Origin of the sequence: Dyella tabacisoli (assembly GCF_003350925.1) — a bacterium.
GTDB classification, from domain to species: Bacteria; Pseudomonadota; Gammaproteobacteria; order Xanthomonadales; family Rhodanobacteraceae; genus Dyella_C; species Dyella_C tabacisoli.
Map to the genome: position 1 here is coordinate 1 of NZ_KZ857181.1, position 115,343 is coordinate 115,343.

Consider the following 115,343-nt stretch of genomic DNA (forward strand, 5'->3'; position numbering starts at 1 on the left):
AGCCAGTGTGATCGGGTATTTTCAGTCGGGTGCTGCGGAGGACAATCCGGCAGCACGGCTGCTGAAATAGGCACGCGCGCCAAGTCCATTGGCAGAATGCAAGGATTGAAAATATCCAACCGAGGCATCGCAATGCCTGGCACTAGTTCTTCTGGCAGCGATGTCTCTTCGGCATTGCTTTTTGCTCGCGCATCATTACAAATACGGTCCTGTGCTCACAGCGCCTGAATTGTTGCGCCGGCATCGTTGGCGCATGGGCAAAGCTGGGCATTCGGCTCGCCAAGGACAGCCCCAGAGGGACTCATGTGAAAATCTTTTCTTACAACCCCGGCCACGATGGCGCAATCGTAGTTCTTCAAGACGGTCGCTTGATGATGTCTATCGAGGCCGAGAAAGATTCGAAATATCGATATTCTCCCGTCTCTAGTACTGATGTGTTAAATGCAATGAGTGAAATGGGGGCGGCGCCTGACGTTATCTGCATGGGCGGGTGGTGGCCACGGGATCATCACGAGTTCCTTCATGGATCAAATGGGAACGCCGGGTATCGAGGAGTTTCGGGAGAAGGCATTGTCGTTTATACGAAAAGCTTTCTTGAAAAGAAAGTCGAGTATTTTTCGTCATCTCACGAACGATCGCACATACTCTGCGCTTTCGGGATGTCAAGTTTACCGAAGGGAACGCCATGCTACGCCCTAGTATGGGAAGGAGCCATCGGCTCCTTCTACGAGATTGATGCCGAACTCAATATCAAGCTGATAGCCGACGTTCTGAATCAACCAGGAAACAGATATGGGCGGCTATACGGCTTAGCCGACCCCACATACTCCAAGAGCGAGCTCTACCCACGCTTTTCTGACGCAGGAAAGCTCATGGCACTCGCGTCATTCTCGACGCGAGCCGCGCCTTCGGCTGAAGAAAAGAGGTTGCTCAGATTTCTACTGGCTGGCCCCTTTCAAGCGCTAAGCGCGTACGCAGATCTGGAGAATGCTCCCCACCTAGATGTCGGCCTTGATGATCCAGAGTTTCGGAACTTCGCCGGCATCTACAGTGACGCAATATTCGATATCTTTTTCCGGTTCGCGCAGGCGAATTTAAAAGAAGGGCTACCTTTGATCATTGCAGGGGGCTGCGGACTAAATTGCGACTGGAATAGCCGGTGGAGGCAGACTCGCTTCTTTTCGCACGTATTCGTTCCGCCGGTCGCTAACGACTCTGGGTCAGCCATAGGTACGGCGATTGATGCTCAATTCCGATTTACAGGAAACCCAAAGATCGAATGGGACGTCTATTCTGGTTTGCAGTTCCGGAATGAAGGGGTGGTCGATCCAGAACGATACGAAGTCCACGATGCAGATCTCCCGGAGGTCGCAGATCTGCTGGCGAATGATCTAATTCTCGGGTGGGTAAACGGTCGATATGAGATCGGTCCGCGCGCACTTGGCAATAGATCTATCCTCGCTGCACCTTTCCGAGACAGCACCAGAGTGCGTCTAAACGAGATAAAGCAACGGGAGCAGTTCCGCCCGATCGCGCCTGTTTGTCTTCTGGACGACGCTGAAAAATGGTTCGGCTGCGATCACGAAAGCCCTTTTATGCTCTATACCTATCGCGCAACAACAGACGCCCTTGCCGCGGTTACTCACGTGAACGGCACGGCGCGCATCCAGACAGTCACGGCAACAACCAACAGGGGCCTGAACGACCTTCTCGTGGCATTCAAGGCGCGCACAGGCTACGGAGTTCTATGCAACACCTCTCTGAACTTCAACGGAAGGGGCTTTATCAATAATTTAGCCGATCTCGATGCATATGCTCGGGAGCACGGCCTGGATGGATTTGTGGTCGACGGACGAGCCTACTTGATGAGGTCGTCGGTTAGATATCAGTGTTATTTGAAGGGGGGAAATAATTCCACGCAAAAGAGCCCGCCGGTCCGATGTACGGCGCACCAAATGTAGGGTACTCGATCTGCACTAACTATGAGGCAGCCACGCTGAGGGACTAAGCAAGCTGAGGGACTAAGAGTGAGAAGAGATGTTGGAGTTTGATAATTATGCGGAGGGATTCGAGGAGGACGATCGCCTGAGGTCCGCCTTCACCCGAAGCCTCACGCTGCATCTTTTACATCGCCCGGCGATCTCCACTGTCGATAGATCGATCGGCGTGCCAAGGACGCTAATTAGGTACTGGCATGACCCGCATGACGTTCCCGATGACGTGAGCGACTGCCTGGCCAGCTGGGATCGCCTGCGAGATGACGGCTTCGAAATCTATACGTTCAACGACACGTCTGCGGCCGCTTATATTGCGGAACGATACGGCGCGCTGCAGGTCAAAGCTTTCGCGCGCTGTCGTCACCCTGCGATGCGCAGCGACTACCTGAGGTTATGCTTTGTGCTGGCCGAAGGTGGATTCTACGTTGATGCGGATGATGTGCTCTTAGGCGACAGTTGGAAAACCATCTTCGAGAATAAGGCCTTAAAGCTCCAGCCATTATGCTACGACATTATTTTAGGCCGAATGATCTCGGCAGCCGAGATTTGGAGCCCCGGCTTGGCGACAGAAGATCGGATCTTCTACGTCAACAACAATCCGATTGCTGCGCCCGCTGGCCATCCGATTCTTCGTCGCTCGCTCGCGCGCGCGACGGAAAAGCTACTGGGCAGCGACCCAAAACCTGAAATACAGTCAACAACTGGCCCAGGCAACTTGACTGCCGCGCTGGTTGCGCATGCACGTGAACTTATGCTCGTTGGTAGGCCGTTCGACTTTGAGCTTTTGGATGATTGGGGAGCCATTGCGGAAACACGGTGGGACCTCTCCTATCGTGGCGACGCTCGCAACTGGCGAAATATGAAAGCCTTGGGGCTTTGAAATGGATAGGGCATGACGCCATGAATATTAAGGACGCCTCTGGTGTACTGCGCGGCCTCATCTTTAGCCTCATGCGTGCGGCACTTGGCCTTTTCTCCTACGGCCGAATGTCGGCGTTCGGTGTAGGCGACGGCAAGATCGGAGCGATCCTGGTGATCAATCTCGATAGACAGCCGCAACGATGGCGCCGCGTCCGCCGTGAATTAGGCCGCTTTCGGACGGCCAGTGGCGCTCCTCTGCTATCGATCACGCGAAGACTAGCTGCAGTGGATGCGCGCGATGGCCGTGCCGTAGCAGCGACCGCTGATGTTGATACAACGTATCGAGTGGGCGACCAATTGTATGTCCAGCCTGACGCTAGGCTCGAAGCCTGCTTCGGCGCGAACGAACCGGTCAGAATGACCCGCCAGGAGATAGCGGTCGCGAGATCACATATAGAAGTCTGGAAGGCCGTTGCAGCCGGCACAGAAAATCACGTGCTGGTGCTTGAAGATGACGTTTGGTTCAAGCGAGGTGCTGCCGCGATAATCGACCGCGGCTGGAGAGCCGCCCTCAGGCACTGCAAGGATGAAGGTGGCCCCAAACTGTTCTACCTATCTTATGCAGACGCCGGGGGCACGGCTGAGCGGATCGAATTGGGCGATGGACTATTCCATCCCTTGCGAGGGCTTTGGTTTCTTTCCGGTTATGTGCTGTCTCGTGCGGGTGCGGCTGCGCTACTGCGGGCGATGCCAGTGATTGGCCCGGTCGATCTGTGGATGAACTATCGCTTCGAGATGCTTGGTGCGCTCGCGCTTTCTTCGCCTGCGATCCTGCAAAGGCAGGACGCTGTCTCTGACAACTCTTATTCCATCATTCCGTTCCTGGCGCGGGCGGGGACTGTGGATGCGGCCTCAGGGTCACTGCCGTCAAATCGTAGGCGTGTGGGAATTGTGCTTGCGTGGACTGCGGGCGGTGAACGCGAAAGTCTGGCGATGGGTTTATCTATGTTGGGGTTGCGCGTTAGGGTATTCGACGGTGATGAGGATGAGGTCGAAGTACAAGATCTGCCTACCCTCTTTGGAACCTTTGACGCCGTCATCAACGCTCCGGTGGCGTGGAGCGCGCTATCCGTTGTGACTGGGAGCGCCGATGCCAAGTTTCTTATTGAAGAAGCGGCGTTCCCACCCTTAGGTGGGCTAATGCCCCTGCCATCCGGGCGAACATTTGTACTTCCCGACGACATGTCAGATTTCGAAGGGTGGGGGCCTCTTTGTGCCTTCCTTGGCCTCGACGAGCCGACGCAAGCATTCCCTGCTGGGGCTGAGAGACGCTTAAGAGTGTTCAGGGACGATCGTCCAATTAGCGCTCAACGAATCACCGTCCCTCTGTTTCGACGAAGTGCGTCTCAACTGGACGATTCACCCTGGGTTTTGCCTGCTGGATGCGATTGGCACCCTTCGACCTCCATTGCAGATAGAACTTCCTTCGCGGAAGAACTCTCGGCTCACACGGTGATGACGACGGATCCTTCTCTCCGTACGCTCGTCGAAACCTTCCCCGGCAATTTGGCCAGCTTCGAGAACGAAGGGCTCTTACACAATGAAGAAGGTATACGACTCATAGTCAGCAAGGTTGAGGCTGGCGCCAGAGGTTATCGCTCGGGTGCATTTGCCTCAGTTCAGGCATTTGCGCATGGGCGATTTGAGGCAGAGATAAAGGCAGCTCCCGGAAAGGGCTTGGTTACCGGATTCTTCTTGCATCGAGACGCGCCGAGACAGGAGATCGATGTCGAAATCGCGGGCATGGATCCGACGCGCATGTTAGTCAATGTGTATTTTAATCCCGGCGACGAAGGGGCGACGATGGCCTTCGGCTATCGGGGCTCTCCCTGTCGCATCGATCTTGGCTTCGACGCTACTCTGGACTTTCATTGTTACGCAATCGAGTGGCAGCCGGGCTACATCGCGTGGTTGGTGGACGGCAGGGTTGTCCATGAGCGCGTAGGATGGGACCCCACTCCCCTCCCTCATTTGCCAATGCACTTGCATGGCAACTTATGGCCCCCGCGTTCCGAAGAGCTCGCCGGAAAAATCGATGACAAGACCTTGCCAGCGACCACTACCTTCAGAAATGTATCAGTAAAAACTAAGTCCGTTCCTTCGGCTCTTAAGGCTACTCAACCTGCCTGAGGGTCGGCGTACCCTTGATAACACGGGCCAATCGCCCTGCCCTTTTCTCGTGCGCTCGTCTACGTGGGAAGCCTCTGTTCCACGCTCCAGGGGCTGGCATCCGGAAGTCCGTTGCCAAGGCAACACAAACAGCGAAACTGTAGGCGGTGTGCAAGGTTGCGATAAATGCGAAACGATGTACTAGCCAATATAGGTTGCATCGGACTCGAACACCTCGACGTCTTCCAGCCCATTAGCCTGAAGAAAGCCCTTCACGACGTGCAAGGGCGTTCGATTGGTCGGCCCCTTGCGGACGTGGAGAATGGGACTCAGGGTGCCAGTCGAAATCGGAATGGGGATATAGGGGATCAGGGCACTACCGCGGACCCGGTAGCGGTGCATGCTTTCCATGAGAGGTGACAAGTAAACAAGGCGTGCTTCACGTTCCTCGTTGAAAGCGGCGCCTTTCATCGAGTAGGCATTCGATAGCCAATTAAACATGGTGTCCCCAATGGACCGTAAAACGTTGGTACCCTTGAAGAGGCTGCCAGCACGTTCACCACCGATTTCCTCGTACTTTTGCATGTTCGGGACCATGTCCTAGACCAGGCGCGTGACGAGATCGAGCTGTTCACCCTTTTCGTAGGTGACGTAGTAGAGGCCCGGCTTGTCGCCCCACGCGCCATGCTCGTACGTTGGCGGGAACCTCAAGCGATGGAGCGCCTCCGGATCAAAGCCGATAGAGAAGCCACTTCCATTGGAAGCGTATCCTCGCCACTGGCTCAGAAGATCTGGCTAGGTTGAGAGACACATGGCGCAGCAGTCGATGTTCTCGCTCAGATTGGACCATATTCCCAGTACTCGATTTCGCACGATGGGCTCGAGCTTGAGATCCGAGATCACCCTTTCCAGCAAAGGGGTCGGAAGCTTCCCTTCCATCGAGTCGTTGGCCTGGCTCAGCGAAGATAGCCATATTTCGCCGCTCTGGAGGATGGACTTGAACGCATTGGTGTCGCAGTAGTGGTAGAGCGGCGGAAATACCTGCTCTTCTTCGTAATCGACGGTCACCTTTGTTTCCCTCTCGTGCCTGATCAAAGCCAAGGCTATACCAGCTTCCTACTTGCTTGCATGCGGGTTACGCGTGGCCGCGGCCTGATCACTGCACCTATCCTCGATGACATAGGCTAGTCATCCTCCACCAGCCCTCCAGCATCGGCAAGCGCGGGGTATACGTCAGAAATCACCGCGTTTTTTTAGCTCGTCGGCGGCGGCGTTAATCTCCTGCATTCGCCGGTTCGCGAGGTCGCGGAATAGTTGTTCGTAAGCGTCGTACCGATCCGGGTGATACGTCTTGGCTAGAGCGCGCTTCATTTCTTTCGGTTTCTTGGTCGCGCTACTCAAGACTGGCATCAGCATTTCCTCGGGAGCGACTTCCATTCTGTGCTGGTGAATTTCTGCCGGGAGAATCTCCTTATCTACAAACTGTCCGCGAACTGGGGCCTGAACTTTCAGGCGCATCCTGTGTGGCACGGAAAACTGAACGCCGACTCGCAATCCATTTGTGTCCCTCCAGTACAGCCTGCGCGAGCGCGCGTCATAGCTAAGGTCAGTGCTGCCGACTTTGCACTTTATGAAGTAGTCGCCCAGTGCATCTTGCAATGGAATGCCGTCCCCAGCATCCGAACGAATACCGCGGCTTGCGAGGACACTGTCAATAGAAAACGCCTCGAATCCACCCGGTTTGTAGTCAATTGCGATTGCCGCCTCGCGCCACGTGGACAGCAACATTGATTGTTCCACCAATTCTGGACTGTCACTCCACTCAGTCTTTGATTGGAACAGAAGGGACTTTTTCTCTGCTCTGTAGCCCCAATCCATATTCAACTCGAATATTCCATCGGCTCCTAAATGCGACTCGGTCGCACTCGCGCCTCGGCCGCGGAATTTTGAATAGTCAAAGGACCATTTCCAGGGCCCGCTGACCTCATCTTGGACAACATTTACGGTGTGGGTGCCAGTCTTGAGGCAAGCGCCAAGGTGCCCTGTAAGAGTGTCCTCATCTTCGTTAGCCGACCAAAACCCCTCCGTCGCCCTCCTTACGGCACTTTGAATATGTCTGCTTATGTCGTCGATGACTTGCGCTGGTATGTAAATACGGCGTGCCATGAGGGTCTCTTATGAGGTTCAGTGCAAAACTAAGTGGTGGCAAAAACGAGCTGCTTGAATGACGAATTGGGAGTCTTCGCCGTGTCGGACTTTGGCAGAAAATGCAGGGGCGACTGTGTGCCATGGCACTGGACGTAAACACCAGGATCGATGAAGCTGGGCGTCAGTTGCCCAGTGATGTCACTCCGAACATCCCGCCATTCGGAGCCACCTCTATAAAACCTGGTATGCCATGCCTGTCGGTGACGGAGGCCGCTGCTTTTGTGCCAACTGGGTCTCGACCCTGGGCTACCGCAGCTGCCCAGGACATCGCGCGTGCACGATCCATGCGCTCGGTGAGCGAGTCAGGAATGGGTATGACATGCCAGGAAGCCACCAGCAGCTGTCGGTTGGCGAGTTGATGAGAAAACAGCAGCGACAATGGCGGTTGCACGTCGAGAGGATATTTGTCGGGAGGCGCGTCAAGCGGAGGCGACAAGGCAAAGTCGATCCGCACCCCGGCCCCTTTACCGGGGGATGGGATACGGATCAACGGCACATCGTGCCGGAGCTCTCTAGGGCGGAGTTCAGAGTCCGGGAACAGCAGATAAAAGAGTGCGGAAAGATGCCCCATCGACACCTTGGGCTTGTTCCACAGTGCAAGGTGTCGGCCGGTCGTTGGTACAAAAGGTACTTGGTCAAGTACTTCAGACCGAATTGACCAGCTTCCCTGTCCGCTTTCGTGCAGACTAATCTTTGTGTGCTTAGCGCCGGAGGACGCGAGATAGACATCATTTTTGGTTAGGCTTACGGTCCACACTTCCGACTGTCGCTTGCCCTCGCCCACTACAATCTTGAATTTTGCGCGCTTGGTCATCGTCGCCACTGTCGTTCCATAACCTGGATTGAAATTCCGTTCTCGCCGTTAACGCAAGCGTCGTGCAGCGAGCACCATGAAGAATACCAGCCGACGCACGGAAATTCCCCCGTGCTCCGCCGGCGGATTCGCTTCGAAATGGCTTCGTTCCTAGCGGAGTACCTTTTCGCTCATGCGTTCGAAGGCTACCCGAAGCAGCGGGAAGTCGCGCGCGATGTTGCTTAATACCAGCGAGCGCACGCTCAAGAGCAGGGTAAAGGGAGAAGGCGCCTCCTTCCGAGATGTATCGAATGACGTACGTAGATTCAAGGCACAGGCGCTGCTCACCGAGGGTTGTCTTTCGATGAGCGAGATCGCTCATGCGCCGGGTTTCATCCCCTTTTTTGGTTTTCGCAGGCCTATAAACGATAGACGGGTTCAGCACCAAGTTTGCCCTGAAGGAGGCTAGTCAGTAATCGCGGGTAAAAGCTGCCCTACCCTCGATAACACGGGCTAATCACGCTCTTCTAGTGCCCACCCACATTGGCTCGGCGCGTGTTAGGTGGGATTTAGGTCAGACCCACCATCGACGAAGCGGAGCTATGGACAAGAATCGCATCGAGGGTACCAAACACGAGATCCATGGCGTTATCAAGGAAGTAGTGGGAAAGTTATGAGTAATCCCGCCAAGATGGATGCAGGTAAATTCGAGCAGTAGGCAGGCAAGATTCAGAGGGAATTCGGCAAGGCTAACAATGAAGGTCGTAAGCGTGGACGATAGATAGGATGCGAACGAACCGAGGCATCATCACGACATTCATCACGACATGGATACGTCAGATAGATCTCTTCAAAGGATGCAATGATCCTCCGCGACCAATCGATGCAACGCATTGAAGACAGCGTTCGACCGGTGCTTCGAAGTTCAGAGTCTTCCTCGGCCGCTCATTCAACATTCGTGCTACGGCATTGAGTAGCGAAGTTCAATTTCAAGCCGTGAGAGGCTATCCGCTACTAGGGACCTGTTCCAGAATGGCCTTGGTATCTTTCGGGCCGATGGGTCGCAAAAAACCAAGCGACTGTACATCCAGGTCTTGAGCAAGCGGGGGCGACCTCTGTGGCACCTACTTGAGCAGGAACGACAGCAAAGCCTGCGCGACCCGGGACTTGGCTTTTGCCAGGAAGGCGTCGAGCGCGGAACTGGTGCTCTTCCTGGGGTGAACCGCTGTCGAAAACTTGAGAATGCGCTCGGCATTTCCGTGCGCAAACTTCTCCTTATCGGCCTGCGAAAGGTCTGCATTCCTGAGAAATTCCATGCCCTCAATATTGTCTGCAAACGGATCATCGATAGAAAACATTACGTTATCGATGCCCATGTTTCCGATCGCGCAATTCAATGCGACTTGATCGAACACTCCGCTCGAGGTAATGAAGACATTGTTTCGCATGTAATAAAGAAGATTTTTCTCCATGTGTGCGGCCGTGCCGGCACCCTCTGGCCCACTTGAGAGAAGCCAGTTGACCATTGTCAATTGCCGGTTGATGCGGTCGAGACCGAACGGGATCAACTCGCCCATGTGGCCGATGATGACCTTGAGATTGGGGTATCGATCGAACACCCCGCTGGCGATCATCCTTAGAAGATGAGTCCCGGTGTCGACCTGCCAGCCCCATCCCTGGACCATGTGGGGGCAGTCCCTGTAATAGATGTCCATGATCCCCTGGGGCGGGGTGTAGGGGTGGATGTAGATGGGTACATCCAAGGCGGCCGCCCTTTCGAGAATCGGCGAGAAGGCGAGGTCGTCCAGGAAGCGCCCATGCATGTGACCGTTAACCATAGCCCCCTTGAACCCGAACTGGGTCACCGTACGTTCGAGCTCGTCGGCGGCATCTTGAGGCGATTGAGTCGGCAGTAGGGCGAAGCCGGCGAACCGGGTGGGATATTGTCTGACAACGTCCCCCAGCCAGTCGTTGACCTCCTTGGACAGGCGGATGGACAGGCTGGCGTCTTCTAGAGTCTGAACGCCTGGCGCAACATGCGAGAGCACCTGCAGATCCACACCGGCCGCATCCATGCGACGAATCCGCTCGGGCCCAACATCGCCAAGCCGGACCTTGACCATATCGAGCGACTTGACGTAGGACGGAGGGTAATGCTCACGGAGCTTGGGATGCAAAAAGGCTTCTTCGAGAGCGATGACGCGCATGGACGAAGTCTCCATCAAGTGATGCGGACGCTTGCGCGCCGATTGGTCAACGCGCCTCAGGCTAACCCTGAGCGCAGCTTAAGCGTCCCTGTAACTGCCCGTGCCGGCGCCGATATAACAAAAATTGAAAAACCATGTCACTACCCCGACAGCCTCTGGCCTTCGTCGTGGCCTCTGCCTTGAATTCGACGTAACGCTTAAGACGCCTTATGGCCAACTTAGAAATTTCATACTCAGTACAGTGCGGTTTCGAGCAAATTATAGAGATGCCGATAGCCGTAATCCGTCTCACGATACTTAGCGTTCCACTTACACAAGACACAGAACGATGAAATCCATATGTCAGTCATAGGATGCTCCTAGTCAGGTAACGTCTGTCGATGCCTAACAACGAAGCGGCCTCAGCTTGAATAACCGCTTACCCGCATTTCAAGGCACTACATTCGCCGTTTGCCTGGGCAAACGTGAATGCCATCCGTCCTGACATACCGCCTACAGAACGCATTAGAGCTGCGATCGTGAACGGTCTCCAGCAGCATGGCGGGCATGTCTGACGACACCGTGCGCCCCCTTCATAACCTGAAGCGTTGCGTTCCATAGCGGCATAAGCGACGACGAGAATCCATGCCAATTGTGAGCCCCTGGGGGGGCTTATGCCTTAGTCAAGAAGGAATATGGCCGCCTGCCGCCTGCCGCCTGCCGCCTGCCGCCTGCCACGATCTTGATCTGAGAGCGGCCGATTCGACATACCGTCAGATGGCTGCCCGTAGAAGTGCGTAACCATCACTAACGGCCCTGGTCACGTTGGTCCCTCGGGTCGTTTTGGTTCTCTTGCCCCTAATTCTTTTGTTTTGTTTGCTCACTCGGCGGCCTATGTTCTTGTTGGATCGTCGATCGCTCTTGCACAGGCGCCTGCCGCTCCAGACCAGCCCGCGAGTTGTCTTGGCTATTCTGCTGTTGCCACTGTCGATTTGGTTGCGAATACTGCTGCTGGACAGCTCCTCGTCGCTGCTGTACTTGCTCCTGCCGTTGCCGTTGTTCGTTCTGTTGCTGCTGCCAAGCCTGCTCATAACGCGGGTTGCCGCGCTGTTGCATTTCGCGCTGTTGAAAATGTTGCGGTATTACATTCGCATTCGAACGATTCCGGTGATCTTCAGATCGAATCGAATCTTGCTGTGCCCCGTCGCGCGGATAGCGCGAACCCGAATATTGCCGCTGGTAATCCGGCAGTGGCGCAGCGGATGGTATGGATCGGCGATCCCAACGGTCCCAGCCACGTCGACGTTGCTCCCAGTCACGTCCCCAGTGCTCACCTCAGCGTGGCGGCGCGTCAACGCCCCAGCCTGAAAAATACACAGGCGGCCGACGGTAGTAGCGAACCGGGATGCGCAATACAAACAGCGGTACGTACTCGGGCCCTACTTGCTGCCATGGTCCGTTGTACCAATTACTCGCATACCAGCTGTTATCCTGATACACCCACTGCTCGGGTATCTTCTACACTCTGTTGGTGCGGGCTGATCCCCAGGCTCGCATGCCGTTGTCGCACGCATTGAGATGTCTGCGAACCTTGCCGCCCTGTGGGCGCCCTTGGGCGAAGCCCAACGCGGTGAGATCGGCGCGCAGCAGCCGTTCGAACCGCGGCCACGGGCCGAACAGGCCCATGCTCTTGCTCACTTCCAGGACGATGGCGTGCGGGAACAACGCCACTTCGGCGCTGTATCGGTAAGCGACCGCAGCGAGGAACCGATGCCACCGATCGACGGCGGCCTGGTCGTAGGGCACCGCTTCGAACTGGGCGAGCAACGCTTGGGCGGCGGCCAGTTTCTGGCCCACACGCAAGCCTGCTTCACGGGCGGCGGGATTGGCCGAGACAATCGTGCGAGCGTTGGCCAGTCCGCTGACCAGCACCAACGGACCTTCAGCGGGCCGGCGTCGGAGGACCCCGTCCAGAGCCAGGTGCGGCAGCAAAATACAAGCCCAAAGCATCCCGACTAGCGCGAGGCCACCGGCCGCAATCGGCCACAAGCAGACGTTCAACGCTGGAGCTAAGCGGCGCCGCCGCCCGCCTTGAACGAGATGTTAGGGCTCAACGCGTAGTGCTACCCCGAGCTCACTAAGAACTTGCTGCGAAGCCGCAACGATCTCTGAGCTAACAACCGGATCTGCGCCGTGAATTATAGAGTTTCGGAGCGTAATCAAATCTCGAAGCTTGGAAAAAAGCAGCTGGGAGATGCGCTCGTTTCGCATGAGAATTTCAGCAAGCCGTACATTGGAAGTTCGACGAACGGGCCTAGAGGAATAGAGTGAACTCGTGATGCTGCTCGATGAGCCATACTCTGATAGCAACATCTCGATCTGATTGTAGTTTCGCAAGAAGTCTTCAAGATTTCCTTTGGTCGGGGCTCCGTGCGTCGGGTCAACCTTTTCCTGTAGAGCCCTGCTGGCCAACTCAATTCTTTTTGGGGAGATTACATCAAATATAAAATACGATATCGCAAGGAGGCTAGTTCCAAATGCGCTCTGGCCAGAGTTTATGAGTAGCGTAGTTATTAGCGAATGGCCACCAGATTCTTTTGCCATAGCCAAGTTCGATAGAGCAAACGTCAAAAGCACAAATACTGTGATGAAAACTAACATTGTGAAGTATCTGCGCTTGAGGCTTTCCACCGCATCGGCAAGGGTTTCATCTTCGAATTCCTCGCGACTCAGTTCGTTGCGGAAGAAAACGAATCCGGTGAGAGTTAGGCCGTAGACCCCAGCAAGAACTTGGGCAGACGTTGAAAAGAGATAGAGGATCTGATTCTCGTTGAGTCGTAAAATGCTAGCGGTCGCTCCCCATAGGCTAGTTGCTCCAGACAGGAACAACCAGAGCCCGGAGAATGCAAAAATTAATGTCTTAGGTTGCCACCGAACTCGCATATAAACCCTAACTACCTAATAGACCGACCTGGGTCGGGTTATACATGTCGCGCCACACTGGACCCGAGGCCGCTGTCCCGTTGACCCGCTTGACGTTGCTCACCCTGAATCGGGTTATACATTAAACGCAAACCCCGATTGGGATCGTCCCACACCGAGCCCCGTCGTGTCTTCGTGACCGGCAGCTATGGGTCGAGAGCGGCCGTCCCTACCCTCGATAACGCGCCCTAATCGCGCCGTCGCTGGCCGAGTGGGCCGAACGCAAAGGGATCGCTAGATTTCATCGAACCATGACGCCCCATATAGAACGGCTTCATCGAGGGCTTTAACCGGAGCTACGGACGAGGCCTACTCGACATGCGTGTGTTTCGTACCCTCAACGAAGTCCGTGACCACGCCGAACAGTGGCCAATATCTGCCGCAGTGATTTATGTCTCGCAGCTGCAGTGATCGTGTTGTAGATCTGCACCCAACTATGATGCATGGCGGATGGCCGGACTAGATCATGATGCATGCAGGCACATAGACCCTCCCCGTGAGTTGACGATCAGCATATTGATCGCGGTCTCGGTGAACGATACAAACGTTGAGGTGCACGTATGAGTGAGAAATCGCAAGCAATTGTTCGCTTCATCGCGAACCTATTGCCGCTATACACACACGTTGAACTCGAAGGGCAGACCTGCGCGCTGTCCTTATTCGATGGCACCATTGTTGCCCCTATCATCACCCGGCGCTTGACCCATTAGACGATGGCGGCTAGCTCGCCATCTATTGGCAAGGCAACCCGGAGCGAAGGACCGAAGTCTCGGCGGTGCTATTTGCTAGTCAGGCTGTCTTGCGCTACATCGAGCTCCGAAGTGCCGGTCTGCCACCAGAAACTTTCAGAAGCGAGCGCGACGGGCTCGCGCAACATTTTAAGTTTAAGACAGATACAGCGCTGTATTTCGCTGAGGGATACGTCGAATCCGAAAACATCGCGCGGATGAAGAGGTGGAGTGCAAAGGTTATCGGAACCGTTGCCAGTGTGATCGCAAAACACGTCGGAGCTCTGTAACCAAACAGATCAGGTGAGGCGCAGCGGGAAAGCGTGTCCCCCCGATAACACGGGCTAATCGTCCTGCCTTGTCTTCAGTCGACACTCACTGCCAGTGCTTCAGATACGCTCCCTGTGGGGGTGGGCTCAGACGTTGAATGGGTTGCGTTGTTAGCCACCTCTTTCACCAAAAAGCGTGCGCTTTATTCACGCGTCTAAATCCTTCCGATCGACCTTTCCGAGAAGGTATTTGTCTCTATTCACTCGCTCAAGAGCCCCTTTCGTGAGGTAGGAGGACGTAACAATGATCCCCTTACTCGCGCCAAACTCCTGCCGAGTGTCTGCCAGCTCACGCACAACGGATATCCCAACCTTATTAGATGTGGTTTGCTTCTTAGCTTGCCAAAGTGCCTTGAAGTATCCGTTGGGACCAAGATCTTTGACGGCAATGACGTCAACGCCACCGTCTTTAGAACCCTTCATGAGATCAACGACGTAACCGTCATTTTCAAGCAACGAGGCTATAAACTTTTCGAACTCTCTCCACGACATTCCATCGATCGCTGCCGAGCCTTTCTGAAGTTGCTGCAAAAGCGAAAAGCTAGGCGCGAATCTTGCGATTCGCACTTCAGTAGGTGGCGCATCGAGGATCGAGCGTTCGAGAATCAGTTCGCTCGCGAAGTGGAACTCGGAATCAACAGATAGGCCGGTCGGTAAATGCTGCGATATGAATAGGGCCTTACTGTTGTTGAGTGACAGCATCCGGTCCACCAGCGACACTAGTGATTTTGTCTCATATGCGGGATCGTCTGCCATGATAAACCAGCGCCTTGCACGTGCCGCTTCTTCAATCAGTTCTGCTGCGCCTCTCGTCCAGAGTGACTGCAGGGTTGCAGAAGCTCCATTTCGATCGAGATAACTCTCGAGTGAAGTTCCAAGATCAATGCCATAGCGGGCAGCCACATGGCTCCACTGATCTCGGATCATAAGCCTATCGGAGATGACGAGAAGAGAGTCAACTTCGCTTCGCGACAACATCTCGTTTGCGGCAAAAAGCGCAGTCGCGGTTTTTCCAGTTCCTGGAGCTGCTACCAATAGGCTTTTGGAGTTCTTCTGCCGCAAAAACTGATCGACAAAATTTTGCTGCCAGGGTGCCAAAGAAGAATTGCTGTCGATGCGCATCGAAGTAACCGGAGTGCTTAACGTTCGCTTAGATAGTAATCAGGCCCAACAGACATCGCCACACTGCCAGCGTCGTTATAGGGCGCCTCGCAGATGCGCCGAGCGCCCGAGTGGCGGGGAAGAAATTCGGCTCAATCGACTCCCGGTCGTTGGGTTCCACATGGCGACGAAATAGCGGGCTGTGAATTCTGGTTTGCGAGATCTGCACCGCCAGGGGCTCATCGAACTGTGATATTGATGGGCACGCTGACAGGTAACGGCTGAGTAATCCAGTTCAGGGCAGCCAGTGCTCGAACACCTTCGTTGTAGATGTCGTTGTGGCCATCAACAGAGCGGAGCGTGACGATGATGATCGTTCGCAGTGGGTCTTGGCCGGTCGGCTCGTTCGCGCGGCGCATCATGCTCGCTTGGAGGGCCCAGCTGGCGCCTGTGACGCCAGCGAAGACACGGCGATGAATCTTCACTGGTGACCATTTTCCACCGTGTTCAACCTGCGCCTTCTCCAAGCCATCAGTACCTTCCTCGCCTTTCATCGGCACTTGGCCATTGAACTGCAGCTCTCCATCCTCGTCGGGTTCTAGCAAGCCAAAACCGAGCTCGACATTTGCACGTACGTACTCCGCGCCTGCAGCTCCGTCGAGAGGTGGTGCATACACTGCCGTCATCACCACTTCGCCGCGAAACTTGCCAGCAACCAGAAGTGACGGTGGTATTGGATACGGCGCTTTACGCCACTTTGTGCCAGGACTCAGATCGGCTTCGAATACCAGAGTGAAGCTGTCGGGGCCGTCGTAAAGGACCATCATGGGATCGCTCGGGACTCCGGCTCCGTAGTATCGGCGGTGCAGCGGCGTGCGCGGTGGCGAAGCCAGTTCGGCGCTATGGATCATCAGGGCTTTGATCAATGTGGGTGATGGGCTCAGTCCATGCTGTCGAGGCGCCGTGCCCAGTGCGTGCCAAGTTTGCGCTGCCATAGCGGCGACAATGGGGGCTGCAAAACTGGTTCCGGCGCCACGTGCAACGGAATTGTCCGGGTGAAGCACCTTGATTCCGAGCGCCTGGGGGGTCCATGGGGTCTCGAGCCCTCCGCCAACGTGAACCACGTCAGGCTTGGGTGTGAAGACAGGGCCGGGACCGCGTCGGCTGTAGCTGGCCGGCTCGCCTGCAGCCACGTAGCCAACTGGGCTGCCGATATGAGTGATGGCGCCGACAGTCAGTGCGCGCACTGAATCGGCGGGACTGGAGATCCGATCTTCAAAGCTATCGTCGCAAGGCCAGCCTCGCCGGGGCTCTGTTACGTAGTTGCCGGCGGCCACGACAAACAAGACGTTGTAGCGATCGCTCAATCCGTCGAGTTCTTGAGCCAGGTCGCTGAAACCATCATCACCCACGCCGAACGGGGAGCCTAGCGATAGGTTCCATACGCGAATGTCAGGACGGTTTGCCAGCGCTTGGCGTAACCTGATGATTAGATCGCCGATTTGGGCCGAGCTCGACTCCAGTCCGCAGACGTCGTGGACTCGGCAGGCAGTCAATGGAAAGCTGGCGTGTTGCTCGTTTAGGCCACGCGCATCGGCGACAAGTGATGCGACCATGGTCCCGTGTGCGTAATCAGTGTCGACTGGAGTGATGAACGTCTCCGTCGAGCTTACCCATGGTGCAAGGAGCGTTGCAGAGGGATGCACGCCAGTGTCGAACACGGCAACGATGGGGGCATCGGGCGGAGGGTTTCGTTCGAAAGTACTTTGAGCCACTTCCGTCTGAGCAGCATTTCCCGGTTCAGCGGCGGCTCGGGGCTCGGGTGCGACCGAACGAATCCCTGGAAATTCGAGCAATTCATCCAGTGTCTCATTCGAAAGGGTTGCACCGGCGTCGATGATGTATACCGGTGGGCCCTTTGCCTGATGTAGTACCTGCCCTGCCACTTTGCCGGCCCGAAGGATGGCGTCTAGATTCGTAACAGTCGCAGCCTGCACTACCTCATTCCTGTAACGGAACAATTTGATCCATATCCGACCAGTGGCCCGCAGCATATCGCGTGTCGCATCAAGAGAGCCTCCGCGCAATGGCGGAGGTAGCTTGGCTTGTGCGTCCCAAGCCGCAACCTCGCTGACGGCACTCAAGTTGGCTCGCAGGACTTTTGTATCGCGCTCGGCAACGACGGTACTCAGTAGTCCAATTTCTCGAGGTGTCGCTTCGACCAGCATTTCGTCCAGGGCGGCATGTCCGATTACCGGCATATCCGCCTCAGCCACCAAATTCAGTGGGCGATGGCTCTTGGCGATAGCCTCGGGGCGCATGCGGAAAGAAAGAACCGTTGGGATGCCCGGATATTTCAGTGCATTTGCCCCCACGATCCCGCCAGCTGCCGCCACGGTGCGATTCAACTTGGCTCGGTACTCAGCATCTGTATTGCAAAACTGTTTGGCCCCTCCTCCTGTCACCTCGACGCCAAAGACGTCGCCCGGAGAAAATGCCACATGGACGAAAGGATTGTCCGCCTGCGGCCGTGGATGGTTATTCGACCTTGCCTTGCGGGCCATCGCTCTTGCTTCCTTTCATCATGTTGTTGATTTGCCGCGTCGTAACTCCATATAGCCGCGACAGCTCTCGCACCGAGAAGCGGCGCATATCCAATTTCCGCAACCAACGCACCTCGTCGTCCACTGAAGAGAGTTCTTTTCCTTGCATCAGCGCCATCGCTAGCGCCAGTCGCCGGTGTGTCTCTGCCTCGTCGACCGATGTTTGGCGAGCCATCACTGCGTGACGCTTTGCATCCAGACTGACCTGCTCAATCAGCGCCCCCGTTACTCCGGCCGAGCACGCTGTCAGGGTAGCAAAATCCACGCCCGTCCCGCCAAACGCGCCCAAGTGCTTGCGCCACAGCTGGTCTCGCAGGCCTGCATCTGGCAGGGGCATTGGCAACTGGAACGCAAAACGCCGCCAGACCGCAGGATCAAGCAAGCGGTCGTGGTTGGTCGCTGCAATCAGCACCACGTTCTCCTCTAGTGCATCGATATTTTGGAGAAGTGATACCACTACGCGCTGCAGTTCGCCGACGTCACGCTCGTTGCCGCGCGCAGATGCCAGCGCATCAACCTCGTCCAAGAACAGCACTGCAGGGCTGCCTTGCGCGTATTCGAATACACGCCTGAGGTTCTTGCTGGTCTGGCCGAGAAGACTGCTGACCAACGTATCGCATCGCACCGTCAATAGGGGCAGGCCGAGCTGGGCGGCAATCCATCGCGCGCTCTGTGTCTTTCCCGTGCCGGACGGTCCGAAAATGAGCATTCTTGGCGGTATCGCGGCACCGGCTCGCGCTAGTACGTCATAGTGTCGCGACGCATCCAGAAAGTCAGCCACTCGCCGCTCCAATCCCGACGGTAGCGCGACAAATACTTCGCCGGAGGATGGCCGGCTAAAATCTACCGTATGGAGCCGGCTTTCGCCGTCGATCGGTAGCTGCCCAGCGCCACCTGGTGAGGCGGCATCCTGCGCACTGGCGAGCGCCTTGGGGGCGCGGACAAGGCGCTGCCGAACCATGATCGCCTGCTCTCGTTCACCAGCTGTCTCGAGCTTTTCGGCAAGTAATCCGGCATAGCTTGCAGCCATGGTGGCATTGGCTTTCAGGGCGCCGTCGAGGATTTTCAGGACTTCGGAGAGGTATTCCACGGGCGTCTCGATATGCGCGTTATGCGTTTCAATATACGCGAATTTCGGATCACTATGCCATTTCATCGTCTCAAATGATGATATTTACGTCACATGCCTCTTGCCGACTCCATCGATCCCGGTAAATGCCCAGTGGGTCGAGGCGCGGCCACCCGAAGGGGCGGCACGACGGTCCCACGACCACTTGAGCAACTGCGCGGGCGTAAGACGGTCGCTATGGCATGTGTCGCTAATGGAAGGTCGTGAGTCTGCGCTTATGGTGAAATTTTGTTCCGTGGGCCTCGCGACATGTTCGTCGCCAGCGGCTACACCTCGAACACCTTGCTGTTCGAAGGCCAACTGGAGATGAAGAACGGCTACCTGACAATCCATACCGGCCTCGCTGGCAATGCGACACAGACCTCGGTACCGGGCGTATTCGCTGCCGGTGACGTCGCCGACCAGGTCTACCGCCAAGCGATCACATCAGCCGGCTACGGCTGCATGGCTGCCTTGGATGCGGAGAGGTTCCTAGAAGATGCTGGAGCGGCAAGCCGGTGAAGGCGGGGTGGTGCACGACAAGACTAGAACGGAAGGTTGCCCTTCCCTACCCTTGATAATTTGCCCTAATCGCTTCGTGCTCTTAAGCGTCGTTTTGAAGTTATGCGGAGCGATCTCTTTCCCATAGCCAGCCCCTTGGCGGAAATCATAGGCTGGAAGTGCCGTAATCTCGGGAGTAGTCCATGTGACTAATTAAGCTGCCAGTGAAAATGCCTCTCCCTTAATTGGAGTACCTTCTTAGATGCTCGAATTCTTCGGACAGATGACCAAGCAGAGATTTTCACATGAACGTACGCAGCCAAATCAAGGACTATATCGCAGCTCAGCCAGAGCCAAAGCGAAGTGATATGCAAGAGCTGCATGACATCATTCTTGGAATCATGCCTACCTGTAAATTATGGTTTCTCGATGGCAAAGATGAAAATGGCCGTGTTGTTTCTAATCCGAATATAGGTTACGGGGTGCAGACTATAAAGTATGCCGATGAAAAAACCAGGGAGTTCTATCAGATTGGCATTAGTTCAAACACAACTGGCATCTCTGTCTACATTATGGGGATAAAAGACAAAAGTTACTTAGCCGAGAAATATGGGAAAAATATCGGCCAGGCAAAAGTGACTGGGTACTGTATCAAGTTCCGAACACTAAGAAATATAGACATTGACATTCTCGCAGACGCAATGCGATATGGGATCGAACACACGCGCGTCTAAATAGCGATTTAGATCGGGTTACATGCCATCTGAAGCAAAAAAACCACCCGCGGCGATACGCAAAGACGTAGAAGGCCAACGGAAAACGTGTATTGGGTCGAGACGGCTTTCCTTTTGAGAGGAAATTTACCATGTCAGAGACATATAGATAATCAATGTTCCGGAATGCCAATTGATGCCTTGCGGCGCAACCATTCATCGGCTATGTCGCCCATGTTCTTCGCGTTGCCGCTGCGCACCCAAGTCATGAGTCCGCGGTCAAATTTGAATTCAGGTCCGCATTGATGGGAAAGGAAACGTCTGACGTTTTGCGTGTTCCTGTAATCGGAATCGATTTCTGTAGTGCGTGAAATCTCCCCGCCATGCCAATCGAATTTCATTCTTCATACCCCTCGGTATAGTTGAGCAATAGCTTTTGGGTGAAAGCAGCACCCCCCGATAACTTGACCTAATCACCCTGCCCTGCGGCCCCTGCGGGATAAACGGCGCTGGTTTGGCCAATGTCCGCGATGGGTCGAAAGCCTATCTTGGTGCCAAGCACGCGTTTTTGAACGCAGGCTTGGGCTGGGGCATATGTCCTTGAAGGATCTCGACGCGGGGACCCTAGTGAAGATCAAAGTCGAGGGGCTCCCGCGTGAGGTGTTTCTCCCCATACACGTGGTCTATCGCAAGGACGCGCTTCACGGGACGACCGGCCGCGCCTTTTCTCGCGACTGTGCTTCTGACGGCGTGGCGGTCTGTCTGCGGCATCACAAAGCGGCCTCTTGCGCCAACAGAATCCCGTTCTGCCGATGCCTCACCGCCATCCTGATCCGCCAGAAGTACATCGCGCCGATCACACCTTCGAATATCGACCCGACTGCCCAGCACGTCGGGAGGAAACTCGCGTCTCCGATGTGGCCGGTCATCAGGACGTAGGTGGTGGGAATACTGATAGCCCACATCAGCACGATCCTGGTGAGGAACAGAAACCTCGTCAGGCCGAAGCTCTCCAGCACCATGCCCCCGGTCATGGAAAAGGCGAACGCAAGCGAATAGAGCCACAGCACCCGCACCGTCGCGACGGATACCCGCTGAATCTCTTCTCCTTTATCGATCAGCCCGAACGGGTTGAGCAGGAACAGTGGCGTCACGATCTGAAGAAACGAGATGACCGCGAGATACGACAACTCGATCCCCATCGTCACGAAAAGGATCCGCGTTACCTGCGGGTAGTCGCCCTCTCCGATGGCATTCCCGCACAGCACGCCGCACCCGATGCCCAGGCCGATCAGCGGCACGCCGCCCAGGTAATTCACCGTCAGGTTGACGTTGTTGGCCGCGAGTCCGGCGGCGCCCAGGCCCGCAACGATCCACACGAAGGCCGCGCTGCCGAGATTGGTAAGTCCGGTGGAGCTGCCGATGGCGAGCCCTTTTCTGACGCGCGGGATCAACTCGCCGCCGATGTGCCTTCCACGCCGGAATAGCAAACCACCCAAATCCCTCCAGACCTCGCGCGGCATACAGGCCACGTAGCAAACCGTCATCGTCAGCGTGCCGATCAGAGTCCCGATCGCCGAGCCCCGCATGCCGAGCTCTGGCAAACCGTACTTGCCAAACACCAGGCCGACGATCATGAAGATGACCACGGCCTGGCCGATCAGCCCGACGACCAGCGTCACGCGGGTCCGGCCGATGCCGCTGAAGTAAGCCGAAAGTGCCATGTTCAAGGTCATGGCGGCGCCGAAGAACGCTGACCAGAACAAGAACTGCGACTCCAGCCGGGTAATCGCCGGGGGGCGATTGCTCAGCGACGGAATCCACTCGATGAGCGGTGCCATGAGACACAGGATGAGCGCCAACGCAGCGCCTACCAGGATACCGAGCGCAGCCTGGTAGGCGGCCTGCCGCTGCCCCGATCGGCCGAACGCCTGCGCCACGCACGATCGCGAGAACCCGGCGAACCCGGTGAAGAAAGTGACGATTGCCATCGCCGTATGGATGGCCGGCCCCGACGCCTCCAGCGTGTCAGTCGAATATCTGGCCAGGCAGATGCGATCGACCAGCATCATAATCAGGTTACCCAGCATCGCCCCCATCAATGGCGCGGAGACGCTGAGGACTTTCCTGCCCACCTGGAAATAGGTAGCGCCGTCATTCGACTTCAAGGCCGTATCCATCGCCATCAGGTCCGCGACCTGAGTCGCACCGGTACGGCGCTCGGCCCCATGAAGAAGGTCATCACCTGCTGCACCGGCGGTGCAGTGGTGTCGAACTCCAGCTCGAAGTTACGCATGATCGCCGACACCACCACCTTCACCTCGATCAACGCCAGGAAGCGGCCGGGGCACAGGCGCTGACCGCCGCCAAACGGAAACACCTTGCGTGCAGGGTCCTCGTCCTTCTGCGGTTTGTGCTCGAAGATCCAGCGCTCCGGCTGGAACTGCTCATGCTGCGGGAACTGTGTCTCGTCGAGCCCGTCGCCAAAGGTCGTCGGCACGAAGATCACCATACCCTTCGGGAGGAAAGTGTCGGCCACCACGCAGTCGGCTTTGGCGAGCAAGCCCAGGAAAGGCGTGGAAGAGCGCAGCCGCTGGGTTTCGCTGTGTGCGGCGTCAAGGTACGGCAACAGTTTCATCTGCTCCCACTCGCGCGACATCCGCACATCGCCCAATACCGCATCGACTTCGGCGGTGAGCTTGGTGGCCGCCTCGGGGTTCTGCGCCAGCAGGTTGATCATCCACGCGATGGAATTGGCCGTGGTGTCGATGCCGCCGACCACGCTGGCGATGGCATTGCTGACGAGGTCCTGGTCGCTGAAATCCGACTCGGGGTCTTCGCTGGCGACGATCATGGCCTCAAGCATGTTGGTGGGATCTTCGCGCAGGTGCGGCTGCTGCTTCATTCGCTCGCGTGTCTCCCCGATCAGCCTCAGCACGGTCTGTTCCACATCATGGGCGGACTGGTCAGCCGCGCGGTCCACCGGCAGGCGGAAGCGACGCCAATAGGGGTATAGCGACGTGCCCCGGCTGGCGAGGCGGCGCATCAGGCTGTCCAGGTCGTGCTGCAACGGGTGGCTGTCGTCGCTTACCACGTTGAGGTCATAGCCCATCGCGATGCCGACGATGATGTCCAGCGCCAAGGCCTTCAAGTCGCGACGCAGGTCGACGCGCTTGCCATCGGCCAGGGTGGCTTTCCAGCGATCCACCATGCGCTGGGTCATCATGCCCATGGTGGGGAAGAAATTCCGTATCACCTCGACACTCAGTCCGCCCGTGACCAGCTTGCGCTGCTTGCGCCAGTCCTCGCCCTCCGCGGTGAACACGCCGCCCACCTTCAGCTCGTTCATGCGCATGCGCAGGCCTCTGCTGCGCTCGAAGCTCTCGGGCCGATCCTTCAGCAGGCTGCTGATGGCCGCGCGATCGGAAATGACCACGATCGGAATGCCAAACGCATTCAGGCGATAGATGGGCCCGAACTCGCGGATGTAGTTCGACAACGTCACGTGCCACTGGCTGCCGAGCATCTGCAGTTGATTCCCAAAGAAAGGAATCCCCTTCGGGCCCGGCAGATCCTCGATCGTGCGCGAGTACTTGAGTTCGTCCGCTTCTTCCATGTTCAGTTCGGCGGCTTCGATGTTCGAATTCATGATGACTTCCCCTCAGTGCAAGTGTGTTGTCCTGAAACCTGTGTGATGGTGGTTAGACCGACGATAACTCGGCGCTTGGCGAGCGGCGCCTGAGTCGCCGCGCGATCTCGCGCGCCAGTTTCTCGATGCGCGGTGCCTTGACGATCGACGTATGGCTGCCGCCGATGCGCATGATCTCCAGGCTGTCCCCAAGCAGTTCGCCCCAGCCGAACGACACATCCTCGCCTTCGCCGCGATCGGCGGCGAAGTAAGTCACCGTCGTGGCCGTAGACGGCGCTTCGTACTCCACCGCCACCGTGGCGCCCGCGCGGTAGACCGCCAGCACGCGCTTCATCAGCGCCATGTCCAGGTGCGCCGGCAGCAGGCCTTCGCGCTGGGACACCGCGATCATCGCGTCGACATCGCCGCGTTCGGCACAGACCATCAGTTCGGCATGCGCGGGATGCTGCCGCACGTCGCCGCTTGGCGATTGCAGATCGGCGATCCAGTGCATCAGCGCGCGGCATTCGTCGAAGTCGGCTTCGTTCGCAAGCAGCTCCTCCCGCAGGTGCGGACTGCTCCCGGTGTCGATCATGCCGACAAAGCCCACTTCCTCGCCCGCGGCCAGCAACTGGCAGGCGATCTCGTACGCGATCATGCCGCCCAGCGACCAGCCCGCCACCAGGTACGGACCAGACGCTTGCACGTGCCGCATGGCCTCCAGATACACGCGCGCCATCCCAACGATGCTTGCGTGCGGCGTTTCGCCGGCGGCGATGCCGCTGGCCGCCAGTGCGTAGACCGGCTGGTCGGCATCCAGGTGCCTGGTCAGGTCGAAGGCGTATTGCACTTCGCCACCGATGGGGTGGATCAGGAACAGCGGTGTCGATCGCCCATGCGTGCGGATGGGGACGAGGTTCGGATGCCGCGACGAAACCTTGCTCGAATCGATGAAGGCCGCCAAGGCGCCAAGGGTCGGATGCGAGAACAGATGACGCAGCTCCATCTCGATTCCGGCGCGCTTGCGCAACTGCGAAACCAGTTGCACCGCCAGCAGCGAATGACCACCCAGCGCAAAGAAGTCGTCGTGGACGCCGACCCGGTCGAGCTTCAACACCTCGGCCCATAGGACCGCCATGGTCTCTTCGATCGGCGTGCGCGGCGCGACGTATCCTGCCTCGCTGCGCGTCATGTCGGGCGCCGGCAGCGCACCGCGGTTGACCTTGCCGTTGGGTGTCAGCGGCATGCGTTCGAGCGCCACGACGTGGCTCGGCACCATGTACTCGGGCAAGGTCTGCGAGAGAATCGCGCGTAGTTGTGCCTCCGTGGGCAAGCTCTGCCCTTCGTACGCCACCAGGTACGCCACCAGCCGCTTATCGCCGACGCTGTCCTCGCGCGCCAGCACCAGCGCCTGGCGTACTCCAGTGCACGCAGTCAACTTCGCCTCGATCTCGCCAAGCTCGATGCGGAAACCACGGATCTTTACCTGGAAATCGTTGCGCCCAAGATATTCAATGCTTCCGCCGGTCCGCCAACGCCCCAGATCGCCGGTCTTATAGATCCGCGCATGCGGGTCGGCGAGGAAGGGATCCGGCAGGAAACGCTCCGCCGTCAGCTCCGGACGGTTCAGATATCCGCGCGCCACACCGACACCGCCGATGTAGATCTCACCCGCCACCCCCACGGGCACCGGTTCCCCGTGCTCATCGAGAATGTACACGCGCACATTGCCGAGCGGCCCGCCGATGCTTGGCCAGTCGCCAGCGTCACGCAACGCACAAGCTGTCGCATCCACCGTGCATTCGGTCGGGCCGTAGACGTTGTAGAAATCGATTCCGCTCGCCTGCCGCAAGCGCTGCCAAAGCGGCAACGACAGCGCCTCTCCACCCACCAAGATGGTTTTCAGTGCCGCTTCGTGGCCAGACGACGCCAGCAATCCCGCATCAAGCAGCATCTCCAGTTGCACCGGCGTGCAGTCGAAAGCCACTAGTTGCTGCTGCCAGATATAGGCGAGGAGCGCGGTGCTCTCCGTGCGCAAGGACTGCGGAAAAATAACCAGCGTCCGTCCCGACAGCAATTGCGTCAGCGATTGCACGGACGCATCGAACGTCACCGATGCATTCAGACCCACCCTCGCCGCTTGTCCGCATTCGGCGAAGGCCACGCGTTCCAGGCTCAACCAGAGGTTCAGAATGGAACGATGTTCGACCATGACGCCCTTGGGCATGCCAGTCGAGCCTGAGGTGTAGATCACATAGGCCAGGTTGTGCGGTTGGGCATGGTGATCCAGATTGCTGTCGCTGTAAGCAGCCAATGCATCCGCGTCGCTATCCAGACAGAACAGCGGCGAATCTGGTCCCGCTGGCACCGCATCGCGCACAGGCTGTTGCGTCAAGATCACAACCGGCTTCGCATCGTCCACGATGGCTGCAAGACGATCCGAAGGGTGACTCGGATCGAGCGGCACATAGGCCCCGCCGGCTTTCAACACACCCAGCAGGCCGACGATCATCGCCACCGACCGTTCCACGCACAATCCCACCAGTACGTCCGGACCGACGCCCAGCGTGCGCAGATGACGCGCCAGACGGTTGGCCCGAAGGTTGAGTTCCGCATAGGTCAGCGACTCGCCTTCGTACACCACGGCCACCTGCTCGGGCGTCCGCGACGCCTGGGCTTCGAACAACTCATGCAACGTCTGCGTGTTGGGTTCGAGGTCCGGATAAGCCGTAGCGGTGTCGTTGAACGCATACAGCAGTTGGTGACGCTCGGCTTCGTCCAGCATCGTCAGCTTGCCGACCGGGCGGCCCGGCTCGGCTACGATCGCCTGCAGTAGGCGGGTGAAGTGCCCCGCCATGCGTTCGATCGTGCGCGCCTCGAACAGCTCGGTGCTGTACTCGAAGCAGCCCTGCAAGCCCTCCCTGCCTTCGGTCAGGGTCAGCATGAGGTCGAACTTGGCGGTGACGCCGTTGCTTTCCAGAAGGTTCATCGACACGCCCGGTAGGGTCAGCTCGCCTATCGGCATGTTCTGCAGCGCCAGCATCACCTGGAACAACGGTGTGTAACTGGTGTGGCGTTCCGGCTGCAGCGCTTCGACCAGTTGCTCGAACGGCACGTCCTGGTGCGCATACGCATCCAGCGTGTGCTGTCGCACTTGCTGCAGCAAGCCATCGAAGTCGAGTGTCAGATCCACCTGGGTGCGCAGCACCAGCGTGTTGACGAAGAAGCCGATCAAGTCTTCGATGTCGGCGCGGTTGCGGTTGGCGATCGGCGTGCCGATGCAGATGTCGCTCTGCCCCGAATAGCGGGCCAGCAGCACGTTGAAGACCGCGCACAGCGTCATGAACAGCGTGCTCTGCGTACCCCGGCCCAGCGACTGCAGTTGCGTCACCAGTGCCGCCGGTATCGCGAACGGCACCGTCGCACCCACGTGACTGGCCTGCGGCGGACGCGGCCGGTCCGTGGGCAAGGCCAGCAGACTGGGGCTATCGGCGAGCTGCCGTTTCCAGTAACTGAGCTGTCGCTCCAGCACCTCGCCGCGCAGCCACTCACGCTGCCAGTGCGCAAAGTCGGCGTACTGGATCGGCAACTCCGGCAACGGCGACGGCCGGCCTTCGGTAAAGGCCTGGTACAACGCCGCCATCTCGCGCACTACCACGCCCATCGACCAGCCATCCGACACGATGTGGTGCATGGTCAGCAGCAGGATGTGCTCCTGCGCATCGAGTCGCAGCAGTGCGCCGCGGATCAGCAGATCGGACTCCAGGTCAAACGGCGTCTGCGTTTCTTCCATCAACAGGCGGTGCGCTTCCACCTGCCGTTCCCTCGATGGCAGCTCGGAGAGATCGCTCAGGGCCAGCAGCAAGGCCGTGGCCGGCATCACGATCTGCACGGGCGAGCCTTCCTGGTCCGCGAATCGTGTGCGCAGCGCCTCGTGGCGTTGCAGTATCTCATCGAGCGTACGGCCCAGCGCATCGATATCCAGATCGCCTGACAGACGCAACGTCAGCGGGATGTTGTACAGCGCACTCTGGCGATCGAGCTGATCGAGGAACCACAGGCGCGTCTGGGCGAACGACAACGCCAATGGCGTATCGCGTCCTACCGGCTGCAGCGGCGGAGCGCCGTCCCCGGTATCGGCATCGGCCACCCGATGCGTCAATGCCGCCACCGTGGGTGCGTCGAACAAGGCACGCAATGGCAGTTCGACGCGCCAGGCACGTTGCACGCGTGACACCAACTGTGTCGCCAACAGCGAGTGACCACCCAGTGCGAAAAAGTCGTCGTGCATGCCGACCCGATCCAGCTTCAGCACCTCGGCCCACAGGCCCGCCATGATCTCTTCCGCGGGCGTGCGCGGCGCCACATAGCCCGCCTCGCTACGTGTCATGTCCGGCGCCGGCAGCACACCGCGGTTGACCTTGCCGTTCGGCGTCAGCGGCATCCGTTCCAGCACGATGAAGTAGCTCGGCACCATGTACTCGGGCAGCGTCTGCGACAGCAGCGCCCGCAGATTGGCCTCGTCGGGCAGCGTCTGCCCTTCGTGCGCGACCAGATAAGCCACCAGACGCTTGTCGCCCGCGTGGTCCTCGCGCGCCAGCACCACCACTTCGCTGGCCAGCGCCTGCAGCGCGGACTCGATCTCGCCCAGCTCGATGCGGAAGCCGCGCACCTTCACCTGGTGATCGATACGGCCCAGGTACTCGATCTCGCCATCCGCCCGGTAGCGAACCAGATCGCCGGTGCGGTACATGCGTGCGTCCGGCACGGCACTGAAGGGGTTCGGGACAAACTTCTCCGCCGTCAGTTCCGGCCGTTGCAGATAGCCGCGCGCCAGGCCGTCACCGGCAATGAACAGCTCGCCGGCCACGCCCAGCGGCACCGGCTCCCACTGCGCATCGAGAATGTAGGTCTGCGTGCCTGCAATCGGTCGACCGATCGACACCGACGTGGTCGATCCTTTCATCACCAGGGTGAAGGTCGAATACGTCGTGTCTTCCGATGGACCGTACAGGTTGTAGACCTTCTCCACCGACGGCTGCTGATACAACGCCTGCGCCAGCGTGTTCGCCAGCGCCTCGCCCGCCAGGTTCACCACCTTCACCGACGCCGGCAGCCCGCGGCCGCGCAGCACTTCCGCCATGGCTGACGGCACCGTGTTCACCAGCGTCACCGGCAGCGCGTCGGCGTGCTCCATGAAGTCGAGGATGTTGTCGACCAGCCAGGTGGCACCGCCCTGACTGAGTGGCACGAATAGCTCGAAGATGGACAGGTCGAAGCAGACCGAGGTCGAGGCCAGCACCTTGCTCAAACTGTCGCGGTCGAAGGTGGCCTGAGCCCAATGGATAAAGGCCACCGCGTTGCGGTGCTGAATCCCCACCCCCTTGGGTTTGCCGGTCGAGCCTGACGTGTAGATCACGTAAGCCAGGTGATCGCCACGGGTAACGGATGAAGGATGGTCGTCGCGCTCGCCGGTCCACAACGCGTCGACGGCATCGACACGGATCACCGTCATCCCATCCACCACAGGCAACGCCAACGGCAATGCTTCCTGCGTCAGCAGCACTCGCGGCTGCGCATCGAGCAGCATCGTCGCGATGCGCCCCGGCGGATAGGTCGGGTCCAGCGGCACATAGGCACCGCCAGCCTTCAGCACGGCGAGCAAGCTCACCAGCAGGTCGGGCGTGCGCGCCATGCATACGCCCACCAGCACATCCGGACCGACGCCCAGGCGCCGCAGATGGTGCGCCAGGCGATTGGCACGCCGGTTCAACTCGGCATAGCTCAACTCGGTGCCGCGATGCATGACCGCCACGCTATCCGGCGTGCGCGCGGCCTGAGCTTCGAACAAACCCTGGATGGCCGGCGTCCCGGTTGACGACGCCACCACCGTGGCGGCGTTCCACTCATCCAACAGCAACTGCCGCTCGGCGACCGGCATCACCTCCAGGCTGTCCATCGACGCCTCCGGCTGGTTCTCCAGCGCGTCGGCCAGTTCCCCAAGCACCGTATGCATGTACTGGCATACCCGCCGCGCGCGATCCTCGCCCGGGATTTGCACCGCGATACCGAAGCCGTCGCCCGAATCGTCGATCGACACCAGGCACGGATAGTTGGTGCGTTCCTTCACCTTGATCGGCCGCATGCCCTCCAGCACGTCGATAGCGGACGCGTCGGCGCCGGCGTTGTGGCGATAGTTGAGCAGCGACGAGAACAGCGGCGTCGGCGCGGCCACACCGCTGGCGCGCTGCGCCAGGGCCAGCGACGCGTGCTCGTGTCGCAGCAGCCGGGTCAGGGTCGCGTGCGTATCGCGCACGCCGTCGAGCACCGGCTTCGCGCCGGTGGGAATGCACACCGGCAACGTATTGATGAAAATGCCCAGCACGCGGTCCGCACCTTCGCCGCTCTGCATGCGGCCGAACAGCACCGTGCCGAACACCACGTCCTGCCGCCCCGAGAGGCGCGACAGCACCTGCGCCCACGCCAGGTGCATCAGGCTGGCCGCGCTCACGCCGAGCTTGCGCGCCTGTTGCCGCAGGCGCCGCCCCAGCAAGGTCTCCAACTTGAGCTGTGCCTCGGCGATATCCGTGCCGTCGCCCTGCACATCCAGCAGGCCGAACGGTGCAGTGGGCTCGTCGACATGCGCCAGCATCGGGCGGAAGAACGCCTCGTGCTCCGCCTGGCTTACACCGAGTCGAGCCTGAGCCACGAAGTTGCGGTACGGCAGCGGCTCGGGCAGCGTGCCGCCCTGCCCTTCGAGGATGGCTTTCAACTCGCCCATCAACAGTTTGAGCGAGGTGTTGTCGTCGATCAGGTGATGCAGCATCACCTGCATCAGCCAGCGGCCCTGCTTCGCATCCTCCGCCACGAAGCAGCGGATCAGCGGCGCCTGCCGCACATCCAAGCGATAGTTCAGCGGGTTGTAGCGCTCGCTCAGTTGCGCCGCCACATCGCCGCTCTGGTCCAGGCTGACCTCTTCGAGCGGCAGCGGTGCCTGTCGCCATACCACCTGCACCGGTTCGGCCAGACCTTCCCAGTGCATGGCCGTGCGGAAGGCATCATGCCGCGCGATCACCGTCTCCAGCGCCGCCACGAACCGGTCGCGCAGGTCGCGCGTCTCGAACGCCCACAGCATCTCCATCAGGTACGCATCGCGCTCTTCCGCCATGCGGTGATGGAACAGCAGGCCCTCCTGCACCGGCGCCAGCGGATAAATGTCCTGGATATTCGCGGCACCGCCCGGCACGCGTTCGGCGATAGCGGCGAGCTCTTCGTCGCTGAGCGGCACCAGCGTCACCATGTCCGGCGTGATCCGCGTGCAGCCGGCCGGAATGCCGTTGGCCGGCACCGCGATCTCGCTGCCACCCTTGCTCGCCGCCACGGCCAGCGCCGCCACGGTGGGCTCGGCGAAGAACTGGCGGATATCCACCGACAGCTCCACGCGGCGCATCCGCTCGATCATCGCAATGGCGAGCAAGGAGTGGCCGCCCAGGGCGAAGAAATCGTCGTGGACGCTGACCTTGTCCAGCTTCAACACTTCCGCCCAGATACCGGCAATCACTTCCTCCACCGGCGTGCGCGGCGCGACATAAGCCGCCTCGCTACGAGTCGTATCCGGCGCCGGCAGCGCCTTGCGGTCGAGCTTGCCGTTGGCCGTCAGCGGAAAGCTGTCGAGCACCACGAAATGGTTCGGCACCATGTACTCAGGCAGGTGCTTGCCCACTGCGGCACGCAACTGCGTCTCATCGGGCATGGCCTGCCCGTCGCGCGCCACCACGTAGGCCACCAGCCGCTTGTCGCCGGGCTGGTCTTCGCGCACCAGTACCAGCGCCTCGCGCACCGCCGGATGATCGGCGACGCGCGCCTCGATCTCGCCCAGCTCGATGCGGAAGCCGCGGATCTTGACCTGCTCATCGTTGCGGCCGAGGTATTCGACGCTGCCATCCGCCAGCCAGCGGCCGACGTCGCCGGTCTTGTAGAGCTTCGCCTGCGGATCGTCGACATGCCTACTGTCGATAAAGGGATGGGCGATAAAGCGCTCGGCCGTGAGTTCCGGCCGGTTGAGATAGCCGCGCGCCACGCCCGCGCCGCCCACATAGAGCTCGCCGGCCACGCCGATCGGCGCCGGCTGGCGATGCGCGTCCAGCACATAGAGTTGCAGGTCGGGAATCTGCCGGCCGATCGGGCTGGGGCCGACGCGATAGGCATCCGACGGCTCCAGCGCCAGATAGGTCACGTGCACGGTCGTTTCGGTGATGCCGTACATATTGACCAGGCGCGTAGCGGCGTTCACCGGCCGCTCGTACCAGGGCTTGAGCGCGCTCAGCTCCAGCGCCTCGCCGCCGAACACCACGTAACGCAAACGATGCGCCTTGCCCTGCTCGCCCTGCGCGGCGATCAATTGGCGGAACGCGCTCGGCGTCTGATTGAGCACGGTCACGCCCTGCTCGCATAGCAAGTCATAGAACTCCGACGGCGAACGCGTCACCGCCTGCGGCACCACCACCAGCTTGCCGCCATAGGCGAGCGCGCCCCAGATCTCCCACACCGAGAAGTCGAAGGCGAACGAGTGGAACAAGGTCCACACGTCGTGCTTCCCGAAGCCGTACCAATGATCGGTGGACGACAGCAGCCGCATCACGTTGCCGTGCGCCACCATCACCCCTTTGGGTTGGCCGGTGGAGCCGGAGGTGTAAATGATGTAGGCGAGGTGATGCGCTTGCAGGCCGATCGATGCGGCGTCGAGATTGCCGGAGTCCACATTCGCCCACGCCTGCGCGCCGCTGCGCAGATCCAGCACCGGCGCTGCCGAGGCCAGCAGCATGTTCTGCACCGCCGGCGGCAGGTTTTCCCAGCCGTTGACCAGCACCGCCACCGGCGCGCTGTCGGCCAGGGTGTAGCTAAGACGGTCGGCCGGATACGCCGGGTCGAGCGGCACATAGGCGCCGCCGGCCTTCAGCACGGCGAGCAGGCCCACGATCATTTCGACCGAGCGCGGTACGCACAGGCCCACTAGCACGTCCGGCCCCACGCCCAGGCTGCGCAGATGGCGGGCCAGGCGGTTGGCCCGCGCGTTGAGTTCCACGTAGGACAGCGACTCGTCCTCGTAGGTCACGGCGACAGCGTGCGGGGTTAGCGACGCCTGCGCTTCGAACAGCTCGTGCAGCCTGCGCGCGTCAGGCGTGGTGCCCGGAACCACCTTGCCCGTATCGTTGAACGCATACAGCAACTGGTGACGCTCGGCTTCGTCCAGCATCGCCAGCTCGCCCACCGGGCGTTCCGGCTCGGCCGCGATCGCCTGCAACAAGCGGCTGAAGTGGCCGGCCATCCGCTCGATCGTGCGGGCGTCGAACAGCTCGGTGCTGTACTCGAAACAACCCTCCAGGCCATCCCGCCCCTTCGCCAGAGTCAGCGTCAGGTCGAACTTCGAGGTGACACTCTCGCTTTCCTTCAGGCTCAGCGACAGCCCCGGCAGCAACTGCTCGTCCGTCGGCATGTTCTGCAACACCAGCATCACCTGGAACAGCGGTGTGTAGCTGGTATGGCGTTCCGTCTGCAGCGCTTCCACCAACTGCTCGAACGGCACATCCTGGTGGGCATACGCCTCCAGCGTGTGCTGGCGTACCTGCCCGAGCAGCTCGGTGAAGCCGCGTTGCAGATCCACTTGCGTGCGCAGCACCAGCGTATTGACGAAGAAGCCGATCAGGCCCTCGATATCCGCGCGATTGCGGTTGGCGATCGGCGTGCCGATGCAAATATCGCTCTGTCCCGAATAGCGCGCCAGCAGCACGTTGAAGGCCGCGCTCAACGCCATGAATAGTGTGCTCTGCGTACCTCGGCCCAGCGATTGCAGTTGCGTCACCAGTGCCGCCGGTATGGCGAACGGCACCGTCGCACCCGCATGGCTGGCCTGCGGCGGACGCGGCCGGTCGGTCGGCAGCGCCAGCAGGCTCGGGCTGTCCGCCAGTTGCCGCTTCCAATAATTCAACTGGCGCTCCAGCACCTCGCCCCGCAACCAGGCCCGCTGCCAGTGCGCAAAGTCGGCGTACTGGATCGGCAGCTCCGGCAGCGGCGACGGCTGCCCTTCGACAAAGGCGGCGTACAGGGCCGCCATCTCGCGCACCACCACGCCCATCGACCACCCATCCGACACGATGTGGTGCATCGCCAGCAGCAGGACATGCTCTTCGTCGGCCAGCTTGAGCAGACTCGGGCGGATCAGCGGCCCTGTCGACAGATCGAATTGAGCGACCGCCTCTTCCTGCAAGCGCAGGCGCGCCTCCGCTTCGCGTTGCGCGGGCGGCAGCTGACTCAGGTCCATCACCGGCAGCGCCAACGATGGCGCCACCGCGATGCGCTGTACCGGCTCGTCCCCCGCCAGCGCAAACGTGGTGCGCAGCGCTTCATGGCGACGCACGATTTCATTGAGCGTGCGCGCCAGCGCGTCCACGTCGAGCCGCCCCGTCAGGCGCGCAGCGGCGGCCAGGTTATAGATCTCGCGGCGGGACTCGTACTGGTCGAGGAACCACAGGCGCTGCTGAGCGAACGACAGCGGCAGCGCCGCGCCGCGCGACACGCGCGGTATCCCTCCCGGTATCGGCGGCGCCACGACGGTCGGTGCCTCCTGGATGTTACGCAGAGGCACTTCCTTGCCGGACTCCACCGGGCGACCCCATGCCCGCGCGGCGCGACGTTGGGATGCCATGACCGGCGCGGACTCCACCGCCGGCGTCGTTATGGCCGCAGTCGCGACGCGCGCGGCTACGCTCGTTTCGCTGACAGGTGCTCCGGCGATCGCCAGGTACGCACGCGCCAGGTGCTCAGCCAGCCCTGCCAGCACCGGGTATTCAAAGAAGACCGTCGGCTTCAACTCCAACCCATATCGCTGGTTCAACGCGTTGGCGAATTCGGTGAAGGTGATCGAATCGAAACCGTACTCGCTCAAGGGCGTCTCGTCGTCGATGTCTTCCGGCTTAACCTTGATTAGTGCCGAAGCCACGCCGACCAGTTCGCGCACAAGTTTGTCCGACGATGGCTGCGCCACAGGGGCGGCTTCATCGCGAGGCGCCTGGGCCGCCGGCCGACCCGAGAGCACCTGGCGGATGCGCGCGGCATCGCCCGCCATCACCAGCAACTGGTGCTGCGTGCCGGCCCATGCCCGGCGCAGCGCCACAATGCCGCTATCGGTCTCCAAGGCATGCATGCCCAACTGCCGCGCCAGCATGGCGCGCGTCGCGGCGTCCACCTGCATGCCGCCCTCGTCCCACAACGGCCAGTTCACCGACAGCGTGCGCCCGCGGCGCTGCCCCTTGGCCACGAGTTCGCCGCGGTAGTGCGCGAACGCATCCATGAAGGCATTACCCACGGCGTAGTCGGCCTGCCCGATATTGCCGAGCGCGCCGGCAATCGACGAGAAGGTGATAAAGCAATCCAGCGGCATGTCGCGGCTGGCTTCATCCAGATTCAGCGTGCCGGCCACCTTGGCGCCCAGCACGTCGCGCAACTGTTGCTGCGTCTTGCCGGCCAGATAGCCGTCGCGTAGAACGCCGGCGCTGTGGATGATGCCGTCGAGGCTTTCGAACTCCTCCGGAATGCTGTGCACCAGCGCAGTCAACGCCGCCGCGTCGGTGACATCCACCGTGTGGTAGCGCACCACCGCGCCCAGTGTTTCGAGCTCGCGGAGGTTAGCCTGAAGGCTTTCGCTCAGCGCCGAACGGCCGGTCAGGATCAGCACCGGGTTGCGAGCCTGCCGCGCGATCTCCCGCGCGAAGATCAGGCCCAACCCACCGGCACCACCGGTGATGAGGTAGACACCTTGTGCCTTCCACGGGATAGGCGCCTCGGCGCCATCCCCATGCGCATCCCATCCCGCCACCTGCCGCTCGCCGTTGACGTAGCGCACCTGCTGCGCGTCGTCGCCGCGGTTGTCCAGCAGCGCCCGGACGACATCCTGCCCCGGCTCGACGCTGATGATCTGGCCAGCGATACGAGGGTTTTCCAATTGCGCTGTACGCAACATGCCGCCAAGGCCACGCAGGGTCTGTTGCACACCGCGATCGGGAACGACGACCTGCAGCAACAAGGTTCCGCTCTCGCGGTTCCAGGTCTGGAGCTGTTCCAGCAGGACGCCCGCGGCATCCATATAGCCTTTTGCGGCATCGGGTCCGGTCGGCAGCCGCACGCAGATCGCATCCGGCAGCACGTGTGCGATATCCGTATCCACACCCAACAGCACCACATGACTGGCGTAGCCAGGCTTCTCACCCTTCGCGGCCGGGCGCGAATGCCATGCGGGCTGGAACATAAGTGTCTGGATCGGCGCCGCGGACGACGGCTTAGCCACCACCGGTGCTCCCAGCATCGGTCGCAGGCTGAAACCACGCAGACGCACGCATACCGCGCCCTGTTCGTCGCACAGATCCAGATCGAGCCTGCGCACGACGTCACTCGCATGGCTGCCGGCGTTGGGGCGCACTACCGCCCACATCGAAGGCGTGCATGGACGCAGCATCTCCAGCACGTCCAGCGCAAACGGCAGCACCGGCGTGGCGTCGGCCTTGCCGGTAGCCGTATCGACTTGCATGCCGACAGTGGCCTGCAACGCCGCATCGAGCAGGCTGGGATGCAGCCCATAGCCCTCCCGCGGTGCGGTGGCCGGCAGCGCAATGCGGGCCAGCACCTGTCCCGGCCCCACCCACAGTTCCGCCAGCCCTTGGAAGGTCGGCCCATAGTGCAGGCCCATCTGCTCGAACAGCGCATAGCACTGCTCCGCTGCCAGATGAACGGCGGAGCACTCGCCACGCAGCGCAGACAGATCGTGCGTTGCCGCCATGGGCAACTCGGTTACCGCCAGCCTGCCGCGGCTGTACACCACCGCCTCGCCGTCGCCGCCTTCGCTATAGATCTCGAACGGCAGCTCACCGGAGGCTTCCGGATAGAGCGCGATATGCAGATCGAGGCCATCGGCGCTCACGGTCACGGGGCGCGTCCACGCCATATCCCGCAGCTGCAAACCGCGGTCGTCGCCGAGCGCTTCACGCGCAGCGCAACGCGCCATCTCCATCTGCGCGGCCCCTGGCAGGACGCGCGTTCCACGCACACGATGGTCGGCCAGATAGAACTCATGGCCTGAAAGCCGCGTGGTAAAGCGCAGGCCCGCCACATCGGAAGTGTTCCGGTGCAGCAGCGGATGCAGCACCGAAGCAGCGGACGCCGCCACGTTTTGCGAACGGGTATCGAGCCAGTAGCGCTCGCGTGCAAACGGATACGTCGGCAGGCTGATCCGTCGCGGCAGCAACGCGCCGTACAGCATCGCCCATGCTACCGGCAGGCCCTTCACCCACAGGTCCAGCAACTTGCCGTGCTGGCCTTGCGCGACCCAGCCGGACAGCAAGGTATCCATCCCCGGGTCGCCAGCCAGCGACCTGAGCACGTCCTTGGTCCGCTTCACTTGGCCGCGGTAGATCTCTTGCTCGCCGCTCGTCTCGCCATCCAGGTAACCGGCCAGCGCTGAGCGCAGTTCGCTCAGCGTGTGAACCACGATACCCAGACGCTCGTCCATCGCCTCACGACCCATCTGCAGCGTGTAGGCCAGGTCATCGAGACGCAGCGTTGCATCGTCTTCGCGCCTGTCCAGGAACGCCGACAGCCGCGCTACTTGTTCACGCAGCCGTTCCTCGCTGCGCGCCGACAGCACCACCAGGGCCGGGCCTTGGCTCGCCACATGGGCTCGTGCCGGTGCTTCGTATTCCTCGATCACTACGTGCGCGTTGGCGCCACCGGCGCCGAACGACGAGATGCCCGCGGTACGCGGGTAAGTCTTGCTGACGCCATCCGTTACGACTACCGGGCGTTCCCACGGCCCCAGCGTCTGCTGCACCACGAACGGCGTGCCGGCAAAGTCGATATTCGGGTTCAATACGCTGGAGTGCAGGCTCGGCGCCAATTGCCGGTGCTTGAGCTGAAGCAATACCTTGGTGACGCCGGCGATACCCGCCGCGCTCTCGCAGTGACCGATGTTCGATTTGGCCGAGCCGATCGCGCAGTACTGCTTGTCCTGCGTCCAATGACCGAACGCCTTGCTCAGTCCCGCGATTTCGATCGGATCGCCCAGACTGGTTCCGGTGCCATGCGCTTCGATGTAGCTGATCGCCCGCGCATCCACGCCGCCGTCGCGCAACGCCCGCTCGATTACCTGCGCCTGCGCGTTCGGGTTCGGCACGGTGTAGCCGTTGGTCTTGCCGCCATGGTTGATCGCGGTGGCTTTGATGATCCCGTAGATATGGTCACCATCGGCGATAGCCTGTGCGAGCGGCTTCAACAGCACTGCACCGACGCCTTCGCCCGGCACATAACCTTCGCCACCCTCGCCGAAACTCTCGCAACGTCCTTTGCCGGAGATGAACTTACCCTGCGCCAGCATCAGGTATTTGTTCGGATGGATCGATACGTTCACGCCGCCCGCGATCGCCACCGCGCAGCCGCCCTGCCGCAGGCTCTGGCAGGCCAGATGGATCGCCGTCAACGACGACGAGCACATCGTGTCCAACGCCAGGCTCGGACCGTGGAAGTTGCAGAAGTACGAGATACGGTTGGCGATCGATGCCGAGCTGTTGGACACCGACACGTTCTGCCCGAGGGCCTGTGCCTGCGCGCCGTAGAGTTGGTACTCCTCGTACATCACGCCCACGAACACGCCGACGTTGCCATCCTGACCGACCGCCACGCTGTCGCGCGTATATCCGGCGTCTTCCATCGCGCCGTGCACGCATTCGAGGAACAATCGCTCCTGCGGGTCCATCAGCTCCGCTTCCCGCGGAGAAATGTTGAAGAACAGCGGATCGAACTGGTCTACCCCATCCAGGAATCCCCCCCACTTGCTATAGGTGGTTCCGACCTTGCTGCGGTCCGCGTCGTAGTAACGCTGCCAGTCCCAGCGCTCCAGCGGGATCTCGGTGATGCTGTCCTTGCCGCCGCTCAGGTTCGACCAGAACGTCTCTATGTCACCAGCCTGCGGATAACGTCCCGACAGACCAATGATCGCGATCGCTTCGTGCGCCGGCGACGCATGGCGCAAGGCGAACCGCGAGCGAGGCTGCAGGATCGGTGCGACCCGCACACTGTCGCGAGGTTTCGCCACGGCAGCCGGCGCGGCGACATTCGCCTTCTCGCCGAGCAGCTCGACCAAGGCAGCGCGATGCTGTTTCAGGAAATAGTCGGACAGCGCCGCGATGGTCTGGTATTCGAAGAACAGTGTCTTCGGCAGCGAGCCGAAGACCTTTTCCAGTTTGGCGGTCAGATCCATGACCATGACGGAATCGATGCCGTACGTTTCCAGTGGCGCGCTCGCATCGATCTTCTGCGCCGGCAATTTCAGCGTCGACGATAAGGTGCGCACCAGGTGGCGTACCGTCTTCTCGTGCAGGTCTTCGGCCACGGAGCCCACGCTGTTCGTCTCGACTGCGACAGCAACGGGTTCCGCTGGCGCATCCTTCATCGACAGCGTGGCTTTCAGCCGATGCGGCAAACCTTCGACCACCAGAACCTGAGGCGCACCGCTCGACCAGGCCTGGGTCAATGCCGCACAGCCGTTGGCGGTGCGTAATGGCGTCATGCCGATTTCCCGCAACAGATACTGCCGCGTCGCGTCATCGACTTGCATGCCGCCTTCGGCCCACAGCGGCCAGTTGATCGACAGCGTGCGGCCATGGCGCAAACCCTGGTCCGCCAAGTCGCTGCGGTAGTTTGCGAACGCATCCATGAACGCGTTCGCCGCCGCGTAGTCGGCCTGGCCTACGTTGCCGATCGCGCCGGTGATCGAGGAGAAGACGATGAAGCAGTCCAGCGCCATATCCGCGCTTGCCTCATCCAAGTTCAGCGTACCGGCCACCTTCGCGCTGAACACCTCGCGCATCTGCGCCGGCGTCTTCCGAATCAGGAAACTGTCGCGCACCACGCCGGCGCTGTGGATGATGCCGTCGAGGCTTTCATAGTCTTCCGGAAGGCTGCGCACCAGCCGCATCACGGCTGCCTTATCGGCGACATCCACCGCGTGATAGCGCACGACCGCGCCCAGGGTTTCCAGCTCGCGAACGTGCGCCTGGATGCGTTCGTCCAGCGCCGAACGCCCGGTGAGGATCAGTGTGGCGCCTTTCGCCTGCCGCGCGATCTCGCGCGCGAAGATCAGGCCCAATCCACCGGCACCACCGGTAATCAGGTAGACACCCTGCGGCTTCCATGGCGCGCGCGCCTCGGCTGCCTGCGCGTACTCGGCCCAGCCGGCGACCTGGCGTACACCGCCGGCATAACGGATATGCGCGGCAAGGCTGCCGCGGTTGTCGGCCAACGCCTGCGCGATGTCCTGGCCGGCGTCGACCTGGATGACCTGACCAGACAAGCGCGGATTCTCCAGTTGCGCCGTGCGCAGCATCCCGCTCAACCCTGCCAGCAAGGCGCCTTCGCCGTCGCACGGCACCACCACCTGGATCAGGTGCTGCCCTGGCTGGCTGCTCAATCCCTGGAGCTGCTCCAGCAGCGCCACGGCCGCCGCTTCGTAGCGCTGCGACAGATCGCCGCCGACCGCAGAACCCAGTTGGACTGCGTCCGGTATCTGCATCTGTACGCGATCGGCGTCGACAGCATTCACGCCCAACAGCAGCACCCGGCGCTGTGCGAACACGGGACTCGCTGCATGACGATGAGCGACAGGCCGCGCGTCCCACGACGGGATCATCAACAGCGTTTGCAAGGATTTACCGTACTCGGCGATGGCCTTCGCCAAGCGCAACTCAAGCCGACGGAAACGAATGCATACCGAACCCGTTTCATCGCAAAGATCGATGTCGAACCTTTGCGATGCCTGGTCCATGGTGTCGCCAGCGCTACGTCGCACGACTGCCCACATGTCGGCAGCACACGGCGCCAGCATCTCCATCGAACCCAGGGTGGCAGGCAACCACAAGGTGGACTCATGGGCGCCATCGGCCGCCAACATCCATCCGAGGGTGGCCTGCAGCGCGGCATCCAGCAGGCTGGGATGCAAGACGTAATCGTCCTGTGTTGCCTGCGCGGCCGCCGGCAAGGTGATCCGCGCCAGCACCTGTTGCGAACCGACGAACAACTCGCCCAAACCCTGGAAGGTCGGGCCGTAGTGCAGGCCCATTTGTTCGAACTGCGCGTAGCACTGTGCCGCGCTCATGGAAGCGGTGCTTTGCTCACGCAAGACGGCAAGGTCGTGTGCCGCCATGGCCACCGACGCATCGGCGATGGCGGTCACCAGACCTTGGCTATAACGCACGGTATCGCCGTCTTCGACGTCGCTATACAGCTCGAAACCGATACCGCCGTCCTCTTGCGGCACCAGGGCGATATGCAGATCCAGCCCTTCCGTCACCACCACGGGGCGCAGCCAGGCAATATCCCGCAATTGCAAAGTGCCATCGTCTTCGAGCGCCTCGCGCACGGCCCGGCGCACCATCTCCAACTGCGCCACGCCCGGCAGTACCCGTAGGCCACGCACCGCGTGATCGGCCAGGAAGAATTCCTCGCCACTGAAATGCGAACTGAAACGTTGCACCGAAAAACTCGAAGTATTGCGATGCACGAGCGGATGCAGCACCGCGCCCGCCGTCGCTACCTCGATGCCTTGTGCTGCATCGGTGTCGATCCAGTAGCGCTCGCGCGCAAACGGGTAGGTCGGCAGACTGATGCGGCGCGGCTTCGTCTCGCCGTACAGCTTCTCCCAGACAACCGGCAGCCCCTTCACCCACAGGTCCAGCCACTTGCCGTGCTTGCCTTGTGCAAGCCAGGCGACCAGCAGGGTATCCACGCTGTCGTCACCGGCCAGCGCCGTGAGCGCTTCTTTCGTCCGCTTCACCTGGCCGCGATAGACGTCCTCGCCCCCCGTGTCGCCATCCAGATACGCGACCAGTTTTGCCCGCAGCTCGCCTAGCGTGCGCGCCACGATGCCCAGGCGTTCGTCCATCGCCTCGCGACCTACCTGCAACGTGTAAGCCAAGTCGTCCAGCCGCGGCGTGGCATCGTCCTTCCGTGTCTCAAGGAACGCCGACAGCCGCGCTACCTGCTCCTGCAACTGCTCCTCGCTGCGTGCCGACAGCACCACCAGCGCCGGGCCGTTGCTGGCCGTTTCCGTGCGCACCGGCGCCTCGTATTCCTCGATCACCACATGCGCGTTCGCTCCGCCCGCACCGAACGAGGAGATGCCCGCGATACGCGGATACGTCCGCGTCGCTCCGTCCTTTTCCAGCGTCGGCCGCTCCCACGGCCCCAGCGTCTGCTGCACCACGAACGGCGTGCCGGCGAAGTCGATGTTCGGGTTCAGTACGCTGGAGTGCAGGCTCGGCGCCAATTGCCGGTGCTTGAGCTGAAGCAATACCTTGGTGACGCCGGCGATGCCCGCCGCGCTCTCGCAGTGACCGATGTTCGATTTAGCCGAGCCGATCGCGCAGTACTGCTTGTCCTGCGTCCAGTGGCCGAACGCTTTGCTCAATCCCGCAATCTCGATCGGATCGCCCAGACTGGTTCCGGTGCCATGCGCTTCGATGTAGCTGATCGCCCGCGCATCCACGCCGCCGTCGCGCAACGCCCGCTCGATTACCTGCGCCTGTGCGTTCGGGTTCGGCACGGTGTAGCCGTTGGTCTTGCCGCCGTGGTTGATCGCGGTGGCTTTGATGATCCCGTAGATATGGTCGCCATCGGCGATAGCCTGTGCGAGCGGCTTGAGTAAGACCGCGCCGACGCCTTCGCCCGGCACATAACCTTCGCCACCCTCGCCGAAACTCTCGCAACGTCCTTTGCCGGAGATGAACTTGCCCTGCGCCAGCATCAGATATTTGTTCGGGTGGATCGATACATTCACGCCGCCCGCAATTGCCACCGCGCAACCGCCCTGCCGCAGGCTCTGGCAGGCCAGATGGATCGCCGTCAGCGACGACGAGCACATCGTGTCCAGCGCCAGGCTCGGACCGTGGAAGTTGCAGAAGTACGAAATACGGTTCGCGACCGACGCCGCGCTGTTGAGCAGCGCCACATTCTGGCCGCGCGCCTGCGCCTGCGCGCCGTACAGTTGGTACTCCTCATACATCACGCCTACGAAGACGCCGACGCTGCCTTCCTGGCCGGCACCGGCATGCCGCGTCACGCTCTCGCGCGTATATCCGGCGTCTTCCATCGCGCCGTGCACACACTCGAGGAACAAGCGCTCCTGCGGGTCCATCAGCTCCGCTTCTCGCGGCGAGATGTTGAAAAACAGCGGATCGAACTGGTCTACCCCATCCAGGAATCCGCCCCATTTGCTATAGGTGGTTCCCACCTTGCTGCGATCCGCGTCGTAGTAACGCCGCCAGTCCCAGCGTTCCAGCGGGATCTCAGTGATGCTGTCCTTGCCGCCGCTCAGATTCGACCAGAACGTCTCTATGTCGCCAGCCTGCGGATAACGTCCCGACAGGCCAATGATCGCGATCGCTCCCGTGTCGTTGGCCGCCGTGATCGGACCGGAGCGAAGCGCATCTTCGGGTTTCCCGCTACCGAAACGGCTGTCCTGTGTTCCGAAGCGAGGGCGCCGGCTCAACGGTGCCGTGATGGCTTCTGGCGGCGCCTCTTTCCTTGCCGGTTCCACAACCGGAATGTCGACGGGGGTTTCGCCCAGCAGTTCGCTCAGGCGCGTGCGGTGATGCTGGATAAAGTAGCCGGCCAGCGCGGCAAGGGTCTGGTATTCGAAAAGCAGTGTCTTGGAAAGCGATCCGAATACCTGCTCCAGAGTTCGGGTCAGCTCCATCACGAGAATGGAATCGATGCCGTAGGCTTCCATCGGCGCATGAGCGTCGATGCTGTGCGCCGGGCGCTTCAAGGTGCCTGCCAGCAGGCGCACGAAGTAGCGGACGGACTTTTCCTGCAAATCTCCTGAGATGTTTTCCGGTGCGGCGGCTTTGGCGGCCTCCGGCGCAGCAGCAGGTTTCGCGTGATGCGCAAGACTGGCCTTGAAACGGTCGATCGCCCCTTCAGCCACCAGGACCTGAGGCATCCCGCTGGCCCATGCATGCGCCAAGGCCTCGCGGCCGCTGTTGGAACGGAGCGGAACCAGGCCGGTATCTTGCGTCATGGCGCGACGGGTCGCTGCATCGACCTGCATGCCGCCCTCTTCCCACAAGGGCCAGTCGAGCGAGAGCGTGCGGCCACGGCGCGCGCCTTGGCGCACCAGATCGGCCCGGTACGTCATATAGCCGTCCATAAAGGCGTTGGCCGCCGCGTAATCGGCCTGCCCCACGTTGCCCAGCGCACCCGAGGTCGATGCGAAGCAGATGAAGCTGTCCAGCGCCATGTCCCGGCTGGCCAGGTCGAGATTGACCAGGCCGGCCACCTTGGCGCGAAGCACCTCGCGTACTTCCTGCGCGGTCTTTCTGACCATGAAACTGTCGCGCAATACACCGGCGGCGTGGAGGATGCCGTCCAGGCTTTCGAATTCGTCGTGGATACCCTGCACCAGATGCGTGACGCTGGCGGCATCGCCGACGTCCACCTCGCGATATCGCACGACCGCACCCCATCGCTCGAGTTCTCGAACGCCCGCGAGCATCGTCTCGGTAGCCGGCGAACGACCAGCCAGGATCAGCACGGGGTTCTTCGCGCGACTGGCGATGTCGTGGGCGAAGATCAGGCCCAATCCACCGGCGCCGCCGGTTATCAGGTAGACGCCGCGATCTTTCCAGGGCGATGAGACATGCGCCGCCTGCGGCAACTCGCTCCAGGCCAGCGCCATGCGCTTGCCGGCGACGTAACGCACCTGCGGCGAATCGCCGGCGCCATGCTCGGCGAGCACGCGCGCGATGTCCTGGCCGCGCTCGACAGCGATCACCTGACCCACGATGTTCGGGTTTTCCAGATGAGCACAGCGCAGCATGCCGCCGAGACCGGACCACGCCATGCCGACACCCTCATCCGGCACCACGATCTGGATCAGGTGCCGACCCGGCGAGTCATAGAGCGCCTGGATCTTTTCCAGCAAAAGACAGGTCGTGGCTTCGAAAGCGTGCGCCAGATCGTCTTCTGCGTTGACGACATGGAACTCGACTCCCGGCATCTGCGGCTGCGGCACATCCGCGACACCGCATAAGAACACCACGCGCCGCGAGAAGGTTTCCGCTCCTACGGCCGACGCTTCGCGCCACTCCGGAGACAACAAGGCCGTGCGCAAAGACACTTCGACCGCCTCTGTCGCCGCCGCGCGTACGCAGAACTCTTTGAGACGAACGCAGACGGCGCCCTTCTCGTCGCACAGATCGATGTCGAACTTCTGCATCGCACCGCCGGTACGGCGATATACGACCGCCCACATCTGCGGCGTGCACGGTGCAAGGATCTCCAGCTCCCCGAGCGCAAACGGCAACAGCAGGCTTTTCTCGCCCGCACCCCGCTCCCCTTCGCGCATGCCGATGGCCGCCTGCAGCGCGGCGTCCAGCAAGCTGGGATGCAGCACGTAGCTGCCTTCCGATGCGCGCAACGCTTCCGGCAAGGCGATACGCGCCAGGGCCTGTTCGTCTCCCACGAACAGCTCGATCAGGCCGCGATGACCGGGTCCATAACTCAAACCCGTTTTGTCAAAAGCGGCATAGCACTGTTCCGCGCTCAAGTGGACATCTGCGCAGCTTTTGCGCAGGCCTTCGAGATCATGCGGAGCCGGCTGCTCGGAGACGACCTTCGTCACCGTGCCCTGGGTGTACACCACGGGCTCTTCGCCATCGCCCTCGCTGTAGATTTCGAAATCGACCTTACCGTCCGTTTCCGGAAACAAGGCGAGGTCCACATCGACCGGCCCCGTATCCGCTGCGACCGGATGCATCCATACGATGTCTTTCAAACGATACGAGCCGGCCGGCCATGCCATCGCCCGCTCCATCGCGCAGCGGGCCATCTCCAGCTGCGCGGCACCCGGCAAGGTACGTTTGCCCTGTACGACGTGATCGGCCAGGAAGAACTCGTTGCCGTCGAAGCGCGAGCTGAAACGCAATCCCGCCACGTTGGAGCTATTCCAATGCAGCAAAGGATGCAGGGCCGTGGAAGTCTGTTTCGCAGCGCCGGCTTCGACCCAATGCTTTTCCTTGACGAAGGGATACGTGGGCAAAGCGATGCGGCGAGGCTTCTTCGTGCCGTAAAGCCCCGCCCAGTCGAGCTCATAACCAGCGGCCCACCGCTTCGCGAGCTCGGTGAGGTTCCGCTCGGACAACAGTTTTGCAAGCTGATCATCGGACGGCGGCTCTTCTGCGATGCGCGTGAGGACTTCCGCGCCGACTTGTCCGGTCAACACATCCACGGCGTCGCCCGCAAGCCAGGCCGACATCTGCGTCTGCACCGCCTCGAACGAATCGGCTACCAAGGCCAGCCGCGCCTCCATCGGCCGGCGTCCAACCTGCAGCGTGTAAGCGAGATCGCTCAGGTCATGACGGAGAGCTTCTGGCGAGGCGATCGCACCCAGTAATTGCCGGGCGCTTTCCCGCAACACCGGCACGGTTTTCGCGGAAAGCAGGATCAGGGCTGGCCCCGATGCTGTCTCGCGCTTCTCGACAAGTTCGGGTTCCCGGTATTCCTCGACGATCACATGCGAATTCACACCGCCGAAGCCGAACGAACTTATCCCCGCACGACGAGGTATCACCAAGCCGGCGTCGTCGCGCAATGCAGGCCACGGCTGCGCTTTGTCGACGATGAAGAACGGACTGCCGTCAAAGGCGATGCGCGGATTGAGCTTTTGATAGTGCACCAGCGGCGGGAACGACTGATGCCTCATGCACAGCACGGTCTTGATGACGCCAGCCAGGCCGGCCACCGACTCCAGGTGGCCGATATTGGTCTTGACGCTGCCAATGCCGCAGGAGTGTTCCTCCAGCGTTTCGCCCTGCTCGGCGGCAACCCGCGAGAAGGCCATCTTCAGCCCTTCCACTTCGATCGGATCGCCCTTGGGCGTTCCCGTGCCATGCGCTTCGACATAGTTCACCGTGCTGACCGGGACGCTCGCCTGACGCAAGGCTTCGGCCACGACGTTCGATTGCGCGAGCGAGCCGGGATAAGTCACCGTGCGTGCGTGGCCGCCGTGATTCATCGCCGACCCGCGCAGCACCGCGACGATGCGGTCGTTGTCCCGAACCGCCTTGTCGAGCGGCTTGACCAGAACCATCGCGGCGCCTTCGCCGCGAACGTAGCCGTTGGCGCGTTCGTCGAAGCTCTTGCAGCTTCCGTCGGGGGACAACATGCCCGTCTTGGAGAAGGAGATGAAATGCGTCGGGCTGCACAACACGCTGATGCCACCGACCAGGGCCTGGTCGCACTCGCCGCGGCGAATGGCGTGGGCAGCCTTGTGCAGCGCCACCAGTGAGCTCGAGCAGGCGGTATCGATCGGCAGGCTCGGCCCGTGCAAGTTCAGGAAGTAAGAAATGCGATTGGGAATGAGCGCGGTGTGCGTCCCGGTGGAAACATGGCCTTCGATTGCATCGAGTGCATCGCCAAGGCGATCTTCATAGTCGAAATTGAACACGCCGATATACACGCCGGTGTTGCTTCCGCTGAACACCTTCGGGTCATAGCCGGCGTCTTCGATACATGCCCACGCCTGCTCCAGCATGATCCGCTGCTGCGGATCCATGACCTGGGCTTCGCGTGCCGAAATGCCGAAGAAATCGGCATCGAAGAACTCCACCCCATCGACAAAACCGCCCCACTTGCTGACGGATTTATTCTTCTCGCGAGGATCGGCCGAATAGAACGCCTCCTTGTCCCAGCGGTTCTCGGGCACCTCGCTGATGCCGGACAACCCGCCGCACAGGTTCTGCCAGAACTGCTCATAGTTTCCCGCACCGGGAAAACGGCAGGCCATGCCGACGATCGCGATAGGCCCGCCTTCATCGGTATGGATGGTGGCGTCATCGCTCGCGCTGCCGTTCGACAGAGACGAGTTTTCCCCGGGCGGTAACTGATGAGTGCTCATGCTAGTGCCTGTCCTGTGATGTGCTCTTCGAGAAACGCTTGCTCAGTGACCAAGGAAGCAGGCGTAATCTGCATGGCCAGCGTTTCTGCCATGCACTGCTCGTCGTATGGTCGCGCCGTGGCGTTGGCGATAAGGGGAACGTTGGGGGCTGCGAACGAGAACTTGATGGCGGTCCGCATGGGCGCATCGCGCACGGCGGACCAGACGTAGTCTTCTTGCAAGGCGTGCAGAACCTTCCCGCTGATGCGACGGATATTGGGGGTCTCGCCGCAACGCGCGCGTACCACGCCGTCCGCGTGACGCATCGCTTCCCGAAAGCCCGCGTCACAATCGAATAGCTCAAGCCCCATCTGAAAATGGTGCGAGCCCTGTCCTGAGAAAAGCAGTACATTCTTCACATGTAACGCACACATTTCGGGCCACAATCCCACCCCAAATCACGCCATCCGCCAGGACGCTGGCAGGCGGGCGCAGGTGTGACGTGCGGCAGACTCGGCAAGCAGCCCCCTGGGGCATACGCACAAATAGGCGCGTGGCGTCAGATGCATGGCGCATAACAAACCGCGCCGTCCATCTGGCGAGTCATAGACCCAGGAAAGGATGCCGTTGCTTTATTGCATTTTTCCGCTTGCGGCGCGGACTAACTGACGCGCATCTCTTCGCGAAGCGAAAGATGCCGCATATCCGCCCAGACCTCACTGACGAACGCCAGGAAGGCCTCTTTCGAACCCTGCTTGCCAGCCTCCGCCCACCCGAGCGGCAAGGCCTTGGTCAACGGCCAGATGGAATACTGCGTTTCCTGGTTGACCACCACTTCATACAGCGTTTCCGACTGAATCGAACGGTTGGACATGCACGCTCCTGCAAAAAAAATGTCATCGACCGGGCGGACGACGAACGCATTCACCACACGGAATTGGCCTGCAACGAAAACGCGAAGCGCGCCACGCTGATGCATGGCGATCTGATCTTGAATCCGTTTTAAGGCATGAACAGAAGAGAGCCATGCAGACACAAATCCATTGCACTCATCGCCTGTATTCTTCGAGTACCACGGAGCGGCTTGTCAATAAGCATGTTCTTGCGACTGGCCGCAGGAACGTGAAAAACATCATTTCGCGTGACCTGCTCGCACGTACGCATTGCTCATGCGTGATCGAATGCAATCGTCCACAAGCATTGATACCGATCCAATGCGAAGCAGTTCTCAAAAATGCGATCGAAGCGACCGACGCCGAGCCAATTGTCGGTGCTCTTTATAGATGTGTCCTAAACCCCCAATAGTCCTGACACCCTGCCCGCTGCAGCGTACTAAGGCTGCGCACCGATCTCGTCAGTTAACTCAGAAAATGAGGCCCATGCGGCGTCAGCTGTTATCGACGGCACCGACGAGCGCCCTCGAATCCAGAGGGTTAGCGTCTCGGTTTGAATCCTGCCTCGGGTCCGCTTCTATCTCCCTGAGCCCGCTGCCTCCTTCTTCAAGCAAACTATCCGATACGACCTATCAAGCGCCCCTGGTTTGCCATTTTTGATGGAGCAACGCCTGCACGATAAGTTTCCTTGCCCCCGTGGGATTGGCAGGATCACGAAATAGGCACGCATTCACATATAGCCTTGCCATCAATAACATGTGGCACTTCTACCTCTCCCTGCGGACATACAGGTGCATTGGGATGGAAACGTACACAACCGCTTCCAACGGCTGCAACGAGGCCGGGACCGAACGCAGAGACATCTGCGGTCAGCCCGGCCAATATCGGCTGCAAAGCTAGTTCACGCAGCACTCCTCATTTCGCCGACTCCTGCGCATTCCTCAGTGGCCTGGCCTTCCGAAGCAACTTCTCCACTTCTTCACTGGGGGCGACGGTCGATCCTTCCGGACAGATAAACGGATACTCGCGATCGTCGATGATCGGCTCGATGCCGAAGAAATCGTTGAGTACCGATTCCGATGTGCAGTAGGCGCCCTCCACCCAGGCTTGGTCGTTCGAATAGGCCTCGCCGACGATGAAGATATCGGCGTCTGCGCCATCGATCAGTTGCGAAGGTTTGCGGATCTTGCGCTGCACGTCGCCGATGTCGAAATGCGGCGCCCATTCGTGATAGCCGGCGTTGAATGGAGGCAGTGACCAATCCATGTAGGCGGCCTGCAGCGGTTCGGGTACGGCGCTGAAATCGGTGTTCGGGCCGAAATGGAGTTCCGCTAGCATCTTGCGTAGCATCTTCACCATGCGTGCCGGCACCTTGCGTGGACCGTCCAGCGGTTGCGTGTCCTGCGAAACCGGTACTTCACGCTGATGCTTGGGACCCAGTTCCAGCTCCTGCCAGAACGCGGTGTTGTCCTCGTCGTCGTAGCTGGCGAGGATGCCGTAGATGGGCTTCTTTTTCGTTTCGGTCGCGTTGTTGCCGAAATACACCACCATGCGAATCGGCGAGTTGGTCACGCTCGGGCCGATGGTGTTGTTGCGCGAGATGGCGGTCAACTGCTTAGTCTGCACAACGGTCAGTGCCTGTTCGGTGATGTTCTCGATCGCTTCCACCATATCTGCCGCGGATTCGTAAGGCACGTCGATCAGCGTCCGCATGGCCTTCAACGCAGCCGCGGGGAATTTCTGCGCACGCAATTGAGCGATCGTATCGGGTGTGATCGTGTAGCCGATGATCTGTGCGGGATAAGGCGCAGGACTTTCGATGTCCGGTGCCCACCACGGCTGATCGAAGAACATGCCCACCTTGTACGACGGCTGCATGATCGTCGCTTCCAGATAGAGGTTCACCTTGTCGTGGTTGAGCACGTCCACTTCGCCGCGCTCCGGGAGCCGGAATCGCGTGGCCTGCGCCACCAGATCGATCGCGGCGCGGGGCATCGCCATCCATGCCGCGTCGGCCTCGCGCGAGCCGGCGGCGATATTGGGGTTGTCGCGATGGGCGTACGTAAAGACCGCCTTGCCCGATTTTCCCAGGATCGAATGCAGGCGTGTGTCGGGGTGATAGCGGAACTCGATGCCCTTGGCCTTCGCCAGCTTCGCGATCTCCTCAAACAACGCGTTGAACATCCCCGAATAGCCGATCGATAGCGTGCGGTATTGGCTACCTGGCGTGAACTCGTTATTGATGTTGAACGAAACCCCGGCATGCGTGTTGATGACGTTGGAGCTATAGCCGTTGCCGTCGGCGGCGTAATCGTAGCCCTCTGCACCCAACTGATCGTAGAGCAGGTTCCAATAGCCGATGTCCTTGAGGTAGTCGCCTTGCTGGAAGATGCTGGATTCCGGCAACTGCGCGGTGATCCTTCCATCCTGATAAAAGCGGCACCAGTCGCGGCGGGTGAAATCCCCCCAGGGCTTGGTCGTCGCCAGGTCTTGCACCGTCGTGAAGCCCTGGTCGGGCGTGGTGGCGGCGCCGAAGTTGTTTACCGCGTACGGCGCGGGTGTGTTCGAGCCGATGTTGTTGAGATAGAAGTTCCGCGAGCGCAGGTAGAACAGTTGGTTATTGGTGACGTTGAACGGCACCGAATATTTGTTCAGGCCAAGCTTCGCGATCACGGTACTGACCACACGGTGACCGGGCGCCAGGCCGTTGTTCGGATCCGGAAATGCCTTGGTCGGCGTGCTGTCCCAGTAGGAATAGCGCATGCCGCCAAGCTCGACGAACGAATCAGTCTTATCGTTGTTGTAATGCCAAGTGCAGATGCGGGCGCCGGCCGCGCGGGTGCCCGGATGGCGCTTGGAGAAGTCGTAGCGGCCCCAGTCGTACAGCTCCAGCACATCGCCCTTCTTCAACTGTTTCGCGGCGAACTTGGTTTTCTTGCATTGGCCTTCCAGCAGCCGCCAGGTGGTATAGAGACCGGCGGCGCCGGCGCCAAAGATCGAATAGGTTTTCTGTGTCATGCTCGGACCCCCTCGAAAATGAGAATGGACGCCTTATTCGCTGCCGAGGCGATACATCTGGCCAGGCAGATCCTTTTGCGGGATGACCACTTCGACTAGAACAGGTTTGTTCTTGATCCCTGCAATGCGTGGCAACGCGGCTTTCAACCCATCGACCGTCTCCACCCGGATGCCTTCCGCGCCGAACGCCTTCGCCAACGCGAGGTAATCCCACTTAGGCAGGATGTCGAAGGTATCGAAGGTGTGCGTCGGACCGGGCTCGAATGCAGTCATGTCTACGTACACCTGCTCGATGGCGTAGACCTCATTGCTCATCACGAAAATGACCGCGTTGAGCTGATTGCGTGCCAGCGTGGACAGCGACTGACAGACCATCATGAAGCCGCCATCGCCGGCGACCGTCCACGCGCGCTTGCCGCTACCCAACTGCGCACCTGCTGCGGCGCCGGTCTCGAAGCCGATGCATTGCCATGCTGCTGAAGAGATGAAGCTGCCCCGCGACAGGCCATAGCAATTGCTGGCAACGTACATCGCCGAACTCACGCCATAGGTCATCACGATCTCTTTCAGCAGGTTCTCGTCCTGCAGAAACTTCATCGTTTGCGCGAAGAACCGGTTATAGGTGATGACTTGTGGCTGGGCGTCGTAAACCGGGTCCGAATTGCTCGCCCACGGCTCTGGATATTGCGGCTGGGGTGGCGCCTTGGCCTTGATCGGATAACCGCTCTTGCTCGCCTTGAACTTCGCCAGCAGGGCTTTCATGAAATCGTGCAGGGTTACGTCGCCATACTTGAAATAACCAGCGCGGACGCCAGTGGTATCGGCCAACACCATGTCGGCGTATTTGGTTTCGATAAGCACGAGATAGTCATCGGTGATGATGGCGCCCAGGGTCAGCACGCAATCGGAAGCTTCCACGATATCCCGTACCGATTGGATCGACGCGGCGTCGGAGTAGGTGCCGATAAACTTGTCGCCCTGCTCGTCCAGCACGGCTTTGCCGAGCGTCGTCGTGGTATAGAGAAAGCCGCTGGCGTCGATGATCTGTTGCAGCAAATCGGACAAGCCGAAACGCAGGATCTCCACGCCAGCGAGAATCAACGGCTGCTTTGCCAATGTGATCTTCGTCCAAGCCTGATTCACCGCGTTGTTAAGCGCAAGCTCCGGGCTGTGAATGACGCGCGGCTTGAGCGGCGTGTTCGATGGACGTGGACAGGGTTGGCCCCAGACTTCCTTGTAACAGGCGATATACACGGGACGCTGATTGGTGATCGCATCCACCAGCAATTCGTCAATCTGCTCGGCGGCCCCGACATTGGTGCTGAGCGTGATCGCTTTAACGGTGACGTTCTCGTAGATCTTACGGTCCGAGTCGAGGTCGCCAGTGGAATGGTGGAACAGCACGTCGTACATGTCGGTGATATCGCGCATATCGGCACCGGGCGTGGCGCTGATAACCACGATCGGACTGCGTTCAACCCAGGCACCTGCAACAGCGTTGAGCGCACTGTAGGCGCTCACTCCGAATTGCAGTGAAACCGCCGCAAGGCCGCGGCTTCGCGCGTAAGCATCGGCGGCGTAAGCGGCATCCAGTTCGTTGATCGCGCCAATCGTGTTGACGCCGTCGAAATGCTCCAGCGCCTGGGTGAATTGCTTCACGTAATCGCCAGGGATCTGGAAAACGTCGGTGACATTAAGCTGTTTAAGTCGGGTTAGCAGATAGTCGGCAACGGTAAAGTCGGTGGCCACGGGCGGAGCGGAGGCGATAAGCGCCCTCTTCGAGAGGATGTTTGTCATGGCGACCCCCATGATCCGCGTAGTCCGCCATCGTCAAAACTGAGTATCTTGAACGCCATCGCATCACTCCTTTAATAAATGGAATTGCTCGGCAAAAGGTGCGCTCGTTATATCCGTCGTGCTTCAGATGACGAATGCTTGACGTTGGGCGGATATCCCGCACTTTGCATAAGCGTGCGAAGCCACCTCAACGGACAAAAGCTAACCGCCTACGCGGAGATTACGCATAGAAAAAGACACGCGTTGGAACATGTCTAAGACAAGAGATGCTTCATTCTTAGCTTCATAATCCCCCCGAATTACTGTGAAAACCCGGATTAATCGTGACATTTCGCTCAATGGGCGGAGCGAGTGTGATGCCGGATATGTGACGCCCACGTATCTTTGTGGTTACACCGGTGACTAGACCCGCGTGGATAGTTTATCTATAAACGTATCCAATAAATACATTTCAGCACAATGTATTATATTTCGAAGGCGTCCGCTCAATGATAAACTTACTTTTCTTATGCGACGTCGACAATGCCAGAATTTTATCTAGCGCGCACCTTGTGATGGCGACAGTCTCTCAAGAGCCACGTCTTGCAACGACTCCAGCACAAATTTTTTACTAATCGAAAATTCACCGATAGTCAGCAAAGTTATTTCGCAATAAGCCTTCACTACAACATGTCTTGGTCGGAAAATTGGTACTTACATTGTTCGATGGACGTCAGATTGAGCTGCTCAGTGAGGCATGACATCTTGATGAGCCTTCTGGCTACGCAACGACGCCAGAAAGCTCTACAGTTGGACTGATTACGTGGTGTGTTTTTTGGCATCGAGACGACTCGCTCGTTGGTCCCATAACGCATCCGGCGGAAGTGGCTGACTTAGCATGGCCATGAGCAAGTGCTCAGGAATGGACTCGCGATCAGGATCAACAACGGCGCGATAAGTTTGGATCAGGTATTGCGCTAACGGCGCGCGCACCGTGAACGACAGTCCGGTGTCGTTGTGCAATTCCAAGTGAATGGGATGTCGAGCTCGTGGCTGGTACACCGATCCTCCCCTTCCCCAAAGGTAGTGAAACCGATCGCAACCAAAGCCAAGCATCGCATTTTGCATTAATGCGTGTCGTGAAGGTACCGTGAAACGACTGAACTCAGGGTCGGCGGAGCCATTTGCCGGGGTGGGCGACTTGTTCATGCTTGACGGGAGATTGGTCGCCGAGCGCCGAGCGCAGCCTGACTAGGTTGTAGAAGCAGGCATCGCCTCGGAGTGATTGGCATAGTCGCGTTGCCAGACGCGTTCCATCTTCAAGTGGAAGGAGATGCGCTCCATCACGGCGTTGCCCCATCGCCCGACATCCACTTTCCATGGAGCGCCTCTGTTTCCTCGTTCGCCGGAAACAGGGATTCGATGCGAAGTTCTTGTGCGGCAACACTATGCGGTGCGCCCACCGTGGTCACCATCGAAAAGTAACTGAGTACTTTGTCTCCCTTCTTAAATCCAATCGGAATCATGGGCAGGTTCGGCGCCGATGCGACCGATCCATACAGCCGCCACGAGGGATCGACACCCGGATAAGCAAACACTTCATCGAGCAAGCTACGCGTTCGTTCGTCCAGAATGCGCCCTACCGTTTCACGATAGACGCGCTGGATGAGGCTTCTGGCTACCGTTTCCCAATCCACAACGAATGGCCGCATACCATTCGGATCAAAGATGAGATGCAACATATTGCGAGGACCGCTGCGCGCCGCCATGTCGATGAACGACCCGAAAAAACGTGGCGATGACTCATTGGTAATCAGTACGTCCCAATAGCGATCCATGACGATCCCGGGATAGGGATCGTGCTGGCGAAGCATGCGATCCAGCGCGCGAGTAATGCCCTGCATTTCTTTGGCATTCCATGGGGCCTCCGAGTAGACCGGCGCATAACCGGCAGCCAGGAAGACAGCGTTTCGCTCGCGTAACGGGACATCCAGCGACTGGACGATACTGGTCAAAGCCTGACGACTTGGCGCGCTTCGTCCGCTTTCAATAAAGCTCAGGTGTCGCTGTGAGATACCGGTATCGACCGACAGATCCATCTGGCTGGTACCGCGTATCTCCCGCCAATGACGCAGCAGCAGTCCCAAATCATCGGAGAGATGTTTCTGGTCCGTACGCGCAGTACTCATTTAAGCCTTCCTCGCACATGAAGCCCACGATATGCATGAGATGCGCTTGTTTCCCCGCAGTTCAATTGTTCCGAATGGCCGCTCGTTAGAGCGGACCCAATGACAACCAGTCAAGGAATCAGGCTCTCGGTGCACGCCAACGATAGGCCTGGAAGGCATCCTCCAGCGGCGGATTGGTGACGTTGCCATTGTAGTTGGTGATAGTGGACGCGGCGACGATGGCAATCACCTCCAGAAGGCGATCCTCGCCGAAACCGGCATCGAGGAATGCCGACTTATCCAGCTCGCTGAGATGTCCGCGTTTTTCGATAAGCGTGCGGGCCAGCGTGGACAACGCAGCGCTCCCCGCATGCTTGGGGGTGCGGCGATCGCGAATGGCATCGACATCCGCCGGATCGACGCCCTCTTTTACAGCCAAGAAGGAATGGAACGCAACGGCCCAGGGACACGCATTGGTCACGGCATTGGTAAGCAGCACGATTTGAATCTGCGCTTCGGAAAAACTGCCGCCGTGCACTTTGCCGAAGAGGCCGACCAGGCTGCCGATCAAGACAGGAGACGTAGCCATGGCACCCGCAATATTCGGGATGATGCCGAACGCACTCTGCAACGCCTGAAGCGATGGCTTGGATTGTTCGGGAGCGGATTCGATCGTATGGACGGGGAAAGCTGACATGGGATTGCCCTCTATGAATGGGTGCATCGGAATCGATGGCGGTATACGCACCCTATGCATATGAGCTCAAGAAACCAATTACCTGAAAGGTAATAAGACGTAGGAGAACATTTCGGACGGCCAGACGGCAAAGTCGCGTTAGAGAAATGGCCATTGCCTGAGCGTGACAGTTTCACCGAACGGCGATTGGGTGGCGATGTCGCCGAGAGCTTGGTGTGCGATGAAGAGAGCAATGGAATATGGCCACCTTGCCGCTTGAGGTGGCTATCGGCCCATTTTTGTACCCCCTATGGAGCGGATCGATATGTGTACATCGGTATGCCAACACGATTTTCATCGTAGTCCGACAGGGGTAGAGCCACCCTGCCCTACCCTCGATAACGCGTCCTAATCACTAATCACCCCGCCCTGTAGCTGCTACGAGATGAACAACGCAGGCCTGGTCAATGTCCGCTTTGGGGATCGACGAATACGGACATTCACAATGGACATAGAGACAGCCGAGAGAGCAACCGTCACTAGCGAGACGTCGTGGCATCCGTCTTTGCCGCTACTTCAACGTATAAGTCAGCGTGCCATATCCAAGTTGGTCGAATCCGCCGCTATTGGGGCCATAGTTGCCGCCACCGCCCTCCGGGCGCACTTTCTCAGCGGCCATGCGGAGATAAGGAGCATCCAGTCCCTTGAGCACTACGTAGTGGTTGTAGAACAGCTCCCACACCGGGCGGGTATTGCCGCGCCCGTTACTTGAGATGGTTGGCTGCGTTACATCGCTGTTGCTGTAGGTCGTGTAGGGAACGTCATGCCCAAGGTTGTACTTGGCGATGTATTCGACGCCCTTGAGTGCGCGATTGTCGTCATAGCCGAACAGGTCGTCGTGCTGATTCCAGGCCATCTGGCAGAACGCGCCCAATAGCGCCACGTTGAGGGTATTGTGTCCCTGGTCGCGCCCGCTTTCCTGGGTCTGCCCAAGGCCATCAGGATAGATCTTCCACACCACGTGTTCGATGGAACCATTGCCTGCACCGTGCTTGAAGTATTCGACGGCCTCGTCGTAGATATCGCGACGATCCGTCAGAATGCCGATGGCCAGCATGGATGACATATTGGCGAGATCCCAGTTGGCCCAGTAGTGATCGACCTTCTGGCCGTTGTGATGCACCAGAAACTGATGATTCATCGGATAGAAGACGTTGAGCATCATGGTTTTGAAGCGAACGACATCTTGCGCCGGCCAGCGCTTGTAACTGCGCATGATCTCCGCTGCGTTGGCGAGCTGGTAGCCGTAAATACCTGACGCCAGAAACTTGTCGGATGTGCCGTTGATCTCGGTCAAAGTCTTGGACCACGCGTCCAGAATGGCGACGGCCTTGTCGGCATAGGCGTCGTCACCACTCACCTTCCAGCGTAGGGCAAGCGCATACGCAGCCGCGGCGTCGTTGAAAAGCGCCGCATAGTTCTCCCGATGAGTGCCGTCATAGCCACGATAGACCATGGCCTGAGGGTTCGCGGTCCAGTTCAGTGAGGCATGGGAATTTTTAATCAGCACATCCCAGCCATCCGTCCAAGGCTGCGCGTTGTGCGCCACCTGCGACTTCATGCGGTCAAAATCGGCCGTGGTATGTAAGGCACCTGGGTGAACGAAAGAACTTGCCATCACCGACGGCGCAATCAGTGCCAGCGCGACCGATATGCCGATGAAACGGCTCAGGCTTTTGAATGAAATGCTCAACGTCTTCAACTCCGGGAGAAGAGGATTATCTCTACAGAACGCACGTCATCAAGGTTCAGCCGACCTTGCTCCGCAGCGATCGCCGCAAGCGTAAATTAAAGGGCATTTCCGCCCGGAGTCAAAGCGATGGCATCGTGGCTCACGCCGATGCAATGTGGCGCAAGTCGTACTTTGGAAAAACATGAGGCGGAAGCGCAATTTCATAAAGGCGGAGCGCGTCTCGTTGCCCCGAGTTTCAAAGGGCCGCTCCATGCACTGCATCGCATTCGCGGATGTCTTGCAACTTTTGTGGCGAACGCAAATGAAGAAACGTTAAGCGCCCTCTTCAATTTCGTAATTGTGCCTCTACCGTCATGGCTCCAGCATGCGCCCTCTCATGCAAAGGCATGCGCGGTGCACCTCGGCCAGCGCACATCCTTAGTGTGTGTATCGCTTATCTTCTCGATGGATGTATTCATGCTTCCCCCTGTATGCAGGGAAGGGTTTCACACTCTTAATACAGAAAATCATGCCTCTATCTCGCCGATCGTTTCTCGCAAGAATGGCTATCGGGCTTACCTCGCCTTATTGGCTACCGCTCGCCGCCAGGGCGTCATCGATCAATCGCACTTCATTCAAGCCCACATGGGGCTCGCTGCAGGGTTACGTGGCGCCACCATGGTTTCGCGATGCCAAATTTGGCATCTGGGCACACTGGAGTGCCCAGTGTGTCCCCGAGCAAGGCGATTGGTACGCGCGAAGCATGTACATGCAGGGCGAGCCGCAATACGAATACCACTGCCGCACCTTTGGACATCCATCCCGGTTCGGCTTTATGGAGATCGATAACCTGTGGAAGGCCGAACAGTGGGATCCAAACGAACTGATGCGGCTGTACAAGGCGGCCGGCGCAAAGTATTTCGTCGCGCTCGCCAATCACCATGATAATTTCGACACATACGACTCTACCCATCACGCCTGGAATTCGCTCAACGTCGGGCCGCGCAAGGACATAGTCGGAGGCTGGGCCAAGGCGGCGCGCGAGCATGGGTTGAGGTTCGGCGTCAGCAACCATTCCGCCCATGCATGGCATTGGTTCCAGACCGCCTATGGCTACGACGGCGAAGGTCCACTGGAGGGTGTGCGCTACGACGCGGCACGCCTCGCCAAAGCGGATGGAATCGGCACATGGTGGGAGGGCCTGGATCCGCAAGAGCTATATACCGGACCCAACATGGTCTTGCCCGAAGGCATCCGTGGCGCAGCGGCTGTCAAGCAGTGGCACGAACAACACGACGGCATATGGATGGAGACACCGTCGCAATACAACCCGCAGTTCGCGCGGCAATGGTTTCTCCGCTGCAAGGATCTGCTCGATAAGTATCAGCCGGATCTGCTGTATTTCGACGACAGCGGACTGCCGCTTGGACAGACCGGACTCGACATTGCCGCCTATTTCTACAACGCGAACCGCCAGTGGAACGGCGGGCGACTAGAGGGTGTTCTCAACGCGAAAAAACTCATGCCAGAGCAACGCCATGCACTGGTAGAAGATATCGAGCGCGGCGGCAGCGATGCGATTCGCCCCCTGCCCTGGCAGACGGATACCTGCATCGGCGACTGGCACTACTCGCGAGCGCGGTTCGAAGCGCACAGCTACAAGAGCGCCGGCACGGTAATTACAAGTCTGTGCGACATCGTCTCCAAGAACGGCAATCTCCTGCTCAGCATTCCGTTGCGCGGCAACGGCACGATCGACTCGGACGAACGCCATATCTTGGAGGAGTTGGCGGCATGGATGAGCGTCAATGGCGAAGCTATTTTCGGCACGCAGCCCTGGCGGGTTTTCGGGGAAGGTCCCACCAAGGTCGCGTCCGGCATGTTCGGGGAGAACAACGCCCAGGCATTCACTGCAGGCGACATACGATTCACCACGAAGGGCGATGTGCTATTCGCCATCACCTTGGGCCGGCCTACTGCCTCGCATGTGACACTGAAATCGCTGGCGTCGAACGTTGCCGGCACCATCGATCGCGTGGAAATGCTCGGTTCGCCGCTGCCGTTGCGGTTCAAACGCGATGTTCTGGGGCTCACGCTTGAATTTCCGCAGCAGATACAGGGTAAGCACGCTTTCGTATTCAAGCTCATGGGGCATGGACTGACCAGCGCAACTTAGGATTGCGTCATCATTCGGCGCGATTGATCGCTTCGAAAGCCAGAGGCCGGGTCGGCATCGTCCCATTCATATGCAGTGAAAACAGCGCGATTTTCGTTACGTGCTCTACACCACGCATGCCACGTGACGATCATCACAACGTCGTTGCAGCGTCGTTTTTCGCAATCGCGAATGACGTTCTTCGCAATGCCGCATGCCGCGCAATGCGCATAGAGTTCCGCTTCGCGATCGCGTGCGGTACCTCACCATGCTCCCCGATGTCGTTTGTTCGTCAGCATGCGGACCGGGGAATGAAATGAGGTGCGACATAACGTACCGCCGCTTTCGCAAGGCACGTGGCGATCTATTTTTTCGCTGCATTCAAAACGGCGCAATGGTTCGCCTGCATGCGCCCCGCCCTGATGGATCAGCGGCGACGGAATACCGCGGCGAGCCGATATCAATTTGGAGGGGATCATGCAGAAAATCATGTCGCGGGCCGTCGCCCGCGCTCTTGCCTGTGGCGCGCTCGCGCTGTCATCGATGGCAGCGTTCGCGCAGTCATCGACACCGGCTTACACCTGGAACAACGTGCGAATGGTGGCCGGCGGCTATGTCGACGGCATCATTGCGCATCCCAAGCAACAAGGGCTGTTCTACGCTCGCACTGACGTCGGCGGGGCCTATCGCTACAGTTCACAGACCGCCACCTGGATACCTCTCAACGATGGCATGCCGCCGGAGAATGCGCAGTGGATGGGCATCAACAGCATCGCCATCGACCCTTCCAATCCGAACATGCTTTACCTGGCGACGGGCTTGTATACGTCGTCCTGGGCTGCCAATGGCGCGGTGCTCGTGTCGTCGGACCAAGGTGCGCACTTCACCGCACATCCGCTTAGTTTCCGCATTGGCGGCAACGTGGACGGGCGCAATGTGGGCGAGCGCCTGCAGGTGGATCCGAACAAGGGCTCGATCCTGTTCTACGGCACCTCTAACGAGGCCAACCAGGCCAGCACGAATGGCTTGTGGATCAGCACGAACAGCGGCAGCACCTGGTCGAAGGTGAATGGCTTTACTGCGCTGTCGAGCGATGACACGGGTGCGGGCGTGGCCTTCATCGCCTTCTACAAGCCCTCCGGCACCGCAGGCTCACCGACCAAGATCCTCTTTGCCGGCGTATCCACCGGCACGGCCAGCACGACGCTTTACAAGAGCGCCGACGGCGGTGCGACCTGGGCGCCGATTTTTGGCGGCCCCAGCGGCCTCATGCCGCAGCGCGGCCTGATCGGCCCGGACGGCAGTCTGTACATCACTTACGGCAACGCCGTCGGACCCAACGGCATGACGGCGGGACAAGTCTGGAAGTACAGCATCGGCCTGGGCACCTGGCAGAACATCACGCCGACGGATCCCTACAACTATCCGTCCGGCTTCAGTGGTCTGGCGGTGGATCCGGCGCGCCCCAGCACCCTCGTGGTAATGACGATGGATCACTGGTGGCCGGACGACACGATGTACCGCAGCACGGATGGCGGTTCGACCTGGAAGGACGTGGGCAGCAGCGCGGTACGCGACTCGAGTCTGTCGCCGTGGATCGTGCCGCCAGGCAAGGCCCAGGCGCCGTTTGGCAATTGGGGCGAGGCGGTCATCGATCCCTTCGATTCCGCGCATGTCATGTATGGCTTCGGCGGCGGCATTTGGAGCAGCTCCGACCTCACCGCGGCGGATGCCGGCAAGCCCACCCATTGGAGCGTCGGCGCCAATGGCATCGAGGAAATCGTGGTGCAGGGGCTACTCTCGCCGACCGCGGGCGCGCCATTGATAAGCGCCCTGGATGACGTCTGCGGTTTCGTGCATAACGATCTCAACATCGCTCCCACCACCCAGGTCACCCACCCCATTTGCAGCAACGGCACCGGCCTGGATTTCGCCAAGAGCTCACCATTGACACTCGTGCGCGTGGGCAGCGGTGGTAACAACGTGTTCGGCGCAGTGTCGAGCGACGGCGGCAAGAACTGGACCCCATTCGCCAATCAAGCGGGCTCCACCAAAGGTGGCGGAACGGTGGCGATCTCCGCCGACGCCAGCACGGTCGTATGGTCTCCGTCGGACGTGGCGCCGGTGGCCTCCACCGATCACGGCAGTACCTGGCATACCCTTGCCTACCCTTCCGCCAATGGCATGAGCAGCCTGCCGATCGGCGCACAGGTACTGTCCGACGGCATCAACGGCAATCTGTTCTACGCGTGGGACCAGGCGACGGGCACCTTCTTCAGCAGCTCCGACAAGGGCGCCAGTTGGTACGCCTCAACCACATCGGGCTTGCCCGTGGTGCCGTCCTGGCAGACCACCCAGGCCGTGACCGTCACCGGCGTGCAGGGCGATATCTGGCTCGCCACGCAGTCCGGTCTGTATCGCAGCCAGAGTTCCGGCTGGAACTGGAGCCAGGTGGATGCGTCCACAGTCAGTGCCGCTATCTCGATCGGTTTCGGCAAGGCGGCCGTCGGCAAGTACTACCCGACCATCTATCTCGCCGGCACGGTGGGCGGCATCACCGGCCTGTTCCGCTCCATCGACACTGGCGCGACCTGGGTGCAGATCAACGACGCGCAGCACCAGTGGGGCGGCCTGTGGCGAGTGGCCGGTGATCCTCGAACGTTCGGCACGGTGTACCTGGGCGCCGGCGGCGGCCGCGGGATCATCTATGGAACATCGACCAACTGACGCCTGAGCGCGTCATGCGGCAACACCTCACTCCTTTCCGTGCGGAAAGGAGTGAGGTGCCAGGGAAACAAAACGGATGCGCAACAACATGCAAGCCGTACTGCTTGACCCTCATGCTGGCCTTAGCGGGCACGACAACAACCCAAGAAAGGTTACGGAGGCTGCCGAGTATCTTAATTTCCGTGAGCGGTCTAACCACTCTTGCGCTCACTTAGAAACTTACCCGGAATCCCGCCGACGCCAGCCATCCGCCAGCCATCGCGTCGGTGCGGGACACACGCCCCGCTTCGGCAAACGCACTCCAGGACCCCGCGAACACCATTCGCACACCGGCAATCGCCTCGCCCGTCGTTGCGTGACGCGTCGGCAACACCACGGGCACCGAGCCGCCGTCGAGCGAGGCGGTCATATCCGGTCGATCGCCTACCGTGTGCACTACCGATACGCGCGCATACACATCGCCGGCAACGGCCGGTGATAGGGAGAAGGTCTTGCCGAGCAATACGCCTGCGCGCGTCAGGAAGGTGCGGTTGCTGTCCACGTCAACGCGTACACGGTTACTAGCGGAGTAGGCACTGCGGCCGATAGAACCGTATGCGGCTTGCACTTGCGGTTCGATGTAGCCGCCGCGTTCGCCCTGAAAGCGCCGGCCCGTGCGCACAGTCACGCTGGCGGCGCGCGCGTGGTAGCGGCCGGAGGCCATGCCCAGCACATCCCGCGCGGTGTAGCTATCGCTTAAGCGACCCACGCGAGCTACGGCGTCGACGAACATGCCGTTGCCGGCGTTCCATGTCCCGTAGAGCCCCACCGAGTTGCCGCGCAGATCGGCGGCACCGCTCTGCAGATCCGCACGAGACTGCATGTGCGTGTAGATCAGGCCGACAGTCCTTCGTCCGTAATCGAAATCCGCATTCCACTCCGTGCCCGCCGAGGCGCTCGTGACGCTTTGGCGGTAGGTGCGTCCATTGCTGCCGTCACCTTTCAGGTTGCCGCCATCCACGTCGGCCCAGAATGTGGAACCGCCCGGCGTCTCGTCCACGCGCAATGCATCGCTGCGGCGAGAGATCGCACGTTCGTCGATCTGCCAGAGGTTGGACATCGCGAGCGTCGCATCGCCCGCCACCAACACACCAGTGGAAGGCGCGATGGCCAACGTGCCGGCAGAGGGTACGACGGGCGTAAGCGTCACGCCGCCGGTGGTGCCCGTCTGGGTGCCCGTGCCGGCATTGCCGCTCGAGGGCATCGTCGTCGTGCTCGGGCTACCACCACCTGATGAGGCCGGCGGCGGGACGCTTCCACCGGTATTCGAGGCTGCGCCGAGAATGTCGATGCCGGTGAGCAATATCTGCTTGCTATCCGCGCTTGTCTGCACACGCGGCACATAGGAGAAACGCACCAGCGCATTCTCATACGCTGTACTCCACTGCCCGGCCAACCCTGCGGCGGCCTGAAACGCTGCCGTGCCACTGGCCGCTGCACTAGCATCCACGATGGCGATCGGTCGAGCGGCGGCAATAGTGGTGCCGCTCTGCAAGGTCAAAGCGTTCACCCAGGAGGTGTCATCCAGCACCGGGTCATAAGCGATGCGTACCTTCTGCGTGCCCTGGGCCACGAACGAGCCGATGCCGCTGCCGAGGGTCACCTTGTCCGCCTGCCCGCCACGAATATCGCTGAGCAACGTAAAGGAGGCGCCATCGGCGAGGTTCACCGAGGCGCCGCCTGTAGTGCTGTCGATGCGCAAGGTGCGAAAGCTGTGCGCTGGCACGCTACTGGGTGCGAACGCGCCCCAGCTTGCCGCCAGATCGATGGCACCGCCTACGCCGATGGCGAGGCTGCCTTTGCCGAAGTCGGTGTCGAGCGTCCCGCTGCCGGTCGGTATCCAGCGAGCGCCATTCGCGAAGGACAGCACGGGGATGCCCGCGCTGTAGGTTGCCGTGCCTGAGTTACCGGCGCCGCCGAGTACCAAGCCTTTGAGGAACGACGAGCCTCCTTCAAAATTCAGCCGTGTGGTGCCGGTGTACAGGATGCTGGTGGCACTGGTCAGATTGCGCGTCACCACATCGCCATCCACATCCATCAACTGGCCGCCGGCCTGATTGACATCCAGCAAGGCGTTCTGCCCATCCACAGCGGCATTCCAAATAGCGTAGCGCTGCCCCGTGCCGTTGCTCGTCACGGCCACATCAAGCCCACCAGCCATCATGATGCTGCCGCCGTTGTTAGCGATACCGTAGCCGTCGCAAGCCGGGCAGTTGACGTTTGCCCGCAGCACGATGGGTTTGACGGCGCTCGTAAAAGACATCACGCCGCTATTGTTGATCGCATAGCTCTCGGTGACGCCGGTGACGCGGGCGTCCACGGCGCCGGCCAGGGTCATGGAGCTACCCAAACCGTACATGTTGCTCAGCGCGGTGGGCAAACCGAACGGCGTGTAGCCGGTCCCGTTAGCCACCGATACCGTAAGGTCGCCGCCGACATAGAAGCGCGAAGTGCGGTGGGTATTGTCGATACCGAAGGCCGAGCGCGGCCCGGTGGCGGTGACAGTGGCATTGCCCGCGATGGCGAGATTGCCCTGGTTGCGGACGCCCATCACCGTCGAGCCATTGGAGGTGGCCGTGATGGAGGCGTTGCCGTTGATGGCAAGCTTGGTGTTGACGTTGTCGTTATAGATCCCATGAACGTTGTCGCTGGGCCAGATGCCGTAGCCTGTGACGTCGACGTCGCCGTTGAAGACGACATTGCCGCGTCCGCCGCCGGAGTTATAGATACCGGCGGTGTTGGCGCCGCGGCCCTTCGAGACGATCGTCGTCTTGCCGTTGACTGTGAGATTGCCCTGGTAAATCCACACCCCCTGGCTATAGGCGGGGGTCGAGACGTCTACGGCAAGGTCGCCATTGAAGGTGGCCGCGCCCTGGATTACACGCACGCCTTGCGCTTCGGAACCGCCTTCGTTGTGATCGGTCACCCAATGCACGGCGGCGTCCGCCTGAGCATGCACTGAGGTGGCACCGTTCACCGTGAGTCCGCCACCCGCTTCCACATCCACGCCGTAAGCAGTGCCCCAAGTGCCAGTGCTGTTTCTGTGCGCCGACACATTGAGCGTGCCTTTGCCGTCAACCGCGACCTGCAGAACCGTCAGGCGGCTGTGGTTGTCCAGTAGCACGCCATTCGCGTTGTCCTGGGTGGTCTCGACAGCGATGCCGTCGCCGGACGCGAGGGTGTAGACCAGGTTGCCGGCAGCGTCGAGGCGAGTGTCGTAGTTCCCATCCGTACCTGCCGAGCCCGTGATGGGCTTGTCGTAATGCGTCGCCGAAGCCGCCTTGGATACAGTGGTGGCCGCGAGCACCGTGAAGATGGACATCGACAGCAGCAATCGCTTCCGACTGGCCACAGCCCGTGCGTGCTCGGTCAAATAGTTCTCGTGAATGGATTGCCGCCACGCTTCGGGAAGCCCCTCAAATAGCGCGGGCGACCGTCGGTAGAAGAGCCAGAGCTCCGTGCCCGGCATACTGCTCCGCCGCCGACTCATATCTGCCCCGTCCATCGTTCCCCCCATCGAGATTAAGCGCACCCTTGGCCGACCCGGAGGGCCGCCCCTTGGCGTTGTTGATCGCAGACGGCACCGCTCGGGTACCGCGTTTATCGCTGCCGACGCATACCCTTGCGGGCGAGCGGCACGCCCCCTGTAGAGCGCGGTCGACACATCCTCGATGCATGCTTAGTAGCGCGCATCGCCTTTGCAAGATAGCGACGGACGCGATTCGAATCATGGGGGGTTACTTCGGCGGCGTGAGGGAGCGCACATGCCGGTGAAAAACCATAATCGCGATGATGAATATCTGAAATAAGCTGAGGCGAGAGGCGCAGAAGACGCTGAACTTCGTCATGCTGGCCGAACGATTCCATCAATCTATTGCATCGTTTCATCCCGATCACAAAAAATCGAAAATCCATCTGAAGAATTTAGGCATTTTCAGACGATTCGCCACATGCGAGGCTCTATGTTCCTCGGGTGATCGCAGGGTAGGAAATGAAGCGTCTTTTGCTTGGCGTGATTGGTTGGCTTGTCTTCTCCATCGCGCATACCTCTGTAGTCGTCAAAGAACTCAGCTATCGCGGCGACGATGATGGCCCAGCTCTTTCGCGTACGCAGTATCGCAATCCGGTACTAGCTGGCTTTTATCCCGACCCGTCGGCGATCCGAGTCGGTGACGACTTTTACCTGGTCAACTCCTCGTTCGGCTACTTTCCTGGCCTGCCTGTTTTTCACAGCCGCGACCTGGTGACCTGGATGCAGATCGGCAATGCGATCGACCGCCCCAGCCAGATCGACTACGGCCGCAACGAATTGACCCGTGGCCTGTTCGCCGCCTCGATCAGCCATCACGACGGCACGTTCTACATTACCAATACCTGTTTCTATTGCGATGGCGGCAACTACGTCATCACCGCAAAGAATCCAGCAGGGCCATGGTCGAATCCTGTTTGGCTGAAGTTCGAAGGCATCGATCCATCGCTGTTCTTCGACGAAGATGGCACCGCCTGGCTGGTGAATAACGGCGTGCCTGAAGGCAAGCTTCGCTACGAAGGCCATCGTGCGATCTGGATCCAGCAGTTCGACGTGGCATCAATGAAGCTGATCGGTCCGCGCAAAGTGATCGTGGACGCCGGCGCGAATCCCGCAAAGAATCCAGAACACGTCGAAGGCCCACACCTATTTCGGAATCGCGACTATTACTACCTGATGGCAGCCGAAGGCGGCACGGGTGAACAGCATGCCCAGATGATTTATCGCAGCCGCACGATTACCGGTCCGTACGAGACCTGGGTCGGCAATCCGGTACTGACCCAGCGCGACCTGCCCGCCGATCGTCCCCATCCAGTGACCTCGGCGGGACACGCGCAGTTTGTCGAACTGAAGGACGGCTCCTGGTGGGCCGTGTTTTTGGCCACCCGCCCCTATCGTGGCAATCACTACAACCTCGGACGCGAAACTTTCCTGTTACCGGCGACCTGGCAAGACGGCTGGCCGGTGGTTCTGCCGCACGGCGAGCCCGTCCCTCTCGTGGCGAAGCGCCCCGCCCTGCCCCACGAGCCAATGACAGCACCGATGAATGGCCCCTTCCATTGGAGTGAACACTTCCAGGCATCGGCATTGCCAATGCAGTGGATGACGATCAACGCTCCGCACAAGCCTTGGTATGTCACGGGCGCTGATGGACTCCACATCGAGCCATCGATGACACCGCTGGGCGACTACAAGTCGGGTCAGCCGGCCTACATCGCACATCGCCTGCAGCATCATCGTGCCCGCATTAGCGCCACTTTCGATCTACGCAAAATGGATCCCGCTGAACAGGCAGGGCTCGCACTACTGCAGAACGAAACACACTTCTATGCCGCGGGACTGACGAATGACATATCCGGCCGCTCAGTTGTGTTGTACATGCGTTCCAGCAAGGACACCCCGGCTACCGGAGCCGCCCTCGCCCGCATCGCCCTGCCAGGCGACACCACGTCGATTTCCATCCGTTTCGAGCTGGACGGTCCGCGCCTCGATGTCTTCTACGCCCTGAAGGCGGACGACTGGCATCCGTTACGACAGGGGCTGGATGCCAGCCTGCTAAGCACGGCAAGCGCTGGTGGTTTTACAGGCGTGACGTTCGGCCCCTACGCCTATAAACCGGCAACTGACTCAGGGATGGCAGGTCCCGCGGATTAAAGTCAGATTCGCTCGTCAACGACCCGAGCTGAATCTGACTTTACTTCTCTCCCTCAGGCGGCTTCTTTTTCCAGCAGGAAATCCAGCACCGTGCGTACGTAGGTGTCTGGATGCTCGATGTTGGGAAAATGGACGGACGGCAGCATCACCAGGCGCGCGCCCGGCACGGTCGCAGCGATGTGCTCGCCATGGCTTGGAAGCGTGACGGTATCGTCCGTGCCTGCGATCACCAGCGTGGGGCGGTTGATGAGCGCGATCGTTCGCCGCATGTCGTTGTCGCGCACCGCAGCGTAGCAACCTGCCAGCCCCTTTGGAGGGGTGGAGAGCAGCATGTCGCGAAACGGCTCAATGGCGGGGTGCTTTGCTTCAAACATGTGGGCCGGGAACCAGTTGGCCAGGAAGGCCTGCGCTACAGCAGCCATGTCGGGCGATGTCTGCAATGCGGCGATGCGTGCATCGAACTCTTCGACAGGCCCCAGGTGGGCTGATGTGTTGCTCAAGATAAGCAGGCCGATACGATCCGGCGCATGGATGCCCAGCCACTGTCCTATCAGGCCACCGAGCGACAGGCCGAGGAAGTGCGCACGCTCGATGCCTAGGGCATCAAGCAACTCGATGACGTCGCGACCGAGCCGGTCCATCGAATAGCCGCCCTCGGGAGCATCCGATTTGCCGTGGCCGCGAGCGTCGTAGCGCAGTACACGAAAGTGCTGGGTCAGCGCGGCTATTTGCCCATCCCACATCTGCAACGTCGTGGCGATGGAGTTTGACAGGACGAGTACGGGCTTGTTCTCGTCGCCGTCGACGCGATATGCCAGCCGGTATCCGTCGCCGGTGGTGATGAAAGTGGTGTCATTCATGGCGCTTTGCTCCTTGGGTTGGGGATGGGGTGCGGCCGCGCTTGAAACTTTACATAAGCGCTTATATATTTGTCTACATGATGCCCGGACTCGGAACGCAATTACGCCATTTGGTCGAGCTGCTCGACGGAGCCGTAGAAGAGGCTTATGTCTTGGCGGGGCAGCGTTATCGACCGCGATTCACGCCGGTGATGCGTGCCTTGCTGGTGTGCGAGCCTTCCACGATCGGACAGATTGCGGAGGCCGCGAAGATCACCCAGCCTGCGGCGACCCAGACCGTTGCCTTGATGATTAAAGAGGGGCTGCTCGCCTCCGAACCCGGTCCGGTCGATGGTCGCCAACGACTGATCCGTCTATCAGCGAGCGGTCGCGCGATGCTGCCGCGACTGCGCGAATGCTGGAAGGTAACGCAGTTGGCCGCAGAAAGCCTCGATGCATCGCTACCGCGCCCCCTGTCGCAGTCACTTGACGAGGCGATCGCAGCACTGGAGGTGGAATCGTTCGCCAAGCGGATAGCGAAAGCACGCACGCAACTATCCGGTGCGGAGCCTCCATCTGATAAGGGCGCCACAGGGAAGCGTAATACAGGCGCAGGCAAGCATGCCGCGAAGAAGAAACGGGCGGGTGATGCATGACTACCGTCTCGCGTAAGCACGGCACCTAGCGAGCGCTCATAGCAAGGACTGTCCTTCCGCGTCGCGAACAGTGAGTACGATCTTGCCGATGTTTTGATTGGCTTCCATCACATGCTGTGCCTGGACGACCTCGACGATGGAATGGACGGCGTGGATCACGGGGCGGATCTCGCCGCGTGCCAGAGGCTCCAGCCAGCGCCGACGGAAACGTTCGTTCACCCCGCGCTTTTCTGCCATCGGGCGCAGCCGCAGCGATGAGCCCTTGATCTGCAAACGGCGCTCGATGACATGAAGCAGATCGATCTCCGCCGACAGCCCGTCAAGCAGGCCGGTCGCCACCATGCAGCCGCCCAGACGCAATGCGTGCAGATTGCGATCCAGATAGGCGCCGCCGACGAAATCCAACACCACTGAAACGCCCTCGCCTTCGGTCAGGCGTAATACTTCGGCGACGAAATCCTGTGTCTTGTATTCGATGGCGGCCACGGCGCCGAGCGCATGCAGCGCCTCGGCCTTGCGCGGCGAACCGACGGTGCAGATCGGCAAGGCCCCGGCGTGCAGAGCCATCAGTAGCGCGGTGGTGCCGATAGCGCTGGCGCCCGCGTGAATCAGTACGTGGTTGCCGCGCGCGAGCCCGCCAAGCTCGAACAGAGTTTCGTTACAGGTCAGGAAAGATTCGGCAGTCGCCGCTGCCTCCTCGAAACCGACCGTCTCGGGAATCGGGTTAGCCATGCCGTGGTCAAGCAGACAGAACTCCGCGAAGCCGCCGCCCTCGACGACGCCATAAACGCGCTGCCCCTTGGAGTAACCGGTAACGTTCTCGCCCCAGGCCTCGACGGTCCCGGCGATCTCGATCCCTGGGATGGTGGACTGCCCGGCGGGAATCTCATACTCACCCTCACGCTGCAGCACGTCACCGCGATTGAGCGCGGTCGCATGCACCTTCACTAGCAGCGCATCCGGCGTGCATACCGGCATGGGCAGCTCGCGCCGGGTGATGACCTCGCATCCGCCCTTGCCTTCGTAGACGATTGCTCGCATAGCGCTAGTACCCCGCCAGTCGTTCGGTGTCGTTACCGCGCGTGGGTACGAGGAAGCTGCGTTCAAAGGTCAGGAATACCTCGCCCGTGGATAGCAACCCCCGCGTCTGACAGGTGACGATGCCGGTGCCTGGTCGCGATTCGGACAGGCGCTTGTCCAGGATGCGGCTCTCGGCATACACGGTATCTCCGGCGAAGACCGGATGCGTAAGGCGGATCTTGTCCCAGCCGAGGTTGGCGAGGGCGCGGCCGCTGGTGCTGCGCACGCTCATGCCCGAGATGATGCTGAAGGTCACCAGGCTGGACATCAGCGGTCGTTGCCATGGCGTGTGCGCGCAGTATTCGGCGTCGATATGCAGCGGCGAGGGGTTCATGCTGAATCCGGCCATCAGCAGGTTGTCCGATTCACTCAGCGTGCGTCCCGGCCGGTGTTCGAAGACATCGCCAGGACGGAAGTCGTCGTAGCAAAAACCGATCACCTCGCGGTAACGATTCTCGCCGACGACTTTATAGCCCCATAAGCGCTCGTCGTGGTCCATAGGCAGTCTCTCCGAAGGGTGCGATCAGTGTGGTGTTGCGAAAGCGCTTCTTGATGGGAGAAGCGCTTCGGCCGGGAATGCGATGGTGCTAGGCGCTGACCATCAGCGACTCCACGGTGTTGCAAAAACTGACGAGGCGATCGGTTTCGAGATCCGCGCGTAACATGATGCGAACCCCGGCAGCCCCACGCGCGACGATGGGGAAGAACACGGCGGAGCAGTAGTAGCCGTTGCGATAGAGTTCTTCGGACAGGCGCACCGCCAAGTCTTCATCCCCCACTTCGATCAGGCGAATCGGCAAGCCGTTGCCGGAGAAACGGGTGGGAAAGCGTTGGTCGAAGTAGTCGATGTTCCGGCGCAACTTCTCCTGTAGCTGCCCAAGTTCGGGCGAGCGATGCAGGTCCGCGCTGGCCAGGCACGCGCCCGTGGCGGCCACGTCGATGTTCTGCGACCAGGTAACAGGCCCCGCGTTGCGGTACAGGAACTGGAAGTCGCGTTCATCGCCAAGCATGGCCACGCCACCCGAAGCCCCGAAACCCTTCGCCAACGAGCCGACGATGAGGGTCAGGGGATTCATTTCGATGTTGGCGCGCACGTAGCCCTCGCCGCGCGGGCCTTCGATGGAGAGCGAGTGCGAGTCGTCGAAGTACAGAAAGAGCCCGTAGCGGTTCTGCAGATCGAGCAGCCCTTCGAGGACCGTGCGTCCTCCCATCGAGTAGGCCCCGTCGGCGACATAGGCCACGCGCGGGTACTTCTTGCAGATGTCTTCAAGATAATTCAAATCGTTGTGCGGGCAGTTCAGCACCAGGCTCTCGTCACCGCAGATCGGCTTGATGTAAGCCATCGAGAAATGACAGAAGCGATCGAAGACCATGACACGCGGGCCGCCGGCGCCACCGATATGCCCGGAGGCGATCAAGGGCAGGATGCCGGCTGTCAGCACGCTGCAAGACACGCCGGGCAATGCAGGTGCGCGGTAGAGATCGCGCAGGCTCTCCTCCAATTCGACCAGCAGGTTCAATCGGACGCGTATTTCCGCGATCGATAAAGCGGTCGTTCCTGTCTTGCGCAGTGCGGTCACTGCGCCTTCAATGATGCGCGGATGGTGGTTGAGGCCCAGGTAGGAACAGGAACACAGCAGCGTGAATTCGTGCCCTGTTTCGCGGACGATGAGGCGGTCGTTGGATTCGTGATCGACATGGATGTCGAGCAGGCCGCTTTCGGCCGCGCGCAGCCAGACCCGTTCGCCATGGGCGAGCATCGCCTCGGCGTTGCGGTAATGATGAGGGCCGACGATATCGCTGGGATCGTTCTGGTTCATTTCAGTCTCCCGTTGGATGTGGTGGTGTTGCCGTCGCCACGGGTTGCGGTCGTCGGCTCATGGGATGCGTGTTGCACAAATGCGCTGCGAAAAATTCATCCGCGCTCCAGTGGCAAGGTCAGGCAGTGCGGCCCGCCGCACCATGGCCAGAGATCGCGGCCGTTGAAGGTTTGCACCTTGGCGCCGCAGGCCTCCAGCGCTGTCTTGGTGCGTGGCGCGCCTTCGTAGGCGAGCACGTGTCCGGGCGATGTCGCGACGAGGTTCGATGCCTGCTTCTGGTGTTCGGCGAGCACGATGCGGAAGAAATGCTCCATGTCGAAACCGTCCGTGGGACCGCCGACAAAGGCCACCTGCCATCCCCATGGGCGAACCAGGTCGACCAGCTTCAATCTTCCGATGGTCGTGTCCTCTTCGCCGCTGCCGGCGCGGAAACGGCGAACCCATCCGATGTCCGCCAGAGATGAAATGGCAGCCCTCGCCTGCTCCGCGTCTACGGTCGGCTCCAACACCAATCCTTTCAGGAAGCGGGTCAAGGGATCGTTGTCCGCGTACTCGGCCTCCAGAAAGTACGGCAATGCGACGGCGAGCTTGTCATCGACGCGAGTGAAACAGGTGTCCAGGTGGAGGAATAGTTGCATCAGCAGGTCGTAGCTCGGCTTCCAGCGCACGGCATCGCCCTTGCGCATCTGCACGGTAATGACATCCATCTGGAGCCGTCTGGCCAGCAACGGCGCGACGCGTGGATCAGTGCAATGGCCGACACCGACCATCAGTGTGCGTTCGTCCACGACCTGCAGATCTCCACCCACCAGGCAGAGCCCCTCCTCCATGCCGTCGAACACGACGGGATAGTCGCGCAATGAAGGCGCGAACTCCGTGGCGAAGCGCATCAACGAGGCCTCGCCGCGGCGGGAGGGCGAGGCGAAATTGCCGAGTACCAGCCCGCGCGGCGTCATCACCGCCACGTCGCGGGTGAAGGTGAATCCGAGGCGATGATCGACGATGTGGCGATAGACGCCCTCGGCATCGGTCTGAAACTGCACCTGCCTGGTGCGGGTCAGCAGTGTGGCGCCGGTGATCGAATTCGCCAGGGGGGCGAGCCTTGGCATAGTGGCGCGCAGCCAGGTCGTGAACTGCCCGCTTGCCCGAGCTTCCTCGATGGCGTCATCCAGCAGTTGCTCGATCGAGAGCACCTCGGCGCCGGAGGCGCGCAGCAGGCGCTCGAACTGCTTGTGTTGCGATGCCGCTTCTACGGGCGGCGGGTTGTAGTCCAGAAAATTACCCGTGGCGACCTCGAGATGATAATCGGTCGGCGACGGCGCATTCACGATCACGCGCCGCAGCGGGGCGATATCGGACACTACATACGGTGATGTCGATACGCTGCTTTTCGGATATGGAATTCGAGGTGCCTGTTGCATGATGCTCCGCTTGTCTTCTGCCTGCCTGTCGTAATGGCTTGAAAAAAGGCCTTAACTTACGCATCGAACTCGTACAACAACCGCTGCGCCGCTTCGATAAATGGTGCCCCCACGGCCATGCCATCCACCAGGCAGATGCCGCGGCCGCCGCTGCTTCCGCTGGCATCGACCACGCGCCGGGCATGCTCGATGTCCGTGCTGCTGGGGGAGAACACTTCATTGATGATCGGTACCTGCCGTGGATGCAACGCCGCCATGCCACCGTAGCCAAGATCGTGGGATCGTCTGGCCGCGGTCACCAAGCCAGCCGTGTCGACGACATCGAACCAGGGCGAATCGATCGGATGCAGGCCGGCGGCACGGGTGGCTGTGACCAGGCGCGCGCGCGCGTGGTAGAGCGAGTGCCAGTCGAGCGAGGTGCCTACGCTCAGTGCGAAATCGGCGGCGCCGAAGATCGTGGCGGTCAGGCGGGCCTGCGCAGCGAGAGTGCTGGAAAGGTTCTCCATGCCGCGCGCCGTCTCAATGATTACGATCAACTCGACCTGGTTACCCAGTAGGTGTCCGGCGATCTCCGCGTCGCGCGGCGATTCCACTTTCGGAATCATCACCACGTCCGGGCCATACCTGCATTCGCGCAGGGCCAACAGGTCCAGCAGTCCATCGGGGCTGCCCAGATTGTTGATTCGCACCGCGCGCCGGCACGGCACTTCGGAGGGTGCCGAGAAGAAAGCCACGGCACGGGCACGGGCCTCGGCCTTATAGGCCTGGGCCACGGAGTCCTCGATATCGATGAGCGCGAGATCCGCGTCCAAACTCGTCGCCTTGACCGAGCGTTCGGCCACCAGCGCTGGCGTAAAGAGGATCGATCGACAGTAACGGCTGAACTTGTTCATTCGTGTCACCCATCGGCTGATATGGTTTCAAATTAACTAACCGGCCTTGCGGTATGCGGGGTGGTCGCGCGCAGCATCGCCCCCCGCCATCGCCATGTGTCCCAAGCGAATCCCTCGCTACCACAACATGGCCGTCTCCTGGTCGAGTCGCGTTTTTGTCGACACGAAATGCGAAGCCGGCGCAATGACGACGACGGGTACCACGTGCGACGGCAGGCGTCCGCTCAGACTGCGGCATAGTTCGTCGGTATCCAGCACCTGCCCTTGCCGGGCGACGACGTAGGACACCAGTTGTTTACGTCCCGGCTCGTCCTCACGCAGGATGCTCGCGGCCTGCGCGATCGCCGGATGTGTACACAGCAGAGCGTCGATCGCGTCGATGTCGATGCCGCGATCGCCACTGAGCGAACTGGGCTCGGCGTGGACATCGAGGACAAGGGTTCCGTCCGTCAACCAGTGCGCCAGGTCACCGGTGCGGTACATGCGCTGTCCGATAGCGAATGGATCAGCGACGAGACATGGCGTGGGTAGCGCTGTGCGATCGTGACCTCCCTGCGCCATGCCATCTCCGGTGAGGTACAGCTCGCCCACCACGCCCGGCGGTACCGGCTGAAGCGTGCCGTCGAGAATGTAGACGCGCACGTTATCGGCGGATGCGCCGGACGGCATCGATACACCCGACACGGCTCGCGCCGAGGCATTCCAGTCGACCAGAACGCGTCTTGTCTCCTCCTCGCTGAGGAGACTGCGGGCGTGTACCGGCGCATCGGGTGCCTCTGCCATCTCCCGCAGGATGCCGCTGTAGCAGTCCGCATAGCGCTGCAGTGTCGCGCGATCGTAGAGATGGGCATGCCCCGTGACCGTGGCTTCGATGCCCTTGGCGCTGCGCTGGAAATCCATGCCTAGCGGAAAGGCCGAATGGCCCTCGCCGCCGCCAACGTCGAGCTTCTCCCCCAGTTCGCTCAACTGCTCGTACACGTGGAAATGAATGTAGTTGAAGATGACGCCGACCGCGTTCTGCAGACCGTTGTCGCTGAGGATCTTCGGCAAGGGATAACGCCGATGCGGAAACAGGCGGCTCTCCGCTTCCATCACCTGCTGGATCAGGCATCTCCAACTGGTATGGCCGATGCGCAGGCGCAACAGCACGGCATTGAGAAACAATCCGATCAGCTTCTCGGCATCGACCGCCTCCGGGCGGCCGTGGCTGACGATCGCCGTCGCCACATCGCGGCTGCCCGTCAGCACACTCAGCGCGGCCATGTGCGCGGACAACAGCACCGTCTTCAGTGGAACCTGCACCTGCTGGGCAAGCTCGATCAGCCCCTTGGAGGTGTCCTCGGTGATCGCGATGGCAACGTAGTCTTCCGGGCGCTGGTTCTCCAATGCGGTTTTGGAGTGTGTCTTGACGCTGCGTTGCGCCTCGACAGGTCGATAGCCGGCCAGCATGTCGCGCCAGAACGTGCGGGTGGCATCGGAGGCGATCGCTTGCTGTTCCAGTGCGATGTAATCGCGGTACTTGATCGACAACGGCTCGGCCGGCATCGAGCGGCCGCCGAGCCGGGCCTGGTAGCGTTGCATCAGTTCAGTCACCAGGCTGGCATCGCTCCATCCGTCCAGCACCGCGTGATTGAAGCTGAGCGAAAAACGGAATTGCGTGTCGCTCATCCGATGCACGAACACGCGCAGCAGCGGCGCCACGGCGATATCGAAGGATTGGCGGGCCTCGTGCCCGCACCAGCGCTCGAAAGCCGCGCTCCGTTTTGGCTCGGCCAAGGCGCGCAAGTCCTCGACGATCAGCGGCACGCTGGCGGACCGATGCACTAACTGCAGCGGCACGCTGTAACTGCTGAAGTCGTAGCCGGTGCGCAGCACCTCATGGCGCCGGCTCAGTTCGTCCAGCGCCTCGCGCATCGCCGTCGCGTCGAACGGCAAGCGCATCAATGTGCAGAACACCACGTGGTACAGCGACGAGTCGGTGTCGTAGCGGTTGTAGAACACCATGCCCGCCTGCACCTGGCTGAGCGGATAAGCATCCTCGACGTGTTCGGGAATGCGCTGGCGATCCTCCGCCACGATCAGTTCAAAGGCCTGTACCGCGCGTGGGGCAGCATCGGCCGTGAAGACGACAATAGTCGCCAGCTCGGCCACATTCTGGTGGTCGAACAGCGCGCCGAGTTCAAAGCTCATGCCAGCCTTCTGCGCACGCGCCTTGAGCTGGATCGCCAGGATCGAATCGCCGCCCAGATCGAAGAAGCTGTCGTCGATGCCGACGTGTTGCAAGCCGAGCACATCGGCGAACAGCGCGGCCAGGATTTTCTCCTGCGGCGTGGACGGCTCGCGGCTCACACTCGGCTGGAAATCCGGTGCAGGCAGCGCCTCGCGATCGAGCTTGCCGTTGATGTTGAGCGGCAACGTATCAAGCAGCACGATGGCAGCCGGGACCATGTAATCGGGCAAGCGTGCGCCAAGCATGCGGCGCAACTCGACCGGATCGGGCGCATGGCCCGGCGCGGCGACCACATAACCGACCAACTGCTTGTGACCGGGCTGATCCTCACGAGCGATCACAGCGACATGCGACACCGTGGGCTGCTCGCGCAGCGCCGCCTCGATTTCGCCCAGCTCGATGCGGAAACCGCGGACCTTCACCTGCTGATCGACGCGGCCGACGAAATCGATCTGCCCATCGGCGCGCCAGCGCACCAAGTCGCCGGTGCGATACATGCGGCTACCGGGTGATCCGTAGGGATTGGCGACAAAGCGCTCGGCACTGAGCGCCGGCCGCTGCAGGTAACCGCGCGCCAGGCCGGAGCCGGCAATATAAAGCTCGCCGGCGACACCGATCGGCGTCGGGCGCAAGGCACCATCCAGGACATAAGCCTGGGTGTTATCCATCGGCGCACCAATCGGCACGCTGGCACCGACCTGGAACGGTGCGCGCATCGGATAGCAGGTGACGAAGGTGGTCGTTTCGGTGGGTCCGTAGACGTGCACCACCGATGCCTGCGGACACGCATCGATGACCTGTTGAAAGGCGTGAGTGGACGCCGCTTCGCCGCCGGTCCAGATCGCGCGTACCCCGGCAAAGCAGGCGGGCTCTTCCGCCAGCAAACGGAATAACGCCGTGGTGAGGAATACCGCCGTGACCAGCTCTTGCACCAGCGTGCGTGCAAGCACCTGGACATCGGTTTTGCCGGGCGGTGCGATGACGATCTGCTGGCCGCCGAGCAACGGCGCCCAGATCTCATAGGTGGAGGCATCGAACACCTGCGGCGAATGCAATAGCACACGCTGCTGACTGCCGTCCTGCCAGCGCCGGTCGAGCGCCAGCTCGATCACGTTGCGATGCGTGATCGCAATGCCCTTGGGGATACCGGTGGAGCCGGAGGTATAGATCACATAGGCCAGATGATCCGGCTGCAATGCGTGCGACGGTGGTGTCGCCGGTTGCTGCGCGATATCGGCAGCCTCCTCTTCCAACACCAGCAACGTGCCCCAATGGGACGGCAGACGATCGACCAGCGTCGCCTGGGTCACCAGCACCGGGGCCATGCTTTCGTTGAGCATATAAGCGAGACGCTCGGTCGGGTAATCCGGATCGAGCGGCAAGTACGCGGCACCGGCCTTGATGATGGCCAGCGTAGCGACAAGCAGATGGAGCGAGCGCTCCACACACAAGCCAACCAATACATCCGGCCCTACTCCCAGGGCCTGCAGATGATGAGCCAGGCGGTTAGCCTGTGCGTCGAGTTCGCGGTAAGTGAGCGATTGGCCGCCGGCCGCCGCGGCGACGGCATCAGGCACGCGAGCGACCTGGGCCGCGAAGATGTCAGGCAGATTGTTGACGGGCAGCGGGTTCGCCGTGCGGTTCCAGTCGACCAGCAACTGTCGCCGCTCCTGCGCGTCCAGCAGGTCGATCTGGTCCAGAGGCTGATCCGGGTGCTCTGCGACGCAGGCGAGCAAGCGCAGCAGACGATCGACATAGCGCTGCGCGGTGTCGCGATCGTATAAGTCGGTGGCGAACTCAAGGGTACCGCTAAGCCCGGCCGGCGCCCCATCCGCATCGACATTCTCGCTGAAGCCAAACCATAGGTCGTACTTGGCGGGATGGATGTCGGTGTATCGCCAGGTCGTCTCCAGTCCGGCGAACGCAGGCGATATAGCCGCATGGTTGTCGAGCATCAGCGCGACCTGGAACAGCGGGTGCAATGCCTGCGTGCGCACCGGCTTGATAGCATCCACGACACGTTCGAACGGCAGATCCTGATGGCTGAAGGCGGCCAGGTCGACCGCGCGCAGGCGACGTACCAACTCGCGAAAACCGGGATTGGCGGAAAGGTCCGCGCGCAATACCAGCAAATTCACGAATAGACCGACCATCGGTTCCAGCGCCTCGTCGTGGCGGCCGGCCACCGATGTGCCGATGGGCACATCCTCGCCAGCGCCGTGCAGCGAAAGCAGCGCGGCGAGCCCGGCATGCAACACGATGAACAGACTCGACTGGGTATCTTTAGCCAATGCGCGCAGCCGACGATGGAGCGCCGCGCTGACGTTGAACTCGATCGACGCACCGCCATGGCTGGCATGGGGCGGCCGTGGCCGGTCGGCAGGAAGATTAAGTTGCTCGGGAAGCCCCGCCAACGCCCTCTTCCAATAGGCCATCTGTTGCGCCGCGTCGCTATTGGGATCGGACTCCTGCCCCATCCATTCGTGTTGCCACAGGCTGTAGTCTGCATATTGCAACGGCAACGACTTCCATGCCGGTGCCCGTTGCCTGATACGTGCTTCATATGCTGTGGTCAGGTCGCCGATGAACGGTGCCAGCGATCCGCCGTCGATGGCAATGTGGTGCAACAGCAAAAGCATGCCGTGGTCGTTTGCGCCGAGTCGGAATAATGTCACGCGTATCGGCAATTCATGCGCCAGATCGAAGCAATGCGCAGAGGCTCGCTCTTGTTCCGCGTCGAATGCATCGAGTGTGATCGCGCGCTGCTCGAATATCAGTTCGGCAGCGTCCGTTTTGCGAACGATCTGCCGACCGACGCCGTCGACGTTATCGAACACCGTGCGCAAACTTTCATGGCGCTCAAGCACGTCGATCAGCGCCACGCGTAGTGCCTCGACATCCAGTGCGCCATGCAGACGCAGCAGCAGTGGAATGTTGAAGAGTGTGCTGGGACCCTGCAGTTGTTGCAGGAACCACAGGCGTTGCTGGGCGAACGACAAAGGAATCATGACGGTTCTTCTGTGATGCGCATCGGGCGCAATGGCATACGAGTGGGGATACGCGCTGTCTCCAGTTGCATGGCCAGCTCGGCCACCGTGGGCGCGTCGAAAAGAACGTGCAAAGGAACCTCTACGCCCAGGGCGCTGCGGATACGCCCGACGAGCTGCGTGGCAAGCAGAGAGTGACCGCCGAGGTCGAAGAAGTTGTCATCGATGCCCACACGCGGCAGGCCGAACATCGTGCAGAACAGCTCGGCGAGGATTTCCTCTTGCGTCGTGCGCGGCGCTCGAAAACCCTCGGTGCGGATCTCAGGAGCCGGCAGCGCACGGACGTCGAGCTTGCCGTTGCTGGTCATGGGCAGTGCCGGGATCGCCACGATAGCCGACGGCACCATGTAGTGAGGCAGAAGTTCGCTCATGACCTGACGTAATGCCGCGGGGTCCACAAGCGTGGGGTCCACAAGACCCGCCTGGGCAATCACCACATAGGCAACTAACTGCCGATGTCCGAGCAGATCCTCGCGAGCGACCACCGCAGCCTGTTGCACGCCAGGCTGTGCGCATAGCACCGCTTCGATCTCGCCCGGCTCGATGCGAAAGCCGCGAATCTTGATCTGCTGATCGGCGCGCCCAACGAAATCGAGCACGCCATCGGCGCGCCATCGCGCCAGATCCCCCGTGCGATACATACGCTCACCGCGGCCAAAGGGATGGGCGACGAAACGCTCGGCAGTAAGTGCGGGGCGCCGCAGATAGCCGCGAGCGAGACCGCTGCCGGCGATATACAGCTCACCCGCGACCCCCACCGGCAGCGGGCGTAATGCGGCATCCAGGATGTAAACCTGCATCTGGTCCATCGGCGCACCGATCGGCACACTGACCCCGACCTCGTCTGCTTTGCGCAGGGTATGGCAGGTGGCGGCCGCCGTGGTTTCGGTAGGGCCATAGCCATTCATGACCACGATCTGTGGGCAGTGTTCGAGGGCACGCCGAGAAGCCTGCGGCGATGCCACCTCACCGCCGCTCAAGACAACGCGCACTTGCGCAAGGCACTGCGGCTGTTCCTCGACGAGCAACTGGAACAAAGTGGCCGTGAGGAATAGCGCGGTGACTTGCGCGCGCACAATCAAGCGAGCAAGCGTCGCGACATCGGTCTTACCCGCCGGTGCAAGCACAATTTGCCCGCCGCCGAGCAGCGGCACCCACAACTCATAGGTTGAGCCATCGAACACCTGTGGCGAATGCACCAGCACGCGCTGGTGTCTGCCATCGGCCCAGCGATGGTCCAGCGCAAACTCAACCACATTGCGATGGGAGATCGCGATCCCTTTAGGCGTGCCGGTAGAACCCGAGGTGTACATCACATAGGCGAGGTGGTCCGGCCGTACCGCACGCTGTGGCGGCGTATCGGGGTATCCGGCCAAGACGCTCGCATCACCGTCGAGCATCACCAGTACGTGTCCCTGCGTGGGGAGCCGTGCAGCCATAGCCTCTCGGGTGAGCAATACTTTGACGCCGGTTTCCCCGAGCATGCGGGCTAGCCGTTCGCCTGGGTAGTCCGGGTCGAGCGGTACATAGGCGCCGCCAGCCTTAAGAATCGCCAGCAACCCCACGACCAGTGCCGGACTGCGTTCGATACAGATCGCAATGCAGTCATCCGGTGCCATGCCAAGCGCGATGAGTCGATGCGCCAGGCGGTTGGCCTGAGCGTCCAACTCCCGGTAGGTCAGTGACTGCGCTCCATCGATCAGGGCGACGGCATCTGGCCTGCGCACGGCCTGCGCCTCGAACAACAGATGGATACAACGCTCCCCCGGAGGAAGCGACGGAGTGCGATTCCAATCGCCGAGCAATTGGGCTCGCTCAGCGGATGGAAGTATGTCCAGATGGCGCACCGGCGTGCGCGGTGCGTCTTCCAACGAACAGGCCAGGCTCTCTAGCGCCTGTTGCATATAGCCACAGACGCGCGCCGCCGACACCGGCGGCATCGCCTGAAGATTCAGTGCCAGACTGTCGCCGAAATCTTCGACCGTCATCCCCAATGGATAATTGGTGCGCTCCTCGAACCCTAGCCACTCGATGCCTGCCGGCGTATCAGCCTGTTGTGCACCGGCGGTATCGGCATCTTCGTGGAGATAATTAAACAAGGCGCTGAACAAGGGCGTCGAGGCAGCCACGCCGCTGCAGCGCTGTGCGAGAGCTAACGAAGCGTGCTCGTGGCGCAGTAATTCAGCCAGCCTATCCTGCGTTTGCCGAACGGCTTGTTCCACTTCGGTGTCGTCGACATCGACGCGCAGTGGCAAGGTATTGATGAACAGACCCATGGCCTGATCGGCACCGTCGCCCGCCTCCATCCGTCCGAACAACACCGTGCCGAAGACGACCTGTCGCCGCCCGCTGGCTGCGGCGATAACCAGGCCCCAGGCCAGATGGCAAAGACTGGCAAGACTGACGCCGAGCCGGCGCGCATGCGCGCGCAGGCGACCGTTCAGCTCGTTCGGTAATCGTCGGCGCGATTCATCGATGCGCTCGCCGCCGCGACGCACATCGCCCAGGCCAAATGGCAACGTGGGTTCGTCGATGTCCCCAAGCTGCCGGCGGAAGAAGCGCTCGTGCTCCATCGCACCGACGCCCAGGCGGGCATGGGCTATTAGCTGACGGAACGGGTGCGATATACCAAGCGTATCGCCGCGGCCCGCGAGAATAGTCATGGCTTGTGCGTAGAGCGACTCGATGCTGGAGTGGTCGCCAATCACGTGGTGCAGCCACTGCAGCAATAGCCAACGGTCGTGTTGCGGATCATGTGCAATGACGAAACGCAACAACGGCGCGCGACTGAGATCGACGCGAACGTTGGATACGTCGTGACTTCGTGTCAGTTGCTCGACGACAGGGCCGTCATGCGGATCGGGCACGAATTCAGTGATGGTCGCCGGTGCGTGGCGCCATACCACTTGCGCAGGTGTGGACAATCCCTCCCAGACGAGCGCAGTACGCAGGATGTCGTGGCGATCGATGACCTGTTGCGCGGCGGCCAGATAACGGTCCAACAGAGCGCGATCGGCGAAGGCCATGCGATCGACCATCAGGTACGGATCACCGTCGGTACTCAGCCGGTGATGGAACAGCATGCCCTCCTGCAAGGGAGCCAAGGCATAGATGTCCTGGATGTTGGCTATGCCACCGGGTACCTGGGCGACGATGCAGTCGATATCGGCTTGCGACAGATCGATGAGTGGCAGCATCTCCGGTGTGATTGCCGTACCACCAGGCTCGATGACATTGGGCGGCACGACGATCTCGCGGTGCGTGCCAAGCGTCAGCGCCAGCTCGGCCAGCGTGGGCGTAGCGAACAGCGAACGCACCTCGGTGCCGACCCCTAGTCGGCGCAGGCGTTCCAGCAACTGGATGACGATGAGCGAGTTGCCGCCGAGTTCAAAGAAATGGTCGCGTCGACCCACCTGTTCGATGCCCAGCAATTCCTGCCAAAGGTCGGCCAGCAAGCGCTCGACATCGCCCTGCGGCGGTTCATAGGCGCGATGCAGAAAGGCAGCGCCGGTCGGTGCGGGCAGTGCCTGGCGATCGAGCTTGCCGTTGACAGTCAATGGCAGCGCAGACAGCACCACGATGGCACCTGGCACCATGTAGCCGGGCAGTTGCTCAACCAGGCTGCGTCGCAGCGTAGCGACGAAGCTGCGATGGTCCTGCATCGCACCGGGGTCATTGCACACCGGCGCCGTGCCGGTGCGAGCGGGCGGCTGGTAGAGCTCGCTGACCACTGGGATATCGCCACCGTTGCTGTCGATGAAAACGGCATCGAACTGTCGGTCACTACCTTCGCCAGCCCAGGTGACCGCGACGTCATAGCCAAGCTCGATACCCAATGCATGCAGATCGTCAGGCTCGATCGCCAGCGCAGCCGCCGCGTCACCCTCCCCCCATACGCGCTGTACGATCTCGAACTCGTCGACCAGGCGCGCATTGGGAACGTTACGCAAGCGCAAGCTGGACGGCCGCTGCATTGCCAGATGCAAACGCAGCGAATCGAGCGTGTCGATGTCGCGCGACCAGACTAGCGACGGCAAATGGCCCAGTGATTGGACATCCGTGCCTTGCTTATGCAGCACGACCTCATAGCGGTGGCGGGTCAGTTCGTTGTGGAAGCGGCCGTGCTTGAGCTGAATGTCGACACCGGCAATATCCTCCCACTGTTGCGGCAACGCGGCGAAATACGCCGGATCGACCAGCAGTTCGTTCTCCAGGCGCAGATCTTCATCGACAGCCTGCCGCAGGCTTTCCGAAGCCGTACCTCCGGCGCGGTGCCAGGCGACCGCCGTGGCGAAACAGCGCATCAGGCGCAGATTGCGTACATCGCCGACGAAGATGCGTCCGCCCGGAGCGAGCAAAGCCATGCATTGCCGCAGCACCTGGGTGAGGTAATCCGCACCCGGGAAATACTGAATGACCGAGTTAAGCACAATCGTATCGAAAGATTGCCGCGGCAACCCTTCGAGGTCATGTGCCGGCTGGCAGCGCAGCTCAATGCGATCGCACAACTGCGGGTCGCGCGCGACGCGCTCACGCAGTGACTCGATCACTGGCGAAGAGAAATCCAGGCCCCAATACGACGCACAATGCGGCGCCACCTTCCATAGCACCAGCCCGGTGCCGACACCGATCTCCAACAGTCGGGCCGGGCGCAGCGCGACGATGCGATCGATAGTCGCGGCACGCCATTCGCGCATCTGCTCCAACGGAATCGGCTGACCGTCGTAGCTGCTGTCCCAGCCCTCGAAGTCCTCGCCATGAGCCAGCTCGGCATGCTGGCTGTACAAACCGTCGTGCAGCGTCTGCCACTGTTGTACTTGCCGTGTCTCAAAGGTTGTATCGCGGCCGGCGATGCGATCTTTCTGATGCGGCACCACGTAACCGACCAGTTGCTTGTGCCCGGCGCGATCCTCGCGCGCAAGCACTGCTGCTTGCGCCACCGCTGGATCGCGCAACAGGCAGGCCTCGATCTCGCCCAACTCAATGCGCAGACCGTGCAGCTTGACCTGCTGATCCACACGACCGGCAAACACGATAGGACCGTCCGGCCTGCGTCGCACATAATCGCCCGTGCGATACATGCGACTGCCGGGCACGCCGAACGGGTCGGCGACGAAGCGCTCTGCCGTCATCCCCGGTCGGTGCAGGTAGCCGCGCGCCAGCCCTGGCCCGGCGAGATATAACTCGCCCTCGACATCATCAGTCACCGGTTGCAGCGCCGCATCCAGCACATACGTGTGCATCATCTGCACCGCGCTGCCCATCGGTATCGCATCCCCTCCCTGCCCGGCCTTCAATGGCGCCGACACCAATGCATCCACAGTTGCCTCGGTGGGGCCGTAGCCGTTGACCATATGCCGCCCCGGCGCCCATGTTGCAGCCAGCGCTGGCGGACAGGCTTCGCCACCTACCAACAAAGTATCGAGCCCTGGCAGTTGCGAGGGTGTCATCAGCGCAAGCAGACTTGGCGGCAAGGCGAGATGGGTGACCTTCTGCCGCGCGCACAATGCAGCCAGCGCGATGCCCGGCACCAACTCGTCGGGCGGCGCCAGCACCAACGCCGCGCCCAGGCATAGCGCCATGCAGACTTCCCCGAAGGAAGCATCGAAGCTCAACGAAGCGAATTGCAGCACGCGGCTATCTGCAGCTATTCGCAGCCGCTCGCGGTACGTGCTTGCCAATGCGTGCACGCCCGCATGGCTCACTACCACGCCTTTGGGCCGACCGGTCGAGCCGGAGGTATAGATCACATAGGCTGCATGCCGTGGCGAGCGCAAGCCGTCGCTGGCATCGAGATCATCGGTGGATCGCGCAGCGATAGCGGCGGCGGTGACCGCATCGTCGAGATAGATCGATGTAAGAGCCTGCGTCGTCGGCCATCCGACCATGCGCATCGTTAAGACGCATGCCGGCTTGGCATCTTCGAGCATGTAAGCGAGACGGGGGCCGGGATAATCCGGGTCGAGCGGGAGGTAAGCCGCGCCGCATTTCAATACGGCCAGCACGGCAACGATCATCTCGAACGAACGCGGCAAGGCAATGGCGACGATCGCTTCCGTGCCAATGCCTAGTGCCTGCAATTGGCGTGCAAGCTGGTTGGCGCGAGTGTTGAGTTGCGCATAGCTAAGGCTGGTGTCGCCATAAATCAGCGCGGTGGCATCGGGAGACTGCGCGACCTGGCGTTCGAACAACTGCGGCAGAGTGGCGGCAGCCTCGTCGTACGCTGCCACATCATCGTGACTGTCTTCGGCAACCGGCAAAGGCAAAGGCATATGGTGCCTATCGTGCATCGCCCCCTCCCTAAAGTTGATCTCACTACTCGTTGGCAACCTTGAACTCGCACTCTCTCATCGCGGCAATCTCCCGCCACATGCCGAGAGGTAGCGTCGCGTCAGCAGGCGAACTATTTATTCCATCGCCGCGACCAGACTGCGCGGACGCATGTCGGTCCCATGCTGCTCGATATGATCCAGGCATACCTGGCGCGTGTCGGGTCCCAGCACAAGCGTCCAGCCAGCGGGTACCTGTGCGAAATGAGGCCAGAGCGAATGCTGGTCTTCGTGATTCACGAGCACGACAAACGTAGCGTTGTTATCGTCAAATGGATTAATCACAGAACATCTCCAGATACTTGAGGTAAATAGGAGCGATGTGAGAAGCGCATTGTTGGTAAAGGCGATGACCAGACGGTGACATCGCGTCGCATGCTGCGCACCGAAGAATTCCGGCGGCTGCAAACGATCCGACAGACTCCAGGTGTCCGCATGGCAGTCAGGAGTCTGTCGAGATTATGTATATGAAGTCTCGTCCGCAGACGATCTAATCTGCTGAGATCCATTGAGGATATTTGCATATCACCGCCGCCCCCTACACATGATTACTGCATTAGTGCGCCTTCATTTACTTCATGATCCAACGTTACTAGACACCGGGTCATTGCCACATGAAATTCATGTGAAAACGGAGCATTTACCCATGCCGCGTTCGACACATCATCAGCTATGAGGTTTGCTTGGGACTGGTACGCGTCCGATTTCACAGAAAACCGCCGCTCGACCATTAGGCCTACGCACCTCGTGACCTTGGGTTTGACGATTTCCCCCATAGCCACTGGTAAGGCATGAACTGCCTTATGAACGAAGGTGAGCTTGCGTAATTGCGCTCTACAGTTCGAGCATGATGTCTGCCAGGCGCCGTGGTTGCCATTGCATCGCCATCCGACTCAGGCGCAGAAAGTCCGCACAAAAAGACTCGATTCGTTCTTGTCGAAACAGATTGCCGGCATAGGACGCGTGGCCGTGCACGGTCGTCGGTGTCTCAAGAAAGACCAAGGAAAGATCATGGAAAATCGGCAGCGGCGTTTCGCTCGATACAGACGCTGTCGAAGGCTCCTGCGCCTCCACTTCACTCTTCCAGTGATTGATGATGACGCCATTGAGATGCATATCCCATGACAGACGCATACTGATCGGCCGGCGAAAATCCAGCGTATCGGCGTATCCAAGCCGAACCTGTTCGAGATAATCGGCAAAACGGATTTCAGGCGATACGAATGAATAGAGGGGCCGGTTGCTGGCGAAACAACCGACAATATCCGCGACTTCCGGCGGCGTTCTGCAAAGGGTATAGGTTCCGAGCAAGATGTCGTGCCTGCCGGACCAGCGCGACAACAACACGCTGTACATAGCCAACAGGGTTGCCGACAAGGTCATCGAATGAAGGCCGCTAAGCTCCCGTAATTCGGAAAGCGTGTCAGCTTGGATCGTGAAGGCATGCCGCTCTTCCGGCGCGCCCTCGCGTATCCGCCCCCGCGGAAAATCCGTCGGCAGCTTCAAGCGACCCATGTGCGCCAGCCGCTCCTCCCAGTAGCGGTATGGGTCATCGGCTCCGCTCGCACGCAACCAGTGCTGCTCCCAGATCGCGAAGTCTGCATATTGATAACGGGGCTCAGGCAACGGAGAAGGCTTTCCTGCAACGAATGCCAGATACAGCGCCCGCAACTCCCGCTTCAACAGACGGGACGAGGAAGTATCGATGGCGATGTGATGAATCCCCAAGAGCACGAGATGGTGGTCATTCGCGACTTTGATGACACACGCCCTGAACAACGAACCTCCATCCAACTCGTAAGTCCTAAGCCGGTATTGCTCGACTTGTTCAAGGGCTTTTGCTTCGCTTTGCTTTAATGAAAATGGCGAATAATCAATAAATTCCAGTAATAAGCTCTCCGGTGGTTCCACGGTTACGACAACCTCCGGTCCCGCAGCTCGAAAGCGGGTTCGCAGCACTTCATGGCGGCGAACGAGTTCAGTCAGCGCACTTTCCAGCGTCGGCAGATCCACCTGACCTGGAACCGGAATAACCATCAACGGGTGAGGTGTCGGCCCCGACACCTGTTCAAGCTCCCACCACCATCGCTGCATGCACGAAAGCGGAACCGGGCCGGAGCGAGGGTAAGAACCCAGTGGAAGCACGATCTCGGCGGACTCCGACCGTAAGTATTCCCTCACCTCTTCCTTGCGCGCGCGGGCTTCGAGAACCTCCTCCATGGCGGAGCAACCCGGCGGGCCGCGAAATCGCACATCCGCACCGCTCAGTGAAAGAGTGACCCCTTTCTCCCGCAGCGCGCTCAATAGCCGTCCGATGGGAAAGGAAGCCGGCGGATTGTTCACAATCACCCCAATGTTTGTATGGACCGTGGCCTGCGAACCACCGTTTTCGGCATACTTGTGCACCGCTAACGTGTAAAATATAGCGCGAAACATAGGTAAACATAGTGACCCATACGAAGCGAAAACCGCGGCAGGCGCGATATAAGGGACGCACCCTGTCGAGGTACTGCGCGTGAGCGGCGCCGACCAGGCCATCCCCCGTTTTGTCATCGGCACCGGGCGCTGTGGCTCGACCCTGCTTTCCAAGATGCTGGCCAAGTGTCCCGGCCTGCTCATGCTCGACGAGTTCTTTGCCGGAATCGATCGGGATAGCTCGTTTACCGGCACGCAGCTCTCCGGCAAGCAGTTCGCGCACCAGCTTCTGCACGATCGCACCACCATCGAGCTCATCCGCACGCGCTATCCGTTGCTGATGCAGGCAGGCGCCCCTACTCTGGTCAACCGCACGGTGCCGCCCTTTCTCAGCGGTAATCAGTCGATTCCGGCTCTCTGCGTGGCGCTCGCAGGAGCCGCCCAGAAGATGGGCCTCAATCCGTTTCTGCTGACGGGGCGAGCGACACGATTTCTGGAAACTCTGTCAGAGCAACCGTTTGCCGCGCATTGCCGAACTTTGTTTGACTGGCTCGCACAACAGAGCGGGAGCGTAAGAGGCTGGTGTGAACGGTCCGGCGCATCGCTGGAGTTCTTGGGCGATCTCGTCGAGTCGTTTCCGCAAGGCCGTTTTCTGCATCTTCATCGCGACGGCCTGCACACCGCGCTTTCCATGCATGCGCACCCGATATTCGCGCTGCAAATATCGCTGCGGCTCAAGCCCATGCTGGCGGAGGAAGCGCAACTTGCAGCTTCGCCTCCGGTCGATATTTCCGTCGACCCGATCGTGCGCCGATTGACCGCGGAAGCTCCCACGGTGGAGGACTGCGGCCGTTACTGGAGCTCGGCCGTGATGAGCGGGGCGCATGCCGCTGCCGGCCTGGGCAAGGACAGGTATATGGACATTCGCTATGAGGATCTCGTTGCCGATCCTCTTCGCTATCTCGAAAGCATCGCGGATTTTTTTGCACTCGATAGCCGCCAGGCATGGTTGCGCGAGGCCGCGGCGCTTGCCGATAGTGGTGCCTCTGCGAAGCGGCTGCCGTCATTGTCGCCTCACGCGCTGGCTGCACTGCAGGCGGCGTGTTTACCGGGGCAGCAGTTGCTCGGGCGAGCCTGACGAGTTGGCTGCCGTCACTACCCTGACCGGATAGCGAGCAGGCGGGTTTTGCAGTACCGAGGCCGGCGCGTCTTTCAGATACATATCGAAGAAGCTGTGCACATAATAAGCCGTCGCGGAAAGCTGTTGACGTCCATCGATACCGATAATGCCCAGCAGGTGCAGCAGTCGCTGAACTCGCTGGCTCTTCACCAGAACCCCATCGCTAAAGCCGAAATGATTCGCTCCCCGGATCGTGACCCACCATCGCCCTTCGGGTGGAAGCCGGTCATAGATGGATTGAATATCGGCGTCGATGCGCCGTGTATCCGGGTCCGATGCAGCGCCATGCTCGCCTACCAAAAACATGAATGGCTGATGCAGGCCCTCGCGAATAACGCTACCGTAGGGCGCGCCATCCACGTCGATGCCGGCCTTGCAGCGCGAATCTTCATGACAGAATTGCGCCGCCGTGGCGCCGCCGAGCGAATGCCCGAAGACGCCGACATGCTGCAGGTCGAGCCGTCCGGCGAATCTGCCGGAAGCAGCGGCATTCAGGCGCTCCAATTGATCGAGCGCGAAGCCCATGTCGGACGACCACGCAGCCAACAGCTTCTCGATCATTTTTTCCTGGACAGGGCCGGACACAAGCTCGGGATTATTCTCCGCTGTTCTCGACACGACACGTCCGTCGGAGAACACCATGACCGCGGTACGGAACGGCGCGTCAAAACCCACGACGATATAGCCATGGCTGGCCAGATCCTCGGCAAGCACCGTGTACTCCGCGGTCAATGCGGCCAGGCCGGCGCGCATAATCACCACAGGATAAGTCTGCTGCTCGGGCGATAGATCGGGGTCCTGCATGCTGTGTACGCGCACACGCGACAAATCGCGCGTTATGAACTTGCTGATTAGCGCCCCGCGCGCCTGCTCGACGGCGGCGCGCCAGGCAGCCGGGAGATAGTCGGCCGTTACGCCCGGCGATGCGTTTGGCATGGGGTATTTCGGCGCGGGGTACCAGATCCAGGCGACAAGCTCCCGCGGGGTCCCAGGCATGGGCGCCAACTTGTCCGTATGGGCAGCATCGGTCCAGGTGTAAATCGACCGACCGACCGCATAGGGGCCGGTTGGTGTGGGGAGCCTCGTCTCGGCGCGGTGCTCGTCCCGCAGCAGCCCAAGCAGGACCCCTACGCCAAGTACGATCAGCGCCGCCAGCACAGCGAGCCCTTTGAGTATCCACATAATCAAGCTCGCTCCTCGCTCTTGATGTATTTCACCCCTGTGGCGCGATGCCCTGCGGGTGCGGCTTTCATACCTCGCTCGCCAGGCGGGCAAAGGATCCGCCGAAATACAGCAATGGGTCGGTGGTGCGTAGAGGCGATACCCGCACACCGACCACTTCGCAGACGAACATGGAATGAGTGCTTCCGTCGAGGTAATCCACGACGCGGCATTCGAGATTCGCCAAGGCATCCTGCAGCACGGGTGCGCCGAGCGCACCGGTCGTCCATTTCCCTTCGCGGAAACGCTCCTGCGGGGTACATGGCGATAGACCTGCAAAACGCCGGGCGAGGCTCTCGTGTTCCGTGGCCAGTATGTTTACCGCGATCACCTGGCACCTGCGTATCGCCCGATAGGCCCAGCAGATTCGATTCACGCATGCGAGCAACCGGGGCGGTTCGACCGTCATCGAGCAGATGGCTGTCGCGGTAAGCCCCGCCGGCTCGCCGTCGAAGTGCGAGGTCACGATCGCGCACGCGCCGGCGAGCCGGCGCATACCCTCTCGAAACTCGGCGGGCGACACTGGCCCGTTTGCGCGGACTCTCTCCACATGCGCTTCATTGGCCCGAGTTTCCATTATTTACTATGGACCTTTATGCACCAGGCTGATGAGTGCCGATGGCGGCGGCGGGTCGGGCGACCTGCTCCACAAGCCAGCGCTCGTTGGCAATGCGTTCGGCCAGCGCTTCCAGGCTGGGCGCATCGAACAGGGCTTTAAGGGGGATGTCTACATCCAGCGCCTCTCGTATCCAGGCGACTACGCGCGTCGCCACCAATGAATGACCGCCCAGCGTGAAGAAGTTGTCGTGTATGCCGACGCGCTCAACCTCCAGTACGCTCGACCAGATTTCCGCAAGGCTGATTTCTATCTCGCTCCGGGGCGCGACGTAGTCCTCGACCTGCACATGAGCGTCCGACCGCAGCAACGCAGCCCTGTCGATTTTTCCGTGAACATTGAGCGGTAGCTGCGGCATATGGACGAAAGTCGCCGGAACCATGTAATCAGGCAATGTCTGCTTCAGATACATACGCAGCGAATTCACGCTTGGGGGCGATTCCGATGCGCACGCCAAATAGGCCACGAGACTGCGCTCGCCTCCGTCGCCATGCAACATCACGGCTGCCTGCCTGACCTCCGGGTATTCCAGCAACGCCGACTCGATCTCGCCGAGTTCGATCCTGAAGCCGCGTAGCTTGACCTGTTGATCGACGCGTCCGACGAACTCCAAGTTGCCGTCAGGCAAATAGCGAACCAGATCGCCGGTTTGATAGAGGCGGCCGCCCGTTGTAGAGAAGGGGTCGGCGATAAAGCGATCCGCTGTTAAGCCCGGGCGCCCCAAGTACCCTCGGGCGATCCCTGCACCGCCGATATGTAGCTCGCCTACCGTCCCGACCGGAGTCTGGCTGAGATCTTCCGCCAACACATACAAACGAGTATTGGCAACGGCGTGCCCGAGATGTATCCGCGAATCTCCCGCGACGAGATCTCCATAGCTTGCGCATACCGTGGCTTCGGTGGGTCCGTAGGCATTAATCAGTCGGAAGCGGGATGCCCATGCCCGAGCCAGCTCGGGCGGACAGGCTTCGCCGCCGATGATAACCATGCGCAAATGCGGCAGATCCAGCGCACTGGGATCACCGAGCGTATGCAGCGCCGATGGCGACACCATCAGCACGGTGATCTTGTACTCCCGCAGGGTTCGCTCAAGTTCGGGACCAGCCGCGATGCGTCCGGGAGAAGTCAGATGCAAGGTCGCGCCGGACGATAGCGTGGTCGCGATTTCCCAGATCGAAGCATCGAAATTCAGACTGGCAAACTGCAGGACGCGGTCGCCCCTGCGGAATCCGAAGTCCGTCGCTTGCGCATGGACGAGGTTGCACAAACCCGCATGCTGGACCAGCACGCCCTTGGGTTTACCGGTGGAGCCGGAGGTATAGATGACGTAGGCGAGATGGTCCGGGCGTGCGCTTCCGGCAGGCGCCGTGACAGGTTGCTCTGCCATAGCGTCCCGATCGTCATCGAGATTGACCACGCGTGCCCAATGGGCGGGCAAAGCATCGGCCAGCTCCCGCCGGGTGACCAACACCGGAACCCGTGTCTCCTCCATCATCAACGCCAGGCGGTCTTCGGGGTATTCCGGGTCGAGCGGCAAGTAGGCGCCACCTGCCTTGAGAATGCCCAGCAAACCGATGACTATTTCGAACGAGCGATCGACGCACAAGCCGACGATGACATCGGGCCCTACCCCAAGCCCGCGCAAGTAATGGGCTAATTGATTCGCGCGCGCGTCCAGCTCGGCATAACTCAGCTCGCCCCATGGCGACGACAACGCGATAGCGTCGGCCGCGTTCGCGGCCTGCTTCGCGATGAGGTCGGTAAGGCATGTGTCGGACGGGAACCCGGCGGTGGTTTCATTCCATTTGCGCAAAGCAAGCCTGTCGGCCTGCGGCAGCATGATGCATTCCCTGTACGTCTCTTGTGGCCGCTGCGTCATCTGCTCAAGCGTGAGCAGATAAATCTCCATGAGCTTGTTGACCCGCTCCGAGTCGATCCGCTTGACATGGAAAGTCACCGCCAGCTCGCCGTGGCCTACATGGGAGTCCGTGCGCACGCAGACCACCAGCGGAAAGTTGGTCTGCGGAACCGGCTTCCATTCCTTGACGTGCAACCGATCGGCCAGCGATTCGTACACATGGAAGTTGATGTAGTCGAACATCACCTCCAACGTATCCCTCCCGGAACGGCGGCGGAATATCTCCACGACCGGATAAGAGCGATAGCGCAATACCTCCTCTTCCAGCGTGAGGGCATATCGCGCGAGGTCCAGCCAGCAAGCGCGCAGCGGTAATTGGCCGCTGCGGAAATGGATCGGAACGGTATTGAGATAAAGTCCCGGAACTTCATCCCCGTGCATGGATTCCAGGCGTGCATTCGTAACCAGTCCAGTCGCCACGGACTGAACGCCGGTAAAGACCCGCAGCGCGTGCAGATGAGCCGCGAAAAATACGCTCTTGATCGGCACACGGGCCTCTGCGGCAAAGTCGGCTACGTCGCGCATGAGCCGCAGGTCGAAACGTACATTCAGATTTTCGGATGCATCCTGCTCGCCATCGTCCATAGCCGGCTGCTCACCTTTGCTTCGCAGCCATAGATTCGAACGCGGCAAGTCGTCCACGATGCGCGTCCAGTAAGCCTCGTGCCCGGCATTTGCCAGCATGCGGCGCTCGGCGGCGATATAGTCCCGAAAGGTAACTGGCAGCGCTGGCTTTGCCGCAACCGGCGTGCCCGCAAGACGCGCGAGATAGTCTTCGTACAATTCCGTAAGTACGGCCGCGTCGCTCCAACCGTCCAGGATCGCGTGGTGGGAGCTCATGCTCAACTGAAACTCTTGCTCATTCAGGCGATGCGCAAAAAACCTTACCAGCAGCCCATCCGCCAGGCCGAAGCCGCGGCGCTTTTCGTGTTCGATAAAGTCACTCAGCGCGGCGTTCTGCCGCGAATCATCGAGATGGCTCCAATCGGCGACGACAAATGGCACCGGCGTCGGCGCACGCACGCATTGCACCGGCTCCATATAGCCACTTAGATGGAAGTGGGTGCGCAGTATGGGGTGGCGGTCGACTGTCGCCTGGATGGCGGCCTGCAATTTGTCGGCATCCAGCGGTTTATCGAGGCGGTGGCTGGTGGCGGCGTGATAGGTCCTGCTGCCACGTTCCCATTCACTGTGAAACAGCATGCCCAACTGCAGTTTCGACAGCGGATAGGCATCCAGATAGCCGGCCTGCTGCGCCTTGAGCCGGTCGCTTTCACCGACCAGCTCGAAGGGCTCGGTCGCGATGTTGATCGCGGTCGAGTCGTTCCGCGCCGCCAGCTCGGCAAGCGCACCAAGTCTTGGCCTCTCGAAAAGCTCCACGAGAGAGAAATGCAGCCCGAGCTTCTGCGCTTCGGCCTGAACGCGCAAGGCCAGAATCGAATCACCTCCCAACTCGAAGAAGTGATCCTCGATGCCTACGCGATCGACTTTGAGTACGTCTCTCCAAATAGCGGCGAGCGTCTGCTCCGCTGAGGTCTCCGGCGCCGTGTAAGCCGTAGCGTCATTGCGCCCGGAAGGTAGCGGCAGCTTGTCGCGATCGACTTTTCCGTTGCTGGTCAAAGGCAGGGCATCGAGCGCTACGAAGACGGCAGGCACCATGTATTGAGGCAACCGGGACCTGAGCTGAGCCCCCAGCTCGTGAAGGTCGGTTTCGCAGCCTGCCTCTGCAACGATGTAGGCGACCAGGCGCGGCTCTCCTACCGTATCTTCGCGCAGCACGACCACCGCCTGCGCGACGTGAGAGTCCTTGAGCAGGGCCGACTCGATCTCACCCAGCTCGATGCGATGGCCGCGCAACTTCACCTGGTGATCCGTGCGTCCGACGAATGCCAGCTTTCCGTCTGCCCGATAGCGAACCCGGTCTCCCGTGCTGTACATCCGGCTTCCGGCCGGCCCATACGGATCGGCCAGGAATTTCTCGGCAGTGAGGCCCGCACGCCGGAGATAACCCCGCGCCTGCCCTGCTCCGGCCACGTATAACTCCCCGACCACGCCCGCCGGCACCGGCTCCAGGTGCGCATCGAGTACATAGGCGCGCACGTTGGCTATCGGCTGACCTATCGATGCGTCCCAGCCGTCGACGTCTCCGCCGATATGGTCGTCGTAAGTGGCGCACACCGTGGTTTCGGTAATGCCATATTCGTTGATAAAGTGCCGTCCCCGAGCCCAGCGATCCGCGAGTGCGGGATCAAAAGATTCCCCGCCGGTAAACAGCAGGCGCAGAGCCGGGAACGGTTCGTTCGGCAGCAAAGCCAACTGCGATGCGGGCAGCATGGCGATGGTGATGGCCTTGTCCTGCAGAATTCGCTGCAACTGAGCGCCGATCAAGGCCGCCGGCGGCGTCCCCAGTACGCACAACGTCGCTCCGCTGCTCAGCGGCAGCAGAATCTCCAGCATGGAAACGTCGAAGCTGAGACTCGTGAACTGCAACACCCGATCGCCCGGCCGCACATCAAACGAGCGCCGATGCGCTTCGAGCATATTGACCAGCCCCCGGTGCGCAACCAGCACACCTTTCGGATGGCCGGTGGAACCCGACGTATAGATCACGTATGCCAGGTTATCGGGGGTCGCCAGGCGTTCCGGGGAGGTATCGGGCTGGGCTTCGACAAGTGCCTGCAACCTGGGTTCATCCACACAGATCAGGTGTCCCCAATACGACGGGAGCACATCTTCCAGCCGCGCTTCGGTAATCAACACCGCAACGCTGGCATCCTCCAATAAATAAGCCATCCGGCCCGCTGGAAGGTGCTCATCGAGCGGCAAATAGACCCCGCCCGCCTTCAGAATCGCCAGCAATGCGATGACCATATCGGCAGAGCGGCTCATGCAAAGCCCCACCACTACCTCCTGCCCCACGCCGAGGCTTCGGAGATGGTGTGCGAGCCGGTTGGATCGGTGTTCGAGGTCGGCGTAGCTAAGCTCTTCCCGCGTATCGGACAGGGCTGGTGCCTGGGGCGTACGGGTCGCTTGCGCACTAATCAACTCGTGAATACAGCGGTCGTGGGGATAAGGCGTGTGCGCCTGGCTCCACTGGCCGATTTGCGTCTCGCGCTCCGACTCGCTCAACAAAGGCAACCGCGAAACACGGCATAGCGGCGCGGCGACGATCGCGGCGAGCAGTTGCTGGAATGCTGCCGCGAGGCGTTCGATGGTGGCGGGATCGAACAGATCGCTGGCGTACTCGAAGGCACAGCGCAATTCCGACAAGGTCTCGTGTACGTAGAGCGACAAATCGAACTTCGAAGTGATCGGTTCGTCATCGATCCAGGAGACGTCGAGTCCGGGAAGGGTCAGAATCTCGCGCGGGAAATTCTGAAACGACAACGAAACTTGCACGATCGGTTGACGTGAGAGGTCTCGCTCGGGCTGCAGCTCCGAAACCAGCTTCTCGAAGGGAAGATCCTGGTGGGCATAAGCGTCGAGTGCGGTCTCCTTGACCTGGGCCAGTAGCTCCTTGAAGGTCGGGTCGCCCGCCAGGTTCGCGCGCAGAATAAGGCTGTTGACGAAGAAGCCGATGAGCTCTTCGAACTCACGCCGCGAACGCCCGGCTGCCGGCGATCCCACGACGATATCGGTCTGGCCGCTCCATCGGGACAGCAAGACCTGGAAGGCCGCCAACACCACCATGAATAAGGTGGCATCTTCGCCATGTCCCAGGGCTCGCAGACCGTCGCAGATTTCTTTCGGAACGCAGAACGAGACGCCTGCACCGCGAGTCGATGCCACCGGCGGGCGAGACCGGTCGGTGGGAAGCGCCAATACCGGCGGTGCGCCAGCGAGCTGCTTTTTCCAATAGTCCCGCTGCTCGACCAGTACAGCACCTTGCAGCCACTGACGCTGCCAGTGGGCAAAATCACGGTACTGAAGCGTCAGCGGAGGCAACTCTATGTTGCGCCCGGCAAGTGCCTGCGGATAGATCTCGCCAAGCTCTCTGGCCAGCACGCTGAGCAACGACCAGCCGTCCGAAATGATGTGATGCGTGGTTATCAGCAGCAGGTGATAGTCCGAACGCAGCCGCAGCAGCGTAACGCGCAGCAACGGCCCATGCAGCAAGTCGAACGGTTCAAGCGCCCGTGCCTGCATGACGGCGCGGGCCTGGGTCTCGGCCTCGGGGTCCGGCAAGCGGGAAAAGTCCACGACCTCCAATGTCACCGGCCGTGGATCTTCGACGATCTGTCTGGCCGCTCCGTCGATCAGCTCGAAGTGTGTCCGCATCGACTCGTGCCGTCGCAGCAATGCCGTAAACGTGCGCTCCAGCGCCGCCGCATCGAGGGACCCGCGCAAACGCAGTGCCAGCGGAACGTTATAGGCCTGCCCGGCGAGTCCGGCCTGATCGAGGAATAACAAGCCCTCCTGAGCGAATGACAACGGTAGCGGGCCAGAATACGGGCGATGTTCGACAACGGCTGCGGCATCTGTCTGCTGTTCGGCCTGCAGATGCGCCACTCGTGCCGAAAATTGCCTCATCGTCGGGTTTTCGAACAAGGTCCGTACCGAGACCTCGACACCCAGGGCCTCGTACACGCGTGCGACCACCCGCATGGCCGCCATGGAGTCGCCGCCCATGTCGATAAAGCTTTGCTCTGGGTCTAGCTCATGTCGCTCAAGTACATCCGCCCAGATGGCATTTACCACTGTTTCGCAATGTGTTTCACAGTCCACCGCCATCGCCCTCTCGATCGATCGATCAAATGCAAACGGCAAGAGCCCTACTCCGATTGCCCCGCCGCGTCCGATGAGCTACTTTTCCGCTTCAAATCGTTCACCGACGGGTACCTGCCCGAATGACTTCGACCACACTCTTCCTGCTGCAGGCACTCGTCATCATTCTGGCCCCTTTTATACTAACGTATATTTTCCGGTTAAGTATGTATTTACCACCTGTAGTAGTACAGGTACTTACCGGACTTGCGTTAGGCCCCTCCCTGCTCGGACGCGTTGCACCAGGGACATATGAGGCGCTCTTTCGGCCCGACGCGTTGCAACCGCTCCAGCACGTCGCCTCGATGGCTTTGTTGCTGTTCGGTTTCACCAGCGGAATGCACTTGCAGTGGTCTTCCTTGCGTGAACGCGGCGGCGCGTTGTGCACTATTTCCCTTGCCAGCCTGCTGGTGCCGGGCGGCTTGGGCCTGCTCACCGGGATATGGGTTCTACGCAACTACGCGGCGGCTCCAGGGCCTGCCGCGAGCGGACTGCAGTTTCCCGCCGGCATCGCCATCTGCTGCGCTGTCACCGCCTTGCCGGTACTGGCCGCGATCCTGCGCGAAAGCCGGCTGACGACCACGAAAATCGGCCAAATGGCGCTCGCGATTGCTGCGGTGAACGATGCGGCGCTATGGGCGATGCTGGGCGCCCTGCTGGCTTTATCCGGCATGGTGCACCAGCCGAACACCACATCGGTCACGGCATTGCTGTTGCTATTGCCATATTGGGCGGCATTGTTTACTGTGTTTAAGCTTCTGATAAAGTTTATCGAAAAACATACGCCCGAGAAATCACAGCGGGAGCACCTGCAGCTAACCCTGGCATGCGTGCTTGCATTGGGCTCGGCGGTGCTCTCGGAATGGGGTGGCTTGCACTACGTGCTCGGCGCATTTGTAGCTGGCGTAGCCATGCCGCACAGCGCACGCGAGATTTTGCTGAAGCGAATCGAGCCATTGACAGTCACCGTGCTGATGCCCTTTTTTTTCATGTCCACAGGCCTGAAAACATTGATCGATACCAGCTCCCCTTTGTTCACCGGAATCTTTCTTGCGGTGACCGCGGCAGCGGTACTCGGGAAATTGGGCGGCGTCGCTGTCGCGGCACGACTTACGGGCGAGCCGTGGTGCCAGGCCTTTGCGCTCGGCGCGCTCACTCAGACCAAGGGGCTGATGGAAGTCGTCGTCGTGACGATTCTCCTCGACGCCGGGATATTTTCGCGAAACGTCTTCTCCGCCGTGGTGCTGATGGCTGTCCTCAGCACCTGCCTGGCGATGCCGATTACACGCTTATTGCTCCGATATCCGGCACGGGGGGCTTCCGCGAGCGCGCTGTCCGCGCTGCCCTCCCAGCCGGAGCCCGGTCGAACGCCATCGTAGTACCCATCATGGAGGTACATTTGTGGAAGAGCTCATACGCGACGTAGTCATACTCGGAGGGGGGACCGCAGGATGGATGACAGCCTCTTATCTGGCCCGTGCGGTTGGTTCAAAGGTGCGCATAACGCTGATAGAAGCGGCAACTATCCCCAAAATCGGGGTTGGCGAGGCCACGATTCCTAACCTGCAGAAAGTGTTTTTCGACTTTCTAGGCATACCCGAAGAAGAGTGGATGCGACACTGCAACGCCTCTTTCAAAATGGGCATCCGCTTTGTCAATTGGCGACCGCAGCCGCAATCTGCCGGCGACGATTACTTCTATCACCTGTTCGGGCTTATCCCTAATTGCGATAGCGTGCCTTTGTCGCACTACTGGGTGCTTCGCCAGCAGGAGCGTATGGACGACCGGCCGCTAGCCTACGCTTGTTACAAGGAAGCGCCGCTGCTGGATGCAAAGCTTTCGCCACGCATGATGGATGGCACGCGGGTAACCAATTACGCATGGCATTTCGATGCGCATCTGGTCGCCGATTATCTGCAAAAACTTGCCGTGGGTTGGGGAGTACAGCACGTCGTCGACGAACTCGATCACGTGGAGCTGGCGCCCGACGGCAGCATCGCCGCCCTGCATACCCGCATGGGAAACCGCTATGGGGCAGATCTATTTATCGATTGCTCCGGTTTCCGTGGATTGCTCATCAACAAAGCGCTTGGCGAGCCGTTCATCGACATGAAGAATCATCTGCTCTGCGACAGCGCGGTGGCCGCTTCTGTCCCCCACGATGATGAGCGCCACGGCGTGGAGCCGTATACCTCGTCCATTGCCATGAAACATGGCTGGACCTGGAAAATCCCGATGCTGACCCGGTTTGGGTCCGGCTATGTGTATTCCAGCGACTTCACTTCGCAGGACGAGGCAACCGATGAATTCCTGAAGCTATGGAATCTCGATGCGAACCAGGTGAAATTGAACCAGATCCGGTTCCGTACCGGCCGCAACCGTAACGCATGGGTCAAGAACTGCGTTTCGATCGGCCTGTCGTCTTGCTTCCTTGAGCCGCTTGAGTCCACCGGGATCTATTTCATCTACGCGGCCATCTACCAATTGGTCAAGCATTTCCCCGACCGCAGCTTCAATCCGTCGGTGATAGCGGCGTTCAACGATGAGATCGCCGGCATGTACGATGACTGCCGCGATTTTATCCAGGCGCATTACTTCACTACATCGCGCAACGACACTGCGTTCTGGCGCGCGAACAAGAACGAGCTGCATCTGTCGGACTCGATCCGCCACAAACTCGAACTGTATAAAGCCGGGCTCATTGTCACCGCACCGCTTAGCGACGCGGGAGCCTATTACGAGAACTTCGAAACCGAGTTCCGCAACTTCTGGACCAATAGCAGCTATTACTGCATTTTCAGCGGCATGGGCTGGATGCCGAAAGCGCCTCTGGCGAAGTTGCGCTACAGCCCGGCCTCGCTCTCCAAAGCCCAGCAATCGTTCACCGATCTACAACACCAGACGGCCGAGTTGAAGACAAAACTGCCAAGTTGTCACGAATATCTGCAGACGCTGCATGGAGGCGCCAAGCCCATGCAGGCCGCCCGTACCGGTTCGGCCTGAATCAAGTGCACAAGTGCAGGCCCGGCCATCGCGCCAGTGCGATGGCCGGTTACAAAACGCCTTCCTCGAACCGTTGCTCCAGCACTCCTTGCTCTGGAAGTTCTTGCTCTAGAGCAGCGGAACTCATAGGCGAGTTCGACTCGGCGTATCGCGCGCAAGCTCTGATCGTGGCTTCCTTCATAAACGCCCACAGCGGGATATCCACATGCAAACTTTCCTGCATGCGGGCCACGACTCTCGCAGCCAGCAAGGAGTGGCCGCCGATCCGAAAGAAGTTGTCGTCGATGCCCACACGTTCAAGCTCAAGCACGTCGGCCCAGATCGTTGCCATCGCTTCCTCCCTGGGTGTGCGTGGCGGCCGATACACCATGTCGGCAACGATCGTGGGTGGCGGAAGCCTGCTGCGATCGACCTTTCCGCTTGCGCCAAGAGGCATGGAGCGAAGGCTTACGAACACCGCCGGAATCATGTAATCCGGCAAACGCTCTGCCAGCTCCGCCCGCAGTTGTTCGGCGGTGGGAGCCGGCTCGTGACGGCCGACCAGATAGGCGACCAGCGATTTGTGCTCGCCCTCGCCATGCAGGACAACCACCGCCTGCTCCATCGCCGGAATTTCCAGCAGTGCCGCTTCGATTTCTCCTGGTTCGATGCGATGCCCGTACAGTTTTATCTGATGATCGCTACGCCCGACGAATTCGATTTTTCCGTCGGGGCGATAGCGCACCCGGTCGCCGCTTCGATACATGCGCTGACCCGGCCCTCCGTTGGGGTCTGCCACGAAACGCTGGGCTGTCAGCCCAGGCTGATGCAAGTACCCTCTCGCCAGCCCCTCCCCCGCTATGCACAGCTCGCCCGCCGTACCGATCGGTACCGGCTGCAGATCCCCATCCAATACATACACCCGGACATTGGCGATCGGGCGGCCGATAGTGACGCTATCGGCACCGCGGACATACTCGTCGTAAGTCGAGCAGACTGTCGTTTCGGTCGTGCCGTATTCGTTGATGAAGCGACAGCTTTGCGCCCATTCCCGCGCCAGCGCCGGGTCGAACATTTCGCCGCCCACAAACAATCGGCGCAACGCGGGGAGCCCACCCAGTGGCAACAACGGCAATACCGACGATGGCAGCATCACGGTGGTGATTCGTCGCTCGACAAGGAAACGAACCAGCTCCGTCCCGATAGCCACGGAGGGCGCCGTGTCGAGAATGTGCAACGTGGCGCCGCTGCTCAGGCTGACCAGAATTTCCTGTAAAGAGACATCGAAACTCAGTCGCGTGAATTGCAGGAAACGATCCTCTGGCTGGATGTCGAAGGCGCGGCAATGTGCCTCGACCAGGTTGCAGACTCCGCGATGGGATACCAGCACGCCCTTGGGTTCGCCGGTAGAGCCCGAGGTGTAAATCATGTACGCAAGATTTTCGGGACCTACTTTCGCATTGGGTGCTGCGGCTGGGTATTTACCGGCCGATGCATGCCCCAGCACCTCATCCACATACACCATGCGGGATTCGAGTTCGGCAGGCAGCAGCACTCGCAATGCCGCCTCGGTGATGATCGCCTGCGCTGCAGAATTCTGCAGCAAATAGGCCAGGCGGTCGGGCGGTAGCTGGTCGTCCAGCGGCAGGCAGACGGAACCCGCTTTCAGAATCGCAAGCAGCGCGACGACCATCTGAGCCGAGCGGGGCAAGAAGAGTCCGACGATCACTTCCGGGCCCGCGCCAAGGTCTTGCAGATGCTTGCCGAGCTGATTGGCGCGATGCTCCAACTGTGCGAACGTGAGCTCGGTCTCAGAGTCGACGACGGCCACCGCCATGGGCGTACGCCGGGCTTGCTCTGCGATCAACTCATGTATCCGGCGCTCGCTGCGGTAGGGTGTCGCCGTCGCATTCCAGTCGACGAGCTGGCTGTGCAGCTCCTGCGCGCTCAGCAACGAAACCTCCGATACCTTGCACGGTGTATCGCTGGCCACCAAGGTCAGCACCCGCTCGAAATATCCCATCCAGCGATCGATGGTCGCGGCCTCGAAAAGATCCGTGGCATATTCGAATACCAGTCGCACATGCTCCGGGCCTTCAAAAGCATGCACCAGTAGATCGGATTTCGCTACGTGCTGCTCATTGGCCAGGCTGCTGACCTCCAGGCCGGGCAGCTCGGTGCGCGCGGCCGGAAGATTCTGCAAGGTGAGCGACACCTGGAACAACGGATGGCGCGACAGATCGCGTTCGGGTTGCAGCTCCGCCACCAGTTTCTCGAACGGCAGGTCCTGATGTGCGTACGCACCCATGGTTACTTCTTTGACCTGCTCCAATAGTTCCTTGAGGCTTGACTGCGATCGCACCTGCGTACGCATCACCAGGGTATTCACAAAAAAACCGATCAGCCCCTCCATCTGCCGGTGCGTGCGCCCGGCGACGGGTGAGCCCACCACGATGTCGCTTTGACCGGTCAGCTTCGACAACAGCAACTGAAATGCAGCCAGCAGCACCATGTAGAGCGTCGCCTGCTCGGCTTGCGCCCGCTGCCGCAAACGCTCGGTCAGCGGCTTGGAAAGCGTCAACGCCAATTTGGCGCCTTTGAAGCTCGTCATCGCGGGGCGAGGATGGTCGGCAGGCAACACCAGGGCCGCGGGGATCCCGGCCAGGCGCTGTCGCCAGTAATCGAGTTGCCGCGCGAGGACCTCTTTCTGCAACCATTGCCTTTGCCATAAGGCGTAGTCGGCGTATTGAAGCTCCGGCTCGGGCAGTGGCGACGGTAACCGGCGCAAATAAGCCGCATACAGCGCCCCCAGCTCCCGTACCAGCACACCCATCGACCAGCCGTCGCAGATAATGTGATGCAGGCTCAGCAGCAGCGCGTGTTCGCGTTCACCGGTTTTGACCAGCGCGACTTTGAACAGCGGACCGCGTTCGAGATCGAAAGGCTCGCGCACCTGCTCGCGCATCCGCGCCTGCAATGCTGCCTCCCGATCCCCCTTGGTCAAGTCACTGAGATCGAGTTCGGCGAGGTGGAATCCACCGGCTGGATCGATCACCTGCACCGCGCTGCCCGCTTGCGACTCGAAACGGGTGCGCAGGCTCTCGTGGCGTCTGACGAGTTCCGCAAAACTATGTTCCAGCGCTGGAACATCCAGCGTGCCGCTAAGACTGAACGCAACGGGCACGCTGTACGCCGGCCCCGATAACCCAAGCCGATCCAGAAACCATAGCCGCTCTTGCGCGAACGACAGCGGCAACACGGCGGGGCGCGACTGGCGCGTTAGGCGCGGGGCTGCCCCGCTGCCCTGGAGCGCACGCAGTTGGGCGAGAATGGCCGGCTTATGAAACCTGACTAGCTCCCGCAGCTCCGGGCTCAGACGAGGGCCTTCGTATCTCAGCACCAGGTCGTCATCGACCACGCTGATCCGAACGCCCTGCTCGTCCATGTCCCTCAGCAAGTCCATGACATTCATCGCCTGCGCTCCTATCGCAAACCTATACCGTTTGCGCGTAGCTCGGAGTCTCTGGAGATCATCCCTTCCAGCGCCACCTTGAGCTGATCTCTGCTGAACACCGGCGCGACGATGCCGGCCGCATCGAGTACGCCATGCGTCCGGGTGAAATCGAAGCGTATGTTCGCCGCCTTTCGCGAACGCCGATGGGCTTCCCAGGACGCCTTGTCCAGGGTGAACGCAAATTGCATCAAGGGCACCGCCGGAAACATCCGACCCTGCTGATGAAGCCTGCGGATCTCGACCATCCAGTCATAGAACGGTATCAATTGCAGATTCGCGCCGGTGATCTCGTTGCAGTTCTCGAACAGGCCGCCTTCGATCGTCTGCTGTGACGAGGAGATATGAAAGACGCCCAACGAGCGGCGATGAAGCTTGGCCAGATGCACGACCGAGCGCGCAACATAATCGACCGGGGTCGGCGGAAGGCTGTAGCGAAAGTCACGCAAGCCATAGCCCGACAACAGGCAGCTCTTGATGAGTCGATAAGCCCACTGCCGCTCGTCATAGCGGCCCTGTGCAGTGTCCGCGGAAACGAGCCCCAGCCGAAAGATGTTGCACGGGACGCCGCGCTGACTGGCCTGCATGACCAGATGCTCTCCAATCCATTTGCTGGCGTTGTATCCGTGCAAGGCCGGATGCTTCTCGTGCTCGACCGTACTGGCTTCGTCGACGGCACGCTCGCCATCCGCCCGCACGGCACCGAACACGCCTAGCGTAGAAATATAGTTGACCTGTTTCTGCCGGCCGGTAACGGCGAACTTCAGCACCTCTTTCGCACCCTCGACATTGGCTGGCTTCGCCATGGCATAGGTTTCAAGGTGATTCATGCTGGCAGCGTTATGAAAAAGTGTGTCGATGTTTTGGCACAGCGCCTCGTAAACAGCGGCGTTCAAGCCAAGTCGCGGCAAGCTGATATCGCCGGGAACAGCGACCAGGCGAGACGCGAAACTGTCCTGCCACAAATCCCAATGCAGCAAGGTGTCGCGCACTCGGTCAAACGCCTGCTCCGCCGACGGCGCCCTGACCAGACAGTAGATCCTGGCATCCGTGTCCTGCAGTAGCTGGGCCAGCAGGAAACGCCCGACGAAGCCGGTGCATCCGGTCAGCAAAATCGCATTCTGCGCGACGGCATCCGTGCCGATACCAGGCACGATCGAGGCATCCAGCACAGCCTCCTCGGCCAGGCTTACCGGCTCGTCCGGGGTTGCGCCTGCCGAGATCCGCACGGCGAGAAGTTGTATCGTCGGGTATCGATAAAGGTCCGTAGCTGTTATGGCCGATTCGACGAACTGGTTCGTTCTGGCCAATGCCTTCACGACCAACATCGAATGCCCGCCCAGATCGAAAAAATTATCGTGGCGACCGACCCGCTCCACTTGCAGAAGCTCCTGCCAGATGGCGGCCAAGGCCTGCTCAAGCGCCCCCTCGGGGGCCTCGTACGGCTGCTCCGAGAGCAGGTCCGCCACCGGCAACCGTTGACGATCGACCTTACCGTTTTGCGTCAGCGGCAGACGTTCCAGGATGACGTACGTCGAGGGCACCATGTACTGAGGTAGCCGCTGCTCCAGGTATTTCTTCAGCGCCGCCGCTTGCAGTTGCGCTTCGTTGGCGGTCGCTACATAGGCTATCAGTCGCTTATCGCCCGTGCGGTCCTCGCGCACCTCCACGACAGCCTGGCTCACCTGCGGGTTTCCGAGCAGAGCTGTCTCGATCTCTCCCGGCTCGATGCGATGGCCGCGTATTTTCAGTTGATAGTCCGCTCGGCCGATGAATTCGAGTTTTCCGTCGGTCCGATACCGCACCCGATCTCCGGTGCGATACATCCGCGATCCTGGACGTCCATACGCTTCGGCCACGAAGCGGTCCGCAGTCATGCCGGCGCGCTGCAGATACCCTCGTCCGATGCCTTCCCCACCGATAAACAGCTCGCCTATCGCTCCGCTGGGTACCGGCTGGAGGTCCTCGTCCAAGACGTATACGCGGGTGTTCGCCAGCGGCCGCCCGATGGACACTGGCAGGCCGTCGGCCGTGTACTCGTCATAGGTGGAGCATACGGTGGCCTCGGTCGTTCCGTACTCGTTGATAAAGCGCCCGCGGCTGGCCCATTGCTCGGCCAGGGAGGCATCGAACGCCTCTCCTCCGACAAATACCCGGCACAGGGATCGCACGCCATCGACCGGGAGCTGCGGCAACAGCGAGGAAGGAAGCATGACCGTAGTAATGCTTTGCTCGGAGATAAACCGCGCCAATTCCGTTCCGGCTATCGCAGCAGGCGTCGCCTCCCATATATGCAACGCGGCCCCGCTGCTCAGGCTCACCAGAATCTCCTGCACGGACACATCGAACCCCAGGCGCGTGAACTGCAACAGCCGATCGCCGGCGCCTATGGCAAATGCACGCCGATGAGCCTCGACGAGGTTGCAGACCGCACGGTGCGGAATCACCACCCCTTTCGGCTGACCGGTGGAGCCGGACGTATAAATGACATAGGCCGCGTTTTCGGGATGCACTGCAACGGCAAGGTCCTCGACCGGGAGCGCGTCGATGATCTTGCGCGAACCATCATCATCCACCAGCAGCGTGCACGGGTGCGCGGGAAGCTGATCTCGCCATGTCGACTCGCTCACCAGCACGCCCACCCCCGCGTCCTGGATCAGTTGCTGCAGACGCGCTGCGGGCAATTGTTCGTCCAACGGAAGATAGGCCCCTCCGGCCTTCAGGATGCCGAGAAGAACCACGACCGCCTGCACCGAACGGCGCAGGCAGACGGCGACGACGACCTCCGGCCCGACGCCCATCGTTTTCAAATGCCGCGCCAGTTGGTTGGCGCGCGAGTCGAGCTCGCTGAAGCTGAGCGTGCCGAGCGCATCGACTACGGCTGCGGCGTCGGGAGTACGGGCCGCCTGCTCCGAAACCAGTTGATGGACCCCGCAGTCCCGGCGATATGTCGCTTCGGTCGCATTTCGCGCAACCAGGAGATCGTCGCGCTCTGCGTCGCCCATAAGCGGCAGATCCGCCACGCGGCAATCGGGGTTGTTCGCCACGGCCTGGAGTATTCGCTGCAAGTACTCCATCCAACGCGTCATGGTCGCCGGCTCGAACAGATCCGTTGCGTACTCGAAAACTAGCTGGATACCGTTAGCATCCTCGAAGGCGAACAGCATGAGGTCCGACTTGGCGGTGACGTGCTGGTGGGAAACTCTGCTGATGCGGATACCCGCCAGTTCGCCCTGATCCTGCGGCACGTTTTGCAACGCAATCGCCACCTGGTACAGAGGTTGACGCGACGTATCGCGCCCCGGCTGTATCTCCGCCACGAGCTTCTCGAAAGGCAACTCCTGATGCTCGTATGCCCCCAGAGTGGCCTCTTTAGCGAGACGCAGCAGCTCGCGGAATCCGGCATCGGGGTTGACCTTCGCGCGTAACGCCAGCGTATTGGCAAAGAAACCGATCAGCCCCTCCAGGTTCCGATAGGTGCGCCCGGCAATCGGCGAACCCACCACGATGTCGCGCTGGCCGCTCAGGCGCGACAGCAGCACTTGATAGGCGGCCAACAGAACCATGAAAAGCGTCGCGCCTTGATGCCGTGCCAATGCCTGCAACTGTACGGACAATTGCCGAGGAAGCGCCAAGGCAATCCTGGCCCCCTTGAAACTCGCCACCGCAGGACGAGGCCGGTCCGTCGGAAGGTCTAAAGCGGCCGGAATACCAGCCAGCTTCTGCCGCCAGTAGACCAGTTCGCGTTCAAGCACCTCCCCTTGCAGCCAGCGCCGTTGCCATAAGGCGTAGTCCGCGTATTGCATCTGCAGTGGCGAAAGCGGCGACGCCTTGCCCTGGGAAAATGCGGCATAAAGCGCACCGATCTCCTGAATCAAGACGCCCATCGACCAGCCGTCAGAGACGATGTGGTGCATCGTCATCAGCATCACGTGTTCCAGCGGGCCGAGCTTTAGCAATGCGGTCTTGAAGAGCGGGCAGTCCAGACGAAAGCGTTCGGCGACCTGACCACGGACCCGGCGTTGAACCTCTTGTTCGCGATGCTCCGATGCAAGCGTGGTGAGATCGACGTATTCGAACTGTCCTTTTCCCGGCGGATCGATCGTCTGCGCGGGCTCATCGCCGCGCTGTACGATGCGCGTCCGCAGAATTTCATGCCGGCTGACTACCTCGGCCAGGCTGCGTTCCAATGCTTCGGCGTCCAGGCTTCCGTGAAGTCTGATCCCGGAGGGCATGTTGTACGCCGGCCCCAGCAACTCAAGCTGCTCAAGAAACCACAACCGCTCCTGTGCGAACGATAGCGGCAAGACCGCCGGACGCGGCTGCGCCTCAAGGTCGGGACGCGGCCCGCCGCGAAAGGTAAGCAACTGCTCAAGAATGCCCTGCTTGTTCCTTTTGATCTCGTTGCGCAGATCGTCGCTGATGCCATGCTGCGGGTAACGAAGCACGATATCGTCACCGGCAACCCTGATCTGCACGCCCTGTTCGTCCGCCTTGCGCAGGAGTTCTACGATATGCATTCGTCGTGTCCGTGTCTGTGTGCGGCCCGAGACGCGCCTTCAGATGACCTCTTCATGAAACCCCACCCCCAGGCCTGGGTCTGAAGATCTGGTGTCCGAAGATCCGGGCTCCAAAGATGTGAGCGGCTGGTCCTGCGACTTGATCCGCAAACCCAGGTCGATGACCCGCGCGGCTTCGGCAATGGTCGGCGCGCTGAACAGCAAGGTGATCGGAAAATCTATTTGCAGCTCGTCGCGAATGTGGGCAACCACACGCGTCGCCAGCAGCGAATGTCCGCCAAGCTGGAAGAAATTATCCTCGATGCCGACGCGATCAAGTTTGAGAATCTCCGACCAGATGGCCGACAAGGCCTGCTCGGTAGGCGTGCGCGGAGCGAGGTATGCGGGTTTCAGCGCGGACTGGGTCGGCGCGGGCAATCTGTGCCGGTCGATCTTGCCGTTAGGGTTAAGCGGCATGGCGTCCAGCGTCACGATGTCCGGCGGCATCATGTATTCCGGCAGACGGCGGCGCAGACGAGCGCTCAGCTCTGCCAGATCGATGGATGTTTCGCCGGAGCTCGCCACGATGTACGCCACCAGCCGCCGATCACTGTCTTCACCAAGCGTGATGACGGCCGCCTGCCCGATCAACGGGTCCGCCAACAATGCGGCCTCGATTTCGGATAGCTCGATGCGATGCCCGCGAATCTTGACCTGCTGATCGCGGCGGCCGATGAACTCCAGCTCCCCCCTGTTATTCCATCGGACAAGATCGCCGGTGCGGTATATGCGCCCGCCCTGGGCTCCGTATGGGTCGGCGGCAAAGGATTGAGCGGTGAGCCCCGGCGCATTCAGATACCCGCGAACAACACCCGTACCGCCAAGGTGAAGCTCGCCGATGACGCCCATGGGCAAGAGCTCCAGCTCTTCGTCGAGTACGTACGCCCGCGCGTTTGCAATCGGTGCCCCGATCGGAATCCGCGCATCGAAAGAACATTCAGGATCGACCCGCGCGACCGAGGCCCACACGGTGGCTTCCGTCGGCCCGTATTCATTGAATAACGCGCAATGCCCCAGCATGGCCCGGTGCTTGTGCACCAACGGCACGGGCAGCGTTTCGCCTGCCAGCACTACCGTTCGCAGGCTCGTCAATTGCGTGTCGGCAAGGTCGAGCACCGCGTCGTACAACGACGGGACGCCCAGCCAGGTGCGAACCTGATGACGCTCGACCCAGTTGCCCAGCAACTGCGCGTCTTGCTCCAGCCCCGCAGTGGGCAAGACCAGGGTCGCAGCGGAACACAATGCCCAGAACAGTGTTGCCACCGAACTGTCGAAAGCGATCGACGGCAACAGGATGATGCGTTCCGGCGAGCCATAGTACGCAAGCCGTGTAGCGGTAGATGCGGCCAGGTTCGCATGCTCCACCGCCACGCCTTTGGGAGTTCCCGTCGAACCGGAGGTATAGATCACATACGCCAGATTGTCCGAGCGAACGCCACTGGCAGGCGCGTCTCCCGGCAATGCCTCCCATCGCGACTTTTGTACCGGGTCGTCGATGCACACCGTGTGGCCCCAGTGCGACGGCAGTTCATCGAGCAAGGCGGATTCGCTCAACAGTACGGCGGCGCCGGATGCCCTGACCAAATGAGACAACCGCTCCGGTGGCTGGCGCTCGTCCAGCGGTAAATACGCTCCGCCTGCCTTGAGGATAGCCAGCAGTGCCGTCACCATGCGCGCCGACCGGCGTATGCAAACGCCCACCGCGACATCCGGGCCGACGCCGAGACTGATGAGATAATGCGCAAGCTGGTTCGCCTGCCGCTCCAGCTCGGCGAAGGTCGTCGTGCCTTCCTCGTCGATCAGCGCAATGACCTGTGGTGTGCGTGCGGCCTGCGCGGCGATGAGTTCGTCCACGCGAGCATCGGCGGCAGGCGAAGCGCCGAGAGCATTCGATCTTGCCAGTAGTCGTTCTCGTTGCGCTCCGGCCAACAGCGTCAATCGCGACAGCGGGGTATCCGGGTCGGCCACCGCCGCCTGCAATAAGGTCTGAAAATGCTCTGCCCAGCGCTCAATCGTCTCGCGATCGAACAAGTCGCTCGAATACTCGATACTCCCGCGCAACCCCGTGGGACTCTCGTTCATCAGAAACCATAGATCGAACTTGGCGGTTACCTTATCGACGCTGATAGGCGTGAATTTCAGACCGGGCAGAGTCCCGCCATCGCGCGGCAGGTTTTGTAACGTCATCCCGACCTGACATAGCGGTTGCCGCGACAGGTCGCGTTCGGGCTGCAGCTCCGCGACCAGCCGCTCGAATGGCAGGTCCTGGTGCGCATAAGCGCCCAGGGTAACCTCCCGGACCTGCTGCAACATATCTCGAAAGCGCGTTCCCGGCTGAAGCCGGGTCCGCAATACCAACGTATTCAAAAAGCAGCCGATCAGGCTCTCGGTTTGCCGGCGCGTGCGGCCGGCAATCGGTGAGCCGACGACGATGTCGTCCTGACCGCTCAGTCGCCACAGCAGTACCTGATAGGCCGCCACGAGCACCATGAAGAGCGTCGCCTGCTCGGTGCGGGCCAGTTGCTCGAGCCGCTCCGACAGCTCTTTCGGCAGCGTAAAGACGACCCTCGCTCCGCGATAACTCGATACGGCCGGGCGCGGTCGATCAGTCGGCAGCTCCAGCGCGGCAGGCGCACCGGAGAGCTGCTGCTTCCAATACGTCAACTGGTTTTCCAGCCGGTCTCCCTGCAGCCATTCCCTCTGCCAGAACGCATAGTCCGGGTATTGCAGTTCGGGCTCCGGCAACGGCGAAGGCTTGGCTTCGGAGAAAGCGAGATAAAGCGCGGCGAGTTCTCTTATCAGCAAGCTGGTCGACCAGCCGTCTGAAACGATGTGATGCGTGGTAATCAGCAACACGTGCTCTTGCTCGGCGAGCTTCAACAAGGCCGCGCGCAAGAGCGAACCCCGAGTCAGATCGAAACGCTGCAGCGATCGCTCATTTATTTCGCGCTGCATGGCATCTTCGCGTGCCGCCGGCTCGCCAGCGCTCAGGTCGATCAAGTCAAGCCGAAATTCGCCTGGCTCCTGTACGACCTGTACCGGGCCACTGTCATCTTCCTCGAAGCGGGTTCGCAAGCTCTCGTGGCGACGCGTCAACTCGGCGAAACTGCGCTCCATGGCCTGACTGTCCAGTGGTCCGCGCAGGCGCAACGCCGTCGGCATGTTGTACGCGCTCGCCACTAGCCCGACTTGCTCCAAGAACCAGAAACGCTCCTGCGCAAACGACAATGGAAGCCGCTGCGTACCCACCGGCCGTGGCTGCAACGGCAATTCGAGTACCTGCGTTTCGTCCGCATCGTCCAAAATTTGCCGCAGACGCTTCAACTGCGACGGCAACAGCCCGGAGATCTTTCCGTAAGCGTCATTCATGGCGACACCATATTTCTTACGTCGGCAAGCGCGCGATTCAATGCTGCCGGGTTCTCGGTACCCACAATGTCTCGGAAGATGCAGTCGGCCAGTCCCGCCACCGTGGGATTCTCGAACAAGGCCCGCAGCGGAAGGTTGACCGAAAACAATTCGCGAATCTGTACGATGACGCGCGTCGCGAGCAAGGAATGGCCGCCGAGTTGAAAGAAGTTGTCCTCCATGCCGACGCGATCGATCTTCAGTACCTGCGCCCAGATACCTGCCAAAGCCTCCTCTACCGGAGTCTGCGGAGCGCGATACGTGGCGACGTCCGGCCTCGCCTCCGGGGCGGATAGCCTGGCGCGATCCAGCTTGCCGTTCGCCGTCAGCGGCAAGGCATCCAGCATCACGAACGTCGCCGGAATCATGTACTCGGGAAGCTGTTCGCGCAGTGTCTCGGTCAGTTGCATCCCTAGCTGCTGCGTCAATCGCCCGATGATCGGATCGTTGGCGTAGGGGCGCCAACGATCCTGCGTGTCCGGCGCCGTCGATGTGGAACGGTAAGACTCAAGTGATGGGTTTATTGGAGGGGGGTTTATTAGAGATGGTCTCGTCCGGGCAGCGCTGAGTCTGTGGTCCACGAACTGCACGTCGAAATGCGCCGGGTCGCCAGCCGTCCATTGCACATGGACGGCATAGCCGAGCTGCTCTCCAAGCTCCCAGTACGCTTCTGGATCCTCTGCCGGCAAAGCGAGGCGGTCGAGCTCCAGGCTCAGCTCCTCCGCCGCTCGCGTATCGGCGCCTTGCTCGACAAGCCGCCACGCTGCCACATCGCGTGCCACGCGCCGGTTAGGTATGCGCGATATCCGCAGTGTGCCCGGACGTTGCTCTTGCAAACGCTCGCCGAGCTTTTCGATAAAGCCATCCGTGCTCTGCCATGGGGTATCCGACCCGGAGCCGTCCATATCCGTCTGTACCGTCGCGCTTTGCAGCACAACGTCGTAGCGATAGCGCGTCAGTTCGTTGTCAGCCGCGCCGCGCTTCAACTGCACCTCGGCGCGCAGTCCATGCTCCTTTGCAAACTCAACAAAGAAAGCCGGATCCAGCACCAGCTCCTTCTCCTGGCTCACGGCTCGCTCGATCCGGTTTCGCAGTACGCCTGCCGTGAGGCCAGCGATACCCTTGGACAACTGCACCGACGTGTGGAACGCCTGCAGCAGCCCGAGGTGGCGAACGTCGCCGACGAAAATATGACCGCCGGCTTGTACCTTCTGCGCTGCCCGGCGCAGTACGTCGACCAAATAGCCGACATCGGGAAAATATTGAATGACCGAATTCAATACGATCGTGTCGTATATCCCTGGTGCGCTGTCCAACTGCCTGGCCTCTTGCGTCTCCAGCTCGACGTGCTGGAGACGCGGGTTGCCGCGCAGCCAATCTTCGAGTTCGTGGATAGCGGTGCCGGATAAATCCGTGGCGTAGTAGCGAGTGCATGAAGGCGCCAAACCTTGCAGCACCAGGCCGACGCCGCAGCCAACTTCCAGCACGCTCTCTGGCTTGAGCTGACCGATCCGCTCAAGCGTGCTATCCAGCCATTCCTGCATCTGCTCGGGTTCGATCGCCTCATCGGTATAGCTGCTATTCCAGCCCACGAAACTCGGGCCTGCCGAGCGCGCGGTTTCGTAGCTATCTTCAAACAACTGCTGCCATTGCCCGACGGTTTCCTCGCGCATGGCGCTGAACTGCTCTGGGGCAGAGGCTTTGAG

Annotated in this window: 51 protein-coding genes and 3 pseudogenes (1 of these 54 running past the window's edge); 14 read left to right on the top strand and 40 right to left on the bottom strand. The window is 60.6% G+C overall.

The features are described from left to right. From DVJ77_RS21645 to DVJ77_RS17170, 4 genes and pseudogenes are all read left to right on the top strand, one after another. Window positions 1-70, top strand: a pseudogene (locus DVJ77_RS21645) (site-specific integrase); the annotation flags it as partial. Window positions 71-305: 235 nt separating this feature from the next. Further along, a complete protein-coding gene (locus DVJ77_RS17160) occupies window positions 306-1,961 on the top strand; it encodes a carbamoyltransferase C-terminal domain-containing protein (protein WP_114846755.1) in 1,656 nt (551 codons plus the stop codon). A 76-nt stretch (window positions 1,962-2,037) separates the two neighbouring features. Then, entirely contained in the window at window positions 2,038-2,877 is an 840-nt protein-coding gene (locus tag DVJ77_RS17165; protein WP_114846756.1) for a glycosyltransferase family 32 protein, read from the top strand. Between the two features lie 20 nt (window positions 2,878-2,897). After that, entirely contained in the window at window positions 2,898-5,048 is a 2,151-nt protein-coding gene (locus DVJ77_RS17170; RefSeq protein WP_114846757.1) for a family 16 glycosylhydrolase, read from the top strand. A 180-nt stretch (window positions 5,049-5,228) separates the two neighbouring features. On the opposite strand, the gene DVJ77_RS17175 is transcribed toward DVJ77_RS17170, so the two are convergent. From DVJ77_RS17175 to DVJ77_RS17210, 7 genes are all read right to left on the bottom strand, one after another. After that, window positions 5,229-5,612, bottom strand: a complete 384-nt coding sequence (locus DVJ77_RS17175; RefSeq protein WP_162791537.1) for a hypothetical protein — start codon at window positions 5,610-5,612, stop codon at window positions 5,229-5,231. A 15-nt stretch (window positions 5,613-5,627) separates the two neighbouring features. Then, complete coding sequence (locus DVJ77_RS17180) at window positions 5,628-5,813, bottom strand: DUF2971 domain-containing protein (RefSeq protein WP_114846759.1); 186 nt, start codon at window positions 5,811-5,813, stop codon at window positions 5,628-5,630. 9 nt (window positions 5,814-5,822) lie between these two features. After that, window positions 5,823-6,095, bottom strand: a complete 273-nt coding sequence (locus DVJ77_RS17185) for a hypothetical protein (protein ID WP_162791538.1) — start codon at window positions 6,093-6,095, stop codon at window positions 5,823-5,825. Between the two features lie 165 nt (window positions 6,096-6,260). Then, complete coding sequence (locus DVJ77_RS17190) at window positions 6,261-7,193, bottom strand: J domain-containing protein (protein WP_114846761.1); 933 nt, start codon at window positions 7,191-7,193, stop codon at window positions 6,261-6,263. Window positions 7,194-7,356: 163 nt separating this feature from the next. Next, window positions 7,357-8,058, bottom strand: coding sequence for a hypothetical protein (locus tag DVJ77_RS17195; protein WP_162791539.1), 702 nt, complete (start codon window positions 8,056-8,058; stop codon window positions 7,357-7,359). A gap of 1,094 nt (window positions 8,059-9,152) precedes the next feature. Further along, window positions 9,153-10,235, bottom strand: a complete 1,083-nt coding sequence (locus tag DVJ77_RS17200; protein ID WP_162791540.1) for an amidohydrolase family protein — start codon at window positions 10,233-10,235, stop codon at window positions 9,153-9,155. A 1,497-nt stretch (window positions 10,236-11,732) separates the two neighbouring features. Beyond that, window positions 11,733-12,149 (bottom strand): Y-family DNA polymerase, encoded by a 417-nt coding sequence (locus DVJ77_RS17210; RefSeq protein WP_465251915.1) that lies wholly within the window; start codon window positions 12,147-12,149, stop codon window positions 11,733-11,735. Between the two features lie 1,238 nt (window positions 12,150-13,387). Here DVJ77_RS17210 and DVJ77_RS17220 point away from each other — a divergent pair. Next, window positions 13,388-13,565, top strand: a pseudogene (locus DVJ77_RS17220) (integrase core domain-containing protein); the annotation flags it as partial. A gap of 835 nt (window positions 13,566-14,400) precedes the next feature. On the opposite strand, the gene DVJ77_RS17230 reads toward DVJ77_RS17220, so the two are convergent. From DVJ77_RS17230 to iteA, 3 genes are all read right to left on the bottom strand, one after another. Further along, the gene (locus DVJ77_RS17230; protein ID WP_114846767.1) at window positions 14,401-15,375 is read right to left on the bottom strand and encodes a restriction endonuclease; all 975 of its coding nucleotides are present in this window, start codon (window positions 15,373-15,375) and stop codon (window positions 14,401-14,403) included. A 218-nt stretch (window positions 15,376-15,593) separates the two neighbouring features. After that, the gene (gene iteS / locus DVJ77_RS17235) at window positions 15,594-17,918 is read right to left on the bottom strand and encodes a S8 family anti-phage peptidase IteS (RefSeq protein WP_114846768.1); all 2,325 of its coding nucleotides are present in this window, start codon (window positions 17,916-17,918) and stop codon (window positions 15,594-15,596) included. After that, complete coding sequence (gene iteA, locus DVJ77_RS17240; protein ID WP_225428059.1) at window positions 17,893-19,113, bottom strand: anti-phage ATPase IteA; 1,221 nt, start codon at window positions 19,111-19,113, stop codon at window positions 17,893-17,895. The genes iteS and iteA overlap by 26 nt, the downstream gene beginning before the upstream one ends. 222 nt (window positions 19,114-19,335) lie before the next feature. On the opposite strand from iteA, the pseudogene DVJ77_RS17245 reads away from it, so the two are divergent. After that, a pseudogene (locus tag DVJ77_RS17245) lies at window positions 19,336-19,587 on the top strand (FAD-dependent oxidoreductase); the annotation flags it as partial. A 284-nt stretch (window positions 19,588-19,871) separates the two neighbouring features. After that, the gene (locus DVJ77_RS17250) at window positions 19,872-20,300 is read left to right on the top strand and encodes a DUF1801 domain-containing protein (RefSeq protein WP_114846769.1); all 429 of its coding nucleotides are present in this window, start codon (window positions 19,872-19,874) and stop codon (window positions 20,298-20,300) included. 152 nt (window positions 20,301-20,452) lie between these two features. Here DVJ77_RS17250 and DVJ77_RS17255 read toward each other — a convergent pair whose 3' ends face one another. The 12 genes from DVJ77_RS17255 to DVJ77_RS17310 all read right to left on the bottom strand — a co-directional run bounded on the left by DVJ77_RS17255 (window position 20,453) and on the right by DVJ77_RS17310 (window position 58,165). Next, window positions 20,453-20,680: a DUF6434 domain-containing protein gene (locus DVJ77_RS17255; protein ID WP_114846770.1), complete on the bottom strand. Its 228-nt coding sequence runs from the start codon at window positions 20,678-20,680 to the stop codon at window positions 20,453-20,455. Between the two features lie 369 nt (window positions 20,681-21,049). Next, window positions 21,050-22,447 carry an MATE family efflux transporter gene (locus tag DVJ77_RS17260; RefSeq protein ID WP_225428060.1) on the bottom strand — a complete coding sequence of 466 codons (1,398 nt, stop codon included), beginning with the start codon at window positions 22,445-22,447 and terminating at the stop codon, window positions 21,050-21,052. Window positions 22,448-22,464: 17 nt separating this feature from the next. Continuing rightward, window positions 22,465-23,928: a cytochrome P450 gene (locus DVJ77_RS17265; protein ID WP_114846771.1), complete on the bottom strand. Its 1,464-nt coding sequence runs from the start codon at window positions 23,926-23,928 to the stop codon at window positions 22,465-22,467. A 52-nt stretch (window positions 23,929-23,980) separates the two neighbouring features. After that, window positions 23,981-47,902 carry a non-ribosomal peptide synthetase gene (locus DVJ77_RS17270; protein ID WP_114846772.1) on the bottom strand — a complete coding sequence of 7,974 codons (23,922 nt, stop codon included), beginning with the start codon at window positions 47,900-47,902 and terminating at the stop codon, window positions 23,981-23,983. After that, window positions 47,899-48,300 carry a hypothetical protein gene (locus tag DVJ77_RS17275; protein WP_162791541.1) on the bottom strand — a complete coding sequence of 134 codons (402 nt, stop codon included), beginning with the start codon at window positions 48,298-48,300 and terminating at the stop codon, window positions 47,899-47,901. Before DVJ77_RS17275 ends, DVJ77_RS17270 begins: the two co-directional genes overlap by 4 nt. Before the next feature lie 242 nt (window positions 48,301-48,542). After that, entirely contained in the window at window positions 48,543-48,917 is a 375-nt protein-coding gene (locus DVJ77_RS21495; protein ID WP_225428061.1) for an MbtH family protein, read from the bottom strand. 772 nt (window positions 48,918-49,689) lie between these two features. After that, entirely contained in the window at window positions 49,690-51,792 is a 2,103-nt protein-coding gene (locus DVJ77_RS17285; protein WP_225428062.1) for an FAD-dependent oxidoreductase, read from the bottom strand. Window positions 51,793-51,825: 33 nt separating this feature from the next. Beyond that, window positions 51,826-53,589, bottom strand: coding sequence for an alpha-keto acid decarboxylase family protein (locus DVJ77_RS17290; protein WP_114846833.1), 1,764 nt, complete (start codon window positions 53,587-53,589; stop codon window positions 51,826-51,828). Window positions 53,590-54,387: 798 nt separating this feature from the next. Beyond that, on the bottom strand, window positions 54,388-54,777 hold the full coding sequence (locus tag DVJ77_RS21190; protein ID WP_162791542.1) for a hypothetical protein: 390 nt from the start codon (window positions 54,775-54,777) through the stop codon (window positions 54,388-54,390). A gap of 134 nt (window positions 54,778-54,911) precedes the next feature. After that, a complete protein-coding gene (locus DVJ77_RS17300; RefSeq protein ID WP_114846775.1) occupies window positions 54,912-55,757 on the bottom strand; it encodes a helix-turn-helix domain-containing protein in 846 nt (281 codons plus the stop codon). A gap of 118 nt (window positions 55,758-55,875) precedes the next feature. After that, on the bottom strand, window positions 55,876-56,433 hold the full coding sequence (locus tag DVJ77_RS17305; RefSeq protein WP_114846776.1) for a carboxymuconolactone decarboxylase family protein: 558 nt from the start codon (window positions 56,431-56,433) through the stop codon (window positions 55,876-55,878). A 550-nt stretch (window positions 56,434-56,983) separates the two neighbouring features. Then, window positions 56,984-58,165, bottom strand: a complete 1,182-nt coding sequence (locus DVJ77_RS17310; RefSeq protein ID WP_114846777.1) for an alginate lyase family protein — start codon at window positions 58,163-58,165, stop codon at window positions 56,984-56,986. A 508-nt stretch (window positions 58,166-58,673) separates the two neighbouring features. Between DVJ77_RS17310 and DVJ77_RS17315 the strand changes: the two genes are divergently transcribed. Together DVJ77_RS17315 and DVJ77_RS17320 are read left to right on the top strand one after the other, a co-directional pair. After that, entirely contained in the window at window positions 58,674-60,320 is a 1,647-nt protein-coding gene (locus DVJ77_RS17315) for an alpha-L-fucosidase (protein WP_114846778.1), read from the top strand. A gap of 456 nt (window positions 60,321-60,776) precedes the next feature. Beyond that, window positions 60,777-63,026, top strand: a complete 2,250-nt coding sequence (locus DVJ77_RS17320) for a sialidase family protein (protein ID WP_114846779.1) — start codon at window positions 60,777-60,779, stop codon at window positions 63,024-63,026. Between the two features lie 211 nt (window positions 63,027-63,237). Here the strand turns inward: DVJ77_RS17320 and DVJ77_RS17325 are convergent, their stop codons facing one another. Next, window positions 63,238-66,387: an autotransporter outer membrane beta-barrel domain-containing protein gene (locus DVJ77_RS17325; RefSeq protein ID WP_162791543.1), complete on the bottom strand. Its 3,150-nt coding sequence runs from the start codon at window positions 66,385-66,387 to the stop codon at window positions 63,238-63,240. A gap of 669 nt (window positions 66,388-67,056) precedes the next feature. On the opposite strand from DVJ77_RS17325, the gene DVJ77_RS17330 reads away from it, so the two are divergent. Further along, window positions 67,057-68,748, top strand: coding sequence for a glycoside hydrolase family 43 protein (locus DVJ77_RS17330; RefSeq protein ID WP_114846781.1), 1,692 nt, complete (start codon window positions 67,057-67,059; stop codon window positions 68,746-68,748). A 53-nt stretch (window positions 68,749-68,801) separates the two neighbouring features. Here DVJ77_RS17330 and pcaD read toward each other — a convergent pair whose 3' ends face one another. Beyond that, window positions 68,802-69,608 (bottom strand): 3-oxoadipate enol-lactonase, encoded by an 807-nt coding sequence (gene pcaD / locus DVJ77_RS17335; RefSeq protein WP_114846782.1) that lies wholly within the window; start codon window positions 69,606-69,608, stop codon window positions 68,802-68,804. Window positions 69,609-69,649: 41 nt separating this feature from the next. Here pcaD and DVJ77_RS17340 point away from each other — a divergent pair, with 41 nt between their 5' ends. Then, the gene (locus tag DVJ77_RS17340; RefSeq protein WP_225428063.1) at window positions 69,650-70,243 is read left to right on the top strand and encodes a MarR family winged helix-turn-helix transcriptional regulator; all 594 of its coding nucleotides are present in this window, start codon (window positions 69,650-69,652) and stop codon (window positions 70,241-70,243) included. 36 nt (window positions 70,244-70,279) lie between these two features. On the opposite strand, the gene DVJ77_RS17345 is transcribed toward DVJ77_RS17340, so the two are convergent. The 9 genes from DVJ77_RS17345 to DVJ77_RS17385 form a co-directional block, all read right to left on the bottom strand. Next, on the bottom strand, window positions 70,280-71,284 hold the full coding sequence (locus tag DVJ77_RS17345) for an NAD(P)H-quinone oxidoreductase (protein ID WP_114846784.1): 1,005 nt from the start codon (window positions 71,282-71,284) through the stop codon (window positions 70,280-70,282). A gap of 4 nt (window positions 71,285-71,288) precedes the next feature. Then, the gene (locus DVJ77_RS17350) at window positions 71,289-71,822 is read right to left on the bottom strand and encodes a MaoC family dehydratase (protein WP_114846785.1); all 534 of its coding nucleotides are present in this window, start codon (window positions 71,820-71,822) and stop codon (window positions 71,289-71,291) included. Between the two features lie 88 nt (window positions 71,823-71,910). Then, on the bottom strand, window positions 71,911-73,143 hold the full coding sequence (locus DVJ77_RS17355; RefSeq protein WP_114846786.1) for an aminotransferase class I/II-fold pyridoxal phosphate-dependent enzyme: 1,233 nt from the start codon (window positions 73,141-73,143) through the stop codon (window positions 71,911-71,913). Window positions 73,144-73,238: 95 nt separating this feature from the next. Beyond that, entirely contained in the window at window positions 73,239-74,504 is a 1,266-nt protein-coding gene (locus tag DVJ77_RS17360) for an arginine deiminase family protein (protein WP_162791544.1), read from the bottom strand. Window positions 74,505-74,620: 116 nt separating this feature from the next. Continuing rightward, entirely contained in the window at window positions 74,621-75,457 is an 837-nt protein-coding gene (locus tag DVJ77_RS17365) for an HpcH/HpaI aldolase/citrate lyase family protein (protein ID WP_114846788.1), read from the bottom strand. Between the two features lie 117 nt (window positions 75,458-75,574). Then, window positions 75,575-80,695 carry a non-ribosomal peptide synthetase gene (locus tag DVJ77_RS17370; RefSeq protein ID WP_114846789.1) on the bottom strand — a complete coding sequence of 1,707 codons (5,121 nt, stop codon included), beginning with the start codon at window positions 80,693-80,695 and terminating at the stop codon, window positions 75,575-75,577. Further along, window positions 80,692-87,024, bottom strand: coding sequence for a non-ribosomal peptide synthetase (locus tag DVJ77_RS17375; protein WP_114846790.1), 6,333 nt, complete (start codon window positions 87,022-87,024; stop codon window positions 80,692-80,694). Before DVJ77_RS17375 ends, DVJ77_RS17370 begins: the two co-directional genes overlap by 4 nt. A gap of 117 nt (window positions 87,025-87,141) precedes the next feature. After that, the gene (locus DVJ77_RS17380; RefSeq protein ID WP_114846791.1) at window positions 87,142-87,348 is read right to left on the bottom strand and encodes an MbtH family protein; all 207 of its coding nucleotides are present in this window, start codon (window positions 87,346-87,348) and stop codon (window positions 87,142-87,144) included. Between the two features lie 549 nt (window positions 87,349-87,897). Beyond that, the gene (locus DVJ77_RS17385; protein WP_162791545.1) at window positions 87,898-89,499 is read right to left on the bottom strand and encodes a condensation domain-containing protein; all 1,602 of its coding nucleotides are present in this window, start codon (window positions 89,497-89,499) and stop codon (window positions 87,898-87,900) included. Window positions 89,500-89,578: 79 nt separating this feature from the next. On the opposite strand from DVJ77_RS17385, the gene DVJ77_RS17390 reads away from it, so the two are divergent. Next, window positions 89,579-90,616 carry a sulfotransferase family protein gene (locus DVJ77_RS17390; RefSeq protein WP_114846793.1) on the top strand — a complete coding sequence of 346 codons (1,038 nt, stop codon included), beginning with the start codon at window positions 89,579-89,581 and terminating at the stop codon, window positions 90,614-90,616. Here DVJ77_RS17390 and DVJ77_RS17395 read toward each other — a convergent pair. From DVJ77_RS17395 to DVJ77_RS17405, 3 genes are all read right to left on the bottom strand, one after another. Beyond that, window positions 90,584-91,840 carry an alpha/beta hydrolase family protein gene (locus tag DVJ77_RS17395; protein WP_114846794.1) on the bottom strand — a complete coding sequence of 419 codons (1,257 nt, stop codon included), beginning with the start codon at window positions 91,838-91,840 and terminating at the stop codon, window positions 90,584-90,586. The two genes, DVJ77_RS17390 and DVJ77_RS17395, sit on opposite strands and share 33 nt — an antisense overlap. A gap of 67 nt (window positions 91,841-91,907) precedes the next feature. Then, window positions 91,908-92,375, bottom strand: coding sequence for a flavin reductase family protein (locus DVJ77_RS17400; protein ID WP_225428064.1), 468 nt, complete (start codon window positions 92,373-92,375; stop codon window positions 91,908-91,910). A gap of 97 nt (window positions 92,376-92,472) precedes the next feature. Beyond that, window positions 92,473-99,144, bottom strand: coding sequence for a non-ribosomal peptide synthetase (locus DVJ77_RS17405; protein WP_114846796.1), 6,672 nt, complete (start codon window positions 99,142-99,144; stop codon window positions 92,473-92,475). A 116-nt stretch (window positions 99,145-99,260) separates the two neighbouring features. Between DVJ77_RS17405 and DVJ77_RS17410 the strand changes: the two genes are divergently transcribed. Together DVJ77_RS17410 and DVJ77_RS17415 are read left to right on the top strand one after the other, a co-directional pair. Continuing rightward, window positions 99,261-100,556, top strand: coding sequence for a cation:proton antiporter (locus tag DVJ77_RS17410; RefSeq protein WP_114846797.1), 1,296 nt, complete (start codon window positions 99,261-99,263; stop codon window positions 100,554-100,556). A 22-nt stretch (window positions 100,557-100,578) separates the two neighbouring features. Next, complete coding sequence (locus tag DVJ77_RS17415) at window positions 100,579-102,180, top strand: tryptophan halogenase family protein (protein WP_114846798.1); 1,602 nt, start codon at window positions 100,579-100,581, stop codon at window positions 102,178-102,180. A gap of 49 nt (window positions 102,181-102,229) precedes the next feature. Here DVJ77_RS17415 and DVJ77_RS17420 read toward each other — a convergent pair whose 3' ends face one another. The 4 genes in view from DVJ77_RS17420 to DVJ77_RS17435 are tightly spaced (at most 39 nt apart) and all read right to left on the bottom strand, a layout consistent with a single transcriptional unit that may run on beyond the window. Then, a complete protein-coding gene (locus DVJ77_RS17420) occupies window positions 102,230-105,631 on the bottom strand; it encodes a non-ribosomal peptide synthetase (protein WP_114846799.1) in 3,402 nt (1,133 codons plus the stop codon). Between the two features lie 11 nt (window positions 105,632-105,642). Next, complete coding sequence (locus tag DVJ77_RS17425) at window positions 105,643-110,190, bottom strand: non-ribosomal peptide synthetase (RefSeq protein WP_114846800.1); 4,548 nt, start codon at window positions 110,188-110,190, stop codon at window positions 105,643-105,645. 39 nt (window positions 110,191-110,229) lie between these two features. Then, entirely contained in the window at window positions 110,230-113,598 is a 3,369-nt protein-coding gene (locus DVJ77_RS17430; RefSeq protein ID WP_114846801.1) for a non-ribosomal peptide synthetase, read from the bottom strand. Further along, on the bottom strand, window positions 113,595-115,343 hold the 3' portion of the coding sequence (locus DVJ77_RS17435; RefSeq protein ID WP_114846802.1) for a non-ribosomal peptide synthetase. 9,219 nt of this gene lie beyond the right edge of the window; only the last 1,749 of its 10,968 coding nucleotides appear in the window; the start codon falls outside the window, past its right edge — the gene reads right to left on this strand; its stop codon occupies window positions 113,595-113,597. The genes DVJ77_RS17430 and DVJ77_RS17435 overlap by 4 nt, the downstream gene beginning before the upstream one ends.

Excerpts from the sequence above, each read along its gene's own strand:
- DVJ77_RS17420 (WP_114846799.1), bottom strand. The coding sequence starts at position 105,631 with ATGAATGTCATGGACTTGCTGAGGGACATGGACGAGCAGGGCGTTCGG.
- DVJ77_RS17330 (WP_114846781.1), top strand. The coding sequence starts at position 67,057 with ATGAAGCGTCTTTTGCTTGGCGTGATTGGTTGGCTTGTCTTCTCCATC.
- DVJ77_RS17200 (WP_162791540.1), bottom strand. The coding sequence starts at position 10,235 with ATGCGCGTCATCGCTCTCGAAGAAGCCTTTTTGCATCCCAAGCTCCGT.
- DVJ77_RS17320 (WP_114846779.1), top strand. The coding sequence starts at position 60,777 with ATGCAGAAAATCATGTCGCGGGCCGTCGCCCGCGCTCTTGCCTGTGGC.
- DVJ77_RS17365 (WP_114846788.1), bottom strand. The coding sequence starts at position 75,457 with ATGAACAAGTTCAGCCGTTACTGTCGATCGATCCTCTTTACGCCAGCG.
- DVJ77_RS17345 (WP_114846784.1), bottom strand. The coding sequence starts at position 71,284 with ATGCGAGCAATCGTCTACGAAGGCAAGGGCGGATGCGAGGTCATCACC.
- DVJ77_RS17300 (WP_114846775.1), bottom strand. The coding sequence starts at position 55,757 with ATGAGTACTGCGCGTACGGACCAGAAACATCTCTCCGATGATTTGGGA.
- DVJ77_RS17265 (WP_114846771.1), bottom strand. The coding sequence starts at position 23,928 with ATGAATTCGAACATCGAAGCCGCCGAACTGAACATGGAAGAAGCGGAC.
- DVJ77_RS21190 (WP_162791542.1), bottom strand. The coding sequence starts at position 54,777 with ATGAACAAGTCGCCCACCCCGGCAAATGGCTCCGCCGACCCTGAGTTC.
- DVJ77_RS17230 (WP_114846767.1), bottom strand. The coding sequence starts at position 15,375 with ATGCGCATCGACAGCAATTCTTCTTTGGCACCCTGGCAGCAAAATTTT.
- DVJ77_RS17395 (WP_114846794.1), bottom strand. The coding sequence starts at position 91,840 with ATGTGGATACTCAAAGGGCTCGCTGTGCTGGCGGCGCTGATCGTACTT.
- DVJ77_RS17290 (WP_114846833.1), bottom strand. The coding sequence starts at position 53,589 with ATGACAAACATCCTCTCGAAGAGGGCGCTTATCGCCTCCGCTCCGCCC.
- DVJ77_RS17375 (WP_114846790.1), bottom strand. The coding sequence starts at position 87,024 with ATGCACGATAGGCACCATATGCCTTTGCCTTTGCCGGTTGCCGAAGAC.
- DVJ77_RS17165 (WP_114846756.1), top strand. The coding sequence starts at position 2,038 with ATGTTGGAGTTTGATAATTATGCGGAGGGATTCGAGGAGGACGATCGC.
- DVJ77_RS17285 (WP_225428062.1), bottom strand. The coding sequence starts at position 51,792 with ATGACACAGAAAACCTATTCGATCTTTGGCGCCGGCGCCGCCGGTCTC.
- DVJ77_RS17410 (WP_114846797.1), top strand. The coding sequence starts at position 99,261 with ATGACTTCGACCACACTCTTCCTGCTGCAGGCACTCGTCATCATTCTG.
- DVJ77_RS17175 (WP_162791537.1), bottom strand. The coding sequence starts at position 5,612 with ATGCAAAAGTACGAGGAAATCGGTGGTGAACGTGCTGGCAGCCTCTTC.
- DVJ77_RS17250 (WP_114846769.1), top strand. The coding sequence starts at position 19,872 with ATGAACGTACGCAGCCAAATCAAGGACTATATCGCAGCTCAGCCAGAG.
- DVJ77_RS17305 (WP_114846776.1), bottom strand. The coding sequence starts at position 56,433 with ATGTCAGCTTTCCCCGTCCATACGATCGAATCCGCTCCCGAACAATCC.
- DVJ77_RS17385 (WP_162791545.1), bottom strand. The coding sequence starts at position 89,499 with ATGTTTCGCGCTATATTTTACACGTTAGCGGTGCACAAGTATGCCGAA.
- DVJ77_RS17405 (WP_114846796.1), bottom strand. The coding sequence starts at position 99,144 with ATGGCGGTGGACTGTGAAACACATTGCGAAACAGTGGTAAATGCCATC.
- DVJ77_RS17325 (WP_162791543.1), bottom strand. The coding sequence starts at position 66,387 with ATGTCCATCTTCACGGTGCTCGCGGCCACCACTGTATCCAAGGCGGCT.
- DVJ77_RS17370 (WP_114846789.1), bottom strand. The coding sequence starts at position 80,695 with ATGATTCCTTTGTCGTTCGCCCAGCAACGCCTGTGGTTCCTGCAACAA.
- iteS (WP_114846768.1), bottom strand. The coding sequence starts at position 17,918 with ATGGCCCGCAAGGCAAGGTCGAATAACCATCCACGGCCGCAGGCGGAC.
- DVJ77_RS17400 (WP_225428064.1), bottom strand. The coding sequence starts at position 92,375 with ATGCGCCGGCTCGCCGGCGCGTGCGCGATCGTGACCTCGCACTTCGAC.
- iteA (WP_225428059.1), bottom strand. The coding sequence starts at position 19,113 with ATGAAATGGCATAGTGATCCGAAATTCGCGTATATTGAAACGCATAAC.
- DVJ77_RS17170 (WP_114846757.1), top strand. The coding sequence starts at position 2,898 with ATGAATATTAAGGACGCCTCTGGTGTACTGCGCGGCCTCATCTTTAGC.
- DVJ77_RS17270 (WP_114846772.1), bottom strand. The coding sequence starts at position 47,902 with ATGAGCACTCATCAGTTACCGCCCGGGGAAAACTCGTCTCTGTCGAAC.
- pcaD (WP_114846782.1), bottom strand. The coding sequence starts at position 69,608 with ATGAATGACACCACTTTCATCACCACCGGCGACGGATACCGGCTGGCA.
- DVJ77_RS17315 (WP_114846778.1), top strand. The coding sequence starts at position 58,674 with ATGCCTCTATCTCGCCGATCGTTTCTCGCAAGAATGGCTATCGGGCTT.
- DVJ77_RS17355 (WP_114846786.1), bottom strand. The coding sequence starts at position 73,143 with ATGAACCAGAACGATCCCAGCGATATCGTCGGCCCTCATCATTACCGC.
- DVJ77_RS17430 (WP_114846801.1), bottom strand. The coding sequence starts at position 113,598 with ATGAATGACGCTTACGGAAAGATCTCCGGGCTGTTGCCGTCGCAGTTG.
- DVJ77_RS17425 (WP_114846800.1), bottom strand. The coding sequence starts at position 110,190 with ATGCATATCGTAGAACTCCTGCGCAAGGCGGACGAACAGGGCGTGCAG.
- DVJ77_RS17350 (WP_114846785.1), bottom strand. The coding sequence starts at position 71,822 with ATGGACCACGACGAGCGCTTATGGGGCTATAAAGTCGTCGGCGAGAAT.
- DVJ77_RS17255 (WP_114846770.1), bottom strand. The coding sequence starts at position 20,680 with ATGAAATTCGATTGGCATGGCGGGGAGATTTCACGCACTACAGAAATC.
- DVJ77_RS17190 (WP_114846761.1), bottom strand. The coding sequence starts at position 7,193 with ATGGCACGCCGTATTTACATACCAGCGCAAGTCATCGACGACATAAGC.